Annotated in this window: 99 protein-coding genes, 1 other RNA gene and 1 pseudogene (2 of these 101 only partly in view); 47 read left to right on the top strand and 54 right to left on the bottom strand. The window is 60.0% G+C overall.

Annotated features, from left to right (window positions below):
• Positions 1 to 665: the 3' end of an ATP-dependent helicase HrpB gene (hrpB, locus tag IB241_RS14355; RefSeq protein WP_192299010.1), read on the top strand. The gene continues 1,843 nt to the left of window position 1, outside the view; only the last 665 of its 2,508 coding nucleotides appear in the window; the start codon falls outside the window, past its left edge; its stop codon occupies positions 663 to 665.
• 114 nt (positions 666 to 779) lie between these two features.
• Here the strand turns inward: hrpB and IB241_RS14350 are convergent, their stop codons facing one another.
• The 3 genes from IB241_RS14350 to IB241_RS14340 form a co-directional block, all read right to left on the bottom strand.
• On the bottom strand, positions 780 to 1,799 hold the full coding sequence (locus IB241_RS14350; RefSeq protein WP_192299009.1) for an alpha/beta hydrolase: 1,020 nt from the start codon (positions 1,797 to 1,799) through the stop codon (positions 780 to 782).
• 279 nt (positions 1,800 to 2,078) lie between these two features.
• Entirely contained in the window at positions 2,079 to 3,164 is a 1,086-nt protein-coding gene (locus IB241_RS14345; RefSeq protein ID WP_192299008.1) for an endonuclease/exonuclease/phosphatase family protein, read from the bottom strand.
• 39 nt (positions 3,165 to 3,203) lie between these two features.
• Complete coding sequence (locus IB241_RS14340) at positions 3,204 to 3,863, bottom strand: YciC family protein (RefSeq protein ID WP_192299007.1); 660 nt, start codon at positions 3,861 to 3,863, stop codon at positions 3,204 to 3,206.
• Between the two features lie 181 nt (positions 3,864 to 4,044).
• On the opposite strand from IB241_RS14340, the gene IB241_RS14335 reads away from it, so the two are divergent.
• From IB241_RS14335 to IB241_RS14325, 3 genes are all read left to right on the top strand, one after another.
• Positions 4,045 to 4,782 (top strand): DUF2076 domain-containing protein, encoded by a 738-nt coding sequence (locus tag IB241_RS14335; protein ID WP_192299006.1) that lies wholly within the window; start codon positions 4,045 to 4,047, stop codon positions 4,780 to 4,782.
• A gap of 128 nt (positions 4,783 to 4,910) precedes the next feature.
• Positions 4,911 to 5,387, top strand: a complete 477-nt coding sequence (locus tag IB241_RS14330; RefSeq protein WP_192299005.1) for an NYN domain-containing protein — start codon at positions 4,911 to 4,913, stop codon at positions 5,385 to 5,387.
• Positions 5,388 to 5,412: 25 nt separating this feature from the next.
• Positions 5,413 to 6,024: a PolC-type DNA polymerase III gene (locus IB241_RS14325; protein ID WP_192299004.1), complete on the top strand. Its 612-nt coding sequence runs from the start codon at positions 5,413 to 5,415 to the stop codon at positions 6,022 to 6,024.
• 156 nt (positions 6,025 to 6,180) lie between these two features.
• Here IB241_RS14325 and IB241_RS14320 read toward each other — a convergent pair whose 3' ends face one another.
• Together IB241_RS14320 and IB241_RS14315 are read right to left on the bottom strand one after the other, a co-directional pair.
• On the bottom strand, positions 6,181 to 6,477 hold the full coding sequence (locus tag IB241_RS14320) for a DUF6124 family protein (RefSeq protein WP_192299003.1): 297 nt from the start codon (positions 6,475 to 6,477) through the stop codon (positions 6,181 to 6,183).
• Between the two features lie 478 nt (positions 6,478 to 6,955).
• Complete coding sequence (locus tag IB241_RS14315) at positions 6,956 to 7,417, bottom strand: Lrp/AsnC family transcriptional regulator (RefSeq protein ID WP_192299002.1); 462 nt, start codon at positions 7,415 to 7,417, stop codon at positions 6,956 to 6,958.
• A 160-nt stretch (positions 7,418 to 7,577) separates the two neighbouring features.
• On the opposite strand from IB241_RS14315, the gene yedA reads away from it, so the two are divergent.
• Both yedA and IB241_RS14305 read left to right on the top strand, forming a co-directional pair.
• Positions 7,578 to 8,474, top strand: coding sequence for a drug/metabolite exporter YedA (gene yedA, locus IB241_RS14310; protein WP_192299001.1), 897 nt, complete (start codon positions 7,578 to 7,580; stop codon positions 8,472 to 8,474).
• A gap of 47 nt (positions 8,475 to 8,521) precedes the next feature.
• Positions 8,522 to 9,856, top strand: coding sequence for a DEAD/DEAH box helicase (locus IB241_RS14305; protein WP_192299000.1), 1,335 nt, complete (start codon positions 8,522 to 8,524; stop codon positions 9,854 to 9,856).
• A 127-nt stretch (positions 9,857 to 9,983) separates the two neighbouring features.
• On the opposite strand, the gene IB241_RS14300 is transcribed toward IB241_RS14305, so the two are convergent.
• Positions 9,984 to 11,210, bottom strand: coding sequence for a TIGR03862 family flavoprotein (locus IB241_RS14300; RefSeq protein WP_192298999.1), 1,227 nt, complete (start codon positions 11,208 to 11,210; stop codon positions 9,984 to 9,986).
• 171 nt (positions 11,211 to 11,381) lie between these two features.
• Positions 11,382 to 12,302: a histone deacetylase gene (locus IB241_RS14295; RefSeq protein WP_192298998.1), complete on the bottom strand. Its 921-nt coding sequence runs from the start codon at positions 12,300 to 12,302 to the stop codon at positions 11,382 to 11,384.
• A 75-nt stretch (positions 12,303 to 12,377) separates the two neighbouring features.
• On the opposite strand from IB241_RS14295, the gene IB241_RS14290 reads away from it, so the two are divergent.
• The 3 genes from IB241_RS14290 to IB241_RS14280 are packed head-to-tail and all read left to right on the top strand — an operon-like array spanning position 12,378 to position 14,439.
• Positions 12,378 to 12,947: a GNAT family N-acetyltransferase gene (locus IB241_RS14290; protein ID WP_192298997.1), complete on the top strand. Its 570-nt coding sequence runs from the start codon at positions 12,378 to 12,380 to the stop codon at positions 12,945 to 12,947.
• A 38-nt stretch (positions 12,948 to 12,985) separates the two neighbouring features.
• Positions 12,986 to 13,855, top strand: a complete 870-nt coding sequence (gene tesB, locus IB241_RS14285) for an acyl-CoA thioesterase II (protein ID WP_192298996.1) — start codon at positions 12,986 to 12,988, stop codon at positions 13,853 to 13,855.
• Positions 13,852 to 14,439, top strand: a complete 588-nt coding sequence (locus IB241_RS14280) for an HAD family hydrolase (RefSeq protein WP_192298995.1) — start codon at positions 13,852 to 13,854, stop codon at positions 14,437 to 14,439. The genes tesB and IB241_RS14280 overlap by 4 nt, the downstream gene beginning before the upstream one ends.
• A 128-nt stretch (positions 14,440 to 14,567) precedes the next feature.
• Here the strand turns inward: IB241_RS14280 and IB241_RS14275 are convergent, their stop codons facing one another.
• The 3 genes from IB241_RS14275 to IB241_RS14265 form a co-directional block, all read right to left on the bottom strand.
• Positions 14,568 to 15,542, bottom strand: coding sequence for an alpha/beta hydrolase (locus tag IB241_RS14275; protein WP_192298994.1), 975 nt, complete (start codon positions 15,540 to 15,542; stop codon positions 14,568 to 14,570).
• Positions 15,543 to 16,430 (bottom strand): neutral zinc metallopeptidase, encoded by an 888-nt coding sequence (locus IB241_RS14270; RefSeq protein WP_192298993.1) that lies wholly within the window; start codon positions 16,428 to 16,430, stop codon positions 15,543 to 15,545.
• 71 nt (positions 16,431 to 16,501) lie between these two features.
• Positions 16,502 to 16,918, bottom strand: coding sequence for a hypothetical protein (locus IB241_RS14265; protein ID WP_192298992.1), 417 nt, complete (start codon positions 16,916 to 16,918; stop codon positions 16,502 to 16,504).
• 183 nt (positions 16,919 to 17,101) lie between these two features.
• Between IB241_RS14265 and IB241_RS14260 the strand changes: the two genes are divergently transcribed.
• A complete protein-coding gene (locus tag IB241_RS14260) occupies positions 17,102 to 17,980 on the top strand; it encodes a DMT family transporter (protein ID WP_192298991.1) in 879 nt (292 codons plus the stop codon).
• 1 nt (position 17,981) lies between these two features.
• Here the strand turns inward: IB241_RS14260 and IB241_RS14255 are convergent, their stop codons facing one another.
• Positions 17,982 to 19,316, bottom strand: a complete 1,335-nt coding sequence (locus IB241_RS14255; RefSeq protein ID WP_192298990.1) for an MFS transporter — start codon at positions 19,314 to 19,316, stop codon at positions 17,982 to 17,984.
• 212 nt (positions 19,317 to 19,528) lie between these two features.
• Between IB241_RS14255 and quiC the strand changes: the two genes are divergently transcribed.
• Together quiC and IB241_RS14245 are read left to right on the top strand one after the other, a co-directional pair.
• Positions 19,529 to 21,430, top strand: coding sequence for a 3-dehydroshikimate dehydratase QuiC (gene quiC, locus IB241_RS14250; protein WP_192298989.1), 1,902 nt, complete (start codon positions 19,529 to 19,531; stop codon positions 21,428 to 21,430).
• A gap of 80 nt (positions 21,431 to 21,510) precedes the next feature.
• Positions 21,511 to 22,176: a TetR/AcrR family transcriptional regulator gene (locus IB241_RS14245; protein WP_192298988.1), complete on the top strand. Its 666-nt coding sequence runs from the start codon at positions 21,511 to 21,513 to the stop codon at positions 22,174 to 22,176.
• 98 nt (positions 22,177 to 22,274) lie between these two features.
• On the opposite strand, the gene IB241_RS14240 is transcribed toward IB241_RS14245, so the two are convergent.
• Both IB241_RS14240 and aroQ read right to left on the bottom strand, forming a co-directional pair.
• Complete coding sequence (locus IB241_RS14240; RefSeq protein WP_192298987.1) at positions 22,275 to 23,123, bottom strand: shikimate dehydrogenase; 849 nt, start codon at positions 23,121 to 23,123, stop codon at positions 22,275 to 22,277.
• On the bottom strand, positions 23,120 to 23,569 hold the full coding sequence (gene aroQ, locus IB241_RS14235; protein WP_192298986.1) for a type II 3-dehydroquinate dehydratase: 450 nt from the start codon (positions 23,567 to 23,569) through the stop codon (positions 23,120 to 23,122). The genes IB241_RS14240 and aroQ overlap by 4 nt, the downstream gene beginning before the upstream one ends.
• 242 nt (positions 23,570 to 23,811) lie before the next feature.
• On the opposite strand from aroQ, the gene IB241_RS27515 reads away from it, so the two are divergent.
• On the top strand, positions 23,812 to 24,240 hold the full coding sequence (locus tag IB241_RS27515; protein WP_225595492.1) for a DUF4160 domain-containing protein: 429 nt from the start codon (positions 23,812 to 23,814) through the stop codon (positions 24,238 to 24,240).
• Positions 24,237 to 24,701, top strand: a complete 465-nt coding sequence (locus IB241_RS14230; protein ID WP_192298985.1) for a DUF2442 domain-containing protein — start codon at positions 24,237 to 24,239, stop codon at positions 24,699 to 24,701. Before IB241_RS27515 ends, IB241_RS14230 begins: the two co-directional genes overlap by 4 nt.
• Positions 24,702 to 24,855: 154 nt before the next feature.
• Here IB241_RS14230 and trmA read toward each other — a convergent pair whose 3' ends face one another.
• Together trmA and IB241_RS14220 are read right to left on the bottom strand one after the other, a co-directional pair.
• Positions 24,856 to 25,935 carry a tRNA (uridine(54)-C5)-methyltransferase TrmA gene (gene trmA / locus IB241_RS14225; protein ID WP_192298984.1) on the bottom strand — a complete coding sequence of 360 codons (1,080 nt, stop codon included), beginning with the start codon at positions 25,933 to 25,935 and terminating at the stop codon, positions 24,856 to 24,858.
• Positions 25,932 to 27,227 carry an NCS2 family permease gene (locus IB241_RS14220; protein ID WP_192298983.1) on the bottom strand — a complete coding sequence of 432 codons (1,296 nt, stop codon included), beginning with the start codon at positions 27,225 to 27,227 and terminating at the stop codon, positions 25,932 to 25,934. The genes trmA and IB241_RS14220 overlap by 4 nt, the downstream gene beginning before the upstream one ends.
• 222 nt (positions 27,228 to 27,449) lie before the next feature.
• Between IB241_RS14220 and IB241_RS14215 the strand changes: the two genes are divergently transcribed.
• From IB241_RS14215 to IB241_RS14200, 4 genes are all read left to right on the top strand, one after another.
• Positions 27,450 to 27,896, top strand: a complete 447-nt coding sequence (locus tag IB241_RS14215) for a DUF4879 domain-containing protein (RefSeq protein ID WP_192298982.1) — start codon at positions 27,450 to 27,452, stop codon at positions 27,894 to 27,896.
• Positions 27,897 to 27,992: 96 nt separating this feature from the next.
• Positions 27,993 to 28,499 (top strand): (2Fe-2S)-binding protein, encoded by a 507-nt coding sequence (locus tag IB241_RS14210; RefSeq protein WP_225595490.1) that lies wholly within the window; start codon positions 27,993 to 27,995, stop codon positions 28,497 to 28,499.
• Entirely contained in the window at positions 28,496 to 29,485 is a 990-nt protein-coding gene (locus IB241_RS14205; protein ID WP_192298981.1) for an FAD binding domain-containing protein, read from the top strand. Before IB241_RS14210 ends, IB241_RS14205 begins: the two co-directional genes overlap by 4 nt.
• A complete protein-coding gene (locus tag IB241_RS14200; protein WP_192298980.1) occupies positions 29,482 to 31,665 on the top strand; it encodes a xanthine dehydrogenase family protein molybdopterin-binding subunit in 2,184 nt (727 codons plus the stop codon). Before IB241_RS14205 ends, IB241_RS14200 begins: the two co-directional genes overlap by 4 nt.
• Before the next feature lie 45 nt (positions 31,666 to 31,710).
• On the opposite strand, the gene IB241_RS14195 is transcribed toward IB241_RS14200, so the two are convergent.
• Positions 31,711 to 32,949 carry an MFS transporter gene (locus tag IB241_RS14195; protein WP_192298979.1) on the bottom strand — a complete coding sequence of 413 codons (1,239 nt, stop codon included), beginning with the start codon at positions 32,947 to 32,949 and terminating at the stop codon, positions 31,711 to 31,713.
• A 318-nt stretch (positions 32,950 to 33,267) separates the two neighbouring features.
• Here IB241_RS14195 and IB241_RS14190 point away from each other — a divergent pair, with 318 nt between their 5' ends.
• The 3 genes from IB241_RS14190 to IB241_RS14180 are packed head-to-tail and all read left to right on the top strand — an operon-like array spanning position 33,268 to position 35,896.
• Complete coding sequence (locus tag IB241_RS14190; protein WP_192298978.1) at positions 33,268 to 34,707, top strand: cytochrome ubiquinol oxidase subunit I; 1,440 nt, start codon at positions 33,268 to 33,270, stop codon at positions 34,705 to 34,707.
• A 1-nt stretch (position 34,708) separates the two neighbouring features.
• On the top strand, positions 34,709 to 35,716 hold the full coding sequence (cydB, locus tag IB241_RS14185; protein ID WP_192298977.1) for a cytochrome d ubiquinol oxidase subunit II: 1,008 nt from the start codon (positions 34,709 to 34,711) through the stop codon (positions 35,714 to 35,716).
• A gap of 12 nt (positions 35,717 to 35,728) precedes the next feature.
• Positions 35,729 to 35,896: a DUF2474 domain-containing protein gene (locus IB241_RS14180; RefSeq protein ID WP_010206690.1), complete on the top strand. Its 168-nt coding sequence runs from the start codon at positions 35,729 to 35,731 to the stop codon at positions 35,894 to 35,896.
• Positions 35,897 to 35,961: 65 nt separating this feature from the next.
• Here the strand turns inward: IB241_RS14180 and IB241_RS14175 are convergent, their stop codons facing one another.
• Both IB241_RS14175 and IB241_RS14170 read right to left on the bottom strand, forming a co-directional pair.
• Entirely contained in the window at positions 35,962 to 37,086 is a 1,125-nt protein-coding gene (locus tag IB241_RS14175) for a methyltransferase (protein WP_192298976.1), read from the bottom strand.
• Between the two features lie 160 nt (positions 37,087 to 37,246).
• Positions 37,247 to 37,957, bottom strand: coding sequence for a helix-turn-helix transcriptional regulator (locus IB241_RS14170; RefSeq protein WP_192298975.1), 711 nt, complete (start codon positions 37,955 to 37,957; stop codon positions 37,247 to 37,249).
• Between the two features lie 459 nt (positions 37,958 to 38,416).
• On the opposite strand from IB241_RS14170, the gene IB241_RS14165 reads away from it, so the two are divergent.
• Complete coding sequence (locus IB241_RS14165; protein WP_192298974.1) at positions 38,417 to 39,193, top strand: ferredoxin--NADP reductase; 777 nt, start codon at positions 38,417 to 38,419, stop codon at positions 39,191 to 39,193.
• 46 nt (positions 39,194 to 39,239) lie between these two features.
• Here the strand turns inward: IB241_RS14165 and mscL are convergent, their stop codons facing one another.
• Positions 39,240 to 39,656, bottom strand: a complete 417-nt coding sequence (gene mscL / locus IB241_RS14160; protein ID WP_017737414.1) for a large-conductance mechanosensitive channel protein MscL — start codon at positions 39,654 to 39,656, stop codon at positions 39,240 to 39,242.
• A 287-nt stretch (positions 39,657 to 39,943) separates the two neighbouring features.
• On the opposite strand from mscL, the gene katB reads away from it, so the two are divergent.
• From katB to IB241_RS14140, 4 genes are read left to right on the top strand one after another with little or no spacing between them, the layout of a single operon-like run.
• On the top strand, positions 39,944 to 41,485 hold the full coding sequence (gene katB, locus IB241_RS14155) for a catalase KatB (RefSeq protein ID WP_192298973.1): 1,542 nt from the start codon (positions 39,944 to 39,946) through the stop codon (positions 41,483 to 41,485).
• Positions 41,486 to 41,543: 58 nt separating this feature from the next.
• Positions 41,544 to 42,083 (top strand): ankyrin repeat domain-containing protein, encoded by a 540-nt coding sequence (locus IB241_RS14150; protein ID WP_192298972.1) that lies wholly within the window; start codon positions 41,544 to 41,546, stop codon positions 42,081 to 42,083.
• A 35-nt stretch (positions 42,084 to 42,118) separates the two neighbouring features.
• Positions 42,119 to 43,486 (top strand): DNA repair protein RadA, encoded by a 1,368-nt coding sequence (gene radA, locus IB241_RS14145; protein ID WP_017737417.1) that lies wholly within the window; start codon positions 42,119 to 42,121, stop codon positions 43,484 to 43,486.
• 16 nt (positions 43,487 to 43,502) lie between these two features.
• On the top strand, positions 43,503 to 44,228 hold the full coding sequence (locus IB241_RS14140) for a hypothetical protein (RefSeq protein WP_192298971.1): 726 nt from the start codon (positions 43,503 to 43,505) through the stop codon (positions 44,226 to 44,228).
• Between the two features lie 4 nt (positions 44,229 to 44,232).
• Here the strand turns inward: IB241_RS14140 and IB241_RS14135 are convergent, their stop codons facing one another.
• Positions 44,233 to 44,601, bottom strand: a complete 369-nt coding sequence (locus IB241_RS14135) for a PilZ domain-containing protein (protein ID WP_192298970.1) — start codon at positions 44,599 to 44,601, stop codon at positions 44,233 to 44,235.
• A gap of 174 nt (positions 44,602 to 44,775) precedes the next feature.
• On the opposite strand from IB241_RS14135, the gene IB241_RS14130 reads away from it, so the two are divergent.
• The 3 genes from IB241_RS14130 to yjiA all read left to right on the top strand — a co-directional run bounded on the left by IB241_RS14130 (position 44,776) and on the right by yjiA (position 48,172).
• A complete protein-coding gene (locus tag IB241_RS14130) occupies positions 44,776 to 46,842 on the top strand; it encodes a carbon starvation CstA family protein (RefSeq protein WP_192298969.1) in 2,067 nt (688 codons plus the stop codon).
• A 15-nt stretch (positions 46,843 to 46,857) separates the two neighbouring features.
• The gene (locus IB241_RS14125; RefSeq protein ID WP_003194308.1) at positions 46,858 to 47,055 is read left to right on the top strand and encodes a YbdD/YjiX family protein; all 198 of its coding nucleotides are present in this window, start codon (positions 46,858 to 46,860) and stop codon (positions 47,053 to 47,055) included.
• A gap of 157 nt (positions 47,056 to 47,212) precedes the next feature.
• A complete protein-coding gene (gene yjiA, locus IB241_RS14120) occupies positions 47,213 to 48,172 on the top strand; it encodes a GTPase (RefSeq protein WP_192298968.1) in 960 nt (319 codons plus the stop codon).
• 195 nt (positions 48,173 to 48,367) lie between these two features.
• On the opposite strand, the gene glyA is transcribed toward yjiA, so the two are convergent.
• Complete coding sequence (glyA, locus tag IB241_RS14115; protein ID WP_192298967.1) at positions 48,368 to 49,621, bottom strand: serine hydroxymethyltransferase; 1,254 nt, start codon at positions 49,619 to 49,621, stop codon at positions 48,368 to 48,370.
• Between the two features lie 183 nt (positions 49,622 to 49,804).
• Complete coding sequence (locus tag IB241_RS14110; RefSeq protein WP_192298966.1) at positions 49,805 to 53,656, bottom strand: bifunctional diguanylate cyclase/phosphodiesterase; 3,852 nt, start codon at positions 53,654 to 53,656, stop codon at positions 49,805 to 49,807.
• Between the two features lie 285 nt (positions 53,657 to 53,941).
• Here IB241_RS14110 and ettA point away from each other — a divergent pair, with 285 nt between their 5' ends.
• Both ettA and gdhA read left to right on the top strand, forming a co-directional pair.
• Positions 53,942 to 55,606 (top strand): energy-dependent translational throttle protein EttA, encoded by a 1,665-nt coding sequence (gene ettA, locus IB241_RS14105; protein ID WP_192298965.1) that lies wholly within the window; start codon positions 53,942 to 53,944, stop codon positions 55,604 to 55,606.
• A 359-nt stretch (positions 55,607 to 55,965) separates the two neighbouring features.
• The gene (gdhA, locus tag IB241_RS14100) at positions 55,966 to 57,303 is read left to right on the top strand and encodes an NADP-specific glutamate dehydrogenase (RefSeq protein ID WP_192298964.1); all 1,338 of its coding nucleotides are present in this window, start codon (positions 55,966 to 55,968) and stop codon (positions 57,301 to 57,303) included.
• Here the strand turns inward: gdhA and IB241_RS14095 are convergent.
• The 6 genes from IB241_RS14095 to IB241_RS14070 form a co-directional block, all read right to left on the bottom strand.
• Positions 57,300 to 57,788, bottom strand: a complete 489-nt coding sequence (locus IB241_RS14095; protein ID WP_192298963.1) for a GreA/GreB family elongation factor — start codon at positions 57,786 to 57,788, stop codon at positions 57,300 to 57,302. The genes gdhA and IB241_RS14095 overlap by 4 nt on opposite strands.
• A gap of 70 nt (positions 57,789 to 57,858) precedes the next feature.
• On the bottom strand, positions 57,859 to 58,215 hold the full coding sequence (locus IB241_RS14090; protein WP_192298962.1) for a hypothetical protein: 357 nt from the start codon (positions 58,213 to 58,215) through the stop codon (positions 57,859 to 57,861).
• A gap of 162 nt (positions 58,216 to 58,377) precedes the next feature.
• Complete coding sequence (locus tag IB241_RS14085) at positions 58,378 to 59,463, bottom strand: type I restriction endonuclease (protein ID WP_192298961.1); 1,086 nt, start codon at positions 59,461 to 59,463, stop codon at positions 58,378 to 58,380.
• A 216-nt stretch (positions 59,464 to 59,679) separates the two neighbouring features.
• Complete coding sequence (locus tag IB241_RS14080) at positions 59,680 to 59,979, bottom strand: chorismate mutase (protein ID WP_192298960.1); 300 nt, start codon at positions 59,977 to 59,979, stop codon at positions 59,680 to 59,682.
• A 165-nt stretch (positions 59,980 to 60,144) separates the two neighbouring features.
• Entirely contained in the window at positions 60,145 to 61,998 is a 1,854-nt protein-coding gene (locus IB241_RS14075; RefSeq protein ID WP_192298959.1) for a DUF4105 domain-containing protein, read from the bottom strand.
• A gap of 91 nt (positions 61,999 to 62,089) precedes the next feature.
• Entirely contained in the window at positions 62,090 to 62,578 is a 489-nt protein-coding gene (locus IB241_RS14070) for a DUF3015 domain-containing protein (RefSeq protein ID WP_046381990.1), read from the bottom strand.
• Positions 62,579 to 62,846: 268 nt separating this feature from the next.
• Between IB241_RS14070 and IB241_RS14065 the strand changes: the two genes are divergently transcribed.
• The gene (locus IB241_RS14065) at positions 62,847 to 65,285 is read left to right on the top strand and encodes a Lon protease family protein (RefSeq protein ID WP_192298958.1); all 2,439 of its coding nucleotides are present in this window, start codon (positions 62,847 to 62,849) and stop codon (positions 65,283 to 65,285) included.
• A 308-nt stretch (positions 65,286 to 65,593) separates the two neighbouring features.
• Positions 65,594 to 65,902 carry a hypothetical protein gene (locus IB241_RS14060; protein WP_192298957.1) on the top strand — a complete coding sequence of 103 codons (309 nt, stop codon included), beginning with the start codon at positions 65,594 to 65,596 and terminating at the stop codon, positions 65,900 to 65,902.
• A 3-nt stretch (positions 65,903 to 65,905) separates the two neighbouring features.
• Here IB241_RS14060 and IB241_RS14055 read toward each other — a convergent pair whose 3' ends face one another.
• The gene (locus tag IB241_RS14055; RefSeq protein WP_192298956.1) at positions 65,906 to 67,729 is read right to left on the bottom strand and encodes a hypothetical protein; all 1,824 of its coding nucleotides are present in this window, start codon (positions 67,727 to 67,729) and stop codon (positions 65,906 to 65,908) included.
• 162 nt (positions 67,730 to 67,891) lie between these two features.
• Between IB241_RS14055 and IB241_RS14050 the strand changes: the two genes are divergently transcribed.
• Complete coding sequence (locus IB241_RS14050) at positions 67,892 to 68,380, top strand: TIGR00645 family protein (protein WP_017739158.1); 489 nt, start codon at positions 67,892 to 67,894, stop codon at positions 68,378 to 68,380.
• A gap of 15 nt (positions 68,381 to 68,395) precedes the next feature.
• On the opposite strand, the gene IB241_RS14045 is transcribed toward IB241_RS14050, so the two are convergent.
• Together IB241_RS14045 and IB241_RS14040 are read right to left on the bottom strand one after the other, a co-directional pair.
• Complete coding sequence (locus tag IB241_RS14045; protein WP_192298955.1) at positions 68,396 to 69,829, bottom strand: ArnT family glycosyltransferase; 1,434 nt, start codon at positions 69,827 to 69,829, stop codon at positions 68,396 to 68,398.
• Positions 69,830 to 69,950: 121 nt separating this feature from the next.
• A complete protein-coding gene (locus IB241_RS14040) occupies positions 69,951 to 70,973 on the bottom strand; it encodes a hypothetical protein (protein WP_192298954.1) in 1,023 nt (340 codons plus the stop codon).
• Between the two features lie 206 nt (positions 70,974 to 71,179).
• On the opposite strand from IB241_RS14040, the gene IB241_RS14035 reads away from it, so the two are divergent.
• Complete coding sequence (locus tag IB241_RS14035; RefSeq protein WP_192298953.1) at positions 71,180 to 72,649, top strand: hypothetical protein; 1,470 nt, start codon at positions 71,180 to 71,182, stop codon at positions 72,647 to 72,649.
• Between the two features lie 56 nt (positions 72,650 to 72,705).
• Here IB241_RS14035 and IB241_RS14030 read toward each other — a convergent pair whose 3' ends face one another.
• Positions 72,706 to 73,581 (bottom strand): helix-turn-helix transcriptional regulator, encoded by an 876-nt coding sequence (locus IB241_RS14030; RefSeq protein WP_192298952.1) that lies wholly within the window; start codon positions 73,579 to 73,581, stop codon positions 72,706 to 72,708.
• 119 nt (positions 73,582 to 73,700) lie between these two features.
• On the opposite strand from IB241_RS14030, the gene IB241_RS14025 reads away from it, so the two are divergent.
• Positions 73,701 to 73,973, top strand: coding sequence for a hypothetical protein (locus IB241_RS14025; protein ID WP_192298951.1), 273 nt, complete (start codon positions 73,701 to 73,703; stop codon positions 73,971 to 73,973).
• Between the two features lie 307 nt (positions 73,974 to 74,280).
• On the opposite strand, the gene IB241_RS14020 is transcribed toward IB241_RS14025, so the two are convergent.
• The 10 genes and pseudogenes from IB241_RS14020 to hsdR form a co-directional block, all read right to left on the bottom strand.
• Positions 74,281 to 74,970 carry a flagellar motor protein MotB gene (locus IB241_RS14020; RefSeq protein WP_192298950.1) on the bottom strand — a complete coding sequence of 230 codons (690 nt, stop codon included), beginning with the start codon at positions 74,968 to 74,970 and terminating at the stop codon, positions 74,281 to 74,283.
• A gap of 7 nt (positions 74,971 to 74,977) precedes the next feature.
• Entirely contained in the window at positions 74,978 to 77,176 is a 2,199-nt protein-coding gene (locus tag IB241_RS14015) for a hypothetical protein (RefSeq protein ID WP_318652601.1), read from the bottom strand.
• Complete coding sequence (locus tag IB241_RS14010) at positions 77,173 to 78,405, bottom strand: hypothetical protein (RefSeq protein WP_192298949.1); 1,233 nt, start codon at positions 78,403 to 78,405, stop codon at positions 77,173 to 77,175. Before IB241_RS14010 ends, IB241_RS14015 begins: the two co-directional genes overlap by 4 nt.
• Entirely contained in the window at positions 78,406 to 79,368 is a 963-nt protein-coding gene (locus IB241_RS14005) for an ATP-binding protein (RefSeq protein WP_192298948.1), read from the bottom strand. It lies immediately after the preceding gene.
• A gap of 382 nt (positions 79,369 to 79,750) precedes the next feature.
• Complete coding sequence (locus tag IB241_RS14000; RefSeq protein ID WP_192298947.1) at positions 79,751 to 80,290, bottom strand: hypothetical protein; 540 nt, start codon at positions 80,288 to 80,290, stop codon at positions 79,751 to 79,753.
• 120 nt (positions 80,291 to 80,410) lie between these two features.
• Positions 80,411 to 82,105, bottom strand: a complete 1,695-nt coding sequence (locus IB241_RS13995; protein ID WP_318652600.1) for a DUF262 domain-containing protein — start codon at positions 82,103 to 82,105, stop codon at positions 80,411 to 80,413.
• Between the two features lie 109 nt (positions 82,106 to 82,214).
• Positions 82,215 to 82,340, bottom strand: a pseudogene (locus IB241_RS27510) (integrase); the annotation flags it as partial.
• A 351-nt stretch (positions 82,341 to 82,691) separates the two neighbouring features.
• A complete protein-coding gene (locus IB241_RS13990; protein ID WP_192298946.1) occupies positions 82,692 to 85,010 on the bottom strand; it encodes a restriction endonuclease subunit S in 2,319 nt (772 codons plus the stop codon).
• On the bottom strand, positions 85,007 to 86,476 hold the full coding sequence (locus IB241_RS13985; protein WP_192298945.1) for a type I restriction-modification system subunit M: 1,470 nt from the start codon (positions 86,474 to 86,476) through the stop codon (positions 85,007 to 85,009). Before IB241_RS13985 ends, IB241_RS13990 begins: the two co-directional genes overlap by 4 nt.
• A gap of 89 nt (positions 86,477 to 86,565) precedes the next feature.
• Positions 86,566 to 88,932, bottom strand: a complete 2,367-nt coding sequence (gene hsdR, locus IB241_RS13980) for an EcoAI/FtnUII family type I restriction enzme subunit R (protein ID WP_192298944.1) — start codon at positions 88,930 to 88,932, stop codon at positions 86,566 to 86,568.
• A 423-nt stretch (positions 88,933 to 89,355) separates the two neighbouring features.
• Here hsdR and IB241_RS13975 point away from each other — a divergent pair, with 423 nt between their 5' ends.
• Positions 89,356 to 90,417, top strand: a complete 1,062-nt coding sequence (locus IB241_RS13975; RefSeq protein WP_192298943.1) for a PDDEXK nuclease domain-containing protein — start codon at positions 89,356 to 89,358, stop codon at positions 90,415 to 90,417.
• 106 nt (positions 90,418 to 90,523) lie between these two features.
• On the opposite strand, the gene IB241_RS13970 is transcribed toward IB241_RS13975, so the two are convergent.
• The 9 genes from IB241_RS13970 to IB241_RS13930 all read right to left on the bottom strand — a co-directional run bounded on the left by IB241_RS13970 (position 90,524) and on the right by IB241_RS13930 (position 101,300).
• Entirely contained in the window at positions 90,524 to 90,796 is a 273-nt protein-coding gene (locus IB241_RS13970) for a hypothetical protein (RefSeq protein WP_192298942.1), read from the bottom strand.
• Positions 90,793 to 91,773 carry an integrase domain-containing protein gene (locus IB241_RS13965; protein WP_192298941.1) on the bottom strand — a complete coding sequence of 327 codons (981 nt, stop codon included), beginning with the start codon at positions 91,771 to 91,773 and terminating at the stop codon, positions 90,793 to 90,795. Before IB241_RS13965 ends, IB241_RS13970 begins: the two co-directional genes overlap by 4 nt.
• Complete coding sequence (locus IB241_RS13960) at positions 91,751 to 92,110, bottom strand: hypothetical protein (RefSeq protein ID WP_192298940.1); 360 nt, start codon at positions 92,108 to 92,110, stop codon at positions 91,751 to 91,753. The genes IB241_RS13965 and IB241_RS13960 overlap by 23 nt, the downstream gene beginning before the upstream one ends.
• Positions 92,094 to 93,461 (bottom strand): YfjI family protein, encoded by a 1,368-nt coding sequence (locus IB241_RS13955; protein ID WP_192298939.1) that lies wholly within the window; start codon positions 93,459 to 93,461, stop codon positions 92,094 to 92,096. The genes IB241_RS13960 and IB241_RS13955 overlap by 17 nt, the downstream gene beginning before the upstream one ends.
• A gap of 907 nt (positions 93,462 to 94,368) precedes the next feature.
• The gene (locus tag IB241_RS13950) at positions 94,369 to 95,625 is read right to left on the bottom strand and encodes an integrase domain-containing protein (RefSeq protein ID WP_192298938.1); all 1,257 of its coding nucleotides are present in this window, start codon (positions 95,623 to 95,625) and stop codon (positions 94,369 to 94,371) included.
• 187 nt (positions 95,626 to 95,812) lie between these two features.
• Positions 95,813 to 96,209, bottom strand: a transfer-messenger RNA (tmRNA) gene (gene ssrA, locus IB241_RS13945).
• Between the two features lie 101 nt (positions 96,210 to 96,310).
• Entirely contained in the window at positions 96,311 to 96,589 is a 279-nt protein-coding gene (locus tag IB241_RS13940; protein ID WP_192298937.1) for a hypothetical protein, read from the bottom strand.
• A 135-nt stretch (positions 96,590 to 96,724) separates the two neighbouring features.
• Positions 96,725 to 99,535: an FAD-binding and (Fe-S)-binding domain-containing protein gene (locus IB241_RS13935; RefSeq protein WP_192298936.1), complete on the bottom strand. Its 2,811-nt coding sequence runs from the start codon at positions 99,533 to 99,535 to the stop codon at positions 96,725 to 96,727.
• 70 nt (positions 99,536 to 99,605) lie between these two features.
• Positions 99,606 to 101,300, bottom strand: coding sequence for a lactate permease LctP family transporter (locus tag IB241_RS13930; RefSeq protein ID WP_192298935.1), 1,695 nt, complete (start codon positions 101,298 to 101,300; stop codon positions 99,606 to 99,608).
• A gap of 261 nt (positions 101,301 to 101,561) precedes the next feature.
• Between IB241_RS13930 and IB241_RS13925 the strand changes: the two genes are divergently transcribed.
• On the top strand, positions 101,562 to 102,329 hold the full coding sequence (locus IB241_RS13925) for a GntR family transcriptional regulator (RefSeq protein WP_192298934.1): 768 nt from the start codon (positions 101,562 to 101,564) through the stop codon (positions 102,327 to 102,329).
• Positions 102,330 to 102,367: 38 nt separating this feature from the next.
• On the opposite strand, the gene smpB is transcribed toward IB241_RS13925, so the two are convergent.
• Positions 102,368 to 102,850 (bottom strand): SsrA-binding protein SmpB, encoded by a 483-nt coding sequence (gene smpB, locus IB241_RS13920; protein WP_192298933.1) that lies wholly within the window; start codon positions 102,848 to 102,850, stop codon positions 102,368 to 102,370.
• 166 nt (positions 102,851 to 103,016) lie between these two features.
• Here smpB and IB241_RS13915 point away from each other — a divergent pair, with 166 nt between their 5' ends.
• Positions 103,017 to 103,451, top strand: a complete 435-nt coding sequence (locus IB241_RS13915) for a type II toxin-antitoxin system RatA family toxin (RefSeq protein ID WP_017735533.1) — start codon at positions 103,017 to 103,019, stop codon at positions 103,449 to 103,451.
• A complete protein-coding gene (locus tag IB241_RS13910) occupies positions 103,444 to 103,746 on the top strand; it encodes an RnfH family protein (protein WP_192298932.1) in 303 nt (100 codons plus the stop codon). The genes IB241_RS13915 and IB241_RS13910 overlap by 8 nt, the downstream gene beginning before the upstream one ends.
• Positions 103,747 to 103,807: 61 nt before the next feature.
• On the opposite strand, the gene IB241_RS13905 is transcribed toward IB241_RS13910, so the two are convergent.
• Entirely contained in the window at positions 103,808 to 104,335 is a 528-nt protein-coding gene (locus IB241_RS13905) for an outer membrane protein assembly factor BamE (RefSeq protein WP_192298931.1), read from the bottom strand.
• 98 nt (positions 104,336 to 104,433) lie between these two features.
• On the opposite strand from IB241_RS13905, the gene fur reads away from it, so the two are divergent.
• Positions 104,434 to 104,838, top strand: coding sequence for a ferric iron uptake transcriptional regulator (gene fur / locus IB241_RS13900; RefSeq protein ID WP_192299108.1), 405 nt, complete (start codon positions 104,434 to 104,436; stop codon positions 104,836 to 104,838).
• Between the two features lie 86 nt (positions 104,839 to 104,924).
• On the opposite strand, the gene recN is transcribed toward fur, so the two are convergent.
• A complete protein-coding gene (gene recN, locus IB241_RS13895) occupies positions 104,925 to 106,598 on the bottom strand; it encodes a DNA repair protein RecN (RefSeq protein WP_192298930.1) in 1,674 nt (557 codons plus the stop codon).
• A gap of 253 nt (positions 106,599 to 106,851) precedes the next feature.
• On the opposite strand from recN, the gene grpE reads away from it, so the two are divergent.
• The 6 genes from grpE to carB all read left to right on the top strand — a co-directional run.
• Positions 106,852 to 107,412 (top strand): nucleotide exchange factor GrpE, encoded by a 561-nt coding sequence (gene grpE, locus IB241_RS13890; protein WP_192298929.1) that lies wholly within the window; start codon positions 106,852 to 106,854, stop codon positions 107,410 to 107,412.
• Between the two features lie 102 nt (positions 107,413 to 107,514).
• Positions 107,515 to 109,431 (top strand): molecular chaperone DnaK, encoded by a 1,917-nt coding sequence (gene dnaK / locus IB241_RS13885; protein ID WP_192298928.1) that lies wholly within the window; start codon positions 107,515 to 107,517, stop codon positions 109,429 to 109,431.
• A 318-nt stretch (positions 109,432 to 109,749) separates the two neighbouring features.
• On the top strand, positions 109,750 to 110,874 hold the full coding sequence (dnaJ, locus tag IB241_RS13880; protein ID WP_192298927.1) for a molecular chaperone DnaJ: 1,125 nt from the start codon (positions 109,750 to 109,752) through the stop codon (positions 110,872 to 110,874).
• A gap of 9 nt (positions 110,875 to 110,883) precedes the next feature.
• Positions 110,884 to 111,690, top strand: coding sequence for a 4-hydroxy-tetrahydrodipicolinate reductase (dapB, locus tag IB241_RS13875; protein ID WP_192298926.1), 807 nt, complete (start codon positions 110,884 to 110,886; stop codon positions 111,688 to 111,690).
• A 259-nt stretch (positions 111,691 to 111,949) separates the two neighbouring features.
• The gene (gene carA / locus IB241_RS13870) at positions 111,950 to 113,086 is read left to right on the top strand and encodes a glutamine-hydrolyzing carbamoyl-phosphate synthase small subunit (RefSeq protein WP_192298925.1); all 1,137 of its coding nucleotides are present in this window, start codon (positions 111,950 to 111,952) and stop codon (positions 113,084 to 113,086) included.
• Between the two features lie 105 nt (positions 113,087 to 113,191).
• Positions 113,192 to 114,178: the 5' end (the start) of a carbamoyl-phosphate synthase large subunit gene (gene carB / locus IB241_RS13865; RefSeq protein ID WP_192298924.1), read on the top strand. Its footprint extends 2,235 nt past the window's final position; 987 of the gene's 3,222 nt are visible here — the first part of the coding sequence; its start codon is at positions 113,192 to 113,194; its stop codon lies off the right edge, out of view.

Genomic DNA, 114,178 nt, shown 5'->3' with positions numbered 1-114,178 from the left:
TCGGCGAACTGGTGCTGAGCCGCGAGCCGCTCACCGGCCTCGACGAATCCGCGCGCAGCCAGGCGCTGGTCAACCTGGTGCGACGCAAAGGCCTTGAGTTGCTGCCGTGGACCCCCGAGCTGCGCCAATGGCAAGCCCGCGTCATGCTGCTGCGCCACCTCGACGCCGGCAAACCCAGCGAATGGCCAGACATCAGCGACAGCGCCTTGCTCGCCAGCCTGGAACACTGGCTGATGCCGTACCTGGGCAAGGTGTCGCGCTTGAGCCACTTCGCCAACCTGGATATTTCCAGCTTCCTGCACAACCTGCTGCCCTGGCCGCTGCCCCAGCGCCTTGACGAATTGGCACCGCAGCATGTGAAAGTGCCGTCGGGCTCGTCGGTGCGTCTGGACTACAGCGAGCAGCCGCCGATTCTGGCGGTGCGCTTGCAGGAACTGTTTGGTCTGGCGGATACGCCGCGCATCGCCGGCGGGCGTCAGGTGGTCAAGCTGCACCTGCTGTCCCCTGCGCGACGGCCGGTGCAGGTGACGCAAGATCTGGCGAACTTCTGGCGCAGTACCTACGCCGAAGTGAAGAAGGATCTGAAGGGCCGCTATCCAAAACACTACTGGCCGGATGACCCGTTGGTAGCCGAAGCCACCGCCCGCATCAAACCGCGCAAATAAAACCTGTAGTGAGCGGGCTTGCCCCGCGCTGGAGTGCGCAGCGCTCCCAAAATCGTGGGGCGGCTTCGCCACCCAGCGCGGGGCAAGCCCGCTCACTACAGGACGGTGTTTGGATCAGTTGAGGTGGGCTTTCAGTTCACCTGCGGCTTGACGCATCGCGGCTTTGACTTGCGGGACAGTGCTCAGTGGGTTGAGCAAGCCGTAGTCATGGATCATCCCGTTGTAGCGCACCGCCGTCACATCCACACCCGCCGCGTCCAGCTTGCGGGCGTAGGCCTCGCCTTCATCGCGCAACACGTCCAGCCCGGCGGTTTGGATCAGCGCCGGTGGCAGGCCCGTCAGCTGTGCCGGGGTGGCGCGCAACGGCGAAGCGTAGATCTCGGCGCGTTGCTTGGTGTCGGTGGTGTAGCTGTCCCAGAACCAATTCATCATGTTCTTGGTGAGGAAGTGGCCTTCGGCGTACTGCTGGTATGACGCTGTGTCGAAGCTGGCGTCGGTCACCGGCCACAGCAGCAGCTGGAAGCGCAGTGTCGGCGAGTGCTGTTCCTTGGCCTTGAGCGCCACCACCGCCGCCATGTTGCCGCCGACGCTGTTGCCGGCCACCGCCAGGCGCGTGCCATCGACGTTGATCTCTTTGCCGTGCTCGGCGACCCAGCGGGTCGCCGCGTAGGCCTGGTTGATCGCGGTCGGGTAGTGCGCTTCCGGCGACGGCGTGTAGTCCACATACACCGCGACGGCGCCGGAGCCCACCACCAGGTCACGAATCAGGCGGGCGTGGGTCGGGTAGTCGCCCAGCACCCAGCCGCCGCCGTGGAAGTACATGAACACCGGCAACTCACCCTTGACGTTGGTAGGGCGCACGATGGTCAGCTTGATGCGCTGGCCGTCGGCCTGGATGGTCTTGTCGCTGACCTGAATGCCCGACATGTCGACCTTCACCGAGTTCTGTGCACCCGTCAGCACGGCCCGTGCATCCTTGGGGCTCAGTTGCTCCAACGGGCGACCGCCGCCAGCGGCGAGGGCGTTGAGGAACGCCTGGGTCTGGTGCTCGGGCACCGCGGTTTCGGCGGCAAAAGCGCTGCCGATGGACAGGGCGAGGAGGGTGGCGGTCAGGGCTTTGTTGAGGGTGTTCATGTCGTTTGGGCTCACTTGAAGTATTGGAATTGGAAGGCCGCTTCAGCGCCTCTGGCTGTCTGCGTGCTGGCTTGGGAAGAAATTTACGACCTGGTCGAGTGAGAGACAATTAGGCTGATTCGAGATTTATTGTCCCCTTAAAAAGGACAATGTAGTGAGCGGGCTTGCCCCGCGCCGGGTGGCGCAGCCGCCCCAAATGGTCCGCCGCGGTGTTTCAGGGAGACCGAGGTGCATGGGATTGGGGCGGCTGCGCCACCCGGCGCGGGGCAAGCCCGCTCACTACAAGGTGGGGAGCAGGAAGCGGGCGATCACGGGCAGGTGGTTGGAGATGCGCAGGGTGTCGTCCTGGCGCACCCGGGCTTCTACACGCTTGAGGCGCGGGCTGTAGAACAGGTAGTCGAGGGTGCGATCCGGGCCGTCGAGGCTGGGGTCGTTGGGGAAGTGCGTTAGCCATTTCTCACGGTCGATGCCGCTGGATTGGCTGTTGCTTGGGATCATCGGGTATTTATCCCACAGCAGGTGCAGCTCACTGTCCGGCGAATATTGCCCGCGTTTGCTGGCGTCCAGGCGTAGGAATTGGCCCAGGGGCAGCAGGTTGAAATCCCCGCCGATCAGCCAGGGCGTGCCACGGCCTTCGAATTTATCCAGCAGTTTGACCGTGGCCTGGACCTGCTCTTGCACCGCACTGCGCCCAGGTGCATCGCCGTCCAGGCGGGTATTGAGCACCGCCAGTTGGCCGCCGTCGCTCAGGGGCAGGTAGGTCAGCAGCAGGGCCGGTTTGGGTTGGAACTGGCGGCTGAAGATATTCGCCTCGGGCGCGGGCAATTGCAGGCGCTCGGCGTGTTCGATCTGGTAGCGGCTCAGGGTCGCCAGCTTGCGGCCGACGCTGCCGAAGATGTGCAGGTCCGGGACAAAATCGGCTTTCCAGTCGAAGGCCTGGGCGCTGCACGGGTAGAGGTCGACCAGACGCTCTTGCAACAGGGCCAGTTGGTCCTGGTAGTGGGAAGGCTTGGCGTTTTCGTCGAGTTCCTGCAACAGCAGCAGGTCGGGCTGCTCGTCGCGGATCACCCGCGCCACTTCGTCCAGGCTGAAGGCCATGTCTTCGACGGTCGGGCGCTCATCGGGGCCGCTGCCGTCGGCGGTGTCGTACCAGAACACGTAGTTCTTGCCGGCCAGGTATTGCACGTTCCAGGTCATGACCTTGAGCGCCTGCCCCGGCAACAGGGTCGGCGCACGCGGCGCCACGCAGCTGACGGGCAGGATTTCCTTGTCGGCGGGGCGCCAGGTCAGGCTGTGGATCAGGGCGGTGAGTAAGCCTGCGAGAATCAGCAGGCCCAGTAAGGTGATGCGCAATAAACGGGTCATCGGCTCGGCTTATGGCGTTTCAGAGGTGCCAGGAGCATATCACCGCGCGTCGGCATCGCCACCGATCAGCATGAATAAACGGAACAGCACCACGCTGGTGAACAGTTGCAGGAAGCTGTGGGCGCTGTCCATCACCAGCCCCAGCAACGGCGCGGGCTCTGGATAGGCCGCGACACTGGCGCCCTTGAGCAGCCACAGCGGCGTCATCACGCACAGCAGGCACACGAGGATGCGCCAGAAGTGCCCGCGGGTCAGGCGAAAACTCTCCTTGATCGCTTCCAGCGCCGTCATGCCGCGCAGCACCAGCAGGTATTCGGCAAAGGCCAGTACCACCATCAGCCACAGGCCCGGCAGGAAGTACAACGACAACCCGAGCAGGATCAGCAAGGTGCTGATAGCCGTCAGCAGCGCGAAACGTGGCCACAGGGTCAGGGCCATGGCCCACACATCCTTGGTGCGCGGCGACTCGCCTCGGGTGCGGGCGTCGAGAAACAGGATCAACGCGCCGGTGTACAGCGGGTACACCAACAACCCCACCACCACGCTGAAACCGGGGAAGGCATCGGGGCCCACCACGTGGTTGAGCACTTGTTGCAGCAAGGCTTCGAGAATCACCAACGGCAGGCACAGCTGGACGATGGCGCCCAGGTTGCGTTGAGTGAAGCGGAGGGAGTCGCGCAGTACATCTAACGGATTCATCAAGTTCATCGCAGGCCTGAAAGCAAGGGCAACACTTTAACCGATCGTGACCGGACGTAAGCAAACGTAAACCTTGAGTAAAGACCATTGAAACAACTCGTAACATCCCCATAACTAGCATGTACCTCAGCCTGACTCCAGGCGGGACCACGATTTCTACCGGCAATCTAACGAGGTCGCCATGAACAGCGAAGAGCAAACCCTGATCGATGGACTGTTTTCACGGTTGCAACAAGCCGAAACGGACTCAGCCCCCCGCGACGCCCTGGCCGAAGCGCGGATCAAGGAGCATATGACGCGCCAACCGGCGGCCGGGTACTACATGACCCAGTCGATCCTGGTGCAGGAACACGCGCTCAAGAGCCTCGACGCGCAGAACAAGCAACAGGCGCAACAGATCCAGCAGTTGCAGGAAGAGTTGCAACAAGCCAAATCCCAATCGGCCCAGCCAGCGCCGAGCAGCGGTGGTTTTCTGTCGAGCATCTTTGGCGGTGGCGGTTCCCGTGAGCAGCAACCGGCCCAGAGCGCTCCGGCGTCTACGGGTGGTTGGCGTGAACCGGCGCGGCCGTCGTTCAACCAGGCGCCTGCGCCGCAACAAAATTATCAACAGCCTCCCGCTGCCGCCGCCCCGATTGGCAGCGGCTTCCTCGGCGGTGCGATGAAAACCGCCGCTGGCGTGGCCGGCGGTGTGTTGCTGGCGGAAGGCATCAGCAGCCTGTTCCATCACAACCAGCAGCCGCAGGTGGTGGAAGAAATCATCGAGCAACCGGCACCGGCCAGCGATCAAGGTGGCTGGGGCAATGACGACCAGAAGTTTGCCGGCAACGACAACTGGGGCAGCAACAACTCGGACAGCTTTGCCGACAGCGATTATTCCGACGATTCCTCCTCCTTCGGCGACGACGATTCCTTCGTCTGATGCTCCCAAGCCCGGTGCGCTTTGTCGCGCCGGGCTGATTTTTCTCGGAAACTTCCCCATGGCTGGCATACTGGCGCCTTTGCGGACGTGCGCGTCCGGCATCCAAGTGGCTGTCATGGGGAAGTGCGGTGAAGAAAATTGCAGTGTTCGCCGATGTACAAAACCTCTACTACACCGTGCGCCAAGCGTATGGCTGCCACTTCAACTACGCCGCCCTGTGGGCTGACATCAGCGCCCGCGGGCAGATCGTCGAGGCGTACGCCTATGCCATCGACCGTGGCGACAGCAAGCAGCAACAGTTCCAGCAGATCCTGCGCAACCTGGGCTTTACGGTAAAACTCAAGCCGTACATCCAGCGCAGCGACGGCTCGGCCAAGGGCGACTGGGACGTGGGCATCACGCTCGACATCATGGACGCCGCGGACCACGTCGACGAAATCGTGCTGGCTTCCGGTGACGGAGACTTCGACATGCTGCTCGAACGCATCATCAACAAGCATGGCGTCGAAGCCGTGGCCTACGGCGTGCCGGGGCTGACCGCCAACTCGTTGATACGTGCGGCCAGCCGCTACGTGCCGATCGAAGGCGCGCTGCTGCTCAAATAAATTGTGGAACGGAGTTGGAACAGGTTTGGAACGTATAGCGGTCATCGACTTTGAAACCACCGGCATCAGCCCGAGCAGCCAGTGCCGCGCCACGGAAATCGCCGTGGTCATCCTTGAGCGTGGTCAGATCGTGGACCGCTACCAGAGCCTGATGAAAACCGGCGTGCACGTGCCCGCGTTCATCGAACAACTCACCGGCATCAGCAACGCCATGCTGCGCGGCGCGCCGCCGGCCGAGCGCGTGATGAACGAGGTCAACGAGTTCGTCGGCACCACCCCGCTGCTGGCGCACAACGCCGCGTTCGACCAGAAGTTCTGGGACTTCGAGCTGGGCCTGATCCGCCGCACCCGCCTGCAGAAGTTTGCCTGCTCGCTGCTGCTGGCGCGGCGCTTGATGCCCTCGGCGCCGAACCACAAACTCGGCACCCTGAATGCGTTCGCCCAGTTGCCCCACACCGGCAAGGCTCACCGGGCGATGGCGGACGCGGAAATGGCGGCCAACCTTACGGCGCACCTGGCGCAGGAACTGCGCGGTACCCATGGTTTGCGCGAACTGTCCCACGACCTGCTGTGCAGCTTGCAGAAAGTCCCGGCGGCAAAAATCACCGAACACCTCAAAAAACATCGCGGCTTCTGAGCCACCACAACCCCAAGAACCCCAAAGATCAAAAATGTGGGAGCGGGCTTGTGTGGGAGCGGGCTTGCTCGCGAAAGCGGTGGATCAGTCGCCGGAAATATTGACTGACACACCGCCTTCGCGGGCAAGCCCGCTCCCACAGGGGTTATGTGTCGTTCATCGAGACTGTGTGCAGTTCAGCGTCTGATCCACGACCACCTTCGCCATCTCCACCAGATGCATCACTGCCCGCTGCTGCACATTCATTGATTCTGCCGATGAGTGTGCTGTCTCTACCGCGCAATGCAGCAAATCCGCCGCATGGGCGAGGGCGTCTTCGAAACTCAGGTTGTCGTTCAGAATGAAATTGGGCGCATCCGGGGCGGACGCTTTGAGGTAGTAGTCGATGGCTCGGCGGTGGAGTAGGGCGTCTTCGCTGAGAAAGCTGGGTGGGTCGGGGGTTACTTTGACCATGGTGAAACTCCTTTTGTGTTGTAAGGAGCTGCATCATTCGCTTGCACGCAAATGAGGGTGGCAGCAGTACGCGGGTGTGCAAGACCGGGACAAAAGGTAAACCCAGCAGATCCGAGGATCTCCCGCGCACGGCTGCCATAAAAATATCGATGCTGCGTATCAAAAACTGAGCAACGAAGAAGTAAGGCATCTGAGCGGCTTTTGTTTGGTCGGACTTGCACGTCCCATCATCAAGTGTTCGATGACTGAGCGAGACTAGCTACCTGATCCGACGGAAACAAGGCCGTGGAATTCTCTAGGAAACATCCCTCAAATGAAAGAGATCGGTCTTGCTGGCCATTGAAATTGAACAGCGCTCAAGTCCTCTGTGAGGCAACTGACGTCATCGCAGGCAAGCCAGCTCCCACAGTTGAATGCATTCCAACTGTGGGAGCTGGCCTGTTCATCGTTCCCACGCAGAGCGTGGGAACGATCGGAGTCAGCCACCATTTTTCCCATTGCTCTCCAACTGCGCCAACGGCACCCGCCGCTCTATCGCGCTGGACAAAATAATCGACGTCTTGCTGAACCCGAACTTCGCGACCCGGTTGATCAGGTTCTCCAACTCCGGCATCGAGCCCACCGCCGCCTGCATGATCACGCACGGATCACCTGTCACCCGGTGGCATTCGGTCAGCTCGGGAATTTCCGCCAGGGCGTCGTAAACCTTCTGGCTGCCGTGGTTGGTCAAGCGCAACTCAATGACGCACTGGATCGGCAAGCCGACTTTGGACAGGTCGACCTTGGCCTGATAACCCGTGATCACCCCGCTGGCCTCCAGCTTGGCCACGCGTTCGGCCACGGCCGGGGCCGAGAGGTTTACTGTGCGCGCCAGTTGCGCGTAGGACGCACGGCCGTCGGCGAGCAGGGCGCTGAGGAGCATGCGGTCGTATTTGTCCATGATAAGGCTCCAATGCTGGGTGGCTTTCGAAAGCGTGGGTTATAGCCCTCACAACCATGCTTTGAAAAGTGTATGGGCGGTTTAAACAGGTTTTGTAACTTAAGTTTAAAGGCCTGCCTTTTTAGAATAAGCATCCCATCTCCTGCCATAGAGCCACCCAATGCCTGGCCCAAGTCGCTTTCCCTTACCGTTGATCGCCGCCTTTTTTGCCTTGTATGTGATTTGGGGGTCCACCTACCTGGTGATCCGCATCGGCGTGGAGTACTGGCCGCCACTGATGCTCGGCGGGATTCGCTTTTTGGCGGCGGGGGCGGTGATGTATGGCTTCCTGCGCTGGCGCGGGGTGCCGGCGCCGACGTGGGAGCAGTGGAAGGCGTGCGCGAAGATCGGCATTTTGCTGCTGACCTTCGGCAACGGCGCGGTGACGCTGGCCGAGCACTCCGGGGTGTCGTCCGGGGTGGCCGCGCTGGCGGTGGCGACGGTGCCGTTGTTCACGTTGTTGTGTGGCTATTTCTGGGGCGCACGTAATACCCGTCTGGAATGGGCAGGTGTGATCCTGGGGATCGCTGGCATCGCCATGCTCAACATGGGCAGCACCTTGCAATCGAGCCCGATGGGCGCCGCGTTGCTGCTGTTTGCGGCCGCTTCGTGGGCGTTCGGTTCGGTGTGGAGCCGACGTCTGCCGTTGCCCCAGGGGGCGATGGCCAGTGCCGCGGAGATGCTGGTGGCGGGCGTAACGCTGCTGATCGGCAGCGCACTCACCGGCGAACGCCTGCACGCCATGCCTCCCGTCGAAGGCTGGCTGGCCCTGGCGTACCTGGCCGTGTTCGGTTCGATCATCGCCTTCAACGCCTATATGTACCTGCTCAAGCACGTGCGCCCGGCGGCGGCGACCAGCTATGCCTACGTCAACCCGGCGGTGGCGGTGTTGCTCGGGATTGTGTTTGTCGGTGAGACCATCGGCATGGAAGAGGCCCTGGCGATGTTGGTGATCATCAGCGCGGTCCTGCTGATCAGCCTGCCCCAGTGGCGCAAGCCCAAGCCGGAAATAAGGTAAACTGCGGCGCATTGCGTGCTTGCGCTGAATTTTCCTACGGTAACTACATGACTTTCGCCTCCCTTGGCCTGATCGAACCCTTGCTGCGCGCCCTTGACACGCTTGGCTACCAGACCCCGACGCCGGTGCAGGCGCAAGCCATTCCAGCGGTGCTGGCCGGTCGCGACTTGATGGCTGCGGCCCAGACCGGCACCGGCAAGACCGCCGGTTTTGCTCTGCCATTGCTGCAACTGCTGACCATGGAAGGGCCGAAAGTTGCCGCCAACTCGGCGCGTGCACTGATCCTGTGCCCGACCCGTGAGCTGGCCGAGCAGGTGCACGCCAGCGTCGCCGAATACGCGCAAAACCTGCCGCTGACCACTTACGCGGTATACGGTGGCGTAAGCATCAACCCGCAGATGATGAAGCTGCGCAAGGGCGTCGACATCCTGGTCGCCACCCCTGGCCGCCTGATCGACCTGTTCCGCCAGAACGCGCTGAAACTCAATCAGCTGCAAACCCTGGTGCTGGACGAGGCCGACCGCATGCTCGACCTGGGCTTCTCGGAAGAGCTGGCGAACATCTACCGCATGCTGCCGAAAAAGCGCCAGACGCTGCTGTTCTCCGCGACGTTCTCCGATGACATCCGCCTGCTCGCCGGGCAGATGCTCAACGACCCGCTGAGCATCGAAGTCAGCCCGCGCAACGTTGCCGCCAACACCGTGAAGCAGTGGGTTGTGCCGGTGGACAAGAAGCGCAAGCCGGAGTTGTTTGTGCACTTGATGCGCAAGGGTCGCTGGAAACAGGTGCTGGTGTTCGCCAAGACCCGTAACGGCGTGGACGCGCTGGTGGACAAATTGCAGGGCCTGGGCATCAACGCCGATGGCATCCACGGCGACAAGCCGCAGGCGACCCGCCAGCGTGCGCTGGACCGCTTCAAGGCCAGCGAAGTGCAGATCCTGGTGGCCACCGACGTGGCAGCCCGTGGCCTGGACATCGAAGACCTGCCGCTGGTGGTCAATTTCGACCTGCCGATCGTGGCCGAGGACTACATCCACCGCATCGGCCGCACCGGGCGTGCGGGCAACACCGGCGAGGCGATTTCCCTGGTGTGTGCCGATGAAGTGAACATGCTGTCGGCCATCGAGATGCTCACGCGTCAGACGTTGACCCGCAAGATGGAGCCGGACTTTGAACCGGAGCACCGTGTGCCGGACACCGATGCCAGCGGCCAGGTGGTGAAGAAACCGAAAAAGCCGAAGAAACCTAAAACTTCCGGTGGTGGCGGCAAGCGCAACCTGGGCAAGTGGGTGGACAGTGGTGACGCGGCGCCGGCCGAGCCTTCGATCAAGCCGGTGCGCAAGGTGCCGGTGTTTAATACCGGGCCGCGTAAGAAGAAGTGATTTTGCGCTGTGGCTGATGGCCCCTTCGCGAGCAAGCCCGCTCCCACACTCGACCGAGTTTCGACATGAAAATGCGGTCAAAATGTGGGAGCGGGCTTGCTCGCGAAGGGGGCTTTGAATCCAAACCTCAGCGTTTAAGCCACTCCACCATCCCCCGCCCAGCCGCTCGCCCGCTGGCAAAACACCCCGTCAGCAAATACCCGCCCGTCGGCGCTTCCCAGTCCAGCATCTCTCCGGCACAAAATACGCCTGGCAATTGTTTGAGCATCAAGCTCTCATCCAGCGCTTCGAACGGCACGCCGCCGGCGGTGCTGATCGCTTCGTCCATCGGCCGGGTTTTCACCAGGGTCAGCGGCAGGGCCTTGATGGCGGCGGCCAATTGCGCCGGATCGTTGAAGTGTTCGGCGGGCGCCAACTCGCGTAATAACGCCGCTTTCACGCCATCCAGCCCCAACTGGCTGTGCAAGTGTTTGCTCATCGAGCGCGAACCACGGGGCTTGGCCAATGCAGCTTGAACCTTATCCACAGGCTTGCTCGGCAACAGGTCGATATTCACGGTGGCCAAACCGGTTGTGTTGATCGCCTCGCGAATCGGCGCCGACAACGCGTAGATCAAACTGCCTTCGATACCAGCGGCGGTGATCACACATTCCCCCAGCCGGGGTTTGTCGTCGCCCAAGCCGATGGCGACGTTTTTCAACGGCGCACCGGCGAATTTGCTGACCATCAACTCGCTCCAGGCCGACACCTCGAAGCCGCAGTTGCTCGCTTGCAGCGGGGCACAGGGCACGCCTTTGCCTTCCAGCAGCTTGAGCCACGTACCGTCGGAACCCAGGCGCGACCAACTGCCACCGCCGAGGGCCAACAGTACCGCTTCGCCGCGCACGGTTTTTTCGCCGTCGGGACTGTGGATAAGTAAATCGCCGTGGGCATTCCAGCCGGTCCAACGGTGCCGGGTGTGGATAACCACGCCCTGGTCGCGCAGGCGCTTGAGCCAGGCGCGCAGTAGGGGGGCGGCTTTCATGTCAGTAGGAAACACCCGGCCGGAGGTGCCGACAAAGGTTTCGATACCCAGCCCATGTATCCATTCGCACAACGCTTCGGCGCCAAACCCACGCAGCAGCGGGGCGATGTACGGCGCTCGTTCGGCGTAGCGCGACAGAAACGCCGGGTAGGCTTCGGAGTGGGTGATGTTCATGCCGCCAACACCGGCCAGCAGGAATTTGCGCCCCACCGACGGCATGCCGTCGTACAGGTCCACGTGCAGCCCCGCCTGGCTCAAGACTTCGGCGGCCATCAGCCCGGCGGGGCCGCCGCCGATGATGGTGACGTGTTGGGGTGCGGTCTGGGGCATGGCGAGGGCTACGGTCGGATAAACAGGCCGAGCATTCTACCCGAGGACAGCGCAAACGCCTGATCAAAAAATGTACAGCTTCCTACAGGCCTTACAGATATTGACTCTTAGGTGCTTACGCTCAAGTTATCCACAGGCCGTTCCACAGGCATTGTGGGTAACGCGCACAACTCAATGACAACCTGATGACGTCCACACCCGTTGTGCGCTGTGGTGCAGGATGCCGTGGCGGCGGGCCAGGGCAGGGCGGTCCTTGCTGTAGCCGCCGCCGATCACGCCCATCACCGGGATGTCGCGGCCCAGGCAGTGGCGCATCACGCTTTCATCGCGGGCGGCGACGCCTTGGTCTGTCAGCTTGAGGTAGCCGAGGGCGTCGTCCTTGTGCACGTCGACGCCGGCGTCGTACAGCACCAGGTCCGGCTGGTAGAGCGGCAGCAGGTAATTGAGCGCGTCGTCCACCACCTTGAGGTAGTCGCCGTCGCCCATGCCCATGGGCAGCGGGATGTCCCAGTCGCTCTGGGCTTTGCGTGCGGGGAAGTTCTTTTCGCAGTGCAGCGACACGGTGATGGCCTCCGGTGTGTCATGGAGGATGCGTGCGGTGCCGTCGCCCTGGTGCACGTCGCAGTCGAAGATCAGCACGCGATTGACCCGGCCGCTGGCGAGCAGGTAATGGCTGATCACCGCCAGGTCGTTGAAGATGCAAAAGCCCGCCGGGTAATCGTAGTGGGCGTGGTGCGTGCCGCCCGCCAGGTGGCAGGCGAGGCCGTGTTCCAGCGCCTGTTCGGCAGCGAGGATCGAGCCGCCCACCGCCCGCACGGTACGCCGCGCCAGGGCTTCGTTCCACGGCAGGCCGAGGCGGCGCTGGTCTTCGCGGGACAGTTCACCGCCCATGTAGCGTTCGATGTAGCCGGGGTCATGGGCCAGCGCCAGGATCTCGGGTGGGCACAGTTGCGGGCGCAGCAGTTGGCGGTCCTCGGTCAACCCGTTGGACACCAAGTGGTCACGCAACAGGCGGAACTTGTCCATGGGGAAGCGGTGCTCCGCCGGGAACGCGGGGCTGTAATCATCGTGGTAGATCAGTGGTAAAGGCATGGGATTATCTGACGGGAACCTGCGACGGATCTTACCCGCGTTGTACACTCACGCACATGGCAAGGGAGGGGACCCATGGAGCCGATACTCGAACTGGAAAGTGCGCGCCTGGTGCTGCGCCAATGGCGCGACAGCGACCTGCCGGAGTTTGCGCGCATGTGCGCCGACCCACAGGTGATGCGCTATTTCCCGGCCAGGCTGAGCCACCTGGAAAGCGCCGCATTGATCGGCCGCATTCGTGGCCACTTCGCCGAATATGGCTTCGGCCTGTGGGCCTTGCAGCGCAAGGACAGCGGCGAGTTCATCGGCTTGACCGGCTTGCAGCATGTCAGCTTTGACGCCGCCTTCACCCCGGCGGTGGAAATCGGCTGGCGCCTGGCCCGCGAACATTGGGGCCTGGGCTACGCCAGCGAAGCGGCGTGGACGGCGTTGCGCTGCGGCTTCGATCGCTTGCAGCTGGATGAAGTCGTCGCCTTTACCACCGAAGCCAACATGCCATCACAAAAAGTCATGCAGGCCATCGGTATGCATTACGATCCCCTGGCAGATTTTGCACACCCCAAGGTCGCAGCCGATGACCCGCTGCGCCATCATGTGTTGTACCGCATCACCCGCGCCCAATGGTTGGACACGCTGCACGGATAAGCAGACCGGAATGCCCCATAGATTGTAGGAGTTGCTCTATGAGCCAAGTATTGGAAGATCTGGTGGACTTGCTGACCCTGGAGCCGATCGAGGAAAACCTCTTTCGCGGCCGCAGCCAGGACCTGGGTTTTCGTCAACTGTTCGGCGGCCAGGTGCTCGGCCAGTCGCTGTCGGCGGCCAGCCAGACCGTAGAAGAAGCGCGGCATGTGCACTCATTGCACGGCTATTTCCTGCGTCCCGGTGATGCGGCATTGCCGGTTGTGTATTCGGTCGACCGTGTGCGCGATGGCGGCAGTTTCAGCACGCGCCGGGTCACCGCGATCCAGAAGGGCAACCCGATCTTCACCTGCAGCGCTTCGTTCCAGTACGACGAAGAGGGCTTCGCACACCAGAGCACCATGCCCGTGGTGGTCGGCCCGGAAAACCTGCCGTCGGAGCTGGAGTTGACCCAGCAACGCGCGCACCTGATCCCCGAGCATATGCGCGACAAGCTGCTGTGCCCCAAGCCGATCGAAGTGCGCCCGGTCACCGAAAAAGACCCGTTCAACCCGCAGCCGTCCGACCCGGTCAAGTACGTGTGGTTTCGTGCCGACGGCGCGTTGGCCGACACGCCTGCGCTGCACAAATACCTGCTGGCCTACGCCTCGGACTTCGGCTTGCTGACCACCTCGTTGCTGCCCCATGGCAAGACCGTGTGGCAGAAAGATATGCAGGTCGCCAGCCTCGACCACGCGCTGTGGTTCCACGCCGACCTGCGCGCCGATGACTGGTTGCTCTACGCCATGGACAGCCCGTGGGCCGGCAATTCCCGTGGGTTCTCCCGTGGCAGCGTGTACAACCGCGCGGGGCAATTGGTGGCTTCGGTAACGCAGGAAGGCTTGATCCGCCATCGCAAGGATTGGACGTGAGCCTGTCGCACATCAAGCACTGGGTGTTCGACATGGACGGCACCCTGACGGTGGCCGTGCATGACTTTGCGGCGATCCGCCAGGCGCTGGAGATTCCTGCGCAGGACGACATCCTCACGCACCTGGCCGCCCTGCCCCAGGACCTCGCAGCGGCCAAGCATGGGTGGTTGCTGGAACATGAGCGCGAGCTGGCCCTGGGCTCGGTCGCGGCCGAGGGCGCAGTGGAACTGGTGCGTGAACTGGCCGGGCGCGGTTATCGCCTGGGCATCCTGACCCGCAATGCGCGGGAACTGGCGCACATCACCCTGGAGGCAATTGGTTTGGCAGACTGCTTTGCCGTCGAGGACGTGTTGGGGCGTGATGATGCGCAGCCCAAGCCGGACCCGGATGGCTTGTTGAAACTGGCGGCGGCGTGGGATGTGGCGCCGAGCACAATGGTGATGGTCGGGGATTATCGCTTTGACCTGGAGTGCGGTCGGGCGGCGGGGGCGCGGACGGTGTTGGTCAACCTGGCGCAGAACCCGTGGCCGGAACTTGCCGATTGGCATGCCGAGGACTGCGCGGCCTTGCGCCGGATGATCTAACACTGATAATGAAGATCAACTGTGGGAACTGGCTTGTGTGGGAGCGGGCTTGCTCGCGAATGCGGTGTGTCAGCTATACATCGATCGACTGACCCACCGCTTTCGCGGGCAAGCCCGCTCCCACAGTTTTATTGCGTGAACAACACCTTCTGCCCCTGCGGCGACGTAAACATCCCATCGCCGTTATGCCCGACACCGGGCACTTCCACCAGCGTATGACGCAACTGCGGATGCCGCTGCTTGAGGTAGTCGAAATAATTGTGCCCACGAATCAACCGATACGCGCCCTGGGTTTGTGCCTCGCAGCCTATATCCAGCGCGTGATGCTTCGGGTCGATGTCCTGCTGGCCCAGCAGGTACGTGATGTCACGTGACACGTAAGCCTGCTCCAGTTGTTCGACGCTGCGGCCTTTGGCATAGGCCGGCAGGTTCTGCATGCCGTATTTCCAGTCGTTGAAGCCTGGGCAACTGGCGGCATCGAACGGCACCGGCCGCTGTGGGCTGAAGTAGGCGTAGGACGAAGGATTCGCCACCACATACCGCAGGCCGATGCCTTCGCTTTGCAGCTTGGGATGATCGTGGCTGGTGAGGGCAAAACGCTGTATCACCTGGCCACCGCCGGAGTGCCCGGCCACCACGATTTCCTTGAGCGCCGGGAACAGCTTGCGGTTGCCCAGGTGCTTGATGATCTGGTCGAGGGCGCCATAGGAACTGATCGGGCCCGGGCCGGTGGACGCTTCGCCGGCCATCCAGCCGTTGTCGGTCCAGCGCAGTATCCGCTTGTCCAGATGCTCGTGCCGCGCATCCGCCTCCGTCAGAAAGCGCGGTGCAATCACCAGGGTGTGGGTGGCTTGCCCGGCATTCTCGGCGGCCTGTTCGCCACTTTGCAGATAGGCCGCGGCATCGCGCAGGCGGCCATGCACGATGATCAGCGCGCGGGTGACGTCTGGCAGCGGCTGGCGCCAGTCCTGGCTCAAGCCCAGGCTGAGATCCCCGGCCTTGAGTGGGAAACGATCGAGGTCGCTGTCCTTGATGTCGTGCCCAGCGGCGAACGTAGAACAGCTGACGAACAGACCCAGCAGCAATGCCAGTCGTTTATTCATTTAGAGACTCTTGGCGGAAAAGGTATCGCACTGAGTGATCTGGCCCTGGGCGAAGCCGGTCTTGAACCAGCGTACGCGTTGCGCCGAGGTGCCGTGGGTGAACGAGTCCGGCACCACGCGGCCTTGGCCCTGTTGCTGCAAACGGTCGTCGCCGATGGCGTTGGCGGCGTTCAGGGCTTCGTCGATGTCGCCGGGCTCCAGCCAGTTCAAGCGTTTTTGCGCATGGTTGGCCCACACGCCGGCGAAGCAGTCGGCTTGCAGTTCCTGGCGCACCAGCAGGCCGCCGTCGCCCTGCATCTGCCGGCCTTGTTGGCGGGCCGTCTGGAGCTTGGCCGAGATGCCGAGCAACGTCTGCACGTGGTGCCCGACTTCGTGGGCGATCACGTAGGCCTGGGCGAAGTCGCCGGCGGCCTGGAAGCGTTGCGACATTTCGCGGAAGAAATCCAGGTCCAGGTAGACCTGCTGGTCGGCCGGGCAATAGAACGGGCCGCTGGCCGAGGTGGCGCCACCGCAGGCCGAATTCACCCGGCCACGGAACAGGATCAGTTTCGGGTTCTTGTAGGTCAGGCCGTTTTCCTGGAACACCTGGGCCCAGGTGTCTTCGGTATCGCCGAGCACGGCGCGGACAAAGTCGGCCTGTTCGTCATTGGCCGCTGGCGCCTGGCGCGTCTGGGTGCTGACCGACGGCGCCTGCTCCATCTGCCCGGTGAGTTGGCCGAGGATCTGCAACGGGTCCTGGCCGGTCAGCCAGCCGATGCCGACGATCAGCACAATCGCGGTCAGGCTCAGGCCCTTGCCGCCACCAAAGCGCATGCCGCCACCGCCGCCGCCACTGTCATCGCGGGCGTCCACCACGTTGTCGCTGCGTCGGCCTTTTTTCCATAGCATGGGGGCAATCCTCTCGATAAGCCTTTTATAAGTTGAAACTTAACTGTGGCAAGTTCGTTGGAGTATGGACGTTATTGGCGGCAGTAGCCTTCGCCACTCGCCACGACCAGGCAGTCCTTTTTATCTGCCAGCCACTTGAGGCCAGTGGCGGCACCGTCGCCGGCGCGTAGCAATTGCGGGCCGTCCGGGCGGGTGAAGGCGATGCCGTCTTCGGCGGCTTCACCTTTGAAGGTGCCGGAGTCGCCGGCGTCGAGGCCGTATTGCATGGTGATGATGTAATGCCCGCGGCCGACGCTGTCGTCCTTGGCGATGGTCAGGTACAGGCCTTCGACGCCGACCCACTTGCCGACCCACTGGTCGGTGGGCGGGGTGGCCGGCACCAGGGTCGCTTGCACGGAGGCGGGCGCCGGTTTGGGCGCGTCCTTGGCTTCCTGGCCGCAAGCGGCGAGCAGGGCGATGGCAGAGAGAACAAACAGGGCTTTTTTCATAGTGGCAGGCCTTGGATAAAAAGTGTGCAATGCGTGGGCGATCGTGCGAGGTTGGACTCGAATCCCATGATTTAGTGCGCTGTTCGCACAGTGTTTGGTTATGCTCTTGGGGCAGACGCAAGCCCGGCTGCTAGATTACCGGGTTGAGCAGCCCGCGTTCAGCCCGTCATGCAAGAGAACTCAATGACCGTCAGCACTCCCCTCTCCGGCGTCAACCATCCTTTCAAAGGCATCTTGCTGATTGTGGTGGCGACTTTCCTGTTTTCCAGCCACGACGCCTTGTCCAAATACCTGGCCGGGTTCTACCCGATCGTGATGGTGGTCTGGGCGCGCTATCTGGTGCATACCCTGTTGATGGCCGGGATTTTCCTGCCGCAATCGGGCTTGCGCGTACTGCGCAGCAAACGGCCGGGAATGCAGGTGGTGCGGGCGTTGTGCCTGCTGGGTACCAGCCTGTTCTTTACCACGGCGCTGCATTACATCCCCCTGGCGGAAGCCACGGCAGTGAACTTCCTTGCACCGATCCTGGTGACAGCACTGTCGGTGCCGCTGCTCGGTGAGCACGTTACGCGCGGCCAGTGGCTGGCGGTGATCTGCGGGTTTGTCGGCGTGCTGATCATCATCCACCCCGGTGGCGAACTGTTCACCCCGGCGGTGCTGCTGCCGCTGTGTTCGGCGTTGTTCTTCTGCTTCTACCAACTGCTCACGCGCATCCTGAGCCAATACGACAGCCCGACCACCAGCAACTTCTTCGCCGGCCTGTGCAACACCCTGGTGATGAGCGCGATGGTGCCGTTCTTCTGGCAGGTCCCGACGCTGTGGCATGGCGTGTTGATGCTGGCGCTGGGCACCTGCGGGATGACTGCGCACTTGATGTTGACCCAGGCGTTCCGCTTCGCGGCACCGGCGTTGCTGGCACCGTTCGGCTATTGCCAGATCGTGTTTGCGGGGTTGTTGGGCTGGCTGGTATTCAACCATACCCCCGACTTGACCACGGTGGTCGGCATCGGGGTGATCTGCATGAGCGGGTTGGCCGCTGCCTGGCAGCAGCGGCGCAGGTAGATCAGACGTCTACGGTAGGGATCTTGCGCGGCGCCATGAAGTACATCCAGGTCAGCGCAATGAAGTACATCGCCGGGATCAGGGTGAACAACACGGTGTAGTTGTTGTTGGTCACGGTGAGGATATGGCCGACGATCTGGGTCATGAACATGCCGCCGATGGCCGCACACATCCCGCCGAAGCCGAATACCGTGCTCATCATGTGCTTGGGCGTGTAGTCCATCACCAGGCTCCAGATGTTGGCGGTCCAGGCCTGGTGCGCACCGATGGCCAGGGAGATGGCAAACACTGCGACCCACAGCTGGCTGGAACCGGCCGCCATGATCACGCCGACGATGCAGCAGGCGAACAGCAACATCGACAGCAAGCGCGCCTTGATCGAGTTCATGCCACGGCCGATCAGGAACGACGACAGAATCCCCCCACCCACACTGCCGAAGTCGGCTGTCAGGTAGATGATGATCAGCGGGATACCCATCTGGGTCACGTTGATGCCCAGGTTGTATTGCTGGTTCAGGAACGGCGGCAACCAATACAGGTAGAACCAGAACACCGGCGCGGTCAGCGCGTAGGCAATGGCGAAGGCCCAGGTGCCGCGCATGCGCAGGATGCGGCTGAACGGCACACCCGGTTGTTCGGGTTCGACTTCCCGTTGCACGTAGTCCAGTTCGGATTGTTTGACGCTCGGATGGTCTTCCGGGTTGTAGTACTTCAAGCCCCAGAACACCAGCCAGATCGCGCCGAGCGAGGCCATGCACAGGAATGCCGCCTGCCAGCCCCACACGTGCAGGATCAGCGGCAGCAGCATCGGCGTCATCATCGCACCGACGTTGGTGCCGGCGTTGAAGATGCCGGTGGCCACCGCACGTTCACCGGCGGGGAACCACAAGCGTGTGGTCTTGACGCAGGCCGGGTAGTTGGCGGCTTCGGTCAGCCCGAGGATAAAGCGGCAGACCATGAAACCCACCGCCGAGGTGGCCAGGCCGTGGGCACCAGTCGCCAGGCTCCACAGCAGCACGGCGAAGAAGAACACGCGTTTCACACCGACGCGGTCGATCAGGCGGCCTTGCAGCACAAAGCCGACGGCGTAGCCAACCTGGAACCAGAAGTTGATGTTGGCGTAGTCCATCGCCGTCCAGCTCATTTCCTTGGCGAGGATCGGTTGCATCACGCCCAGGGCGGCGCGGTCGATGTAGTTCAGGGTGGTGGCAAAGAACACCAGGGCCAACATGCCCCAGCGAGTTTTACCCACGGCCAGGGCGCCGCGGATCTTGTCGCCGATGCCGGCGTGCGGGGTGCCGGAGCGCGAGGCCAGGGCGGAGTTTTGCAGAGGCATGAGGTCGTACCCGTTTTTTGAAATTTTTATGGTGTGTTCTGGGTCAGGTTGCGTCGTTGATGGTGCGCAGCGGCTAAAAAATCGTCAATTCGGTAAACGGGCATAGTGTTCGATAATCGCACCAAAAACTAACTGGTTCGTACATTTTAATTGCTGTGGGTAGACTGGGGGCGAATAATTTGGCGCAAACAATAATTGCCGGGAGTCGCCCCATGCAACGTTCCATTGCCACCGTTTCCTTGAGCGGCACCCTGCCGGAAAAACTCGAAGCGATTGCCGCCGCCGGGTTTGATGGCGTCGAGATCTTCGAAAACGACTTGTTGTATTACGACGGCAGCCCCCGCGAAGTCAGGCAGATGTGTGCCGACCTCGGTATCGCCATCACCCTGTTCCAGCCGTTCCGCGACTTTGAGGGCTGCCGCCGCGACCGTCTGGCCCGCAACCTGGAGCGTGCCGAGCGCAAGTTCGACCTGATGCAGGAATTGGGCACTGACCTGGTGCTGGTGTGCAGCAACGCCTCCGCCGATTGCGTCGGCGATGAACGCATTTTGCTCGACGATCTGCACCTGTTGGCCGAACATGCCGGCCGCCGTGGCTTGCGCATCGGTTATGAAGCGCTGGCCTGGGGCAAGCATGTGAACACCTGGCAGCAGGTGTGGAACCTGGTGCGCCAGGTCGATCACCCGGCCCTCGGCGTGCTGCTCGACAGCTTCCACACCCTGTCACTCAAGGGCGACCCGAGCGCCATCGCGCAGATCCCCGGCGACAAGATCTTCTTCGTGCAAATGGCCGACGCGCCGATCCTGGCCATGGACGTGCTGGAGTGGAGCCGGCATTTCCGCTGCTTCCCGGGGCAAGGCGAATTTGACCTGGCGGGCTTTCTTGCGCCGATCATCAAGAGTGGCTACACCGGGCCGCTGTCCCTGGAAATTTTCAACGACGGTTTCCGCGCCGCGCCGACCCGCGCCAATGCAGCGGATGGCCTGCGCTCCTTGCTGTACCTGGAGGAGAAAACCCGCGAGCGCCTGAAGCAGCAAGCACCGGCGCAACCCGTGCAGATTCTGTTCGATACCCCGGCTGCCAGCGAGTACGACGGCATCGAATTCCTCGAATTTGCCGTGGATGAAAGCCTTGGCGCCAAGCTGACCCACTGGCTGGAGCGCCTCGGCTTCGTCAAGGCCGGCCAGCACCGCTCCAAGAGCGTGAGCCTGTTGCGCCAGGGCGACATCAACCTGATCCTCAATTGCGAACCCTATTCCTTCGCCCACAACTTTTTCGAGGCCCATGGCCCGTCGTTGTGCGCCACCGCGCTGCGGGTCAAGGACAGCGCCAAGGCCCTGGAGCGGGCGGTGGCCTACAAGGGCCAGCCCTATCGCGGGCTGGTCGGGCCCAACGAGCTTGAGCTGGCCGCCGTGCGTGCGCCGGATGGCAGCCTGATCTATCTGGTAGACCCCAGCGAAGGCACGCTGTACGACACCGACTTCAACCTGCAAGCCGCGCCGGCTGCCAGTGGTGGCCTGTTGCGTATCGACCATATGGCCATGGCGCTGCCGGCCGACAGCCTCGACAGTTGGGTGCTGTTCTACAAGAGCCTGCTGGATTTCGAGGCCGACGACGAAGTGGTGCTGCCCGACCCCTATGGCCTGGTGAAGAGCCGCGCCCTGCGCAGCCGCTGCAGTTCGATTCGTTTGCCGCTGAACATTTCCGAGAACCGCAATACCGCAATTTCCCACGCGCTATCGAGCTATCGCGGCTCGGGTGTGCACCACATTGCCTTCGACTGCGCGGACATTTTCGCCGAGGTGCGCCGGGCCAAAGACGCGGGCGTGCCGCTGCTGGACATCCCGCTCAACTATTACGACGACCTCGCGGCACGGTTTGATTTTGACGATGAGTTCCTCAGCGAGCTGGCGTATTACAACGTGTTGTACGACCGCGACGCCAATGGCGGTGAGCTGTTTCACGTGTACACCGAACCGTTCGAAGGGCGGTTTTTCTTCGAGATCATCCAGCGCAAGAACGGCTATGCCGGTTACGGCGCGGCCAACGTGGCGGTGCGTCTGGCGGCCATGGCCAAGTCCCGCAGCGGTGCGGTACGCCAAGCGCGGTTGTGAGCGGTGGTGCGGTGCTTCCTTCGGGGAGCGCCGCAGCCCATAATCGGCGCCTGCACAATAAAAACGGCCGTGAGCGCACCATGACCCTGACTCCCGACCTCTCCGCTGCGTCCGACGCGCCGCGCAAGAGTCGTAAGAACAACCCGGAAAAGACCCGCGAAAACATCCTGCAGGAAGCGATCGTCGAGTTTGTCCAGCAAGGCCTGTCCGGCGCGCGCGTGGACGCCATCGCCGAGCGCATCCACACCTCCAAGCGCATGATCTATTACTACTTCGGCAGCAAGGAGCAGCTGTACGTCGAGGTACTGGAGAAGCTCTACGGCGACATCCGCAACACCGAAACCCGCATGAATCTCACCGCCCTGGAACCGCGCGAAGCGATCCGCCGGCTGGTGGAATTCACCTTTGATCACCACGATCAGAACGTGGATTTCGTGCGCATCGTCAGCATCGAAAATATCCACAATGCCGAATACGTGAAGCGCTCAGAGTCGATCAAGGCGATGAACAGCAACATCCTCGAAGCGCTGGGCACGACCTTGCGCCGGGGCGCGGAGCTGGGTTTGTTTCGTGAGGGGCTGGAGCCGTTGGACGTGCATCTGCTGATCAATTCATTCAGCTTTTACCGGGTGTCCAACCGCCATACATTCAGTGAGATTTTTCAGATTGAGCTGTCGGATGAGGCCATCAAGCAGCGACATCGGGAGATGATCTGTGAGTCGGTGATGCGCTACCTGCAAGCCTGACGCTTACGCGACTCTTCGAGTGGAATGCAACCTGAATGTGGGAGCGAGCAAGCCCGCTCCCACAAAAGCTGCTCCCATAGTTGAATTTGTTTCGCCTGTTAGATATTCATGGCCTGAAAGTGCGCCAGCATCCGCTGCGCATCCGGCACTTCGCCACTGAACAACTCAAACGCCTTCACCGCCTGGAACACCGCCATATTGCCGCCATCCAGCGTGCGGCAACCCAAGGCGCGGGCGTCGCGCAGCAGTTCGGTTTCCAGCGGGAAATACACAATCTCGGCCACCCACAGTTCGGCCCGCAGCAGGGCCGCCGGAACCGGAGTGCCAGGCAGCTTGGCCATGCCCATCGGCGTGGTGTTCACCACCCCATCCGCCTCGGCCATGGCGCTTTCCAGGTGGCTGCCGACCTGGGCGCGACCGCTGCCGAAACGCAGGGCGAGGTTGTCCACCAAGTCCTGGGCGCGGCTGCTGTCCAGGTCAAAGATGCTCAGGCGTTCAACGCCTTCGGCCAATAGCGCGTGGGCCACTGCCGCGCCTGCGCCGCCTGCGCCCATTTGTACGACGCGCTGGCGCAGCACATCACTCAGGTTGCGTCGAAATCCTTCGGCGAAGCCCAGGCAGTCGGTGTTATGGCCGATACGTTTGCCGTCCTTGAACACCACGGTATTGACCGCGCCAATCCCCCGGGCCTCGTCGGACAAATCATCGAGCAGCGGCAGGATCGCCTGCTTGCACGGGTAAGTAATGTTCAGGCCGGTGAACTGCATCAACTCGGCAGCGTCGAGCAGGTCGGGCAGGGCATCGACGGTCAATCGCAGCGGGTCCAGGTCGATCAAGCGATACAGGTAGCGCAGGCCTCTGGCGTCGCCTTCCTGTTCATGCAAAGCCGGGGTGCGGGAAGCCTGGATGCCGGAGCCGATCAGGCCGGCGAGGATGCGCGGTTTCATCGGGCTGATCCTTTCAAGATCTGGCTGAAGTGTTCCAGGGCCAGGTGGTAGCCATGACTGCCAAATCCTGCGAGCACGGCCTTGGCGATGGGCGACACAAAGGAGTGATGACGAAACGCCTCGCGTGCATGCACGTTGGATAAATGCACTTCGATCACCGGCACTTCACTGGCCACCAGCGCGTCACGGATGGCGACGGAGGTGTGGGTCCACGCGGCCGGATTGATCACGATACCGGCGCAACGGGCGCGGGCGCCGTGGATCCAGTCGAGCAGTTCGCCTTCGTGGTTGGTCTGGCGAAATTCGATTTTCAGCCCGAGCTTGTCAGCGCTGCGACCGCACAAAGCGGCCACGTCAGCCAGGGTTTCATGCCCGTAGGTCGCCGGCTCGCGGGTGCCGAGCAGGTTGAGGTTGGGGCCGTTGAGCACCAGCACGATAGGCGGCATGGGAGGGTCTCCACAATTATTGTTAGTTGTGGCGGTAAAATGTACTGAATGGTTAATTTGGTCAATCGACGGCGAAGGATATGTTCGATTACCGAACGGTTATGCGCGGTAACAACACGGCATTCGACGCTTCATTGCCGGTCACTAGTCTGAGAAACAGCTCCAGGATTTTGGAGCCGGTTGTCGGGTGGCACGGGGTGAAATTGTTACCGGACGGAAAATAACCTAACGGATGGGTTACGATGCGAATAGGCACTTACAAGGGATGTGTAATTTCAGTGCTTCTCAGGGATGAGCACTGCCCGCCGCATGTGCATGTAAGGGGCACGGGCTGGGATGCGCGTTTTCGTTTCAGCTTTCTGGATGACGGCGTGGAGTTGTGGGATGTGGACCCTGAGCGACGTCGGCCGCCCGGTGCCGTTCTGCTGGGGATTTGCCAGGCGCTGAGGCAGCGGCATTATCTGGCGCGGGCGCGAAGGATTTGGTGGGAGAAAATTCAAACGGTCTGCCTGGAGAACCATTCCTGGGACCTGGGGGCGGATGAGGTGGTACCTGGATTGGTCATCCGGCCGGGTGTTCATGTAATCGCAAGCGCTTGGCACGATGTTGTCGAGCAACAGACAATTTTGAGTCTAGTGAGGGTCCCGGTATGGGTGAAGATAACTCTGTGAAGGTCGTAAAAGCCAAAGTCCGGCCCTACGTGCCGCTTACCGAGGCTGACATCGATAAAGCGATAGCCCGTGGGCGCAAGACAAGGCATTTGTATGCCCGAGCCAGCTCGGTGCGCTATGAAGACAAGAGTATTTCCATCGGCTTCAGCGACGGCAGCCGGATCTCGCTGCCCGTTGCGGGCCTTCCCGAGTTCGAGGGGTTTTCGCTGGAAGACTTCCAGCGGTTGGAGGTCGGTTTCGGTGGCAAGGCGCTGTGCTGTGAACCCCGGGACCTGGACGTGTCCATCACCGGCCTGATCGCCACGAGCCAGCCCCTGATGGACCTGGCCGCCAGCCTGGTGGCTTCGCGCAACGGTCGTAAGAGCAGCGCCGCCAAAGCCGCCGCTGCCCGCGCCAATGGCAAGAAGGGCGGGCGGCCGCGCAAGGATACGACGAAGCCCGACGATTCAACTGACGCATGAAAAGCCGTGTTGGGAGTGGGCTTATGTGGGAGCGGGCTTGCTCGCGAATGCGGTGTGTCAGCGTAAGCCGCTGTGACTGACACTCTGCCATCGCGGGCAAGCCCGCTCCCACACAAGCCCGTTCCCACAGGGGGACTGCGAGTGGCTGTAAGTTTCAGCGACGCGTCAGCAGGACGCCCGACTCCATATGATGCGTCCACGGAAACTGATCAAACATCGCACACTGGGTGATACGGTGCGTGTCATGCAGTTGCGCGATGTTCGCCGCCAATGTCTGCGGGTTGCACGAGATGTACAGGATATTGTCGAAGCGTCGAGTCAGCTCGCAGGTGTCCGGGTCCATGCCCGCGCGAGGCGGGTCGACGAACACGCTACCGAACTCATAGCTCTTGAGGTCGATGCCGTGCAGGCGACGGAACGGGCGCACTTCGTTGAGCGCTTCGGTGAGTTCTTCGGCGGACAGGCGCACCAGGGTGACGTTGTCCACCGCGTTTTCAGCGAGGTTGCTCAGCGCGGCGTTGACCGAGGTCTTGCTGATCTCGGTGGCCAGCACTTTGCGTACGCGGGTCGCCAGCGGCAGGGTGAAGTTGCCGTTGCCGCAGTACAGCTCCAGCAGATCATCCGGGCGGTCGCCCAGGGCTGCGTACGCCCAGTTGAGCATCTTCTGGTTCACCGTGCCGTTGGGCTGGGTGAAGGCGCCTTCGGGTTGGCGATAGCTGAAGGTGCGACCACCGACTTCGAGTTGTTCCACCACATAGTCGTGGCCGATCACATCGCGCTTGCCCTTGGAGCGGCCGATGATGCTCACGTTCAAGTCAGCCGCGAGCTGGTTGGCAGCGGTGTGCCAATGCTCGTCCAGCGGGCGGTGATAGCACAGCGTGATCATCGCATCGCCGGCCAGGGTGGTGAGGAACTCCACCTGGAACAGCTTGTGGCTCAGGGCGGCGCTGGCTTGCCAGGCGGCCTTGAGTTGCGGCATCAACTGGTTGATGCGCAGGCTGGCGATGGGAAACGCTTCGATCAGGATCGGCGTGCGCTTGTCGTCCTGGGAAAACATCGCGTAGTGGCGCTCACCGCCTTCGCGCCACAGGCGGAACTCCGCGCGCAGGCGGAAGTTCTGCAGCGGCGAGTCGAAGACCTGCGGCTCGGGTGCATCGAACGGGGCCAACAGGTCACGCAAGCGCGTGACCTTGTCTTGCAGTTGAGCGGTGTAGCTTGCGGCGTCAAAAGTCATGCGTTGAACCAGCCCAGCTTGATCACGAACAGGATCGACAGGATCACCAGCGCCGGGTTCAGCTCACGGTAGCGGCCCGAAAGCAGCTTGATGGCGGTCCACGCGATGAAGCCGAAGGCGATGCCGTTGGCGATGGAGTAAGTAAACGGCATCGCCAGGGCGGTGATCACCACCGGCGCTGCAACAGTGATGTCATCCCAGTCGATTTCCGCCAGGCCCTGGGTCATCAGCACGGCCACGAACAGCAGCGCGGGGGCGGTGGCAAACGCCGGGACGCTTTGCGCCAGTGGCGAGAAGAACAAGGCCAGCAGGAACAGGATCGCGACAACGATGGCGGTCAAGCCGGTGCGGCCGCCGGCGCTCACGCCCGCGGCGGATTCGATGTAGCTGGTGGTGGTCGATGTACCCAGCAGCGAACCGGCCATGGCAGCGGTGCTGTCGGCGATCAGCGCACGGCCCATCTTCGGCATGTGGCCGTCCTTGCTCATCAGGCCGGCGCGCTTGGCGACGCCGATCAGGGTGCCGGAGTTGTCGAACAGGTCCACGAACAGGAACGCAAAGATCACGCTGACCAGGCCGATGTCCAGCGCGCCCTTGATGTCCAGTTGCAGGAAGGTCGGGGCCAGGGACGGTGGCATCGACACCACGCCGTTGAACGGGGTCACGCCCAGGGCGATGGACGCAATGGTCACCGCGAGGATGCCGATCAGCACCGCGCCGCGTACGGCCAGGGCTTCCAGCGCGACGATCAGCACGAAACCGAGGGTGGCCAGGATCGGCGCGGCCTTGGTCAGGTCACCGAGGCCGACCATGGTGGCTGGGTTGCTGACGACAATGTCGGCGTTGTGCAGGGCGATCAACGCCAGGAACAGGCCGATACCGGCAGCAATCGCCGAACGCAGGGGCAGCGGGATGGCGTTGATGATCCATTCACGGATACGGAAGATCGACAGCAGGAAGAACAACACCGCCGAAATAAACACCGCACCCAGCGCTACCTGCCAGGTATGGCCCATGTGCAGGACCACGGTGTAGGTAAAGAAGGCGTTGAGGCCCATGCCCGGCGCCAGCGCAATCGGGTAGTTGGCGATCAGGCCCATCACGGTCGAACCGATGGCCGCCGCCAGGCAGGTCGCGACAAACACCGCGCCCTTGTCCATGCCGGCCTGACTGAGGATGCTCGGGTTGACGAACAAGATGTAGGCCATCGCCAGGAATGTGGTGATACCCGCGAGAATCTCGGTGCGCACATTGGTGTTGTGGGCTTTGAGTTGAAACAGCTTTTCCAGCATGCCGGCTCCCTGTGACGCTATTTTGCGTCGTGATTTGTTGACCTCTAAGTCAAAGCACAAACTGCGCCAAGCGCCTGTGGTTTCAGAGAGGATCGGAAAAAGCGGCGCATCATACCAGCAGCCGAGGCCGTGTGGTGTGCGGGCTGGCCGTTGTGAGCAATCGCCCTTGATCATGACCTTGAGGCATACTGCGCCGACGTTTAATCCGGGGTCATTCACAGCATGAAAAAAGCCAACGCGTGGAGTCTAGCTCTGATCCCCTGTATCGGCCTGTGGCTCGGCGCAGCACCGGCGTGGGGCGCGACTGCACCGCCGTTGAGCGAGGTGCGGGTGTTCCAGGTTCAATCGGCCGGTTGCACCGAAACCATCCCGGAGCGCGCGCAAGGCACCCAGATGTGTACGCACCGTGGGCCCACCAAGGTTTCGGTGATGGAAGTCGGCCTGGGCAACAACCCCGTGGGCCGCTTCAACGGCGCCGAATTGAACGGGCAGCGCACGCCGGTGTGCCAGGTCGGCAACGTCAGCCAGGTGTGCAGTGGCGCGGGCACGGTGATGGGTTACATCTACGTGTTCGACCTGAATGTCGAGGACCAGGGCTGGTTCGAATACAGCAACTCGTCGATCAACGGCCCGCAGAACACCCTCAAGACCCTGCTCAATATCCGCTGATCAATCATCTTGAACGCTCAAAACCCCGGGAAGTCGTACCCCTGAGACGGCGAATTTCCTGAACGCCGCGGATGTACACCAACCCGTGAGGTGTTTATGAGCGCAACTTCCCATGGCGCGACGGCTCAGCCGTTCGTCAGTCACTCGATCCGCCTGCGCCTCAATGGCCAGGAACGCCAGTTGGACGTGCTGCCCTGGACCACCCTGCTGGACTTGTTGCGCGAGCAGCTTGACCTGATCGGTAGCAAAAAAGGCTGCGACCACGGCCAATGCGGCGCCTGCACGGTGTTGCGTGACGGCAAGCGCGTGAATGCCTGCCTGACCCTGGCGGTGATGTGCGATGGCGCCGAGTTGACCACCGTCGAAGGCCTGGCCGACGGTGACACTCTGCACCCGATGCAGCAGGCGTTTATCAAGCGCGACGCCTTCCAGTGCGGTTACTGCACGCCGGGCCAGATTTGCTCCGCAGTGGGTCTGATGAATGAAGGCCGTGCCCATGACGCCGCGCAGATCCAGGAACTGATGAGTGGCAACCTGTGCCGCTGCGGGGCTTACAGCAACATTCGCGAGGCTATTGAAGACGTCGTGGGAGGTGAGCGATGAACCCCTTCCACTACAGCAAACCCGTGGATGTGCGTGAAGCGGTGCACCTGAGCAGTGCCACCTCGCGTTTTATTGCCGGTGGCACCAACTTGCTGGACCTGATGAAAGAAAACCTCAGCCGTCCCCAGCACCTCATCGACATCACGGGCCTGCCGCTGCATGACATCAAGGCAAGCGCTGATGGCGGCCTGTTGATCGGCGCGATGGTGAGCAACGCCGACCTGGCCTGGCATCCGCTGATCGAGCAACGCTACCCGCTGCTGTCCCAGGCGATCCTGGCCGGCGCCTCGCCGCAACTGCGCAATATGGCCAGTACCGGCGGCAACCTGTTGCAGCGCACCCGCTGTTACTACTTTTATGACATCGGCGTGCCGTGCAATAAGCGCGAGCCCGGCAGTGGCTGCCCGGCGCTGACCGGCCTGAACCGCATCCACGCGATCCTCGGTGCCAGCGACCAGTGTGTCGCCACCCATCCTTCCGACATGTGCGTGGCCCTGGCCGCACTCGAGGCACGGGTCCACGTGGAGGGGCGCGGCGGTGTGCGGATCATTGAGTTTGCCGACTTCCACCGCCTGCCCGGCGACACGCCGCAGCGGGACAATCTGTTGGCCGACGATGAACTGATCACGGCCATTGAGTTGCCGGCTGATCAACTGGCAAACCACAGTCATTATCTGAAGGTACGCGACCGTGCGTCGTACGCCTTTGCGCTGGTGTCCGTCGCCGCGGCGTTGGAGCTGGACGGCGACCAGATCATCGATGCGCGCCTGGCCCTTGGCGGCGTTGCCCACAAACCCTGGCGTGACCGCGCCGTGGAAGCGTTGCTGATCGGCCAGACGGTCAGCCGCGAAACCTTCAGTGCCGCGGCTGACGCGCTGCTGCAAGACGCCGTGCCGCTGGCGCACAACGGCTTCAAACTCAAACTGGCGCGCCGCGCGATCATCCGTGCCTTGAGCGACGCCGCTGTCGCGGGAGAACAACCATGAGCGCTATCGGCAAACCCTTGGACCGTGTCGACGGCCTGCTCAAGGTCACCGGCCAGGCGCGTTATGCGGGTGAGTTTCCCGAAGACGGTCTGCTCCACGGCAGCGTCGTGTCCAGCACTGTCGCCAAGGGCCGAGTCATCAAGGTCGATGCCTCCAAAGCCCTGGCGTTGCCGGGCGTGATCATGGTGCTCGACCACCTCAACCGGCCAAAGATCGCCAGTTATGACGAGGCTTTCGCCGACGCCGATGCGGCGGACGGCTCGCCGTTCCGCCCGCTGTACAACGACCGGGTGCTGTACAGCGGTCAGCCACTGGCCCTGGTCATCGCCGATAACCTGGAACTGGCGCGCCATGCCGGTTCACTGGTGGAGATCGAGTATGCGAGCGAAGCCTTTGACACTGACTTGATCGCCCAGCAGCAACACGCCTACCCATCGCCCCAGACCCCGCCGAAGCCGCGCGGCAACTTCCAGGCGCAATGGCGCGCCGCCGCCGTCAGCCTGGACCTGAACTACAGCACCCCCATCGAACATCACAACCCCATGGAGCCCCATGCCAGCACGGTGCTGTACCAGAGCGATGGCACGCTGCACATCCATGACAAAACCCAGGGCCCGCAGAACTGTCAGGCCTATGTGCAGAAAGTGTTTGGCCTGGATAAAAGCCAGGTGCGGATCTTTGCCGCGTTTGTGGGTGGCGCGTTCGGTTCCGGCCTGCGCCCGCAGTACCAGTTGCCACTGGCGGTGATGGCGTCGCTGGCGCTCAAACGCTCGGTTCGCGTGACCCTGACGCGCCAGCAGATGTTCACCTTCGGCTACCGGCCGCGCACCTTGCAGCGTCTGCAAGTGGGCGCCGCCGCCGATGGCAAGCTGGTCGCACTCGGCCACACCGCCACCGGCCAGACCTCACGCTTCGAGGACTTCAGCGAGCATGTGGTTGAGTGGAGCGGCATGCTCTACCACTGCGACAACGTGCAATTGACCTACAACCTGGTGCCGCTGGATGTGTTTACCCCGCTGGACATGCGCGCCCCGGGTGCTGCACTGGGGGTGATCGGTCTGGAGTGTGCAATGGACGAACTGGCCTGCGCGCTGGGGGTCGACCCGGTGCAACTGCGCCTGACCAATTACGCCGAGCGCAACCAGAACGAAGACAAGCCCTGGTCCAGCAAGGCGTTGCGTGAATGCTACAGCGAAGGCGCCAAGCGTTTCGGCTGGCAGCGGCGTAACCCGGAACCGCGCAGCATGCGCGAGGGGCGCCAACTGATCGGTTGGGGCATGGCCGGTGGTGTGTGGGAGGCGATGCAGATGAAAGCCAGCGCCAAGGCGCGGATCGACGCCGAGGGCAAGCTCACCGTCAGCAGCGCCACCACCGATATCGGCACCGGCACCTATACGGTCATGACCCAGATTGCAGCCCAGGCCAGCGGCGTGGCGCTGGAAAATGTCGAGTTTCTGCTCGGCGATTCCTCATTGCCCACGGCCCCGCTGCAGGGCGGCTCGTTTACCGTGTCTTCGGTGGGCACCGCCGTTCAGCAAGCCTGCGAAGCATTGGCGGCCGAACTGCTGGAGATTGCGCGCCAGACGTATCCGGTGTTCAAGGACGCCGAGTCGGTGCGCTTTGACGACGGCCACCTGCACACCGGTGATGTGAGTGTGTCGCTGGCCCAACTGGTCAAGGACAGTGGTGAAGACGCGTTGCAGGTGCAGGTCGACAGCGAGCCGGACGAGAAACGCGGGGGCTATGCCAGCGCCACGCATTCTGCGGTGTTTGTGGAAGTACGGGTGGATGAAGACTTGGGCACCATCCAGGTCAGCCGGGTGGTCAGCGCGATTGCGGCCGGGCGCGTGGTGAATCCGAAAATGGCGCGCAGCCAGATTCTCGGCGGGGTGGTGTGGGGCATCGGTATGGCCCTGCATGAAGAAACCCAGACCGACCACCACTTGGGGCGCATCATGAACCACAGCCTGGCCGAGTATCACATTCCGGTAAATGCGGACATCGGTGAGATTGACGTGGTATTCGTCGAGGAGCACGACGAGATCGTCAATGCGCTGGGCTCCAAGGGGGTGGGTGAGATCGGTATTGTCGGGGTGGCGGCGGCGGTGGCGAATGCGGTGTATCACGCCACGGGCAAGCGGGTCAGGGACTTTCCGATCACCCTCGATAAAGTGCTTTGACAGCACTTTACCGGCCCTGCCCAGCACCCGTGTGGGAACCGGGCCTTATGCTTTTGTTTCTTCAACCGGCACGTGCATGCGGTCGCGGTTGGCCAGGGTCGGGAACAGTTTGATCCACACCCCGGTCACCACCAGCGTGCCGATCCCGCCCATGACCACCGCCGGCACGGTGCCGAACCAGTGGGCGGTAATCCCCGATTCAAACTCGCCCAACTGATTCGACGCGCCGATAAACAGGCCGTTGACCGCGCTGACGCGGCCGCGCATTTCATCCGGCGTCTCCAGCTGCACGAACGATGCACGGATCACCATGCTGATCATGTCTGCCGCGCCCAGCACCACCAGCACCGCCAACGAAAACCAGAACGAAGTGGACAGGCCGAACGCAATGGTCGCCACACCGAACACCCCGACGGCGGTGAACATCACGCGGCCGACGTGGCGGTCCACCGAGAAGCGCGCCAGCCACAACGACATCAACAACGCGCCCACCGCCGGTGCCGAACGCAACAGGCCCAGGCCCCAGGCGCCGGTCAGCAAGATGTCCTTGGCGAACACCGGCAGCAATGCGGTGGCGCCGCCCAACAATACGGCGAACAGGTCCAGGGAAATGGCGCCGAGGATGTCCGGGCGGCTGCGGATAAAACGGATGCCGGCCAGCAACGAATCCAGGGTGGCCTTGCCTTTGTTCAGCGGGGTCTGGCGTGCGGGCAGGTTGAGGGTCAGTACGCAGGCAATCAAGTACAGCACCGCAGTGGGGCCGTAGACCCACACGCTGCCAAAGGCGTAGAGCAAACCGCCCAACGCCGGGGCGACGATGGTTGCCAGTTGCTGGGCCGACTGCGACGAGGCCACGGCACGCGGGAACAGCGCGCTGGGCACGATGCTCGGCAGCAGTGCCTGGGTGGTCGGCATTTCGAAGGAGCGTGCGGCGCCCAGCACGAAGGCGAGGATAAAGATCATCTCGCGGGTCACGCTGCCGGTCAGGCCGCCGATGGCCAGGGATAATGCGATCAACGCCTGTACGGTCTGACAGATCGCGGCGACCTTGCGTCGCTCATAGCGGTCGGCCACATGCCCGGTGTGCAGCATGAACAGTACGCGTGGCACGAACTCCACCAGGCCGACCAAACCCAGGTCCAGCACGTTGCCGGTCAGTTGGTAGAGGTTCCAGCCGATGGCCACGGTGAGCATCTGGAAGCCGCTGGCGGTGAAGATGCGCGCCAGCCAGAACGCGATGAAAGGGCGGTGGTGGCGTAACAGCAACGCGGGTTCACTGGGCATCGGGAATTCAGGTCAAGGCCGAAGGGAGCGCCGAGATTAGCATCAAGTTGTAACAGATAGTTGCAAGAACTGAGCTGAGACAGTCTGTCACGCGGCAAAAGACCACGCCGTCCTGCGGCGAAATTGGGGCTACTCTTTCACCAATGCTTGATCCAGATCAAAACCCGTCATGGGGATTGCCCTGGCGGCCGAGAGGCCAGATTCCCTACGTGGTTGGTTAAATAAAGAACGAATTGAAATTCGACACACTCCATATCCGTGGGGGCAGTGGGTGCAGGCTCCCGCCAGCAGCCGGTATTACCTGACAGAGGAAGACTTATGTTCGGTTTGGAGGCGCTAGATCTCGCCCGAATTCAATTCGCGTTCACCATCTCGTTCCACATCCTGTTCCCGGCGATCACCATCGGCCTGGCCAGTTACCTTGCGGTGCTGGAAGGCTTGTGGCTCAAGACCCGCAACGACACCTACCGTGACCTCTACCATTTCTGGTCGAAGATCTTTGCCGTCAACTTCGGCATGGGCGTGGTTTCCGGCTTGGTCATGGCTTACCAGTTCGGCACCAACTGGAGCCGCTTCTCGGACTTCGCCGGTGCCGTTACCGGGCCGCTGCTTACGTACGAAGTGCTTACGGCCTTCTTCCTTGAGGCCGGTTTCCTTGGGGTGATGCTGTTTGGCTGGAACAAGGTCGGGCGCAACCTGCACTTCTTCTCCACCGTGATGGTGGCCATCGGTACGTTGATCTCCACCTTCTGGATCCTCTCGTCCAACAGCTGGATGCAGACGCCCCAGGGCTTTGAGATCATCGACGGCCGAGTGATTCCGACCGATTGGTTCGCCGTGGTGTTCAACCCGTCGTTCCCGTATCGCCTGGCGCACATGGCCACGGCGGCTTTCGTGGCGACCGCGTTCTTCGTCGGCTCCTCGGCGGCCTGGCACTTGCTGCGGGGCAAGGACAACCCGGCGATCCGCAAAATGCTCTCGATGGCAATGTGGATGGCCCTGATCGTCGCGCCTATCCAGGCGGTGATCGGCGACTTCCACGGCCTCAACACCTTGAAGCACCAGCCGGCGAAAATCGCTGCGATTGAAGGCCATTGGGAGAATATCGGCAACGAGCCGACCCCGCTGATCCTGTTCGGCTGGCCGGATATGAAGGCCGAGAAAACCAAATACGCCGTGGAAATCCCGTACCTGGGCAGCCTGATTCTGACCCACTCCCTGGACAAGCAGGTGCCGGCCCTCAAGGAGTTCCCGCCGCAAGACCGCCCCAACTCGACCATCGTGTTCTGGTCGTTCCGGGTCATGGTCGGCCTGGGCTTCCTGATGATCTTCACCGGCCTGTTCAGCCTCTGGCTGCGCCGGGGCGGCAAGATGTACACGTCCAGGCCGTTCCTGTACCTGGCGTTGTGGATGGGGCCGTCCGGGTTGATCGCGATTCTCGCCGGCTGGTTCACCACCGAAATCGGCCGTCAGCCGTGGGTGGTCTACGGGTTGATGCGCACGGCGGATGCGTCCTCCGGGCATAGCCTGGCGCAGATGACCATCACCCTGGTGCTGTTCGTGGTGGTGTACTTCGCGCTGTTCGGCGCCGGCCTGGGCTACATGATGCGCCTGGTGCGCAAAGGTCCGGTGGCCCACGAAAGTACCGAACCGACTCACGGTGGCCCTGGCCAGAAACGTACACCGGCGCGTCCATTGTCGGCGGCCGATGATGGCTCCGACGACGACCACGTCGACATCCAGCACAAGGGGCATTGAGATGGGTATTGATCTTCCGCTGATCTGGGCCGTGATCATCATCTTCGGCATCATGATGTACGTGGTCATGGACGGCTTCGACCTGGGTATCGGCATCCTCTTTCCGTTTATCCCCGGCAAGACCGACCGTGACGTGATGATGAACACCGTCGCCCCGGTGTGGGACGGCAACGAAACCTGGCTGGTACTGGGCGGCGCGGCGTTGTTCGGCGCCTTCCCGCTGGCCTATTCGGTGGTGTTGTCGGCGTTGTACCTGCCGCTGATCCTGATGCTGATCGGGCTGATCTTCCGCGGCGTGGCCTTCGAGTTCCGCTTCAAGGCCAAGGACGCCAAGCGTCACCTGTGGGACAAGGCGTTCATCGGCGGCTCGCTGGCGGCCACCTTCTTCCAGGGTGTGGCGCTGGGGGCGTTTATCGACGGCATTCCGGTGGTAGACCGCCAGTTTGCTGGCGGTTCGTTGGATTGGCTGACGCCGTTCACGATGTTCTGCGGTGTGGCGTTGATCGTCGCCTATGCATTGCTGGGCTGCACCTGGCTGATCATGAAGACCGAAGGCCCCTTGCAGGAAAAGATGCACAACCTGGGGCGGCCGTTGGCCTTCGGGCTGTTGGCGGTGATTGGCATCGTCAGTATCTGGACGCCGCTGGCGCACCCGGAAATCGCCTCGCGCTGGTTCACCCTGCCGAACCTGTTCTGGTTCATGCCGGTGCCGATCCTGGTGCTGGTGACCTTGTACGGGCTGATCCTTGCGGTGGCGCGCAACGCGCATTACACGCCGTTCCTGCTGACGCTGGTGCTGATCTTCCTCGGCTACAGCGGCCTGGGGATCAGCTTGTGGCCGAACATCATTCCGCCCTCCGTGTCGATCTGGGACGCCGCCGCGCCGCCGCAAAGCCAGGGCTTCATGCTGGTGGGCACGCTGTTCATCATCCCGTTCATCCTGGGCTACACCTTCTGGAGCTACTACGTGTTCCGCGGCAAGGTCACCCACGAAGACGGTTATCACTAGGAGGCTCGTTTCATGTCCGGCAAACCTTCGTTGCACGAGATTGAGCAGGCCGAGAAGCAGCCGTTGTGGCGGCGCCTGGGGTGGTTGGCGATGATCTGGACCGGCAGCGTGCTGGCCCTGTTTGTCGTGGCCAGCCTGATGCGCATGTTCATGAATGCGGCCGGCCTGACCACCCACTGACATCCCAACCGGGCTTGACCGCCCGGCTTTTCAACCCTGCTTTTCGCGAGAGAAGCAGGGTTTTTTTATTTGCGCGCTTTGAGGATGACGAATTTCGGCGTGGCGGCCACTTGTTCGACACCACGGAACAGCCGCGCCAATTTGCTGTGATAACCCAAATGACGGTTGCCGACTATATAGAGGGCGCCACCGACCACCAGCGCTTCGCGCGCCTGCTGGAACATGCGCCAGGCGAGGAAGTCGCCGACCACCTGCTGCTGGTGGAAGGGCGGGTTGCACAGCACCACGTCCAGCGAATCAGGCTCCTGGCCGGCCAGGCCATCGGCGGCGCGCACGTTCACGTCGCGTTGGCCGAGGGCGGCGTGCCAGTTTTCCTGCGCCGATTGCACGGCCATGTAGGACTCATCCAGCAGGGTGTACTGCGCCTCGGGGTTTTGCAGGGCGCTGGCAATCGCCAGCACGCCATTGCCACAGCCGAGGTCGGCCACGCGGGCGTTGCCGAGGTTTTTCGGTAGGTGCGGGAGGAAGGCGCGGGTGCCGATGTCCAGGCCTTCGCGGCAGAACACGTTGGCGTGGTTGAGCAGTTCGATAGCCGGGGTGTCCAGCGTGTAGCGGGTTGGGTAGGGCGAGACTGCGGCGGGGCGCTCTTCAACGGTGGCGATCAACAGGCGAGCCTTTTTGACCGCGAGCGAGGCGTGCATCGGGCCGATGTAGCGCTCCAGCAACTCCCCGGCCGCCCGCGGCAGGTGCTTGATCATGGCCCCGGCGATCACTTCGGCGCCCGGTGCGAGCTGGCCTTGCAGGCGGATCAGTTGTTCTTCCAGCAGCGCCAGGGTCTTGGGCACGCGGATCAGTACGCGGTCGAAAGGCCCGCCTGGCGTTTGGCTGGCCGGAATGAATGTCACCGCATCGAAGGCCTGGCCGTTGCGCACCAGGTTTTTCTCAAGGCCCTGGGCCGCGAGAAACGAGTCGCCGCTGGACGTCACCTGCACCTGGCCAACAAGGCTGGCGGCCAGGGCGCCGAAGCTGTCGTTGAGTACCAGTACGCGGGTGGCCGCGTCTGGTTGTTGCTGCGCCAGATGGCTGAGCAGGTACTCGTCGGCGGCGTCGAAGGCTTGCAGCGGATCGTTGTGTTGCTCTGGCTGGCGGATCAGATCGAGCTGGGCGAAGGGGCTTTCGAGCAGGGGCATGGCGGGGGAGGCTCTGGGTCATCGATGGGTGTTCGGCGGGCATCGGCCAAACCGTCTGAGTGAACGACGAAGCCACACCCGGGGGCTGCTTCATCACTCAGAATTGGCCGTAAATGTTACGTTTTTTTCGCTGCGATTACATGCGGTGTTTCTACGTCAGCTAGAAAAGCCCTGCCCTGGACGCACAAAGAACGGCGGCGATCTTGTTGGTAACGCCAAGCTTCTTGAGTGCGCTGCTGATGTGAAAGCCCACCGTACGCGGCGAAATCGAGATAATGCTGGCGATTTCTTCCGCGGTCTTGCCCATCCCTGACCATTTGAGAATCTCCGTTTCTCGCGACGTCAGTGTGGTGGGAGCGTTGATGCCGGACCTGTCTGCGTATTGCTGTGCGACGACCGCGTGCATCGCATGGCACAGCCACAAAACGTTGCCGGCCTTTTCATACAACTCTTGCGGGCTGACCTCGCCGCTGCTGCGCCCCAACGTCAACATGCTGTAGATGCCCTGGAAGTCGTGCACGGGTTGGGTCCATGCTTGATGCACGCCGAGGGATTGGGCCAGCGACCATAAGCCGGGTGTCGCGTTGAAGGCCTTCTCCTCCCAGACAATGGGAAGTACACAGCGTTTGCAGTGCGCAACTATCGGGTCTACTTCGAAGAAGTGCGCTTGTTGATAAAGTGCGCTCCATTCATTTGGATAGTTGTTGATGTGAATCGGTTTGGTGTCGTTGCTGGGTAGTTGAGAACTCATCGTAAAGGAACAGTATTGGAAGCCGAGTTCATGGATATGGTGGGTGACCATGTCAAAGACAGTTTCGATCTCGCTTTTATCTTCCAGTTTGGGGAGCCGAGTATTTCGCCAGTTCACCATTGGTAAATCTCCATGGGGTTCTACGTGGCCTGGGTACGTCCTCATCCCATCGCTGCACGAAAATTAGTGTAGGACATGACTTACGTAATAAAGCAAAAAAAACGTTATATGAATCGCATTTTTACGCCATGTTGGCCTGTACGCTGCCTGGGATTTTGTATAAGTAATTTGGTTTGTCTGGGCATCTTTAGTGTATTTAAGGGTTTGACGGTAGTATCAATTTGATAGCTGCTTAGAGGGGTAGTTTGATCTGGTGTGTTGGCGGGCTAGCGTTAATAGCCAAATAGTTAGTCCCAACTAGTGGGTGTGATTTCCCCCCGGTTGTATCGCCAAATTAACAGTCTGATTCTGTTTTTTAGTCGCAGCCGCTTTGGAGCGCGGTAATGCCAGTACAAAACAACGGTGTTTGCGCGCCTGGCTTTGAGGGACACTAGGGGCCTGTGCAAAACGGAGTTCCCCATGACGGCCAGTGCTGAGAAATTTACCCGGCAGACGTTGCTCGACGTGCAATCGCTGACCCCCAGCCTCTTCACCCTGCGCACCACGCGTGACCCAGGCTTTCGTTTTACCGCCGGCCAGTTCGTGCGCCTGGGCGTGACCAAGGCCGATGGCAGCACCGTGTGGCGCGCTTATTCCATCGTGTCATCGCCGTTTGACGAGCATCTGGATTTTTTTTCCATCGTGGTGCCCGGCGGTGAGTTCACCAGCGAGCTGAGCCGCTTGCAGGTTGGCGACACCTTGATGGTGGAGCGCCAGGCCACGGGGTTCCTGACCCTCAACCGTTTTGTCGACGGGCGTGACCTGTGGCTGCTGGGCACCGGCACCGGGGTGGCGCCGTTTCTGTCGATCCTGCAGGACTTTGAGGTCTGGGAGAAATTTGAACGCATCGTCCTGGTCTACAGCGCTCGCGAAGCCCGGGAGCTGGCCTACCAGTCGCTGATCAAGGACTTGGGTGAGCGTGAATACCTGGCCGAGTACGCGCACAAACTCACTTACATCCCTATCGTCACCCGCGAGCAGCATCCGGGGGCGTTGAACGGGCGCATCACCACATTGATCGAGAATGGCGAGTTGGAGCGTGCCGCCGGTGTCGAGCTCACGCCGGAGCACTCCCGCGTGCTGATTTGCGGCAACCCGCAGATGGTCGATGACACCCGTCAGTTGCTTAAACAGCGTGACATGCAACTGAGCCTGAGCCGACGCCCAGGCCAGGTGGCGGTGGAAAACTACTGGTAAGAAAAAAGGCGCCTCAAGCAGGCGCCTTTTTCATGCCGGCTTTTTGTTAAAGCGGCTTGTCGTTCTGTGCCTTGAGCAGGTCACGGATCTCACCCAGCAACACTTCCTCCTTGGTCGGCGTCGGCGGCAGGCTTGGGGCCACGGCTTCTTCGCGCTTGAGGCGGTTGATGGCCTTTACGCCCATGAAGATCGCGAACGCGACGATCACGAAGTCGATCACGCTCTGGATGAACTTGCCGTACGCCAACACCACGGCTGGTACATCGCCTTGTGCGGCCTTGAGCGTTATCGCCAAGTCACCGAAGTCCACGCCGCCGATCAACAGACCGATGGGAGGCATCACCACGTCGCCTACAAACGAGGAAACAATTTTGCCGAAGGCAGCGCCGATGATAATACCGACGGCCATGTCGACCACATTACCTTTGACCGCGAAGGCCTTGAACTCACTGATCACGCCCATAGGTTATTCCTTGTTACAGATGAGGAGGGTGGAGGTCAGTGTAAGTCAGTCGTAGAGGGCTTGCCTGAAACAACCGTTAACACTGTTAGTTTTTATCGACACATTAAAACGCAAATAGTTTGCAAAGTGCCACCAATCGCGCGCGAAATACGCGCCAAATCAGTGGCTTACCAGATTATTTTATCAATCGGGTTGTTACGGCTTTTCTATTTATCTTCTGACTCGCGGGTCACTAGCCTCTGGCAAGCACAACTGAATGTGCACTAAAAAAACCAGAGGAAACCTCGATGAAGAACCCAATGAACCGCGGGCCTGTTGCAGCGCGATCCGCGCTGGTACTGGTGACCGCCAGCTTGCTTTCCCTGTCTGTACACGCCGCCAACCTGACCCGCGACAACGGTGCTGCCGTGGGCGATAACCAGAACTCGCAAACCGCCGGCGCCAATGGCCCGGTGCTGCTTCAGGACGTGCAACTGATTCAAAAACTGCAGCGCTTCGACCGCGAACGTATCCCCGAGCGCGTCGTACACGCGCGTGGCACTGGCGCCCACGGCACCTTTACCGTCACTGACAGCCTCAGCGACCTGACCAAGGCCAAGGTGTTCGCCGCCGGCGAAGCCACCCCGGTGTTCGTGCGCTTCTCCGCCGTGGTCCACGGCAACCACTCCCCGGAAACCCTGCGTGACCCACGCGGCTTTGCCACCAAGTTCTACACCGCTGACGGCAACTGGGACCTGGTAGGCAACAACTTCCCGACGTTCTTCATCCGCGACGCCATCAAATTCCCGGACATGGTTCACGCCTTCAAGCCGGACCCGCGTACCAACCTGGATGACGATTCGCGTCGCTTTGACTTCTTCTCCCATGTGCCGGAGGCGACTCGTACGCTGACCGAGCTGTATTCCGACTCCGGTACGCCAGCCAGCTACCGCGAAATGGACGGCAACGGTGTGCATGCCTACAAGCTGATCAACGCCAAGGGTGAAGTGCACTACGTCAAGTTCCACTGGAAGAGCCTGCAAGGCATCAAGAACCTCGATCCCAAGCAGGTCAGCGAAGTGCAGGGCCGTGACTACAGCCACATGACCAACGATCTGGTCACCCACATCAACAAGGGCGATTTCCCCAAGTGGGACCTGTACGTGCAGGTGCTCAAGCCTGAAGACCTGGCCAAGTTCGACTTCGACCCGTTGGATGCCACCAAGATCTGGCCGAACGTGCCTGAGCGCAAAGTCGGGCAGATGGTGCTGAACCGCAACCCGGCCAACGTCTTCCAGGAGACCGAGCAAGTGGCCATGGCCCCGGCCAACCTGGTGCCTGGCATCGAACCGTCGGAAGACCGCCTGCTGCAAGGCCGGGTGTTCTCCTACGCCGACACCCAAATGTACCGCCTGGGCGCCAATGCCCTGCAACTGCCGATCAACGCGCCACGGGTGGCCGTCAACAACGGTAACCAGGACGGGGCGATGAACCTTGGCAAGACCAGCAGCGGCGTGAACTATCAGCCAAGCCGCCTCGAGCCGCGGCAAGAGCCGCAAACCGCGCGCTACAGCCAGTCGGCGCTGGTGGGCAGCACCCAGCAGGCGAAGATCCAGCGTGAGCAGAACTTCAAGCAGGCCGGCGATTTGTACCGTTCCTACAGCAAGAAAGAGCGTCAGGACTTGATCGACAACTTCGGCGGCTCCCTGGCCACCACCGATGACGAGAGCAAGCACATCATCCTGTCGTTCCTCTACAAGGCTGATCCGGAGTACGGCACCGGCGTGGCCAAGGTCGCCAAGGGTGACTTGGCGCGCGTGAAGGCGCTGGCAGAAAAACTGACTGACTGATCCGTTGGTTCTGGTCGGCGCCCGTGAGCGGGCGTCGACCTTTGGCAGGAGAACACCCATGCGTATTTCTATCGGCCTGCTGATGGCCATGCTGGCCTTTGTCGCCCAGGCCGAGACTCCCGACCCGATGGCGCTCAAGGCGCAGTTGCAGGACTACTATTTCGACGCCGCCCGCCGTGGCGACCTCGACATGCTCAACACGTTTATCGACTCCGGCTACAGCCTCAACACCCGGGACGACAAGGGCTACACCGCGCTGATCCTCGCCGCCTATCACGGCCAGGCACCGTTTGTGGAGCGCCTGCTCGAGGCCGGCGCCGACGCCTGCGTGCAGGACAACCGCGGCAACACCGCGCTGATGGGCGCGATCTTCAAGGGCGAGCTGAAAATCGCCCAGCGTCTGCTGGCCACCGACTGCAACCCCGACCAACGCAACGGCGCCGGGCAGACGGCGGCGATGTACGCCGGGCTGTTCAAGCGCATCGAGTTGCTGGACGCGCTCAAAGCCAAGGGCGCCGACCTCAACGCTGAAGACCCGGTCGGCAACAGTGCTTCACGATTGGCCGACGGTGAAATCCGGACCCCGACGCCGCGCTGAGCTATCATCGCGGTTTTTCGGTTGGAGGTTCTCATATGGCAAAGGCCAAGCGCATGTACGGCTGCACGGAGTGCGGCGCGACCTTTCCCAAATGGGCCGGCCAGTGCGGTGAATGCGGTGCGTGGAACACCCTCACCGAAACCATGATCGAAAGCGGCGGCGCGGCAGCCCCCACCGGTCGTGCGGGCTGGACCGGGCAACAGGCGCAGATCAAGACCCTGGCCGAAGTCAGCGTTGAAGAGATCCCGCGTTTTTCCACCGCGTCCGGCGAACTGGACCGCGTGCTCGGCGGCGGCCTGGTGGACGGCTCGGTCGTGTTGATCGGCGGCGATCCCGGCATCGGCAAGTCGACCATCCTGCTGCAAACCCTGTGCAGCATCGCCAGCCGCATGCCGGCGCTGTATGTCACCGGCGAAGAATCCCAGCAACAAGTGGCCATGCGCGCCCGTCGCCTGGGTTTGCCCCAGGACCAGCTGCGGGTGATGACCGAAACCTGCATCGAAAGCATCATCGCCACGGCGCGTATCGAAAAGCCCAAGGTCATGGTGATCGACTCGATCCAGACCATTTTCACCGAGCAACTGCAATCGGCACCGGGCGGCGTGTCCCAGGTGCGCGAGAGTGCGGCGCTGCTGGTGCGTTATGCCAAGCAGAGCGGCACGGCGATCTTCCTGGTGGGCCACGTGACCAAGGAAGGCGCACTGGCCGGGCCACGGGTGTTGGAGCATATGGTCGATACCGTGTTGTATTTCGAGGGGGAATCCGACGGCCGCCTGCGTTTGCTGCGGGCGGTGAAGAACCGCTTCGGTGCGGTAAACGAGTTGGGTGTATTTGCCATGACCGACCGGGGGCTGAAAGAAGTCTCCAACCCCTCCGCGATTTTTCTGACCCGTGCCCAGGAAGAAGTCCCGGGCAGTGTGGTGATGGCAACGTGGGAAGGCACCCGGCCGATGTTGGTGGAGGTGCAGGCGCTGGTGGATGACAGTCATCTGGCCAACCCCCGGCGTGTCACGCTGGGCCTGGATCAGAACCGCTTGGCCATGCTGCTGGCGGTATTGCACCGGCATGGCGGCATTCCGACCCACGACCAGGACGTGTTCCTCAACGTGGTGGGCGGGGTCAAGGTGCTGGAGACCGCGTCTGACCTGGCGTTGATGGCGGCGGTGATGTCCAGTTTGCGTAACCGGCCGTTGCCTCACGACCTGTTGGTGTTTGGTGAGGTGGGCTTGTCTGGCGAAGTGCGGCCCGTCCCAAGTGGCCAGGAGCGCTTGAAGGAAGCCGCCAAGCACGGCTTCAAGCGTGCGATCGTACCCAAGGGCAACGCGCCGAAGGAGTCGCCACCGGGGATACAGATTATTGGGGTGACCCGCCTGGAACAGGCATTGGATGCACTTTTTGAATAACTCAGGGATAGGCGTCATGCAACGAATGAATCGCTGGGGCGCGCTTGCCCTATTCATGACCTTGGCCGGATTGCCCGCCATGGCGCGGGCCGACGTGCCAGCGGGGTATCGGCTGGCACAAACGCTGGTCACCCAAGAGGGCAGCAGCTTGCAGGTGCTGGAAGACCAGCGCATCAGCGCCCAATTGCACAAGGACAGCTGGGGCAGCGGGCTGGATGAAGACTCGTTCGACGAGCCCGGTGATCTGGTTGAAAACCCGTTGCGAGAGGCCCAGGTGCGGTTGGTGTCGGCCTCCGGCGCGGTGATAGCGCACAAGGACCTCGGCTACCCGCTGGCCAAGGTCAAGAAAGCCGCGCTCAACGGGCAGCCGGAGCCTGTGTATTTTTTGACCATCGACCAGACCGCCCCAATGGGCAGCTACAGCGGCCCGGCCACGCAATTGTTGCTGCCTGCCAAGCAGCAACTGGAGCCGGTGGGCTACCAGGACGCGGATGGCAAACTCAAGCCACTTATCCTGGCCAGCACCGGCAAGGCGGCCTGGAAGGTTTCGACGCCTGCTGGCGGCGGTGCGGATGAACTCTTGCAAGTCTCGTCATTCATGGACGGCGACGGTGACGATGATTTTGCCACGCGCTACCAGACCTACCGTTGGGTAGGGGGGCAGTGGCATGGGGTATCCACGCAGAAAGCGGGTTACTGGGACACGGAAAGCGACTTCCCGGCACGTACGGCATTTCCCTGAGCCCTCACACCTCCAGCAGCGCCCCCAGCTCCCGCTCCAACTCTTCCTGGTCGCCCAGATTCAACTCGATCAGCCGCCGCAGGTGGCTGATCGACTCCAGGTCGATGTCTTTGCACACAAAGCCCAACTGGCCGCGATCATCATGGGCCAGTCGTACCTGCATCTTGATATGGGCCTTGGGGTCCAGGCGTATGTCGACGTCGAACGGCAGCGATTTGTTGCCCTTCCAGTCCTCGGGCCGTTGCACCAACAGGCCCTTTAGCGACAGATCCACCAATTGCACTGGCCATTCCCGGCCGTTCTGCCGCAGTTCAGTCTTGGCGTCAAAGGCGATCCTGCGGAAACGGCGGCGGTCAGACGGTTGCTCGGTCATGGTGAAGCCCTCTGGAGATAGAAGGATTGTAGCCCTGCGCCATTATTGGGCTGGTATTTCTGCTTTTTTTGCCCGCTGAAGGCTCTAGACCAACGTAGGGGGGTGGTCTTTAAAGCCAACAGCGCTAAACTCGGAGCGGCTGTCCTTTCTGTCCACCCTGGCTGGAATATAAAAATGAAAAATAATAATAGCCTGCTACGCCACCTACCCTGGCTGGTGCTGGCAATCGTAGGAGCGTGCGCCCTTGGCGTAGTGGCCTTGCGCCGCGGCGAGGCGATCAACGCCTTGTGGATTGTGGTCGCTGCTGTGGCCATCTACCTGGTTGCATACCGCTACTACAGCCTGTTCATCGCGAATAACGTGATGCAACTCGATCCACGGCGGGCCACCCCCGCAGTGATCAACAACGACGGTCTGGACTATGTGCCGACCAACAAACATATCCTTTTCGGTCACCACTTTGCGGCGATTGCCGGTGCAGGCCCCTTGGTCGGCCCGGTGCTGGCGGCGCAAATGGGCTACCTGCCCGGCACGCTCTGGCTGATTGCCGGTGTGGTACTGGCCGGCGCGGTGCAGGATTTCATGGTCCTGTTCCTGTCCACCCGGCGCAACGGCCGTTCCCTGGGGGATATGGTCCGCGAAGAGATGGGCCGCATTCCGGGGACTATCGCGCTGTTCGGCTGCTTCCTGATCATGATCATCATCCTTGCGGTGCTGGCGCTGATCGTGGTCAAGGCCCTGGCCGAGAGCCCGTGGGGCATCTTCACGGTGATGGCGACCATCCCGATTGCGATGTTCATGGGCGTGTACATGCGCTACATCCGCCCGGGCCGCATTGGTGAAATCTCGGTCATCGGCGTGCTGTTGCTGCTGGGTTCGATCTGGCTGGGCGGGCAGATTGCCGCTGACCCGGTGTGGGCCAAGGCCTTCACCTTCACCGGCATTCAAATCACCTGGATGCTGATCGGCTACGGTTTCGTCGCGGCGGTACTGCCGGTATGGCTGATCCTGGCGCCGCGTGACTACCTGTCGACCTTCCTGAAAATCGGCACCATCATCGCCCTGGCCATCGGCATCCTGGTCACCATGCCAGAGCTGAAAATGCCCGCGCTGACCCAGTTCATCGACGGCACCGGCCCGGTGTGGAAGGGCGGCCTGTTCCCGTTCCTGTTCATCACCATTGCCTGTGGCGCGGTCTCGGGTTTCCACGCGCTGATCTCCTCGGGCACCACGCCCAAGCTGCTGGATAACGAAACCAACGCCCGCTACATCGGTTACGGCGGCATGTTGATGGAGTCGTTCGTGGCCATCATGGCGATGGTTGCGGCTTCGGTGATCGAGCCTGGCGTGTACTTCGCCATGAACAGCCCGGCCGCCGTGGTCGGTGCCGATGTCGTTGCCGTTGCGCAAACCGTCAGCAGCTGGGGTTTTGCGATTACCCCGGAGGCGCTGCAAGCCGTCGCCCATGACATCGGTGAAACCACCATCCTGGCTCGAGCCGGTGGTGCGCCGACCCTGGCCGTGGGTATCGCGCAGATCCTGCACAGTGTGCTGCCGGGTGAAAACACCATGGCGTTCTGGTATCACTTCGCGATCCTGTTCGAAGCGCTGTTCATCCTGACGGCGGTTGACGCCGGTACCCGCGCCGGTCGCTTCATGTTGCAGGACCTGCTCGGCTCCTTCGTGCCTTCGCTCAAACGCACCGAATCGTGGACCGCCAACCTGATCGCGACTGCCGGTTGCGTGGCCATGTGGGGTTACCTGCTGTACCAAGGCGTGATCGACCCACTGGGCGGCATCAACACCTTGTGGCCGCTGTTTGGTATCTCCAACCAGATGCTCGCGGGTATCGCGCTGATGCTGGCGACCGTCGTGCTGATCAAAATGAAACGCCAACGCTACATCTGGGTGACCATGCTGCCGGCAGTATGGCTGCTGATCTGCACCACTACCGCAGGCTTCATCAAGCTGTTCGACGCCAACCCGGCGATCGGCTTCCTGTCGCTGGCGAAGAAGTACAGCGATGCATTGGCCAATGGCCAGATCCTCGCCCCGGCGAAGAACATCGACCAGATGCAGCACGTGATCTACAACGCGTACACCAACGCAACGCTGACGGCGATGTTCCTGTTCGTGGTGTTCAGCATCCTGTTCTATGCGCTCAAGGTCGGCGTAGCCGCCTGGGGCAACAAAGAGCGTACGGATAAAGAAGCCCCGTTCCAGGCCCTGCCGGACGCGTGATAGAGGATTGCAGCCATGTTCAATGACATCAGTCGCCTCGGTAAATACCTCGGTCAGGCCGCGCGCCTGATGGTCGGCATGCCCGACTACGACACGTACGTCGAGCATATGCAAACCAAGCACCCGGACAAACCGGTGATGGACTACAAGGCGTTCTTCCGGGAACGCCAGGAGGCCCGTTACGGTGGCAAGGGTGGGCCCAAGTGCTGTTGACCCGGTAGCCCGGGCTGGCGGTGATCCCATGTGGGAGCGGGCTTGCTCGCGAAAGCGGTTTGTCAGTTGATGTATGTGCTGGCTGACACATTGCTTTCGCGAGCAAGCCCGCTCCCACATTTGTTTTGTGTTCCTTCAGTTATAAGGAGAACTGTCTTTGTCCTCTCCCATCCCCGTAACCATCCTCAGTGGCTTCCTCGGCGCCGGCAAGACCACCTTGCTGCGTCACCTGCTCAAAGCCGAGCACGGCCTGAAAATCGCCGTGATCGAAAACGAATTCAGTGATGCCGGTATCGACACCCAACTGTTGGGCGATGAGCCGGTGCAAGTCATGACCCTGTCCAACGGCTGCGTGTGCTGCACCATCCACACCGACCTGACCAAGGCCCTGTACCTGCTGCTCGAACGCCTGGACAGCGGCGAAATTGCCTTCGACCGCCTGGTGATCGAGACCACCGGCCTGGCCGACCCGGCGCCGGTGGCACAGACCTTTTTCATCGACGAGGAACTGCGTGAGCGCTACATCCTCGACGGCATCATCACCCTGGTGGACGCGGCCCACGCCGAGCACCACCTGACCCAGACCATCGCCCAGGCCCAGATCGGCTTTGCCGACCGCCTGCTGGTGAGCAAGCGCGATCTGGTGGATGACGCCACCTTTGATGCCCTCAGCGAGCGCCTGACCCGCATCAACCGTCGGGCGCCGATTCGGGTGGTCGATCACGGCACCATCGACCTGGCCGAATTGCTCGATGTGCGCGGCTTCAACCTCAACGCCGGCATGAGCCTGCGCCCGGTCGGCAAGGCGCCGTCCATCGACCGTATCTCCAGCCTGGTACTACGCACCGAGCAGCCGCTGGATATTGACCGTCTCAGCGAGTTCATGAACGCGCTGCTGGAAGATCACGGCAAGCAACTGCTGCGCTACAAGGGCGTGCTGAACATCGCCGGGGAGGATCGCAGGATGGTGTTCCAGGGCGTGCTCAAGCTCTACGGGTTCGACTGGGATACCGAATGGGAGGAGGGCGAGGCGCGGGAGAGTGTGATTGTGTTTATTGCCGATGAATTGCCGGAGGAAAAAATCCGCGAAGGTTTTGCGAAGGTTTACCAGCGTTGAATTGAAGTGCGATCAACTGTGGGAGCGGGCTTGCTCGCGAATGCGGTGTGTCAGCGACCAATATCCTAGCTGACCCGCTGCATTCGCGAGCAAGCCCGCTCCCACATAAAGATTGCATTTCAGGCTGAGAAAGCAGTGTTTCAGGCATAAAAAAGCCCGGCTCAAGAGCCGGGCTTTTCATTCAAGCAACTGCAATCAAGCGCCGTACACCGGCAGCTTCTTGCAGATGGCCTTGACCTTCTCGCGTACCGCGTCGATCACGGCTTCGTTGGAAAGATCTGCCAGGATGTCGCAGATCCAGCCGGCCAGTTCCTTGCACTCTGCTTCCTTGAAGCCACGAGTGGTCACAGCCGGGGTGCCGAAGCGCAGGCCGGAAGTGACGAACGGCGAACGTGGGTCGTTCGGCACGGAGTTTTTGTTCACGGTGATGAAGGCTTTGCCCAGGGCAGCGTCAGCATCTTTACCGGAGATTTCCTGCTTGATCAGCGACAGCAGGAACAGGTGGTTTTCAGTACCGCCGGAAACCACGTCAAAACCGCGCTCGATGAACACGCTGGCCATGGCCTGGGCGTTCTTGACCACTTGTTGCTGGTAGACCTTGAACTCAGGCTGCAAGGCTTCCTTGAAGCAGATCGCCTTGGCCGCGATCACGTGCTCCAGCGGGCCGCCCTGGGCGCCCGGGAATACGGCGGAGTTCAGCTTCTTCTCGATGTCGGCGTTGGCGCGAGCCAGGATCAGGCCGCCACGTGGACCGCGCAGGGTCTTGTGGGTAGTGGTGGTGACCACGTCAGCGAAAGGTACCGGGTTCGGGTAGACGCCAGCGGCGACCAGACCGGCCACGTGGGCCATGTCGACGAACAGGTAGGCGCCAACCTTGTCGGCGATAGCGCGGAAGCGTGGGAAGTCCAGGATCTGCGAGTAGGCAGAGAAACCGGCCACGATCATTTTTGGCTTGTGTTCAACAGCCAGGCGCTCGACTTCGTCGTAGTCGATCAGGCCGTTGCCATCGATACCGTATTGAACGGCGTTGTACAGCTTGCCGGAGGAAGAAACAGTGGCGCCGTGGGTCAGGTGACCGCCGTGGGCCAGGCTCATGCCCAGGATGGTGTCGCCCGCTTGCAGCAGGGCCAGGTACACAGCGCTGTTGGCTTGGGAACCGGCATGCGGCTGGACGTTGGCGTAATCGGCGCCGAACAGTTCTTTTGCACGGTCGATGGCCAGTTGCTCAACCACGTCGACGTACTCGCAACCGCCGTAGTAGCGCTTGCCTGGGTAGCCTTCGGCGTACTTGTTGGTCAGAACCGAACCCTGAGCCTCCATGACCGCTGGGCTGGTGTAGTTTTCCGAAGCGATCAGCTCGATGTGCTCTTCCTGGCGCACGGCTTCTTGCTCCATGGCGGCGAAGAGATCGGCGTCGTACTTGGCAATAGTCAAATCACGGCTGAACATGGCGGTCCTCAAGGATCGGGGGCAGAAAAGGAGGGCATTCTAACCCAAGCGCTAATTAGAAGGGATATGAAACATAGTCATGGGGATGAGGTGCCAGTTTCAAGTTGCAAGCTACAAGCTTCAAGTAAGGGCAGTTCCGCTCTCGCTTGCCCCTTGTAGCTTCAAGCTTGCAGCTGCTCTCATTCAATCAAACATGAACAGCGCATCATTGCTGAACTGCGCTTCAAACCGGCTTGCCGGCATCGGCCGTCCAAACAGGTAGCCCTGCACTTCATCGCAACCATGCTCACGCAGGAAGTCGAGTTGCTCATGGGTTTCCACGCCTTCGGCGATCACCGCCAGGTTCAGGCTGTGGGCCATGGCGATAATGGCGCGGGCGATCTGGGCGTCCTGTTCGCCGGACGGCAGGCCGTCGACAAAGGTACGGTCGATCTTCAGCACGTCGATGGGGAATTGCTTGAGGTAGTTGAGCGACGAGTAACCCGTGCCGAAGTCGTCGACCGCAATGCTCAGGCCCAGGTTTTTCAGGCCGTCGAGGATGTGCAGGGCTTCGTTGACTTCGCGCATCAGGATGCTTTCGGTCAGCTCCAGTTCCAGGCACGCCGGGGGCAGGCCGGTGTCTTCCAGGATGCTGGCGATGCGTTCGCCCAACTGGCCGTCGGAGAACTGCCGCGCCGAGATGTTCACCGAGACTTTCGGCACGCGCACCTTGTTCTGGTGCCAGGTCTTGAGCTGGCGGCACGCCTCGCTGATCACCCAGTCGCCCACATCCACCACCAGGCCCAACTCCTCCAGCACCGGGATGAAGTCCCCCGGCGGCACCAGCCCGCGACGCGGATGACGCCAGCGCAGCAAGGCTTCGGCGCCGGTCAGGCGCTTGCCGTCGCCGCTGAACTGCGGCTGGTAATAGAGCACGAATTCGTTCTGGTCCAGGGCATGGCGCAGGTCGCTTTCCAGCTCCAGGCGCTCCAGGGCGCTGGCGTTCATGTCGGCCTGGTAGAACTGGAAGTTGTTCTTGCCGCGTTCCTTGGCGTGATACATCGCGGTGTCGGCGTTTTTCATCAACTGGCTCAGCTCGTTGCCGTCCTGCGGGCTGAGGGCAATGCCGATACTGGCGGTGACGAAGAATTCGCGGCCTTCGAGCACAAACGGCTTCACCAGGCTGGCGAGGATCTGTTCGGCCACGTGGATCGCGCGGTTCAGTGCCATTTCGCGGCTGATGCGCGGTTGCAGCAGCAAGGTGAACTCGTCGCCACCCATGCGCGCCACGGTGTCGTCTTCGGCGACGCAGCCGAGCAGGCGCGTGGCCATTTCCTTGAGCATGCGGTCGCCGGCGGCGTGGCCCAGGGAGTCGTTGATCGGCTTGAAACGGTCGAGGTCGAGGAACATCAGCACGACCCACGACTTCTGCCGTTCGGCCGATTGCAACGCGGTGTGCAGGCGGTCCTGGAACAGCGTGCGGTTGGGCAGGTGGGTCAGGGCGTCGTAGTACGCCAGGCGGTGGATACGCTGCTCACTGGCCTTGCGCTCGCTGATGTCGCTGAAGAAGCACACGTAGCTGGCCAGGTCGCCTTCATCGTCGAACACGGCGGTAATGCCGACCCAGGCCGGGTAATGCTCGCCGTTGCGGCGCTTGAGCCACACTTCGCCTTCCCAGGTGCTGTGCTGGTGCAACTGCTTGAGCACGTAGCGCAGATGGGCTTCTTGCTGTTCGTCGACGGTGAGCATGTTCGGCAACTGGTCGAGCACGTCGGCCACGCTGTAGCCGCTGACGCGGGTGAATGCGTCGTTGGCCTGGACGATATAGCCGGCCGGGTCGGTGATCAGGATCGCCGAGGTGGAGTGTTCGAATACCGTGGCCGCCATGCGCAGGTCTTTCTCGGCGCGGCGTTGCTGGCTGATGTCGCGGCCGACGCCAAGGATGCCTTCGAACGTACCGTGTTCATCCCACACCAGCACCAGGCGCAATTCGATCGGCACTTTGCGCCCGTCGGCGCGCAGGCAATCGAACAGGAACAGCTGGGTCCGCGCTTCGTCGCGCAGCCTGGCCAGTGCGTCGGTATCACCGAGGGCGCGGCTGACCTGTTCCACCAGGCTGTAGATGCCGGTCAGTTGCTGCGGGTTGGCGATGATCGACTGCCAGCCGTTCTTGAACACCCAGTCCACGTCGTAGCCCAGCACCGCGTTGACCGAAGGGCTGATGTAGTTGAGGGCCAGTTGGCTGTCGGTGGAACAGATCACGTCGCTGATGCTTTCGGCGAGCATGCGGTAGCGCTGCTCGCTGTCGCGCAGGGATTCACTGGCTTCGATCTGGTCGGTGATGTCCTTGGCCACGCCGATGATGCGCGTGACCTGCGCCGCCTTGTCTCGCGCCAGGGCCTGCTCGCGAATTTCGAAGCGGCGCCACTGGTTGTTGCGGTGGCGGAAGCGCAACTGGCATTGCAACTGGGCCGAATAACCGGCCTGGCGCTGTTGTTGGCGCAAGTCGTGGTAGCGCTCGGCGTCTTCGGGGTGCAGCAGGATTTCCCAGAAATACTCGCCCATTTGCAGCAGTTCGGCTTTGTTGTAGCCGAGGGTGTGGCCCAGGTGATGGTTGCTGAAAATCATGCGCTGGCTGATCACGTCCTGCACATACAGGTGGTCGGGCACGGTGCGGACCACGTCCGACCAGAAACTCTCGCGTTCCACCAGTGACAGCTCGATCAGCTTGCGGCTGGTGATGTCGCTGATGCTCAGGATCACCGCCTTGAAGTCGTCCTGCTGCTCCGGCAGGCGCATCACCAGCCACAGGTATTGGTCATTGCCGGCGACATCGTTGAGGTGGATTTCCAGCTCCAGCTGTTTCTGCTGGGTCAGCACCGCTTCCAGCACCTGGTAGCCGATGGCCGTGGCGTTGTGCGGGCAGTCATCGATCAGGCGCTCCCAGGCTTCCTCGCACGAGCCGACGTTGAGCAGGCGCACTGCGACCTGGTTGACCTCGGTGATGCGCAGTTCCCTGAGCAGTTGCTGGCGCTGTTCGCGGTTGCCTTGCAGCCAGTCGTGCAATTGTTCGCGGGTTTGCAGCCTGGCCTTGTCAAAGAACGTGTTCAGCCCCGACAGGTCCAGCACGCACAGGGCCACGCCGGTGCCCTCGAAAATATCCTGGTAGCGCCGCCGACCTTCATGCACCTGGCGCTGGCGGCGGCGCATGTTGACCAGCACGAATACCGGGATCAGCGAGAACGCGAGGCCGAGCAGGCACTTGCCGATGAAGGCGGGCAGCAGTTCTTCCAGCACGGCATTGCGGTCGAACAGGCCGCGCAATTGCCAGTCGCTTTTGCTCAGGGGGGTGATGAGTACACTTTTATTCAATTCGTCCGGGGTCAGCGCCACGGCCCATTGCGCCGGCATGCCGCTGTCGCGGCCGACCACGCGGTGATTGATGCGGTTCTCGATGGCCCACATCGGTCGCTGGCCCTGGCCATCCTGGCGAGTCAGGTTGACCAGGTAGGCGGGCGCCAGGCGCAACACCCAATACACCCGCGAGCCGCCAGTTGGCTGGTGCAGCAGCAGATAGATGATCGTGCCGTCGTTGCTGTTGCTCAGGTAGTAAGGCTGGGAATGGCTGCGTTGCACCAGCTCTTCGAGCCAGGCCGCGTCCTGGCTGTCACTGGCGCTGTCGCTGATCATTGCGCCGCTGGGGGCCAGCAAGGCGATGCTGCGCAACTCCGGCAGGGAGCGCTGCAACGTATGCACCAGGGCCTGCTGCTGTTCGCTGTTGCGCGGCGGCTCGACCATCGGTAGCAGGTTCAGGGCGATTTTTGCGCTCAGGGCCATGTTCAGGCTGATCTGCTCAGCCAGGTCGGCGCTGTAGTCGATGGTGTATTGCTGCTGGTTTTTCTGGTTTTGCTGCAACTGGTCCAGCAGTTGCCAGAACAAAAGCGCGAGCAACAAAAGGACGAGCGTCGCCAACGCGCCTTTCAAGGTGCCATGCAGGGGCGCTCCCGGCGCTATATGAGCGGCGCGTAGGGGAGTAGGCGGCGTGACTTTGGACAAGCTGTGATCCTGCGGGTTGGCTGGACTGGCGTGCGACACGCACTATAAGCCGGACGCCGAAGGGCGGCTAGCATGCCTTGAGTTGTGGCAAAGTGCCAGCCCCGCTTGGCTGGACTGGCCAGGCGCATTCAGGTAGCTTTGCCGGTTACGCGGGGGCGTTCCAGCCCCAGACATTCAGGCTCTTTCCGCACGCAGGCATTGATTACCGTCAACGGCCCGCGCGGCGCATGGCCTGGCACGGGCTTCGCCCGCATTAATTCATCAGTCACTGACGCTAGGTTCACCATGGCTCAATACGTCTTCACCATGCATCGGCTGGGAAAAGTTGTTCCGCCGAAGCGGGAAATCCTGAAAAACATTTCGCTGTCCTTCTTCCCCGGCGCCAAGATCGGCGTGCTCGGCCTCAACGGTTCGGGTAAGTCCACACTGCTGAAAATCATGGCCGGCGTCGACACCGAGTTCGAAGGCGAAGCCCGCCCGATGCCCGACCTGAACATCGGTTACCTGCCGCAAGAGCCGATCCTGGACCCGACCAAGACCGTGCGTGAAGTGGTTGAAGAAGCCGTCGCCGTGATCAAGGACGCCCAGGCGCGCCTGGACGAGGTCTACGCCGCCTACGCCGAGCCGGATGCCGACTTCGACAAGCTCGCCGCCGAACAGGCCAAGCTCGAGGCCATCCTGCAGGCTGGCGACGGTCACAACCTTGAGCGCCAGCTGGAAGTCGCCGCCGACGCGCTGCGCCTGCCGGCGTGGGACGCCAAGGTCGAACACCTGTCCGGTGGCGAGAAGCGCCGCGTGGCCCTGTGCCGCCTGCTGCTGTCGGCCCCCGACATGCTGCTGCTCGACGAACCCACCAACCACCTGGACGCCGATTCCGTCGCCTGGCTGGAACATTTCCTTCACGACTTCCCAGGCACCGTGGTTGCGATCACGCACGACCGTTACTTCCTGGACAACGTTGCCGGCTGGATCCTCGAGCTCGACCGTGGCGCCGGTATCCCTTACGAGGGCAACTACTCCGGTTGGCTGGAAGCCAAGTCCGACCGTCTGGCCGCCGAATCCAAGCAGCAATCGGCCCACGAAAAAGCCATGAAGGAAGAACTGGAGTGGGTGCGCAAAGGCGCCAAAGCCCGCCAGTCCAAATCCAAGGCGCGTCTGCAACGCTTTGAAGAAATGCAATCGCAGGAATTCCAGAAGCGCTCGGAAACCAACGAGATCTACATCCCGGCCGGCCCGCGCCTGGGTGACAAGGTCATCGAGTTCAAGAACGTTTCCAAAGGCTATGGCGACCGCGTGTTGATCGATAACCTGTCGTTCTCCATGCCAAAAGGCGCGATCGTCGGCGTTATCGGTGGTAACGGTGCGGGTAAATCCACACTGTTCCGCATGCTGATGGGCAAGGAAACCCCGGACTCCGGCAGCATCGAGATCGGCGAAACCGTGCAACTGGCCTGTGTGGACCAGAGCCGTGAAGACCTCGACGGCAGCAAGACGGTGTTCCAGCAGATTTCCGACGGTTCCGACCAGATCCGTATCGGCAACTATGAAATCCCGTCGCGCACCTACGTCGGCCGTTTCAACTTCAAGGGCGGCGACCAGCAGAAGTTCGTCAAGGATCTGTCCGGTGGTGAGCGCGGTCGCTTGCACCTGGCCCTGACCCTCAAAGAGGGCGGCAACGTCCTGCTGCTCGACGAACCGTCCAACGACCTTGACGTTGAAACCCTGCGTTCCCTGGAAGAAGCCCTGCTGGACTTCCCGGGCGCCGCCATTGTGATCTCTCACGATCGGTGGTTCCTTGACCGCGTCGCGACGCACATCCTGGCGTACGAAGACGACTCCCAGGCGGTGTTCTTCGAAGGCAACTACACCGAGTACGAAGCCGACCGTAAGAAGCGCTTGGGCGAAGCCGCTGCCCAGCCGCACCGGGTGCGTCACAAAAAACTGGCCTGATTCGGGTTGGTGGTGTGAAAGAGCGGAGCCTTCGGGCTCCGTTTTTTTTTGTGTTTTTCTGTAGGACCGAGGTGCATTCATCGCAGGCAAGCCAGCTCCCACATTCGACCGCGTCGCTGCGGATGTACTCGGTCAAATGTGGGAGCTGGCTTGCCTGCGAAGGCGGTTTATCTGTTGGTGCGTTCCCTGGGCTGACAATCCCTTTTAAGGTGCAAAAAAAACCTGTTTTTCAGGTTTATTTATATCCAATGCACCATTTAAATTCACAAAAGCGACATTTTGCCCTGTCGCAGTGCGACATGAATTGATAAAGTCCGGCCCAATCTCATTTAAAAACAATCAATTTGCCGAGACTTTTCATGATCGAATCCGTCGAATCCTTCCTTGCCCGACTCAAGAAACGCGACCCGGACCAGCCAGAATTCCACCAGGCTGTAGAAGAAGTCCTACGCAGCCTGTGGCCGTTTCTCGAAGCCAATCCCCACTACCTGACCTCGGGCATTCTGGAACGCATCTGCGAGCCCGAACGCGCAATCACCTTCCGGGTGTCGTGGGTCGATGATCATGGCAAGGTCCAGGTCAATCGCGGTTTCCGCATCCAGATGAACAGCGCCATCGGCCCGTACAAGGGCGGCCTGCGCTTCCACCCGTCGGTGAACCTGGGCGTGCTGAAATTCCTCGCCTTCGAACAGACCTTCAAGAACTCCCTGACCTCGTTGCCCATGGGCGGCGGTAAAGGCGGTTCGGACTTCGACCCCAAGGGCAAGAGCGACGCCGAAGTCATGCGTTTCTGCCAGTCGTTCATGAGCGAGCTGTACCGTCACATCGGCGCCGACGTCGACGTGCCGGCCGGCGATATTGGCGTGGGCGCCCGCGAGATCGGTTTCCTGTTTGGGCAGTACAAGCGCCTGAGCAACCAGTTCACCTCCGTGCTGACCGGCAAGGGCATGACCTATGGCGGCAGCCTGATCCGTCCCGAAGCCACTGGTTTCGGTTGCGTGTACTTCGCCGAAGAGATGCTCAAGCGCGACGGCCTGCGGGTTGAAGGCAAGCGCGTGGCGGTGTCCGGTTCCGGCAACGTGGCGCAATACGCGGCGCGCAAGGTCATGGACCTGGGTGGCAAAGTGATTTCCCTGTCCGACTCCGAAGGCACGCTGTATGCCGAAAGCGGCTTGACCGAAGACCAGTGGTCGGCGCTGCTGGAACTGAAAAACGTGCAACGCGGGCGCATCAGTGAGCTGGCCGAGCGTTTCGGCCTGGAATTCCGCAGGGGCCAGACGCCGTGGGAACTGGCCTGCGATATTGCACTGCCCTGCGCGACCCAGAACGAACTCGACGCCGATGCGGCGCGCACCCTGCTGCGCAATGGCTGCATCTGCGTAGCCGAAGGCGCCAACATGCCGACGACGCTGGCGGCCGTGGATCTGTTCATCGAGGCGGGCATCCTGTTCGCGCCAGGCAAAGCCTCCAATGCCGGTGGCGTGGCCGTCAGCGGCCTGGAAATGTCGCAGAACGCCATGCGCCTGCTGTGGACGGCCGGTGAAGTGGACAGCAAGCTGCACAACATCATGCAGTCGATCCACCATGCCTGCGTGCACTACGGCGAAGAAAACGGCCGGATCAACTACGTCAAAGGCGCGAACATCGCCGGTTTCGTCAAAGTCGCCGACGCGATGCTGGCCCAAGGCATCGTCTAAACCTCGGGGTCGATGCGCAACACTTCGATCAACTGATCGCCGACGGGGCGCTTCCACAGCACCTCGTCCCCCACCTGGGCCCCGAGCAATGCGCGGCCCAGGGGCGACCCCCAGTTGATCAGGCCTGCCGCAGCGTCGGCCTGGTCTTCACCGACCAACTGAATGCGCTGCTGCACGTCCTGCTCATTGGCGAAGGTCACCCAACTGCCGATCTGCACCTTTTCGGTGGAAGTGGCCGGCGCTACGACTTGGGCGCTCTGCACCCGCTGGTTGAAGTAGCGCAGGTCCCGCTCAAGGTCGGCCTGGCGCTGTTTATCGTCTTTGGCGGATTCGACACTGTAGTCGTGCTGCAATTGCGCGACTTTGGCCTGCAACTGCGCCAACCCCTGCGCAGTGACGCGGTTGGGCTGATCACTGACGTGACGCTCCACCGGCTGGTCAGCCTGGGCGGCGGCGTTGTCCTCATTTACAAAAGCTCGGCTCATGACAGTCTCCCTCAATGGAGTTTCGGCCATGTTCGCCGCGCTTTAGTTTCAGTGGATGTCTGAAAGCGACCTATTGCGAACGATAGGCCTTGGCGGCATCGCGGTCCTTCTCATGCTGCCAGGCGCGCTCACGGTCGTCCCAGTGATTGTCCTTGTAGTCGCGCAACTCTTCGTTCTCACGCATGGCCTTGCACTGGCGGAAGCCGTCCTCCCAACCTTCGGCGTACTCGCGATCCTTCAGATAACGCGGGACGTTCTTGCGAAACTCCCCGCTGATCACCCCGGCCGCTTGCCGCCCGCTGCTGCAGCCGTCGTCAAAGCCATCGGCAAAGGCTGGGGGGTAGCCCTTGGCCAATAACTCCTGATGCGTCGACTGGCAACCCGACAACCACACCGCCGCGCACAGCAATACCGCATACCGCCACATGACGAACTCCCTGGCCGCTTACCGGCTGATGGGGATAAGTCTAGATAGGGAATTGTCGGGGGGGTGTGAAAGGGAGGTGAGAAAGCCGTTGGGCGCGGGGTAAATGTATGAGGGGACTTGTCCCCTCATACATTTTGGCCTTTGTTGGGCTTAAGAGCGGGGTCAGTCGTAGTAACCCACTGTTTTTTTCAGTTGATCCGCGTACTCGTAAATCTCATCGATGGACGAGATTGCGTGCCGGGTCTCGTTTTTTTCTTCGTCGAAAACACCGAGGTATTTCTGACTGCGATTGAAGTGCAGGCGGCAAATCGGCTTGCGATTGTTATCGTCCAGCAATATCCCAAAATAGCTTTGGGTATCTCGCTGGACAATCCGTTTGGCGTCGACCACCGAGCGCACGACAGCCCGAACGATGTGATAACCCTCTAGCTCTTCCAGGGTTGTCAGGATTTTTTCTTCAGACTCGTCTCTATTTTGCACCTCTGGGGGTGTGCCGTTCGAAATGGGGGCTGATGCCAGTGTCGGTTGTATCACGCCACTCATTGCCGACTTGAGGCGATCATTGATTTGGTCATTTAAAAATTGGGCCAACGCTTTTCGTGTCAGCTCGAAAAATTGCTCGCGCACTTTCTGCGTGATGACACCCTCGTAAACACGGGATGCGAAGAATTTCACAAAGTCGTCTTCTGGTTTGCTGACCTGGCTGCCAATGAGCTTTTTGAGTTGGCTGACGTATTTCAGCTCTCCGGCGGCATTGATAATGGAATCAACATCAAATGCCGACTTGGTGAGTTTGATCAACTCCGGAACGGAGTATTCATCAATGTCCAGCAGGTCCAATTCCAGAAACGGCTTTTCGTCCATTTTGTTAGGGGCGTCCAAGTCTGTAAAAAAGCGGTAGACCTGGCCGTTAGTGAGAATCGAGATTCTTGCGCTGGTGACATGAAAGTAACGAAAGAGCTGCGATGCGTGATTGATGCTCAATGATTCGCCAATTTTTTTGCATTCGATGAGTATCTGGACCTCACCGTCTTTCATGATCGCGTAGTCGATTTTTTCGCCTTTCTTCGTACCCACATCACAGACGAATTCGGGCATCACTTCTTGTGGATCAAACACGTCGTAACCCAGCACCGTGTTGATAAAAGGCATTACGAAAGCATTTTTTGTCGCTTCTTCGGTTTGAATGGCGGGGCCTTGTAACCGAACCTTTGCTGCCAGACTGGTGAGCTTTTCAAAAAATTCCATACTTAGCCTCTACCTATTCGGATCCGTGTATAGATGTGGTGGCAATTTGATTGCTACCCGAGACTAGACTCAAATCCGTATAAAGCGAGGCTTAAAAGCAACAAGTTTGATGCTCGCCGAAAAAGCTAAAAAACCCTTAGGAATTTCTTGCTTGCTAATCAGTGAGTTGAATGTGGCATGTGGGTTTTCTATGCAGGCCAACAAATTTGCTAATTTCTAGCTGACCTCTCCGAGCTTCGCATGCTCAGCCAGCTCCTGCTGGATAAACGCCGCAATCATGGCGCGATAGACCTGTTCGGTAACGTCCGGGTTTGCGCCGAGCGTGTGGGACAAGTCCCGCACTTTGGCGATGACCTGTTCAACCCGTTGGGGCGCCTTGACGCTATCGGTGTCTTTTTTGAAGCGCGCGGCCTGGGAGACATAGTTGCCGCGCTCTGCCAGCAGGGTGACGATTTGCTGGTCGAGGCGGTCGATGTTGCTGCGCACGTGTTCGAGGGTGGTGCAGGTAACGGCCATGTTGATTGAGCTCCTTTAGGTGTATCTGAATGGATGCGGGCCCGATGTGGGAGCGGGCTTGCCCGCGAAGGCGGTGGGGCAGTCGATACACAAGTGGCTGACACTCTGCATTCGCGAGCAAGCCCGCTCCCACATTTTTGATCTGTGTCGGGCTTTGGGGCGGGGTCAGTAGTGGTACCACTTCACTTCGAGCATCACCTCGTTGATGGGGGTCGACAGGTGGCTGTACTCACGCTGCGCACTCAGGCGCAGGCCCAGGTTGCGCGACAATTCCCACTGCTGGTTCAGGCTGAGACTACGGCGTACTTCGCCATTGGTAAAGAAATCCCCCCTGGCTTCCAGGCTCAGGTTGCCCAGCGGGTTTTTCCACAGCACGCCGGTGTTGAACCCTGCCGCCGGGGAGATAGCCTCGTTGAAGTCGTTGTTGTGTTCCACGCGCACGGTGCCGAGGGCGAAGCCGAGCATGTCGTCGCGCAGTTGCCAGGTGCCGCCGGCGCCGCCGTTGACGTGGGCGACAAGGGTTTCGTCGTCGTGTTTGCCCGGTACGCGCTCCAGGCCGCCGGTGACTTGCCAGGACAGCGGTTGCAGCAAGGCGTTGCGCGGGGTCAGGGAGCGGATGGTGGCCAGGTCCAGTTGCTGCAATTGCCAGTGGTTGCCTTCGTACTGGCGCAGTTTCATTTGCAGGATTTCGATCTGCGCGCCGAGGGGGAAGCCTTCGGCGTTGTCGTTGAGGTCGTGGTAGGCCATGCGCAGGCCGTATTCGCCAAAGGCCTTGTCACCCCGGGTGCCGATGCCGGCTTGCCAGGTGCGTGACTCATGGCCGTTTTCCGGCAGGCCTGGCGGCTGGATCTTCAGGTCCGGTGCAGGGTTCTGGTTGATTGCGCGCAGCAGTTCGAAGCTGCGCTGGGAGCGGGCCGGGTCACGCTCCAGGCCGTTGGCGCGGTAGCGGCCCAGGCGGTAGGCGGCGTCGATGATCAGGGCTTGGCGGTCTTTGGCGAGCGCCTTGAACGCGGGGTCCTGCAAGTGTTTCTGCTCTTCGCTGACCTTCAACACCCATTGCTGCTCATCGCTGTCCAGGGGCTTGGCGCGTTCCAGCAGCTCGCGTTCGCGTGATGGGCGGTAGTCGATCTTCTCGACAAGGCCGGCGTCCTTGACGGCCTTGACCGTGTCGGTGGGGATCGCGGTCAGTGGGAACTGTTCGGTCAGACGCAGGCCGGGGCGGGCGACTTGCAGCAATTCCAGCAGGCGATAGGAGCAGTTTTCGTCGAAGAAGAAGTAGTCGAACTTGATCTGCTTGAGCTCCCACACGTGCTCGACCATGCGCTCGGTCTCGACCTGGGTCAGGTTGAGGCGGTATTCCCACAGGTCGCGGTTTTCGAGGCTACGGTACTCGGAGAGCTTTTCCTGGTAGGGGACCAGCGCAAACAGGCCGGGATAGCCGCCCATCAGGCCTTTCCAGGCGTAGAGGATGCTGTTGTCCGAGCCTTCGATATACGCGCCGAAGTTGATCGCGTAGCTGAGCAGCGCGGTGTTGTCTCGTTGCACGTCGGCCTGGTCGATGCGCAGCAGGGTGTGGCCGAACATCGACGACGGGCTGTTGAGGTAGGCCGCCGGAAAGATCATCACTGCGCTGTGGGGCGCGACGTCCTTGAACCATTGCTTGAATTCGCTGCAGTCCACGGCGGGCAGGCCGGTCAGGTGCAATTGATCCTTGAGCCAGCGGGTACGTGCGGGGTAGACGCATTGGGCGTGTTTTTCACCCAGGCTTGCGGGCGCATACAGCGCGTCGACGCTCGCCTTGAGTTCGGCATCCGGGTGGTGCGCGCCGTCGGCGGCGAGGAAGAATTTCTGGTCGCTGACATAGCTGCGCCAGCCACTGATTTTACCGGCTTCGTAATGGCCCAGAGACAGCCAGAACGGGTCGTTGGCCAGTTGCTGCAAACGTTGATCATCAAGATGCGGGGCCGCGTACAGCGGGGCGCAGGCGAAGAGTGCCATCCAGGCAAGGCGTTTGAGCATAAGGGCAACTTAAGTCGGAAAAAGTGAGACCCAAAAGGGGAGCGGGTCCAAACGTAAAACCCGCGCCTGGGGAGGCGCGGGCTGGTCGAGCTTAAGCTTGGGTTGCGTATTTCGCCAAGCGTGCATCACTTTTCAGGACAGCGAGGGTGTTGTTGTGCACGTCGTCAGCGGTCACGTCAGCCTTGCTGAAGATCTGCTGGAAGTGTTCGTGGGTCACGGCCGCGAAGTGCTCGCGATCTTCTGGCGCCACACCCAGTACCACCGCGTAGGTGGTCAGTGCTTCGCCATTGCCCTTGGCCATGTCTTCGGACAGCTCGTTCATCATGCCGTTCATGGCAATCCAGGACTTGCCGCCGTAGGTCAGGGCGCTGTTGGTGCTGCAACCGTTGGTGCCCGAAGTCATGCCGAAAGTGGCGTTACCGGACGTGCCGTTGGTGGTGGAGGCGAGGAAGTGTGCCGGCGTACCGCGTTGGCCTTCGAACAGCATGTTGCCCCAACCGCAGTTCGGGCCGCCTGGGGATTCTGCCATTGCATTGAGGGAGACAACGGTGAAGAGAGTACCGAGAAGGATCCGTTTCATAGCTATTTTCTCTTTGTGTGCAAACCAATGGACAAGGGTCAGGCGCGTCGCAGCGCCTCAGGGGCCAGTTATTATTTGTCCGACCCGCGCAGTTTGGAGTTTAGGCAGGTTCCAGGGGTTCCGTGATTTTTTACTAACAATCAGAGTTTTCGCGATTTTTATGTAGGACCTGTTACGTATCCGAGCTTTCCCAACGTCGCGCCTTGCCAGAGCGCGCAAGCGAGAGCCAGAATGCCGTCATCTGCCCCGCCTGATGTAAGGAAGCCCGATGCCTGATCCTGTTGCTGCCAGCTTGCGTCTAGCGCCCGAAGCGCTGACTCGCCCTTTCTCCGCTGAACAGTTCAGCTTCTCGACCACCAATGATTTGGAGCCCTTTCGCGGTGTGCTTGGCCAGGAACGTGCGGTTGAAGCCTTGCAGTTCGGTGTGGCCATGCCACGCCCCGGTTACAACGTGTTTGTCATGGGCGAGCCGGGGACCGGTCGCTTTTCGTTCGTCAAACGCTACCTGAAGGCCGAAGGTAAACGCCTGCAGACCCCATCGGACTGGGTCTACGTCAATAATTTCGATGAGCCTCGCGAGCCGCGTGCCCTGGAATTGCCAGGCGGTGCGGCCGCAGCGTTCATTGCCGACATCAACGGCCTGGTCGACAACTTGGTGGCGACCTTCCCGGCCGTTTTCGAGCACCCGACCTACCAGCAGCGCAAAAGTGCGATCGACCGCGCCTTCAACCAGCGCTATGACAAGGCCCTGGACGTGATCGAGCGCCTGGCCCTGGAAAAGGACGTGGCGCTGTACCGCGACAGCTCCAACATCGCCTTCACCCCGATGCTCGACGGCAAGGCGCTGGACGAGGCGGAGTTTTCGCAGTTGCCGGAAGCTGACCGCGAGCGCTTCCACACCGATATTTCCGAGCTGGAGGAGCGCCTCAACGAAGAGTTGGCGAGCCTGCCGCAATGGAAGCGTGAGTCGAACAACCAACTGCGCCAGTTCAACGAAGAAACCATCACCCTGGCCCTGCAGCCTCTGCTTGCGCCGCTGTCGGAAAAATACGCGGAAAATGCTGGTGTCTGCGGTTACCTGCAAGCCATGCAGGTGTACCTGCTCAAGACCGTGGTCGAGCAATTGGTCGATGACGCCAAGACCGACGCCCAGGCGCGCAAGCTGCTCGAAGAGCAGTACTGCCCGAGCCTGGTGGTGGGCCATCCGGTCAACGGCGGCGCGCCGGTGGTGTTTGAACCGCATCCGACCTACGACAACCTGTTCGGTCGGATCGAATACAGCACCGATCAGGGCGCGCTCTACACCACTTATCGCCAGCTGCGTCCCGGCGCCTTGCACCGTGCCAACGGTGGTTTCCTGATCCTTGAGGCCGAGAAAATGCTCGGCGAACCGTTTGTGTGGGACGCCCTCAAGCGTTCCCTGCAATCGCGCAAACTCAAGATGGAGTCGCCGTTGGGCGAACTGGGCCGCCTGGCTACCGTGACCCTTAACCCGCAGATGATCCCGTTGCAGGTCAAGGTGATCATCATTGGTTCGCGCCAGCTGTATTACGCGTTGCAGGACGCCGATCCGGACTTCCAGGAGATGTTCCGCGTGCTGGTGGACTTCGACGAGGACATCCCGATGGTCGACGAGAGCCTGGAGCAGTTCGCCCAGTTGCTCAAGACCCGCACCTCGGAAGAAGGCATGGCACCGCTGACCTCGGACGCGGTGGCGCGGTTGGCCACGTACAGCGCGCGGTTGGCGGAACACCAGGGGCGCTTGTCGGCGCGGATTGGGGATTTGTTCCAACTGGTCAGCGAGGCGGATTTCATTCGTCACCTGGCCAGCGATGAAATGACCGACGCCGGGCATATCGAGCGCGCGCTCAAGGCCAAGGCCACCCGTACCGGGCGTGTGTCGGCGCGGATTCTCGACGACATGCTCGCCGGCGTCATCCTGATCGACACCGACGGCGCGGCCGTGGGCAAGTGCAACGGGCTCACGGTGCTGGAAGTCGGCGATTCGGCCTTCGGCGTGCCGGCGCGGATTTCCGCCACGGTGTACCCGGGCGGCAGCGGTATTGTCGACATCGAGCGTGAGGTCAACCTTGGCCAGCCGATTCACTCCAAGGGCGTGATGATCCTCACGGGTTACCTGGGGAGCCGTTATGCCCAGGAGTTCCCGCTGGCGATTTCGGCGAGTATTGCGCTGGAACAGTCCTACGGTTACGTGGACGGTGACAGCGCGTCCCTGGGCGAGGCGTGCACCCTGATCTCGGCCCTGTCGAAGACGCCGCTCAAGCAGTGCTTTGCCATCACCGGCTCGATCAACCAGTTCGGCGAAGTGCAGGCGGTGGGTGGGGTCAACGAAAAGATCGAAGGCTTCTTCCGTCTTTGCGAAGCCCGCGGCTTGACCGGCGAGCAGGGGGCGATCATTCCCCAGGCCAACGTCGCCACGCTGATGCTCGATGAGAAGGTGTTGCAGGCCGTGCGTGCCGGGCAGTTCCATATCTATGCGGTACGTCAGGCGGACGAAGCCTTGAGCCTGCTGGTGGGCGAGCCGGCCGGTGCGCCGGATGAAGAAGGGCAGTTCCCGGAAGGCTCCGTCAATGCGCGGGTGGTTGAGCGTTTGCGCGTGATCGCAGAGATGATCAGCGAGGAAGACCTGAAGGACGCGGAGAAGGAGCTGGCGCAGGAGGCGCTGGCCGAAACCAAGCCGACCTGACGTTGTAGTGAGCGGGCTTGCCCGCGCCGGGTGGCGAAGCCGCCCCAAATCCATACGCCGCGGTCTTTCTGAAACACCGCGGCGTTCCGTTTTGGGGCGGCTTCGCCACCCGGCACGGGGCAAGCCCGCTCACTACAGTCATAAAATTGGCGGTGGAGGGGGGGTGATGGCCGTTGGTCTCTACGGTCTTGGTTTGTAGCGATTTTATTCTATTCTCTGCTCAAGGGATTTCTACAGGAGTCGCAGGATAGAAACAGCCTCGCCGTGTGTGATCGAGGCTGAACGCCGATCTAACGAGGGGCGCCGCCATGTCGCGCAACCTTTGCCTTACCCGCCAGTGTTTTGGCCTGGTCACCCGTATCGAATGCTCCATTCGCCCTCTCGCTGGGGATAACGGGCTGTGGACCTTGTTGTTTGCCGCCGGAATGACCGGTGAGCAGCCGTCCACCATCAAGTCCCAAGGCCCGTTCCATGGGCCTTTTGTGGCAGAAAGCATGCTGGAATCAATCGTCGACAGCCTCACTTCCCATGGCTATGAGAGGGCGGGCGACCCGCAGATCTGGAGCCTGCATATGCAGGCCCATCTGCGACAGCTCAATGGCGACACCCAGCACTGAGCGCTATTTGCTCTCGGGCTTGTCCAGCTTGACCTCGAAACCGTATTGCACGGTGCTCAGGTCAGTGCGCTGGTAGCTTTCCAGGGTGGTTGGCTGGCCGTAGAAATAGTGCACGTCAAACATCGCCGTGCCGAATTCCTCGGCGCGGTGGCTCACACCGAGAATTTCCTTGAGGTAGTTGCCACTGGCGTCCTTGGCATAGAAGCGCCAGCTGTCGGCGGGGAATTCCTTCTGGTCGACAATCAGCGCGTTGTCCTTGAGCGACAGGCCCTTGGGTAGCTTGGCGACATCGATCGTGGCTTTGTCGATGGTGGCGAGGAACAGCGGCACCGAGCCCACCACAAACGCCGGGTTTTCCGGGAACAGGTTGAGGTCGTAGGTCAGCGTGCCGCGTGCCGGGTTCAGCTCGAAGGCTTCGGTCGGCAACTCGATCGGCTCACCGCGCTCGCCCTTGTCATCGGCGGTGAAGAAGGTAATCGGCGATTCGCTGCTGTTGCGTTCGGCGCCGACCAGGTCGTCATTGAAGGTGAACGGGTGGTCGAACACGATATGGGCGGCACTCGCGTCTTCGGTCGACTGGCTGATGGTGACGCTGTTTTTCAGCTGGTCTTCGGTCATGCTCGCGTCTTTGAGCCAACCGGCGGCGCCGTCGTCATACACCGTGACCGGCATCGGCAAGGCTTGCACGGTTTTCTGCAGACTGTTCTTGTCGAAGCGCAGCACTGGTAGATCAAGGTCTTTGCGGGTGAGCGTGGCGGTGGAGAAATCCAGCACGTTGACGTGTAGCTTGTCGATCACGCCATTGAAATAGACTTTGGCGTAGTGGCTGGTTTGTTTGTGTTCGAAGGCTTTCTGCTCGTCGACGAGTTTTTTCTCGAACGCCTCCGACCAGGCCGTCTGCTTTTGCATCTCGGCCAGTTGTTTCTCGTAGAACGCCACCTGCGCTGCGCTTTCGTTGATTGAACCCGAACGCGTGAGGAATTGCCCGGTGCTGTCTTGCGCCTGTACCAGCAATGGGGTGGGCGATTCGTCGCCCACTTCTGCGGCGAGTGGCGCGCTGTTGGTCATCTCGATTTCGGCGTAGTTCTTTTCCAGTAACAACAGCTTGAGGCTCACAGTGCCGTCGGTGCGTGTGCGGCCGACGTCCTGTTTCGACAGCTCGAAGTTCAGCAGCTTGCCCGGCGCGATCACTTCTATCGTGCCCTTGAGGCTGACGGGCTGTGGTTGGCTTTTGTTTTCCGTCTCGACGCCTTCGATGAACGGGTAGGTCACTGTCAGGTCATCGGGGTTGGTCAGGTTGGAACTGCTGGGGCTCAACTGGATGCCAGGGTCGGTTTCCGACCATTCCGGCTGGAATGGGATGACTTTGTTGTTGCTCAGCGTGACCGACTGCCATTCCAGCCCATGGGGGAAGGGGAATTGGTCCGGGGCGTTGAAGCTGAACGGGAAGACCGGCTGCAGATCCGTCAGGTAGTCGGAATGCGAGGCTTTGCGCAGTACGAAAAGGCCGTTGATATAGGTGTCCACCAGCGCCTGGGGCGTAGGGTAATGCGTTAGCAGGGCGAGGGAGTTTTCACCGTATTCGGCTTCGACGGGTTTGTCGGCGAGTTTGACCCGCGCCCGTTCCAGCAACAGCAGCGAGCCGCCAAGGTCGGCGATGGCGTCGCGCAGTTTGGGGTCCTGGATGCTGTCGAGGGATTGCTCGAACTTCGCGGTTTTCTCTTCGAGGGTGGCCTGCTTCTGCTCATCTTTGGGGGAGCAGCCGCTGGCCATCAGCAACGCCGCACACAGGCCGATGTTGGCCAAAGGGGATCGCACATCCATCATCTGAGTCTTCCTGTCCGACATCATCGAGCCGATTTAATGGCCTCGACACTAGCAGAAAAATTCTCTTACAAGTGCCGGCCAGGTCAGTTTTCTCGCGGTTACAGGTGTTTGACGGCGGCTGGTATACTCGCCGCCATTTTTAGCCACGCTGTGTGAGATCCCATGGAACGCTTTATCGAAAATACTATGTACGCCTCACGCTGGCTGCTGGCGCCGATTTACCTGGGGTTGTCCCTGGGCTTGCTGATCCTGGCGCTGAAGTTCTTCCAGGAAATCATCCACGTGCTGCCCAACGTGTTCACCATGTTGGAAGCGGACGTCATCCTGCTGCTGCTGTCGTTGATCGACATGGCGCTGGTCGGTGGTTTGCTGGTGATGGTGATGATCTCCGGCTACGAGAACTTCGTCTCGCAACTGGACATCGATGACAACAAGGAAAAGCTCAACTGGCTGGGCACCATGGACTCCTCCTCGCTGAAGATGAAAGTGGCGGCGTCCATCGTGGCGATTTCCTCCATCCACTTGCTGCGCATCTTCATGGACGCCAAGAACGTCGATCCACAACACCTGATGTGGTACGTGATCATTCACATGACCTTCGTCGTCTCGGCGTTTGCCATGGGGTACCTGGACAAGCTGACCAAGCACTGATCCCCCACGCAGGCCTTACTGCTCTATGAAGTAGTAAGGCTTGCGACTGATCGCCATCTCCTTGATGACCTTCACCTGTTCCTTCAGCACACTGGTTTGATCCGTCAACGCAACGTTGCCGGGTTTGGCGCTGAGGAATGCCTGCAACTCGGCCTCGGTTTGCAGGAGCGGCACGTAGCCCTGCATATAGAACACCCCCGCGCCGGCAATCCGCTCGTTGGGCTGAAACATCGCCACTTCTCGACCTTCTGCTTGCAGCGCCTGGAGCTGGCTGATCACCGGCACGAATGACTCGCGCTTGTCGGCCTTGGGCGCGAACACGAATGCAGCGCTCATATAGCTGGCAATCAGTACGGCGAACACGCCGCCGATCACCTGCCGATGGTAACGGTAGAGTGCGGGCCTGCGGTCTTTCAGGCGGTCCAGCAGCACCCGCGCATATTCTGCCGCGAGCACCGCGGCGGCTGGCGTGAGCGACATCAGGTACACGGTGCGCTTGCTCGAAGCCAGCGTCAGCAGGGTGAATTGCGCCACCAGCCAGATGCAGAAAAACAGCAAGTAGCGATTGCGTGCCAGGCTCTTACGCAAGTGCCACAGGCCCAGGTACACCAGGATATTCCACGGCAGAAAGGCTTCGGGCAGCTTGGCAAGGTAGTAGTAGAACGGTTCGTAGTGCCCAGCCTCGACGAACGAACCGCTGAAGCGCCCGACGCTGTTTGTCCACAGCACTTCGCCGACGGCCTGCATACCGCCGCGTTGAAACAGGAAACCCAGCCAGATCAGCAGTGGCACCAACGCCAGCAAGGTGAACAGCCCGGGCTTGAGCCAGTCGCCGATGCGCAGGCGTTTGTCGATCACGCTTGTAACGACCAGATACACGAAGATCACGATGCCCGGCATCGCCAGGCCCAGCACGCCTTTACTCAGGGTGGCGATCACCATGCCGAGGGTAAACAGCGCCCAGGCGCCGGACTTGGAGCCTTGGTTCTCAGGACGCATCGCCTGGTAGAACCCCAGCAGCGCGGTGGTGACGCCGAGGCTGAGCAGCGAGTCTTCACCCACGCCGCGTACGTTGCTCCAGTAACTGGCCATGGTCGCAAGGATCAGCGCGGCACTGAGCGCCAGGGTCTGCGGGCGGCCGAACTTGCGCAGCATCCCGTAGAACAGCATCACGCTGAACAAACCGGCAAATGCCGAAGCCAGGCGTACCGCCCAGGTGGTGCCGCCGAACAGGCGAATCGCCCCGGCGTCGAGCCACAGGCTCAGGGGCGGTTTTTCCAGGAAGGGTTCGCGAAACAGTTGCGGCACGACCCAGTTGTTGTCCAGGTGCATGGCCATTGCGATCCCGGCGACGCGGGCTTCGGTAGAACCTTGCAGTTCGTGGCTGCCAAGGGCAAAGAAGAACAACAGGGCAACAAGCAGGAGCAACAGAGGAACAGGACGCGTCATGGATTCTGGCTACCAGGGCGAGGGAGCGCTCGGGGGGAGCGGTCATTGCAATGGGCTAGTATCGGTCGGTGATTCTGAATATTTCGTGAATGAGCGCGGGATTTTTCTACGCCCAGGTCTCTTACGGTGCCTGCAAGCTCGGTAGTGCCGCTTTACCTTGTGCCGTCAGGACCGGCGCCAGTTGCTCCCAGGTGAAGCTCAACTCGTTGTCACAACCGTCGCCTTGGGCGGGGGTGGAGAGTTGCAGGCCCTCGGTGTTGAAGCTCAAGTCGAAGGTGGAGTAACTGGTGACCGCCGGGCAGCCTTCGTCGACGCTGGTTTGTTTGGCCAGCCAGGCGCTGAACGTGGCCGGCAGCTGGACTTGGCCGGAGTAGGGGCTGTCCCACTGCGCCTGGCCGCCGAGCCATGTCCACGGGTCGACGCTCTCGCCGGTGTGCAGGTTCCAGCTGTGCAGGCCCCAACTGATGCCGCCACGGCCGTAGCCTGCCGCCCAGTGGTAGAACCGTACGGTGATCCACTGCGAGGACCAGTAGAACGGCTCCACCGTGATCTCACTGGTATAGGTGCCGCCGCTCTGGTCCAGGGCGTTGCGGCGCTCTCGGTAGAACTGCGCCTGGCCTTCGGGGCTGATGGCCATGCGCGCGAGGTCCGCGTTGATCTTGCTGATGGCCGGGCCTTCGCCGTCGAGTCTGAGGGTGACTTGCCCACCCTGGGTTTTGACCTGATAGGCGTGTTCGTTGAAGGTCTTCTTTTCCACCGTTACCGGCGGCGGCGACGCTTCGAGCGGGTTGTTGTAACTGTCGCTGGCGCAACCCTCCGCGTCCGCACGTTTTAGGCGCAATGCCAGGCCTTTGCCGCCTACGGCCTTGCTCCAGGTGCCGGTGAGTGTGTCGCCTTGAGGGTCGTCCAACTGCCAGAACCCGGTTTGCCCGTCTTCTACCCAGGGCTCGCTCGCGTTGGCCTGGGTCAACTGAATCGGGCTGAGGATACGCTGGTAGTAGCTGCCATTGGCGCCGTGGGCGCCGTTGAAACACGCGGTGATCGCGGACTTGCCCAGGGTGCCGCTCCACACCCCGGCCAGGTCGGCGGCAGCGGCGAGCAAAGGGGTGCAGGCGAGGGTCAGGACGGCAAGGGGCTTGAACACGGGTATCGGACTTCCGGTTGTCTGATAGAGGGCGCTAGGGTAATGGGAAGTGCGTGCGGAACCAACCTAAACCGAAGTTCGTGCCCCATCGCGATTGAGTTTCACGACCTGCTCTTTTTGTTTACCTGTATGAACGCACAACGTGGACGCGACCTGCTGTTTTACTTAGGGTGTGGCGATTCAATATCAGCCATAAGGCAGTCTGCATGAAGCGTGAACAGTTCCTGACACAACCTGAAGTTGCGTCGTTTGTTGAATGGTTGCAGGCCAATTTGCCGACGCTGACCTTCAACCTGAACTTCAAGGCCAGCAAGTTTGTGCCCGGTGGCTTGATTGCTCAGGTGCAGGGCTTCGAGCAGGTGATCGGGCACTACCGCTGGAAGGCCAGCTGGCAGGATGCCCAGCAGCAGAGCGTCAATTCGCAGAGCTGGGTGCAGACCCGGCAGTCCCTTGGACAGTTGGGCGCTTGGCTTAAGCGCGCAGTCGACGCGGGTGACGAGCCGCAAGCGCTGCAAGCGTGCTTGCAGGTGCTGCGTTGGGGCGGGGTACGCGGCGCCATTCCGTTTTTGCAGCGATTGGCGGCCAACGGGGAATTGTCGGCGTATTTGCGCAAGATGGCCGGGCTGATAGCGCTCGACGGTGAGCAGGACCTGGATGATCTCAACGCCAGCAGCGTCCAGCGTTTTGATGCGGGCCTGACCAAGATCCATGCTTTGCTGGATGCATCGGGATCGCCGATCTATGACAGCCGCGTCGGTGCGGCGATGGGCATGTTGTATTCGTTGTTTCGCCAGCAGTGGAGCGGCGGTGGCAAGCCTTTGCTGGCGTTTCCCTCCGGCAGTGCCCGTGGCAGCCAGTTGCGCGATCCGGGTGCGTTTGTGAACGGCTTGGCAGCGCGCCAGTTTTCGTCGATCAGTTATGAAACCTGGGCCCGCTCGCAGGTGCGCCTGGGGTGGATCATCCGTGAACTGCTGGGGCGTACGAACTGGTTCGCCGACCAAGGGGCGCTGCCCGCGCGCTGCCATGCGTTTGAGGCCAGCCTGTTTGTGTTGGGGTATGACTTGCGGTGTTTTGGGGGCGTGCCGGTGGCCGTAGTGCCGGTAGTTGGCAAGAACAAACGCAAGCGCCAAGGTACGGGCTGGGTGCCGACAGGCCATCCCTTCCGCCAGGTGATCCAGGACTATCTGGTCTACCGCCGCAGCGGTGGGCAGGACAATAAAGAGTCCTTCGTCAACTGGCTGCCGACGCGTCCCAGCGAGAAAGAGCCGATCTCCCATGAAACCGCCAACGGCTACTGTTTTGCGTTTTCCATTTTTGAGTTCGACCTCTTTGAGCGACCGCTTGACGTGCTTGAACGCATCGTCGCCGGCGGCGAGGACGGCCTGCGCGCGGTACTGGCGAGCGAGGTGCTGGAGCCCTTCAGCCTGAGTGATGAACGGGTCAACGTCTGCCTGGTGGACGTCTTGATCACGGGCACGGCGTATCAACGGGCGCAGACCGCTGACGCGCGCGCCGCCTACATCCTCAACGCCGGTTATGCCGGCACCGAGAATGCCGCAAATACGTTGCTGTCGCTGGGCCGCAACGTCGGCCAGCACTTTGGCCTGCTCAACGCGCAATACCTGCCCACGCCGCTGTTCGAGCGGTTCTTCGGTGATTGCGAGCTCGACGCCTGAGGCGTTCTAGCGCCTCGATCTTTGCGCGCTGGCCGTCAGTTGCCAGCGCGCAGCCCTCAATCGAACGAAAGCCACGGCCGCAACTCTTTCAAGTTGCTGACCACAATCTGCTGCGCCTCTGGCGTGGTGGCCAGGTTTCGCGGGTCGATCTGATAGCGGCGCAACACGTACCGCACCAACGCCTTGCGGCTGGCGACCACCAGTCGCCCATCGGTCATGCCGAAGTCGGTTTCGATGATCGCCTGCTGCGCAGTGTTCAAGCGGCTGTCAGGGGCGAAGATGATCGGCACTTCGGTGTTCCAGTCATCATCTTGCTCGCGTGTGTACGCTGACGCGTCGAGCAGCTCCGGCTCGCCGCGCAGGCGGCTCAGCACGAAGTCACGGTACTGGCGGTTCTTCTCGCAATAGGCGCGCACGTGCCAGCGCATGCCGGTGTACACCAGGGTGTGCGGGGCGATCAGGCGGATTTCCACGTTTGGCGTGTTGAACGAAACGTACTCGGTCTCCAGGCGCAAACCGTCGCGACAGGCCTTGAGCAACGGCCGCAGGATTTCCGGACGGATTGGCCGGTCGGGCACTTCCAGCACCTTGGTGTGGGCGTAGGCCAGGGCCAGCCCATCGATGTGCGGCGCCCGTTCATTGTTCTGGTACAGCAGGTGCAAATAGGCACTGGCGCTGTCCTCGATGAACCGCGGCTTGAAGTGTTTGCTCGGTACGTAGCCCTTCAGCTGCTTGTCATATGTCAAGTTTCGGGGCGCATGTTCATTGATGTAGGTGTTGATGTCCTTGGAGGCCTGCTGGCGGCTGATACCAAAGCTCTGCATCAAGTGCCCCGTGGTCAGCCGGCCTTCCCACCAGGCGACGGTCTCGATGAGGCGATAGCGAAGTGCCAGGTCCCAGCGCACTTGCTCGATGGATTGCTTGCGTTTCATGGCTGCTCCATGTGTGTGAATACTTTACCTGTATAAGTCTACATTCTAGACCTGTCGTGAATCACTACATATCGTGTTGCTGTCTTCGAAATACCTCGAAGGCTTGAAAGGACGTGAACATGAGTATGTCGGAAGTGGTTTCGACGGGGGCATTGGTGGTGATGGGGATCATCCTGCTGGTGCTGATCCAGCATTGCCTGAAACTGAGCGAACTGTGGAAGATGGTTGCGCACTACCAGAAAGACCTGCGCTGGGCGCAGATCTGGGAAGTGGAGAACCGGGAGCTGCGCTCGGCATTACGTGCCGAGCGTGAACACGTTGCGCAGTTGCAGCGCAAGTTGGAGTTGTTGCAGGCGATGATTCCGGTTGCGCAGTACGACCCGTCGGCTTGAGCGCGGACAATTGTCATCCCCGGGCCTTTAGGCTGGGTTGTGATTTATTCTTAATGCGCGCAGCCGACCATTTCGGCCACCCTCCCTCCCCACGAAGCGCCTCAGTCGATCGCCCGTCTGCACACCGACCACCACGGTTGGCTAGTGCGCTGGCTGCGGGCGCGGCTGGGGTGTTTTCATCAGGCGGCAGACCCGGCCTAGGACACCTTCGTACGCCTATTGCCCAGCGAGCGCAAAGGGCCGCCGGCAACCCGCCTGCAACAACCGGGTCCTTAGCCGACCCATATAGAGCGTGGGCTGCATCGGGCTAATTTGCCGTCGTCGGCTGCGTGGCCACTACCAGTTGCACTTCCACTCGACGGTTGAGCGCACTGGATGGGTCTACGCCCGGTTTTGGGCGTGAGTCACCGTAGCCTGCCACCACCACGCGCCGTGCCTGCTGTGGTTCGAGCGCCTGAATCAGCAGCTTGCGAGCCTCGCGTGCCCGTGCGGCAGACAAGGTGTAGTTGTCGTCATACACCGTGCAAAAACGCTCATAGTCGGTGACCGGGCGAGACACTGGCAGGTTGTCTGTATGCCCCTCTACCAGCACTTGCCCCTGGCCGTAATCCTGGATAAAGGTGGCCACCCGCGCGCTGAGCAGGGTCAGTGCGGCCTGGGCGGCAGGGGTGATGCAGGCACTTCCTCGGGCGAAGGCATTGTCGGGGAGGGTCAGGCGGCGGTTCTGAATGTCGATGTCCACCAGATCCGTTTCGCCGGTGCGCTGCAGGTCTGACTGCATAGCGGCCAGCAGGTTGCTCAGGCTTGCCCGCTGGGCGGCGTCGCCTTTGCTGCGCTCTTTCTGACGAGCGGCCTCCATCTGCTGTTTCTCAACTGCCATCGCCGCCTCGGCCGCTTTGTTTTGCAGCACCGACACCACAAGCATCAGCATCACTACGGCCATTACCCCCGCCATCAGGTCGGAGATCGAGACCCATTCGTTGGGTTTTTCTTTCATGACCGTCTCACGCTGTCAGAGGCTCGTCGGAAGGTTTGCGTGCCGCAGGCTGCCGGGTTTGATCGGCCATCTGCTGGAGCAGGGCAACCGTAGAACCCGCCGCTTGCTGCAAGGGTTGCAGGTGATTGGAGAACTGCTGCCCGACCGTTTCCGCCAGCGCCTGGGGCAGGTTGGCGACCTGCTGTGTGCCTTGCTGCGTGCTGGTTGTCAGTGTCTTGAGTTGGGAGGACAGCTGCGCCAGGTTTTTCACCGCCTCGCTGAGCAGTTGGCCGCGCTGGTGCGGGTCGCTGCGCAACTCACCTGGCAGTTTTTCGAGCACTAGCAAGGTTTGCGTGCCTTGGGTGAGCAGTTCCTGGAAATGCCCATGCAGCTTGTCAAAGCTATCGGGCAGTTCTTTCAACTGTTCGAGCTTCTTGCCCGTGGCTCGCATGTTCCTATTACTCTCAGAGATGTCAGTCAACCCTTGAGTGATCTGTTCCCCCAGCGTCCGCATGTTTTTTTCCATCTGACTGATGGCGCCGTTGAGCTCGTCGTTGGTCGTCGTGAACATCGCGCTGGCGTTGGTCTGAGCCCTGTTTGCCCCTTCGATGTTGCGGCTCACGCTCGCCATCACCTCATTGACCTCGCCAGAGAGCCGGACTACGGCCTCGGAAATATTGTCGGTAGCCGATCGCAGGTTCTCCGACATCGTCGTGGTGTTGTGAGTGAAGTCCTGGCTCATCCGGTTGACGTTATCCATCATTCCGGTCTGCAACTCGTTCATGACATCACTCAGGCGTGAGATGTTGGCATCGAGACTGCCCTGCATCGTTTGCAGGTGGGCATGGAAGTCATCGTTGAGCTTGTCGATGGCCGCACCGACACTCTTCTCCATGGTTAATACGCTGCCTTCCAAGGCACTTGCAGATTGGGCCAGCTGCTTCGCGGCTTTACCCATGGTCGTGCCGGCTTGCTCGAGCGTATTGAGGTTGTTGGTACTGGCTGTGACGAACAGCTCCAGGCTCTGCTGGCTGGCCTGGGTATGTGCGCCAACGGCCTGTATCGCTTCGATACCTGTAGTCGACAGTGTGGCCAACTGATCAAACCGCTCATGCAGGTGAGTAGCCTGCGCGCGGTCTGCGTCGAGTTGCGCGCCATGCTGCTCTGTCAGGGTCGCCAGCAAGGTTTGGCTCTGGCGTTCACGGCGTTCACTTTCATCTCGCGCGTGCTCCCACTGCAAGGTCGCGGTCTGTTGCAGGCGCTCCGTCAACTGGTGGCCGTGTTCGAGTGTTTTCCCCAACCCGGCGAGCTGCTGGCTCGACTGCCCCAGTTGTGCCTGTAGGCGGCCGAGGCCAGCGTCGAGGCCTAGCAGGGTTTCTCCCTGGCCCTCGAGCAGGTCCAGGCGCGGCAGGTGGGCTGCGTAGCTAGCCAGTGCCGCGAGATAGCCGTCCGGCCCGCTTAGTTGTTGCAACTGCTGCAGTTGCCCGTCCAGATTGGCGGCGGTCCGTGCGAACTGTTCATCGCTGGTTTGTCCGCGCTTCAACTCGATCAGCTTGAGTTGCTTGAGTTCATTGCCCAGCAATTGGGTCTGACCGGCAATGGCCTGTACCAGTTGCTCACCGACGTTGGCCAAGGCCTGGCGGGTGAGGTGGTCGCGCAGCTCGGTTGCGTTCTTGTGCTGATCTCGGCGGTTATCGATGTCGCGCTTCATGCGGTCGACGCACCAGCCGGTCCGGCGGCTTTCTGCGGACCAGCGTGCAGAGTCCCACAGTTTCAGCGAGATAAACGCGATGATCCCCCAGGTCGAAGTTTTGAACTTGGTACCCAGGTCTTTCATCATGCCCGTGAGCTGGCCCAACGAGTCGCTCATTGCGTTGAGAGAATCGGCGTTGCCCTGCAAAATGCCCGAGGCTTTGTCCAAAGCCATGCCCAGGCCCAGGAAAGTTCCCAGTAAGCCGACGATCAACAGCAGCCCCGGCATATTGGCTACGATGCGTTCTGGCAGGGTGGCCACTGCCTGATTCAATTCACCAAGTGACCCGTGCTCGATGTCCAGCGCGCCCTTGTGCGTGCCGCCTTGCCAGTTGCGCTCCCACGCCGGAGCGCGGCCGAACACCTCGGCGGTGATCAGCGAAACCAGCATGCCGCCTATGATCACCGTGCAGAATACCAACTCCAACGGGTTCCCCAGGGCTGGCGATAGGAACTCCAGAACTGTGCCACTCACGCTGCCACCTCAACCTGGGTGAATTGTTCGGCACGCTTGCGGCAGTCGGCTTCGAAGATGTTGGCGAAGCTGATGATCAGCGATTGTTCCTCGCGCTCGAGGTCCTCCCACCTCTCGCCGTTCTGGGCGCAGCGAATCAGCAGTTCACCCACCTCAAACCCGTCGTCGATAAGGTATTCACGGTCTTGGTCGATCAGGCGCTGCTCATCATTTTCCAGTAATTGCAGAAAGCCCTCGGCGGCATAGACATAGTTGCGCTTGGCGAGGACTTCGCTGGCAAGTTTGTCCAGGCGGGCCTCGTCGGCAGGCAACAGCTTTTCGAGGTCGGCGAGCACCTTGGCCTCTTCGACCGGCAGTGGTTCGAGCTTCGCCAAATTGTTCAGGCGCTTGACGATCACCTGGTCGCGGGACACACGCTTGCCCAGCTCCTCCCAGGTGTCTTGATGCTGCTTGAGGTCCAAGCCCCACACATTGATCATCTCTTCGAACACGAACGGGATCACCGGCTTGCCGAATCGAGCGGTGGTCAAGTTGTCGAGGCGCTCCATGGCATCGTCATCGAGTTCGGCGTGGCCTTCTATCAATTGGCTTGCGATCTGAATGATGAACAGCGGCTCATCCAGCACGCTGTGAATATCCTTGACGTGCTCCATCTGCTCTTCGTACAGGGGCAGCAGTTTCTGCACGGCTCGAATGCGTAAGTAGTGCTCGAAGTTGACGAACGCTTCATCCTCGACCAGCCGGCTGATCCGGGCGCGAACCAGCTCGTAGCGATTGCTCATGGCCAGCCCTTCGAGCGCTTGGCGGCCCGACTCATCAACCTGCGCCATCGCGGCTTCGAGGTCGGCGGCACGCTGTTCGGCTTCTTTGACTTCCTGATCGTTGAGCAGATGGCGCTTGATGTCGCGGGCGCGGGCGATAACCCATTTGATCGCCGCATCGACCTTGGCTACAAGCGGATGGCTATCCAGATGCTCCAAGACGGCCAGTGCCTTGTCGAGTGCCATGCTGATGCCCTGAACCCAAGGGATCGGCACATTCGCGGCGATGGTCCTCAGCACCATACGGGCATTGGAAATATAGGGTTTGGCGGCTTTGTATAGACGCTTGACCTCTCCAACGAAGGTTTCGGCCTTGTCAGCGAGCCAGTTGACTGCCTCCACGACCTTCTCCTTGACCACCTGAACCGCTTTGCTGACAAAACCTTTGATATTGCTCAACCAGCCCATTTACCCATCACTCCTTGAGTTCACGCCCAACAATTTGCGTGCAATATCGGTACGCCCGGCCTGTTCGCCAGGTGTGGAAACTTTTAAATCATCGCGCGCCAGGAGCAATTGCTCGATGGCGCCGAGCACATGCTCAGGCGTCAACCGCCCACCGCCGCCTTCCAGCAAGGGTTTGGGCAACGCCAGGCGCAGGCAGGTGCGGATTTCCCGGCCAGAGAGACCGGCAGAGGGCTGCACCAACGCCTCAATCAGGTCTTCGCGCACCACGCTCAGCGGGATGCCCTGGACCAGCAACTTGGCCCATATCCCCCGACGTTCGTCGTCACCTGGAAGCTCGAAATGAATATGCTGAGAGATGCGGCTGACGAACGCCGAGTCGTAATTGCGAGCAAAGTTGCTGGCGAAAATCACAATCCCGGGGTGTTTCTCCAACTCGATCAACAGGGTTGAGCGCATCGCGTTGACTTCATTGTCGATGCCCTGGGTCACTGAGGAGAGACGACGGCCGAGCAGGGTATCGGCCTCATCGAGAAACAGCACCGCGTCCTCGTTGCGCGCCGCGGCAAACAGGCTGACGATGTTCTTGGAGGTGTCCCCCATGAACTTGCTTTCCAGGTCTGCGATGCTGGCATTGATCAACCGCTTGCCGATACTGCCCGCGAATGCTTCGGCGGTGAGGGTCTTGCCGGTCCCTGGGGCACCATGAAAATTGAGCAACGTGCCTCTGCCGCTTGGGTCGACCTGTGCGAAACCCCAGGTTTCATAGATGACGTCGTGATAGCGAATCTTGACTAAAGCCTCATCCAGTTGCTGGCGATTACTGGCCGAGAGCACCACGTCCCGCTCAAGGGTGAAGCGCGGTTCGCTGCTGCGTTGCGCTGCACTGGCGTCAGCGGGTGCGGGTGCGTCGGGAGCGATGAGTTCAGGGCGAAGATTTTTGTACAGGTAGTCTCTGGAAGACATGCTCAGCCCTGTCTCAAGTTATGGAACGGGCGGATGACCGAGCTGGAGGGCGAATTGCTGGGCAGGGCAATGGTGCCGCGCAGGGGAATGTTCACACGAGAATTCCATTTGTCGAAGTGATGGGCGCGAATGAATTATGGCCACTTGCCTGTATCGGCCGGCTGCGACGGTACTTGAGGTGGTGGGGAAGAAAAGCGTGTTTGGATGGGGCTGGTTGGTGCTTTAACGGCGGGGACGCGCCATTTTCTGTAACGTTCAGTGGCGCTGAGTGACCATTTGCATTGTCACTCAGCAGTCAATTGCACTCGTGCGGGCTTTGCTGTTTCTGCTTGCCTTGTATTGTCTTTGTACATCTACGCGAAGCAGTAGCGAATATCAGTAATCAGCTATTTTTCCATTTGTTCCTGAGGCTTTTTATCGAGGAACGCAAATTGGCCTTGTTGGCTTCAGGAGTCAGTAAGCAAACGGATCCACGAGGTAGGCCAAAGACCTTCTCAATATTTGATTGGATTGTTTTAACGGATGCATCACTTCGAGCTACCTTAAATCGAGTGCCGATAGGTTTTTTATCCAGTCCAAGCTCTGTGTCGTCGTAGTCAGCACTTATCTCAAGTTTCCACTTGAAAGGTTTGCTGCACAACGTTCTGCTCGGCTTGCTGATACGCTCGATCGTTACCTTGTAACCATCAAACTCAAGGTCATAGGCAATGTGATCTTCAATCCTTTTTACGTTGATTGAATTCCAGGTTGTCCAGTCTGCCGATTTGGTTAAAACTTCAATTTGACAAGATAATGGCTTTTTCTCGTCGCGGTTCAGCATCAGAGAGTCCGACAAGTCCAGCCTGCTGCGCGCAGATACGGCAATGATTTTATCGTTTGAATCCAGGCAAGTTATCTTTGAATGTGCTGGCCACTGAATCATTGTTTATAACTCCATGTCTTTATGTTGGCTTTCAAAAATATGACGCTGCACATTTTAGGCGTCGCATCATCAGACGGCCTCAGCCCCGGTTTTTTAGACCAGGGCCGGAGCGCAATTTACTTAAAGTTCAGCCATCAGCGCGGCGACGATTTTATCGTGACGAACTTGGATTGCATCCTGATCCCAAACGCTACCAGCGCTGGCAAACTTCGCTATTTCTCGTTGTTGGGCGTTGTGCTGGTAGGTTGCCAGTTTCTCGGCGAACGGGATGTTTCCCACTGCACAGTTGTGGGATTTGGACAGCAGCAGGTAATTACCGAGGCAGTTGAGGTATTCGCCTTTGAAGATTTCGTCGTAGGTACCGTAGCCATGTGGACGGGCTGTGGGCTCGGTGGAAGGAGCGATATGTTCCAGCTCTGGACGCTTGATGTCGCTATAGCGCTGCGGCTCGTAGCCGCGTTGACCCTGACCTTTCAGGTGCACTTCATATTTCCATAGCAGGTGCTTGGCGGTCGGGTGACCGATTTCAACTTCCAGCGCCTCCGCCAGCTTTTCGTTGTTCCAATAGGCCCACCACCAATTTTTTGTAGTCTTGAGGTAATCGATGAGTTCAAGGACCGGAGCTATCGACGGCGCGTCGCTGGTAAACGCCTCGTAAGCATCATTGATGCGGGAAGTGATATCCGCACGGGTGCCAATCAAGCGATGGCGGATGATCAGGCTCTCAAAGGCGACGCAAAGCTGGTTCTTGTCCGATAGGGGAAGGCCAAAGCGGTAGGCCTTGAGAATAAATGGCAATACAACCGCGATCCCGCCCAAAGTCACCAGTGAGTGGATCGGAAAACTGTTTCGCTCGTCATCGCCGAAGAAAACCGACAAATGCTCGAAACTGATAGCCAGTGAACTGGTGAAATCTTTCACAAATTCAAGAGGCGCCTCTGCTGCGAGCATCTTGTCAATCCGCTCCAGCGCGCCGCTTTCCCATAGGGAATTGAAGTGAACGCGCAAGGTGTACTGCAGCACGTCGTCTTCATTGATCCGGTATTCAATCGCCGAGATCGACTTGTAGATGGTCTCGAAGCGATTCTGGATTTCTTCGATCAGGCTGTCTTTCGCTTGTTGGTCTTCGCCATGAAGGTGGATGGCATACATGAATTGCGCCTTCACCACCTCCAGGTTGGACGGGCGCTTGCCGCGGTTGTTCTGGAAGATGAACATCTGGATGGCTTCAGCCTCGTCTCGCACCGGGTGCGTACTGCACGATGCCTGGGACACGATCCGCAGCATGTCGGTCAAGTAGGTTTCAGGCTGAGCGCCCAGCTTCTTTTTGAAGAAGTCGAACGCATTGATGAGTCGTTGGGCGGATGTGGTCAGCGAAGCAGGGGCGGCCGTTCTGGACTGGTTGATCACATAATCGACAAAGGTCTGGTTGTCGTAGTCGACCGTTTTGAAGCGGATCTGACTTTCCCGTTTGATCATATCTTTGTAGCAGTCCTGCTCATCTTCGGTCAGGGCACGCTTTGCTTGCAGGCACGCGAACAAGGCCGCCAGAAACAGCGTGATCGTGGTCAGGCGCTGCTGGCCGTCAATAACCCGATACTCTCCCTGCGTTTGTTCAAACAGGAAGTGGCCGAAGTAATAAGCGCTGCGGGAATGACTGCTGCGGTAGGCTTCCAGGTCGGAGAGAAACACCTGCGTCTGGCTGGCGCGGCTCGAACCTTCGGCTGGCGTGTCCCAGGCATAGGCGCGTTGGTAGGCGGGCACGATGATGCGGTTGTTGGCCAGCATGCTGCGAATAGTTGACGAGGCTTCCACGAGGTATGTCCTTATGAGTGGTGGCGTTTTGCCTCATCATCGCTTGAGTCGAGATTTTTTGCATGCTTGAGCACTACATTTCGCTCGGTTCGCGGCAGTTGAAGTTTCACAGCATCGAGCCATTGTTCCTGACCCGGAGCTGAAGGCCGTCACCACCGCTGAGGACGTAATCCTTGTCTTTTGCCTTGGCTGCCTTGAGTTGGCGGTCGGAGAGGCGGGGGGCTGGAGCAGGCATGAGAGCTACCTCTGACACCGTTTTGGTATTCCAAAAAATAGTACCGGATGGCTTGGAATATTATTTGGAGTACCCAAACGGCTGGAGCTCAAAAATCCTCTGCAGTGCTAATTGTCGCTTGAGTCATTGATTTTGCTGGATTTCAGGCACAAAAAAAGACGTCCGTGGACGTCTTTAGATGATTATTTGGTGGGCCGGGGTAATCTGAATTGGTTTCTTAGATATTTGATTTAATTGACTAATGTGAGTTCGTAAGTTTTTTTGGAATACCAACTGGAATACCACGAGGAGATGGAATAAGCCGCATGCTTTGTACCCGAATCTTTCAGAGCACGGCTAAAAGTCTTTTCTTTACTCGAAACCGGGCAAGCTGAGCATGCCACCTGTGGTGCGTTTGCCAAAACCGGTGGGAATTAAGATTTTTTGCTTCTTCATCTTTGCGAGTACGGCCAACCATTCGGAATTGCCAAAGCGCAGCTTGGTGTCGTTCCAGCGATGCATGACTTCGTCCACGATGGCTTCATCGGAAACCGGGCGGCCTTCGAGAATAAAGTCGTTCCAGACGGCGTAGAGGGTCACTGTCATCTCGCAGCGATCCGTATCCCAGTCCCGCATCAGCTCAATGATTTGCTCAATGGCGGCTCGCTCAGTGGCTGACCAAGCGCTGGTGTACGCCTGGCGATGTTGTCCCGCCTGCGAAAGCGGGCGGTAGGCATGGCCGACGGTCTCTCGCTCGATGCGTTCGTACCATTGATGGTTTTGCAGCTCACCCTCGATCTGGTTCATCAGTTGGCGATCATGGGGGCCAGCCACGTTGCGTAAGTAACTGCCTTGAATCGTAGCGAGCCTAGCTGCATGCTCGGCTAGGTAAACCACCTTCTGCAGTTTGCGCTGGCCAAAGGTGCGCTGGGCGTGAAGCCTGTGAGTGACTTCGGCAGCGAGCAGGGTGCGAGCAGCTTTTTGTTCCGTGGCAACGGGAGCCTGCTGGGCATCGTCGGCAAGGGCTCGTTCGACTAGGGTGTTTGCCAACTGCTCGTTCAACTGACGGGCCTGGGTTAGGCGAGTTTTGAGTTGGTCGCATATGGCCATTAGCTGGTCGATTTTTGCGACGATGCGGTGTTGTTCGCTTATAGGGGGCACCGGCACCGGCAGATCTCGAATATTATTCAAATTAAGACCCGGTTTGGCTCCGTAGCTATTTTCGAGTAGCAAAGCTCTACCACCATGCGAATTAGTAAGCCATTTATGTATGAATACTCCAAATGATCGATTAGCAAGCCTTATCAAAGCCACATGCTGGCTCACATATGCATCATCAAGAGAATCCTCAACTATTGCTGCCTTAGCTACGTTGGCGCCAGTGATGGTAATTAAAAGATCGCCCAGCTCAACTCTTGTCCTAATACCTTCGGCCGACTTAGGGAGACGAACGAAAGCGCGATTATCGAACTTCAGTTTGTCAGTCTTAATGTCTTGCGAACGGATAAAAGTAGAGCCTGAGTCCGAGTAGTACTCATTCCAACCGCGTGAGCCGCTCGTTATCAAGACGCTTAAATCGCCAAGTCGTGCCCAAGACCATCTTGCTGGAATGCCAAATGCTTGTTCCTTCTCAGATAGCATGGCGATAGGTTTTTGTTTTTTGATCTTGCCCTTCGCCACTAGCCGCGCTTTCTCTTCAGCAATCCGCTTAAGCAACTCGTTGGCCGGTTCATCGTTGGGGGCTTGGGGTACCAATTTTCCCATAACAGCCAGTTGCAGCATGGTTTGCTTGAGGGCGTCGATGCTGGGTTCAGTGGTGAACAGGGTGTGGAAGTGTTCGGCAAGGCGTTGCCAACTGGTGGAGAAGTCGGTCGCGTCGCTGGCTTGAGTCAGGCTGTCGAGCAGTGCCTGTACCAGTTGGGCATGGGCGCTTTCTGCGTCGGTGTGCTGGGCTTCCAGGTGGTCGCATAGGGCCATCAGTTCATCGACTTTGGCGACGATGCGGTGTTGTTCGGCGAGCGGCGGCAGCGCAATAACCGACTCTGAAATTTGTCCGCCTGAAAGGTGGTCAACAGTCGTATAAGCCTTGACGCCCTGAAGTTCTAGCAGTCGGGCCTGTAAAGACTCTGCGATGAATCGACAGGCAATTTCTTTACCAAAGAAAACCAAGCGACTGACTCGTTGATTCAGAAGTGAAGCTTCACCTTCCCAAGCAGCAACGCGAAATTCTCCATCCATACTTATTAGGTAATCACCGCGTTCAACCAGAAACTCTGACCGGTAATCACCCTCGTAATAGGTTCCAGAAAAAACTTGTCCTACATCCCTAATTCTAATCAGAGGCAGTCCAAGGCCAGCTTGGTTGAAACCATTAGATTTGAAAGCGAACCCAGCCTGCGAGAATGCGATGTCAGCAAGGCGAATCCAAGCCCATCCTGCCGGTAACTCGAATGGCCGATCTTCTTCAGAAATCTGTGACAGTGGTTTTTGCTTTCTAATTTTCCCCGAAACTTCAAGCTGCGCCTTTTCCTTGGCAATACGCTTAAGCAACTGACAGGCAGGTTCATCATCTGAGTTCTGCGCAAGCAGTTTCCCGCGCACCGCCAGCTCTAGAATCAGCTCACGCAGCTTTTTGATGCCATTCGGTGCACCGGCCAACAGTAGCAAGTTATCGGTCAGCAACGCCGTCATACCTGGCGCTCCAAGGCTTCAGCCAGCACGGATTTAAGCTGCTCGCGGAGGTCGCTAATTTCGCCTTGCAAGCTTGCGTAGTTACGCAGCAGCTTGTCTGGGTTATGGATTATCTGCTCGCCGATATGCGGATTCTTGCAGTCTATGTTCCAGTTGCGCGCCCGCAGTTCCTCAATGCCGACCCTCCAGGCAAATTCGTTCTCAACCCGCGCGGCGAAACCATCGACCTCATTGCCCCACCAGTCTTGTTCCACGGCAAATTCTTCGATACGCATGGGGCGAGTCTTGGAGTAGTTCTTTACGCCGGTCGGGTACTGGTGTTCGTAGAACCACACCTGTTTAGTCGGTGTGCCCTTGGTGAAGAACAGCAGGTTGGTCTTGATGCTGGTGTAGGGGTTGAACACGCCGTTGGGCAGGCGAACGATTGTGTGCAGGTTGCACTCGGTCAGCAGTTTTTCCTTGATGCGGCTTTTGATGCCTTCGCCAAACAGAAAGCCATCGGGTAGCACCACGGCGGCGCGGCCACCGTCTTTCAGCAACTGCATGATCAACACTAAAAACAGGTCTGCCGTCTCACGAGTGCGGAAGGCCGCTGGGAAGTTGGTTTCGATGCCGTCTTCTTCCATGCCACCGAACGGTGGATTGGCGACGATGCAGTGCACGCGCTCACTCGGTCCCCAGCTGATCAGTGGTTTACGCAGGGTATTGTCGTGGCGAATCTGATTCGGCACTTCGATGCCGTGCAGGATCATGTTCGTAGTGGCAAGCAGGTGCGGTAGCGGCTTTTTCTCCACACCGAAGATGCTGGCCTGCAGGGTCCGTTCGTCTTCGGCGGTTTTTACATAGCGGCTGCGTTTGTGTTCGATGGCACAGGTGAGGAAGCCGCCGGTGCCGCAGGCCGGGTCCATGACCTTTTCGTCCAACTTCGGATCGACCATGCGCACCATAAATTCGGTGACCGGACGAGGGGTGTAAAACTCGCCGGCGTTACCGGCGTTCTGCAGGTCGCGCAGCAGTTGCTCGTAGAGATTGCCGAACTCGTGGCGCTCCTGGGCCTTGTTGAAGTCCACGCCTTCCTGAATTTTGTTGATCACCTGGCGCAGCAGTTGCCCGGATTTCATGTAGTTGTAGGCATCTTCAAACACGCTGCGCACCACGAAGGCCGATGGCGTATTGCTGTACTCGTGCAGGTTCTGTAACTGGGGGAACAGGTTGTTGTCGATAAAGTCCTTCAGCGCATCGCCGGTCATGCCTTCCGGATCGGCGGCCCAGTTACGCCAGCGGCAACTGTCGGGAATGGGCGAGCGGTAGTTGTCGTCCATCAGCTCCCACTCCTGCTCGCGGTCATCGAAGATTTTCAGGAACAGCAGCCAAACCAACTGGCCGATACGCTGGGCGTCGCCGTCTACGCCAACGTCTTTGCGCATGATGTCCTGGATGGACTTGATGGTGGAGCTAATGGACATGAAGTTCTCTCAACGCGTGCCGCAAGGGGGGGCGAAATTCTACCGGATAGTGTGGACTGCTGCTTTGGCATGTCGTCGGTGCGTAGCCCTTAGCTTGCGTAAAGCTCGTCTTCCAGTTCGTGGATAGCTTTGTTGTAGCCAGCCTTGCCGCCAAAGGCTTTGACCAACTCCATGGGCGCGCCGAACTGGCTGAATGGGTCGAGCTGCAGGATTTTGATGTCCTCGATATGTTCGACGCCAGTATCGGCGTACTTATCCACTAAGGCCTCTAGAACCTGGCGGGCTGCGCCAGAATACTTGGCGAAATAGTTGCGTTTTTTCACCTGCTCGGCTCGCTCGTGGCGTGATAGGGCGGGCTGATCAAAGGCGACGTGGCAGATCAGATCGAACGGATCGAGCGGCTTGCCCTGTTTCTTTTCCACCTCTTCCGCCAAGGCTTCCCACATTACACCCTGGACGGCCATCTCCTCGATGATGACTTTCTTTTGCTCGGAATCACTCCAGCGCCGAAGGAAGTCATCCAGGGAAGCGAACTGCTTTTGTACGCAGGTGCGGGTGTAGTCGTGCAGCGATTCGGTGATCAGTCGGCCATCCGGACCGTAATACTGCACACGCTCGGCGATGACATAAATCGGGACGTTGTCGATGACGTACTTGATGCGTTTTTTGCCCTCATCTTCGCCGGTAAAATCCAGGTCATCACCCTCGTTATCGTTGCCTGCGCTTATGCCATCTTCATCGGCAAGCGGGTCATCCGGCGGTACGGGGGAGTCATCGCCTTCTGGCGCGTAGATCACCACTGGGTCTCCATCGAAGGCCGGGTCGGCAAACAGCTCGGTGGCCTTTTTGAAATCCATGATGGTGAACCAGTACTTGCCGTAGTCCTCGTTGATGCGAGTGCCGCGACCGATGATTTGCTTGAACTCGGTCATCGATTTGATGTGCTGGTCGAGCACGATCAGCTTGCAGGTCTGAGCGTCCACCCCGGTGGTCATCAGTTTGCTGGTAGTGGCAATCACCGGGTAGCGCTCTTCCGGGTTGATGAAGTTATCCAGTTCGGCCTTACCTTCCTGGTCATCGCCGGTGATCCGCATGACGTACTTGCGATTCTCGGCCACACGCTCCGGGTTGAGGTTGACCAGTGCCTGGCGCATGCGCTCGGCGTGGTTGATGTCGTCGCAGAAGACGATGGTTTTCTGAAACGGATCTGTGGCCTTGAGGAGTTCGGTAACCTTCTGCGCCACCAGTTGGGTGCGCGCCTCGATCACCAGGGTGCGGTCCATATCCTTGAGGTTGTAGATGCGGTCTTCGATCAGTTCTCCATTCTTATCGAGCATGCCTTTTGGTGGCCGCCAGCCTTGCAGGTCTTTATCGAAGTCGATACGCACCACTTTGTAGGGGGCGAGGAAGCCGTCTTCGATGCCTTGCTTCAAGGTGTAACTGTAAATCGGTTCACCGAAGTAGGTGATGCTGGATACCTCTTTGGTCTCCTTCGGTGTGGCGGTAAGGCCGACATGGGTGGTGCTGGAGAAGTAATCGAGGATTTCACGCCAGGCTGAATCCTCGGAGGCGCTGCCACGGTGGCATTCGTCGATCACGATCAGGTCGAAGAAGTCGCGGGAGAACTGCTTGTAGATGTTCATCTCTTCATCAGTGCCGGTGACGGCCTGATAGAGCGACAGGTAGATTTCGTAGGAGGTATCGATCTGGCGTTTGGCGATTTTGGTCATCGCCTGGCCGAAGGGCTTGAAGTCATTGTTCTTGGTCTGGTCGACCAGGATGTTGCGGTCAGCCAGAAACAGGATGCGTTTCTTCTGTTTCGATTTCCACAGCCGCCAGATGATTTGGAAGGCTGTGTATGTCTTGCCGGTACCCGTAGCCATTACCAATAGGATACGGTCTTGGCCGCGCGCCACAGCCTCGACGGTGCGGTTGATGGCATTCATCTGGTAATAGCGCGGCATGCGCCCGGAGCCGTCGTCGTAGTAGGGGGCTTCGATCTTGTGCTGGGCCGTTGTATCCAGCCCCTTCCACTGGCAGTAGCGGTGCCAAAGTTCGGCAGGGCTGGGGAATTGATCAAGGGTAAGTTCGGTTTCTACCTGGCCGCCTGTTCCGCTGCGGTCGTGAAACAGGAAGCCATCGCCATTGCTGGAGAACACGAACGGTACGTCCAGCGCCTCTGCATAACCCAGAGCTTGCTGCATGCCGGAGCCAACGGAGTGCTTGTTGTCCTTCGCCTCTATCACAGCGATAGGCAGGTTGGCCTGATGGTAGAGGATGAAGTCTGCGCGGCGTGCTTCTCCACGGCTGTGAAGTTTGCCTCGGACGATAATGCGGCCTTTGGTAAAGCTGACTTCCTCGCGCACCTGCTTGTGCATGTCCCATCCGGCTTGCTGAACGGCTGGGGCAATGTATTTGCTGCAGATGTCGCGCTCGGAAAGCGACTTTTTGTCCATAACCCCAATTCCCTTTCTAGCCGGCCTGGTCGCTCCATTCCGGCACTGCTGATTGTGCTCGATGGGCGTAAATGTACCTTGTTTGATAGTGGCACGGGGGAAGATCAGATTTTGGTGGTTGAGCTGTAGGCAAGATGAGTCGAGGCCATGACAGCGCGAGTGTTTTGCGTCGTCCCGATTCTTTTATCTGAGATCGTTCTCTGCCGCGGTCTGAAGATGGGTTGGGTTTGCGTTACGCGGACGACAGTGTTGTCGGATGGCTACATAATCCACTTTCCGCCCCCGACAGGGACGGATAGAGTCTATCGACTCAAGCAAATCTTCAGCGTCTATCAATCGACGCGTTACCGAACGTTTGGAAATGATCGAGATGGCAGCAGACACCGCGAAGGTAGGGCCAAGACAGCCACGAGGGGAGAAGGTATGAGCAACGTCCCCGTTAGCCTCACGCCGCCCCCCGAAGGCTATGGTGACTGGCTGGCCGACCTCAAAAGTCGTATCCACGCTGCTCAGCAGCGATCAACGCTGGCCGTAAACCGTGAACTGGTGCTGCTCTACTGGCAGATTGGCCGTGACATCCTATCCCGGCAGGCTGAGCAAGGCTGGGGCGCCAAGGTGATCGAGCGGCTGGCGCATGATTTACGCGCCGCTTTTCCGGACATGAAAGGTTTTTCGCGCGCGAACCTCATGTACATGCGCGCCTTTGCCGACGCGTGGCCGGATGCCGCAATTGTCCAACAGGCTGTTGGACAATTGCCGTGGGGGCATAATCTGGTACTGCTGACCCGGCTGAAGGACACTCAGCAACGCCTGGCCTATGCTCACAGTGCGATTACGCACGGTTGGTCACGTAATGTATTGAATATCCACATCGAAACCCGGTTGTTGGAGCGCAGTGGCACGGCGGTAACGAATTTCGATGTGAGCTTGCCCAAACCGCAGTCCGATCTGGCTCGCGAGTCGCTGAAAGATCCGTATCGCTTTGACTTTCTTGGTCTGAGCAATGAAGCGCACGAGCGCCAGATCGAACGCTCACTGGTCAAGCACGTTACAGAGTTTTTGTTGGAATTGGGCGCAGGCTTTGCGTTCGTTGGACGACAGGTACTGCTGGATGTGGGAGGCGACGAGTTCTTTATCGACTTGCTGTTCTATCACCTCAGGCTGCGTTGTTATGTAGTGATCGAGCTCAAGGCCGGCAAGTTCAAGCCCGAGCACTTGGGGCAGCTTGGATTTTATATGACCGCTGTGGATCGACAGGTCAAAAACGAACACGACAATCCCACCATTGGCCTGTTGTTGTGCAAGAGCAAAAACAAGGTTGTGGCTGAATATGCCCTAGGTGATAAGAGCCAGCCTATGGGCATTGCTGAGTTCAAACTGCTCGAATCCTTGCCGATCGACCTGCAGTCCAGCCTGCCGAGTATTGAGCAGATTGAGCGTGAGTTGACCGACATTGATCCCGCTACGGGAGGCGAGTCAGGTTAATTTGAAGTGAGCTTTCCGATGTGGAGCGCACCGCGTACCGAATTCAGCTTGGTCCATAGCACAGCGGCAGGGCAGGCTTTGCTTAGCTGAGACGCCAGGTGCGATTTCAAAACAAAAACCAGCTCCGGCCTAGTCTTTTCATAATTAGGTATGCGGTGAGTCGGTAGTAATAACGAGTGGCATCAGAGCGATCTTTCAGGTGCTGAGCTAGAAACCAGCGCACATGCTTGAGCTGCCAGGCCCAGGGGTTATCTAGGTGCCACCGCTGCTGAATGGCCGCCTGCATGACTCGGGCTTGCCGTAGGTGGCGCTGCTGAGTGGTTTTTGAACCGGTCAGGGCTCCGCTCAAAAACAGCGTCATATCGAAGGGCTTGGTCATGTCCGACCTCCTATATAGGCTGAAACCACATCGACCCGGTTGTGCCCGAGTTCAACGCTGATTCGTTGTCGTGCCCATCGGTCAAGGTCGCGGTCTGTGCGATAGCAATGCCCACCATTGACCGGAGCAGCGTTTCTGGTGAGTTGCTCGTAACGCTCGCAGGCATAGGCCGCACGTAACTCATGAAACCCCTTCAGCCCCTGCTTCTGTAGTAATCCGCGAGCGGGCCGCACCGTCTGCTTCAGGAAATTCGCGTAGCTTTCACCTTGGACCAGCAAGTTGTGACTGCCGGCCGGTGAGGCGTGACAGGCCATTTGCAATGCCGCCTTCACTTCATCATTGGCCACGACCCAGCGCGGCGCGGTAGCCCCGGCCCGGCCACCTTTGGTGCCGTCCTGAATATTGATGCGACCGAATCGTTTCACTTCGCGTTGCAGGCGCGGCAGATCAGCCAGGATCGCTTCGCGCAGGCGCATACCGGTTGCGCGGGCCAAGCAGACAATCGCCGCGACGCGGTGGTGTCCCTGTTCGCGAAGCGCTTCAATGACTCGCTTTACCTGTTGACGATCTTGGCCGTCTGGTGGCCGTATGCGGATGCTTGATCGCTGCATGCCGAGTGCCTTGCTCGGGCTGGCGATTTTCACGTACTGATCACCGCGTAGCGCGGCGAGGGTGCGGTTGACGCTGCTCAGACGGTTCTGTGCGGTGGCGATGCAGAGTTCACCTTGCTGGATTTGCTGGCGCAGGTACGCGGCGTAGCAGTGCAAGGTACTGCGATCTATCTGGCGAGCATCGTTGTAACCTGGGCCATCCGTAGACCGGCACCACTTCACGAAATCCTTCCAGCGATCGCTGTGGGCTTTGACCGTGGCGAAGTGGCCCCCGGCAAACATATCCTTCAGCGCTTGTGGGCCGGCATAGCTGAGTTGCCGGCCATAGCCGAAGTTGCGACCATCACGCCGGCCGACCAGTGCCATCGGCTTCACCGTTTTCTGTGTCTTGCAGAAAGCGCAGCACGGCTTTCCAGTGGGGGCTGATCTTGTCCACCTGTTGCCAATGTGTGGGGCGAATCAGCAGGGCATTTTGCTGGTGCAGCAGTAGCGCCCCGTCTTCACGCAATTGTTGGATCAACAGGTCGATGTCGTCGGAACCTAAGGCGGGCGTGGCGACAGCGGCGACACTGGCGACAACCCGCGTTGTTGCTGGCCTGGTGCATGGCGACAGTACCGCGACAGACGTGGCGACACAGCGAAGCGCTGGTCGTGTCTGGTGCTGCGCCTGATAACGGCGCACGGCATCATTGAGACGGAACATGGAGCACCTCGAAGGTCTTTCCATCATGGCAGTCCAGCCAGCTGTGCGAGATCAGTTCGACCAGCAGCGCAATGGTGTGATTACTGCTTTTGCGGGCAAAGCGAGGACCATTACGATTGAGGTCGCGCACGGTAAATCGGGTCCAGCCTTTTTGCGTCAGCCAGCGCAGGAGACGATCAGCCTCCTCGCGTAACTTGTTAATGGGTTCTTGTTCTGTCAGGCGCTGGATCTCGGCCAGGTAGTAATCCATCAGAGTTGAGGCGCGCTGAATATGGGTTTCGCTGACCACACTCACGTCTTCAATCACCGCCAGTACCCCGGCGATACGCAGCACATTGGCCGCTGCTTTCCCCGCGACGGATTGAATGCCGGCCAACTCGCCGAACTCGCCAGACTGGCATTCGATGGTGTCGTGAATATCAATCCAGGCAGTGCGGGCGCTGGGCGTCAGTTCCAGCCTGACGGGATTAAGTGAGCCGTCCTTATGCAGCGTCAACGGCTTATCCAGCAGAGTGGTGATGCGTGCTTGGTAGCGCTGGACCTTCGCATCTCGCGTCAGGTCGACGGCCTTGTATAGGCGCCGACCCACCAGGCGCTCGGGCCAACTGATCAAGCAGCGGCCGAGGATGCCCTGGCCATTGATCATCCGGTCGGTGAGTAACTGGTTGGCCAGGTAAGGCTGAAGCATCAGATGCAGACTCAGACGGCGATCATAGGCGCGCAGGCTTTCCCCGGGCATGGAGCGCGCCCGGTCGATCGGGCTGCCATCCCAGAGAGCCGACAGGGTTGTAATAGCCCTGAGTTGGTTCTCTTTGCTCATGGTGCTGCTGCCGAGGAACTGGCCACCTTCATCGTTGAATAGCCCCATGCTCGGCAATCCCTGGCACAGGCTTTTGATCAAAGCCTCGATGGTGGGTTCGGCGATGATCAGTCTGGGCGGGACGGGTTCGGGTAATTCGCGAACGTCGTGCTTTCCACGGATAGCGCCGCGATTGGATTTCAGTTGCTCCACATACGCCGTCCACTGCCGCTGCTCCCACTCACGCGCAGCCGCCAACGCCAAATGATCTACTGCGCTTTTGCGATCACCCGATGACGCTACTGTCAGCATGTAAAGGGATAGCGGATAAGTACGGCCATCCAGATGCACATTCGCATGTGGCTGGCTCACCAGCGCGGCAGTGGCCAACACCGATTGCGCGGCCATGGCGCGGGGCACGCCGATGACTACGGCCACACGCTCGACCGCTGGCCCCAATAGCTGTCCCAACGCTTCGACCGGATACGCCAATGGCTCGGGCCGGTATTCCAGCAGCGGGCGGGGCAGGTTGAGCGCTTCGCACGATTGCATCGTTGTTCTCCTGGTGCTTCAACGTGTTCCCTCACTCTCCCCGCCACGGTTGTTGAGTGTTATCAGGGATCAAGGCCCCTGCAGCCTGTGAGGGTTGTCCACTTACGTGGGACGGACGGCTCCTTACGGCCGGGAGCTTGGGCATCTCATGATCTGGCCTCCTGAGCACCGATACCGGTGGGCGGGTGGAGGCTGCGTTGGCTGACGAGACCAGCGCCGCGAGATCCAGAGTTGGTAAGCGGCAGACTTGATGTGATTACCGGGGCGTGCCTGACTGTCAGTCAGGTGCAGTCCATTCCATGGGCTGCGGCACCCTCATCTGTATCGCTGCTGCGGGTGACATGGGTTTGTCACGTCGATTGTCATTGGGACAAAAGCCGCAGTGCGTTGTACGGCAAGGGTTGCAGCAGTGGTCGGAGCGCCCGTCTCTTTCCGGATGAAAGAGACGGGCGTGTTCTGCCGCACTCGTACTGTGGATAAGTTGGCTTCGATCACGCTGGGCGTGACTGCGCGCCTAATTGGAAGCGAGCGCGCATGGGCTGGGACCACCACTGTAGGGCGTAGCCTTAAAGATCCCTGGCTACCTGGGCAATGCTGTCGATGACAGCGCTCTACGGCTCTGGTGTAGCGCGTGCTCGGAGGGTGGTCAACCGTGTATGGGGTGGGGTTTTTAGGCGATGGATGTGTATGGAAGACGGTGGCTTTGAATGGACAGTGGGCCGTTCGTCGGTTTTTAAAGTGAGCCCCTGAGGGCAGGAAGGCAAAGCCTTCCTGCCCTCAGGGGCTGGGCCTTAAAAGCTTGTGGGCGATGCAGATGGTGGCGACGGTCGCCGCTTTGTCGCCATGCGCAGGACCGCTAAATAAGTGGGTTGTCGCCAGTGTCGCCGCTGTCGCCAGTAGGAACTGATTAACGAAACGGGATGACGTTCCCGTTTTTGTTTTCATGAATGGCCGTCACCGACAAATTGCCGGTGGCGGCTTTTTGAATGTAGTCGCTCCACCAAGTCATCATCGGGCGTCTTCGCTCGATGTAGTCCGCTCGGTTGTACGCGCTTCGGACTTCGTCTTTGTCGACATGGGCGAGTGCGACTTCAATCAACTCCGGGTCCCATCCATGTTCGTTGAGGATGGTACTAGCCATTGATCGCAGGCCGTGGCTGACCAGCCGATCCTGAAAACCCATACGTTTTAACGCCATGTTCGCGGTTTGGCTGTTTGCGTGCGTACGCGGATTTCTATCTGCCGGAAACACATGTTCCCGGTGGCCGCTGTAGGGCTTGAGTGTTTCTAGTAGTGCGAGCGCCTGGTCGCTCAGCGGGACGGGGTGCGCGCGGCGTTTTTTCATGCGCTCCTTTGGGATGGTCCAGATGCGTTTCTCGAAATCTATTTCTGCCCAAGTCGTCCCGGCCGCCTCGGCAGGGCGGGTCATGGTGTGCAGTTGCCATTCGATTAGGCAGCGGGTGATGCGTTTGATGCTGGCGTTGGCAATCGTCACCATGAGGTCGGGCAGTTCTTCGGGGGGAAGTGCCGGCATGTTTGCTTTTTGTGGCTTCTTGAATACCGCTCGGATGCCACTCAGTGGGTTCGCAAAGATCAGTCCGGAGTTGACGCCGTAGGCCATGATTTCGTTGAGGCGTTGGGACAGTCGCTTCACCGTCTCCAGGCTGCCTTTGGCCTCGATGGGGCGAAGAAGCTTGATGATCATCGGTGCGGTGATGTCCGCGAGCGGCGTGGTTTTCAAGCTGGGGAAAACATGTAGGGTGAGCGAGCGCCAGATGTCTTCGGCGTAGGCCTGGGTCACGGAGTGTTTTTTCAACTCGAACCAGGCGGTGGCCACATTCTCTAGCGTGTGTTCAGTCTGCGCTCGCTTGGCTTCGTTATCTGCCTTGCGCTGCACTTTGGGATCAATGCCCTGTGCCAGCAGTTCGCGCGCTTCAATCACCTTCTTCCTGGCGTTCGCCAGCGAGAGCTCTGGGTACGTGCCCAGTCCCATGTTGATGCGGTTTTTGGTTACGGGGTCGCGATAGTTGAAGTTCCACAGCATCGAGCCATTGCTCCTGACGCGGAGCTGGAGGCCCTCACCATCGCTGAGGACGTAATCTTTATCTTTTGCCTTGACCGTCTTGAGCTGGCGGTCGGATAGGCGATGGGCTTGCGCAGGCATGAGAGCTACCTCTGACACCGTTTTGGTATTCCAAAAATTAGCACCAGAAAGCTTGGAATACCACTTGGAATACCAAAACGAGCGGAACTCAAAATTCGTCTACGGAAGCCAATGGCCCTGAAACCCTTGATTCCACTGAATTTCAGGCACAAAAAAAGACGTCCGTGGACGTCTTTAGATGTTGAAGTGGTGGAGCCGGGGGGATTTGAACCCCCGTCCGCCAGTACTCCGCTGTCGGTACTACATGCGTAGCCGTTTCTATTAAGTTAACCCTCAGCGACCCGAAGGGCAGGGTGCTTTGGGCGAGTTGTGTAAGTTTTAGCCGCTTCGTCCACAACGTACTGCACGGCGATTCTGTTCTATATGACAATCACTTTGGGTTTACAGACATCCCCTGGTGATTGCTGGACCCGAAGGTACCAGAAGCTCAGGGCTAAGGCTGCTTACGCAGCGAGAGCGAATTCCTGGCCGTAGTTTTCGTCATTGGCAACTATAAGAAGTTGCAACAGTGGATTTACGAGTTCTGTTACCAACTCGGCATGCACCTAAAGTTTCGCGACCGGCGTCGAATCCTAAACGGCCCCGTGCTTGTAACTCGTTGTTTCATAGTGAGTGACAAGCCTGTGCAGTGTACGCCAAACAGCGCGGGAAGGCCAACCCGAAGGTTGGCCTCACGGCTGTGGGATTATTTACCGCCTTTGTCGAGGTCTTGCAGGTCTTGCAGCGCCTTGGTGGTGATCTCGATGCACTTTTTCTCATCGCCGGCAGCGTGGGCGGCTTTGGCCTGGGCGACGGCGGTGTCGATTTCGCCGCTTTTACCGCTGGAGTCGGTGGCCAGCAGCGCTTTGCCGTTGTTGATTTTGTTGAGGTTGATCTCGCAGAGGTCTTTGTCACCGGCGGCGAAAACAGGGGAGGCCAGCATCGCAGCGGTGATGAACAAGCCAGCAAGAGCGGAACGCTTCATAGGGTATCTCCTCGCAAATAGGGCTCGACGCTGCTGGCGTTCACGGCTGCCAGCGACATCACTGATGAGCCTCGTTCGCCGAGGCCTATCTAGATGACTACGCGGGTGCGCGGGGGTTCTGTTTTTTTTGTCGGATCAATGGGCGCGTGCCTGTGTGACACGATCCACGAGGTACACGAGGCCGTGGTAATCGATACCGCCATGCTGGCTCAGGCCGATCTCGCAGGTGCGGCTGGTGGAGATGCCTTCACTACAATGTTGCACCGCGTCCTTGAGGGAGCGCAGTGAGTGGGCGTTGAGTTGCGGCGTGGTAAAGCCCTTGTCGCCGGCAAAGCCGCAGCAATGGATGCCTTCCGGGATGACCACCGTGTTGGAGCAGCGTCGGGCCAGGTCGATCAGCGCTTGGCTTTCGCCCAGGTGTTGGGTGCTGCAGGTGACATGCACGGCGATCGGCGCGTCTTGCGGCGTGAAGTCGAGGCGGTCCATCAAGTGGGTGCGGATAAAACGCACCGGATCGTAAAGGTCCAGGCGTGTTTCGCCGAGGTCTTGCACCAGGCGCAGGGTGCATGGGCTGGTGTCGCAATAGATCGGGTCGAGCCCGCCACGGCTGGCGTGGAGCAGGGCGCCAATGAGTTCCTGGCGTTTGTGTTCGGCTTGTTCGGCGTAGCCTTTGGAGGCGAAGGGCTGGCCGCAGCACAGGCTGTCCTGGTTGTCGGGGAAGACGACCTGGTAACCGGCTTTTTCCAGCAGGCTGCGGGTTTTGTCGTACAGCGACATCTGCTCTTTATCCCCGGCTGCCGGGCCCATGGTGCGTGAGACGCAGGCCGCGAGATAGACCACGCGTGGCCGCTCGTCGGTCACCGGCGGACTGAAGCGGATAGCCTTTTCCGGCTGCGGCATGGCGTTGGTCCATTGTGGGATTTGCCCCTTGGACAGCCTGGTCACCGTGGCAGACAGTTTCGCCAGGCGCGGGGCGCCCAACAGCATGCGTGCGCCATTGGCCACGTGCAGGGTAAAGCGCGCGCCTTGCAGTGCGGTGGCGAAATGGGTAGCGAGCCATTCGGCGGTTTTCGTACGGTCGGCGTCGCGACTACGCAGCTTTTTCACCAGGTCGCCAGTGTTGATTCCTACAGGGCAGCGCTGGGCGCACAGGCCGGTGGCAGCGCAGGTTTCGATGCCTTGGTAGTGGTAGGCCGCTTCCAGTTCGGTGGTGTCGACGCCAGCGCGCTTCTTCGCCTGGATGTCGCGCCAGATCACGATGCGCTGGCGCGGGCTCAGCGTCAGCCCTTTGGACGGGCACACCGGTTCGCAGAAGCCGCACTCGATGCACTTATCCACAAGCTCGTCGGCGGCGGGCAGCGGTTTGAGGTGTTTGAGGTGGATCTGCGGGTCTTCGCTGAGTACCACGTCCGGGTTGAGGATGCCGTTGGGGTCGAGTAGGCGCTTGAGTTGCCACATCAACTGATAGGCATCGCTGCCCCATTCCAGCTCGACAAACGGTGCCATGTTGCGACCCGTGCCGTGCTCGGCTTTCAGCGAACCGCCGAATTCCACGGCCACTAACTGGGCGACGTCATCCATGAACGCTTGATAGCGTGCGACTTCCTGCGCACTGTTGAAGCCTTGGGTGAATACAAAGTGCAGATTGCCTTCCAGAGCGTGTCCGAAAAGGATGGCTTCATCGTAGTGATGTTTGTCGAACAGTTCGATCAAGCGGTTCACACCGATGGCCAGCTGTTCGACCGGGAAGGTTACGTCTTCGATGATCACTGTAGTGCCGGTTTTGCGCACGGCACCCACTGCTGGGAAGGTGTCTTTGCGGATCGCCCACAGACGGGCGTTCTCCACGGGGTCTTCGGTAAAGTCGACCTGTTTTTCCACCGCAAATGCGGCCAGGGACGCCATGATCAATGCCAATTGCTCGTGCAGCAGTGACGGCGAAGCGGCGCGGGATTCGATCAGCAGCGCGCAGGCATTTTCCGATAGGTGTTGTACGAAAGCAGGCATGCCCGGTTTGTTCTGTACCGAGCGCATGCTGCGCCGGTCCAGCAGTTCAACGGCTGAAACCGGTTGGGTTTTCAGTACCGTTACCGCGTTGCAGCAGGTTTCCACATCCGGGAACACAATCAGCGCCGAGGCTTTGTTCGGATGGTCGACCACTGTGTCGTAGGTTACCGCACTGATAAAGCCCAGGGTGCCCTCGGAGCCCACCAGCAGGTGGCTGAGGATGTCCAGCGGTTCGTCGAAATCCACCAGGGCGTTGAGTGACAGGCCGGTGGTGTTTTTCAGACGGTATTTGTGGCGGATCTTAGCCGCCAATTCAGCGTTTGCCCGCGTCTCGCGCCCCAGTGTTGCCAGGCGCTCAAGCAGTGGGCCGTGTTGTTCACGAAAGGCCGCGATGCTGCTTGCGTCTTCGGTATCCAGGCGGCTGCCGTCAGCGAGTACCAGGCGGATGCCGGCGAGGGTGTGATAGGTGTTTTGCGCCGTGCCGCAGCACATGCCGCTGGCGTTGTTGGCAACGATGCCACCAATTTTGCAGGCGTTGATCGATGCCGGGTCTGGCCCGATCTTGCGCCCGAATGGTGCCAGCCACGCGTTGGCCTGGGCGCCGATGACGCCAGGTTGCAGGCGGATTTGCGTGCCTTGCCCGCGAATCTCGCGGCCGTTCCAGTTGTCACCCAATACGATCAGCACGGAGTCGCTGATGGCTTGCCCGGACAGGCTAGTGCCGGCTGCGCGGAAAGTGACGGGGACGTGGTCGCGTTGGGCCAGTTGAAGCAGTGCGACGACTTCGTCTTCTGACTCCACGCGGATAACCAGCTGTGGGATCAGTCGGTAAAAGCTGGCGTCAGTGCCGAAGGCGAGGGTGGAAAGTGGGTCGTCGAAGCGTCGATCCTGTGGGATCAGCTGTGCGACATCGCGCAGAAAAGCAGCAGGCAGGCTCATCGGTCCTCCAGAAATAGCTGACGCCGGAACCGTGGTCCGGCGTCGATTCTTACTCTATTGCGTGCAGGTCTTAGTGCACCAGCATACCGGTGAACCAGTAGGCCTGGGCCAGGGTGATCAGGCCGACGATGGTGGCAAAGAACAGGCTGTGCTTGAGTGTGAAGCGGAACAGGTCTGACTCTTTGCCGACCAGGCCGGTGGCGGCGCAGGCCACGGCGATCGATTGCGGCGAGATCATCTTGCCAGTGACGCCGCCGCTGGTGTTTGCCGCGACCAGCAGGGTGTCATTGACGCCGATCTGGTGTGCGGTGGTGGCTTGCAACGAGCTGAACAGGGCGTTGGACGAGGTGTCCGAGCCTGTCAGGAACACGCCCAGCCAGCCGAGGAATGGCGAGAAGAACGGGAATGCCGCGCCCGTGCCGGCCAATACCAACGCCATGGTCGAAGACATGCCGGAGTAGTTGGTGACGAAGGCGAAGGCCAGCACCATGCCGATGGACAGGATCGGCCAGCGCAGTTCATAGAAGGTCTCTTTCAAAGTGGTAAGACCAGTTTTGATGTTGATCTTCAGTACCAGCATCGAGATCAGTGCGGAGAAGAAAATCGCCGTGCCGGTCGCCGAGATCGGGTCCAGCTTGAACACTGCCGGGATCGCGGTCGGGTTGGTCACGATGGGGGCGACCTTCACTACCATCTGGTCCAGGTGCGGAATCGCGAAGTTGAAGACCCAGCTGTACATCGAGCCGCCCGCAGCGAACATGGCCTTGAACGGTTTGAGGGTCCAGATAGTCACCAGTACGGTGAGGATCAGGAACGGCGACCATGCCTTGAAAATTTCCCCCAGGCTGTAGGGCGATGCAACCGTGGTGCGTGGTTGACCGAAACCGCCGGCACTGGCGGTGACAGTGGCGCCGGCGGTGGCGCCAGCAATCTGCGCGCCCGCGGTGCGCTTGGGTTGCCAGACCTTCAGGAACAGGGTCAGGGAAATCAGGCTGGCCAGGGCCGAGGTGATGTCCGGCAGTTCCGGGCCAATGAAGTTGGATGTGAAGTACTGCGTGATCGCAAAGCTCAAGCCTGCGACCAGTGCCGCGGGCCAGGTTTCGCGAACGCCGCGCAGGCCGTCCATCATGAACACCAGCCAGAACGGTACGAACAGCGACAGTAGCGGCAGTTGGCGACCAGTCATGGCGCCGATTTTGAACGCGTCGATGCCGGTTACCTGGCCTGCCACGATGATCGGGATCCCCAGGGCGCCGAACGCCACCGGTGCGGTGTTGGCAATCAGGCACAGGCCGGCCGCGTACAGCGGGTTGAAACCCAGGCCCACCAATAGCGCGGCGGTGATCGCCACGGGCGCGCCGAAACCGGCAGCCCCTTCGAGGAAGGCGCCGAAGCAGAAGCCGATCAGCAGCACTTGCAAGCGCTGGTCGTCGGTGATCGACAGGACCGAACTGCGGATGACCTCGAACTGGCCGCTCTTGACGGTCAGTTTGTAGAGGAACACGGCGGCGACGATGATCCATGCGATCGGCCACAGGCCATAGGCAAAACCGTAACCGGCCGCGGCGAACGCCATGTCCACCGGCATTTGGAAGGCAAAGATCGCCACCAGGATCGAGAGGGCCAGCGTGATGCTGCCGGCTACGTGGCCTTTGAGGCGAAACACGGCCAGGGCCAGGAAGAAGAATACGATGGGAATGACGGCGGCCAGTGCGGACAGGCCGAGGCTGCCGAGCGGGCTGTAGAGCTGTTGCCAAGTTTGCATATGGGGTGGCCCCTAATTGTTGTTGGTCAGGCACTGTGTAGTCGATTTGGATAATTGGTAATACCAATTTACAATCGCTGTTGGCTAGGTTAAAAGCCTTCGGGGGATGTGTCAATTTGCCGCCTGCGAAACTTTCGTCGTAGGAAGTTGGGCGAGGGGATCTGATTGGATAAATCCGAGGCGCTCTGATAGGTGCTGCAAGCGCTGCGATAGGCGAGAATAGAGGGCCCGGCGAGTGGTCGGGATGGTGGAGAGTGAGTTATGGGGTTTGATCAGGTGCGTCAGCGCCGTTTGTCCGACGATATTGTCGAGCAGCTTGAGGGCATGATCCTTGAGGGCACGCTGAAGTCGGGCGAGCGCTTGCCAGCCGAGCGCGCATTGGCGGAGCGGTTTGGCGTGTCGCGACCGTCGTTGCGCGAGGCAATCCAGAAGCTCGCGGCCAAGGGGTTGCTGGTCAGTCGCCAGGGCGGGGGTAACTATGTCGCTGAATCGTTGGGGTCTACGTTCAGTGATCCGCTGTTGCACCTGTTGGAGAACAACCCCGAGGCGCAACGGGATCTGTTGGAGTTTCGCCAGACGCTTGAGGCGTCATGTGCGTATTACGCATCGTTGCGCGCCACCGAGGTTGACCGTGAGCGGCTGACAGCGGCGTTTAATGCGTTGCAGGATTGCTACTCGCGGGTCGATGAGGTCAGTCGGGCGGAAGAGGGGGCGGCGGATGCGAGCTTTCACCTGGCGATTGCCGAGGCCAGTCATAACGCCGTGTTGCTGCACACCATCCGCGGGCTGTTCGATTTGCTCAAGCGCAACGTGGTGACCAATATCGGTGGGATGTATCAGCAGCGTACGGAAACCCGCGACATGCTGATCAGTCAGCACCGGGATTTGTATCTGGCGATTATCGAGGGGCGGGCCGAGGCGGCGCGTGAGGTTTCCACGCGTCATCTGCAGTACGTGCAGGAAGTGTTGGAAGAGGTGCGTCAGGAGGTTCAGCGGGTTGCGCGGGCTGAGCGGCGTAAAGGCATGTAGCCAAGGGTGATGCACCCAGGGCTACATCGCTGCAAGGATTACTCTTCCTTGCCCTTGTTGCGCACGGCGCGGTGCAGCTCGCGATTGGAGTCGCGTTCACGCTCGGTATCGCGCTTGTCGTATTCCTTCTTGCCCTTGCCGAGTGCGATCTCGCATTTGACCAGGTGCTTGCTCCAATACCAGGACAGGCAGACGCAGGCATAGCCTTTCTGCTGTACGGCGGCGGCGAGTTTTTCCAGTTCGCGCGCATTGAGCAACAGTTTGCGCGTGCGCACCGGGTCGGCAATCACGTGGGTGCTCGCGGTGGTCAGCGGGGTGATATGACTGCCCAGCAGCCACGCCTCGCCATCCTTGAGCAGCACGTAGCTGTCGACCAGTTGCAGCTTGTTGGCACGCAGACTTTTCACTTCCCAGCCGGCCAGGACCAGACCAGCCTCGAACCGATGTTCGATGAAGTAATCGTGTCGCGCCTTTTTATTTTGCGCGATGGTCCCTGTGGGGTGTTTCTTTTGTTTAGCCATAGGGGCGGCATTATAGGGAGTTGCGAGCGAGTCGGCTACGGTCAACCTGCGTGCTTGAGCGTGTTGGATGAATCCCGGACAATACGGGCAGTTCTTTGGTTTTTTTCTCTCGCGGATCGGGCTGTTGTTTCGCGATGTTTGCCTCAGCAGTGGAAATAACGCTCACATGACGACGCATATTCAACGTTCGGCCTTGTTGCCTTATCCGGCGCAAGCGCTCTATGACCTGGTCAACGACGTGGCGCGTTACCCGGAATTCCTGCCCTGGTGCTCGGCGGCCGAGGTGCTGGAAAGCAGTGATGAGCATATGGTTGCCAGCGTTGGTGTGGCAAAAGGGGGCATTGGCCAGCACTTTGTTACGCGTAACGTGTTGGTGCCCGGGAAATCCATCGAGATGAATCTGCAGGAAGGGCCGTTCACCCAGTTACATGGCGTATGGGTATTCAAGGCGCTGACTGACAAGGCTTGCAAGATCAGCCTGGATCTTTCTTTTGATTACGCGGGGCCGCTTGTTCGCGCGACACTGGGCCCTTTGTTCAACCAGGCGGCCAATACGTTGGTGGACGCGTTCTGTCAGCGAGCCAAGCAACTGCATGGTTGAGATTGAAGTGGTGTATGCCGCCGTGGATCGCCAGGTCTTGCTGGCGATGGCAGTGGCGCCCGGCACCAGCCTGCGGGCGGCGGTGCAGGCTTCGGGGATTGCGGCGCAATTTCCCGAGCTGAATCTGGCTGATTGTCCCTTGGGAATATTCGGCAAGGTCGTTGCGGACCCAGAGGTGCGCGCCGTACAGGCGGGTGATCGGATTGAGATCTACCGGCCCTTGCTGGCGGATCCTAAGGAGGTGCGTAGGCTGCGTGCAGCCAAGGCGGCCTTGGCCCGGCAACAGAACTCCTGAGCTTGCCAGGCAGCAGGCAACAAAAAGCCCGGCATGCCGGGCTTTTTTGAGCGCCGCACACTTACTGCGGGCTGGTGTCCAGAGGCTGTGGTGTTGGGACTGGAACAGTTTCCACGCCGTCGACGTCTTTCTGGATCTTGTCGAGCAGAGAGCCTGGTTTGGCAGGGACTTCGGACTTGGGCTTCTCGGCTTCCTGCGCTGGCGCAGTGACGTTGGTGCCGTTGTCCTTGCCGAGCAAGGCTTCATCGCGGCTTACGCCAGGCATGAAGTCACCGGACAGGCTCACAAGCTGGTCGTTGCCATTAAAAATGACGCTGACGCGTTCCTGCTGGCGCTCACCGCCACCAGGTTGGATGCTGTAGAGATAATCCCAGCGATCAGCATGGAAAGTGTCGGTCAGCAGGGGGTTGCCCATGATAAACCGTACTTGCCGTCGGGTCATTCCCGGGCGTAACTGGTCTATCATGTCCTGCGTGACGACATTGCCCTGCTGGATGTCGATTTTGTAAACCCCGGGGAATGAACAACCGGCGAGTGCGAGCAGTCCCACAAAGGTGAAACTGGTTAGCAAGAGCTTGGTGTTTTGCATCGGTGGGCGACTTCCACTATCTTGGCTGGGACAACGTAAACGCCGATCATACCCGTATTAAGAGAAGCTGCGAAGCAGCATCCGCGAGAAAGCTAACCATGGTTGAAAATAGCGAACTACGTAAAGCCGGTCTTAAAGTGACTCTGCCACGAGTCAAGATTCTACAAATGCTCGATTCTGCTGAGCAGCGTCACATGAGTGCTGAAGATGTCTACAAGGCGCTGATGGAGTCTAACGAGGACGTTGGCCTGGCCACGGTTTACCGTGTGCTGACCCAGTTTGAAGCCGCAGGGCTGGTGGTTCGTCATAATTTCGACGGCGGTCATGCGGTATTTGAATTGGCTGACGGTGGTCATCACGATCACATGGTTAACCTGGATACCAACGAGGTTGTCGAGTTCACCAGTCCGGAAATCGAAGCGCTCCAGCACAAAATAGCTGAAGAGCATGGCTTCGATTTGATTGACCATAATCTCGTGTTGTACATCCGTAAGAAAAAGTAAAAATAGCGCAGATTTGTTCTGCGAAACGCACGAAGGCGACCCTGGGGTCGCCTTCGTGCGTTCTATATAAAGGTAAAAGCGTCAGGTCAGGCCTTCGACGCCACTACCATTTTTTTCGCGTGCGCCAAGGACTCCTTGGTCAAGTCGATGCCGCCGAGCATCCGTGCTACTTCTTCCACGCGTTCCGATTTGTTCAGCTTGGACACGGCCGTGTGCGTCGCATCGCTACCGCGGACTTTGTGCACGAACAGGTGTTGATGCCCCTGGGCCGCCACTTGCGGTAGGTGAGTGACGGTAAGTACCTGACCGCGATCTCCCAGTCGGCGTAGCAGTTGGCCCACAATTTCCGCCGTCGGCCCACCAATCCCCACGTCCACTTCATCGAATACCAGCGTTGGCACGCGAGATGTCTGTGCGGTGATGACCTGGATGGCCAGGCTGATCCGGGAGAGCTCGCCGCCGGACGCCACTTTTGCCAGTGCCTTGAGCGGCTGCCCAGGGTTGGCGCTGACCAGTAGTTCTACCTGTTCAAGGCCGTGAGGTTGCAGTTCGGCGTTGGAGTTGGCGCGTAGCTCGATGGTGAAGCGCCCGCCTGGCATGCCCAGGCGCTGGATTTCCAGTTCCACTGCGCCGGCGAGGCTGGTGGCGGCCTGTTGGCGCAGGTCGCTTAGTTCGCGGGCCTTCTCTTGATAGTGGCGGGCGAAAGAGGCGAGCTCATCGCCGAGTCGCTCGATGGATTCGTCATTGGCATTCAGGGTTTCGATTTCATCCAGCAGCTTCTGCTGCATCGCTGCCACTTCGGTGGGCTGGATTCGATGTTTGCGCGCCAGGGTATAGATAGTGTCCAGGCGCTCTTCGATTTCCTGCAGTCGTGCCGGGTCGGCGTCGAAATGGTCGAGGAAGCGATTCAGCTCGCCGACGGCTTCTTCCACTTGAATCTGGGCGCTGGTCAGCAGGGTGGTCGCTTCGCAAAGGGAGCCAGAGGCGTTGTTAACGCTGGACAGGCGATTGAGGCTGGCGGTCAGTGCGTTGAGCACATTGCCGGAGTCGCTTTCGCTGCACTGCTCGACCACCTGGCGGCAAATACCCAGCAGGGTTTCGGCGTTGGTCAGGTTTTTGTGTTCCTGCTCAAGCTGTTCCAGTTCGGTCTCGCCCAGGCCCAGGCTTTCGAGTTCTTCGAGTTGGTAGCTGAGTAGCTGGTGGCGAGCACGCTGTTCGTCGCCGGAATTGGAAAGGCGTTCCAGTTCCTGGCGGGTTTGGCGCCAGCGTTGGGCGGCCAGTTGCACTTGTCGCGCAAGGTCGGTGGCGCCGGCGTACTCGTCAAGCAGGCGACGATGGGTGTCGGTTTTCAGCAGGGACTGGTGTTCGTGTTGGCTGTGGATGTCGATCAGCAACTCGCCCAGGGCTTTCAGGTCGCCAAGGGGGCAGGGCGTGCCATTGATATAGCCACGTGAGCGGCCTTCGGCGGTGATGACCCGGCGCAGGATGCATGGGCCGTCATTATTAAGGTCGCGTTCGGCCAGCCAGGCTTCAGCCTCGGGAATGTCTGCCAGGTCGAAGGTCGCGAGGATGTCGGCCTTGTCTGCGCCTGGGCGCACCACGCCGCTGTCGGCGCGGTCACCGAGGGTCAGGCCCAGGGCGTCGAGCATGATCGATTTACCGGCTCCGGTTTCGCCCGTGATTACGCTCATCCCGCGATCCAGTTCGAGATCCAGGTGTTCAACGATGGCGTAGTTATGTACAGACAGGTGCACGAGCATGAGGGCGCTCCCAGGCGTTAGGTCTGGTTATTTATACAGTGTTTTGTTCTGGGCTGACAATCCTGATGCTTAGCTCGATTTGCTTGATCGGCTGTTTTTTTTAGCGCGATGAGGAATGATCGTGCAGGAACTGATCGGGAGCACGTGAACGACTTTTGGTAACGCTCTGGCCCTTGAACCTGGAAATTGTGGCCCCATATACCGGAACAGAAGCGCGAGTTGAGTTCGCGCATGATTTTGAAAGGAGAAAACTATGGCTGACGAACAGACGCAGGATACGCAAACTCCAGACGCCAATTCGGCTGTCGGTGATGAGCTGGCAACGCGTGTGCAAGTGCTCGAAGAGCAATTGGCTGCGGCGAATGATCAGGCTCTGCGTGTTGCCGCCGATCTGCAGAACGTCCGCCGCCGTGCCGAGCAGGATGTGGAGAAGGCTCACAAGTTCGCGCTGGAAAAATTCGCTGGCGACCTGCTGCCGATTATCGACAGCCTGGAACGTGGCCTTGATTTGTCCAACCCGGACGATGAAAACATCCGCCCAATGCGCGAAGGGATCGAGCTGACCCTGAAAATGTTCCAGGACACCCTGAAGCGTTATCAGTTGGAGGCGATTGATCCGCAAGGCGGCGAGCCGTTCAACGCTGAGCATCACCAGGCCATGGCCATGCAGGAAAGCCATGACCTTGAACCGAACAGTGTGTTGAAAGTGTTCCAGAAGGGTTATCTGCTCAACGGTCGCTTGTTGCGCCCGGCAATGGTGGTGGTAAGCAAGACGCCGGCACCTGTTGCACCTTCTATTGATGAGCAGGCTTGAAATTCGCCGCAAGGCCCCCATCTATAAGTCAAGCGTTTAAGTGCTACCGCAGTTAGCCACCACTGCTGCGGCAACCAAATTCAAGTTTCGGGAGAGTAAATCATGGGCAAAATCATCGGTATCGACCTGGGGACCACCAACTCGTGTGTCTCCGTTATGGAAAACGGTAAAGCTAAAGTTATCGAAAACGCCGAAGGCGCGCGTACCACGCCGTCGATCATTGCTTACGCCAATGACGGTGAAATTCTTGTAGGTCAGTCGGCCAAGCGCCAGGCTGTCACCAACCCGCACAACACTCTGTACGCGGTAAAACGTCTGATCGGTCGTAAGTTCGACGAAGAAGTCGTGCAGAAAGACATCAAGATGGTTCCGTACAAAATCGCCAAGGCTGACAACGGTGACGCCTGGGTTGAAGTAAACGGCAACAAGATGTCTGCACCGCAGATCTCGGCTGAAGTCTTGAAAAAGATGAAGAAAACCGCCGAAGACTACCTCGGCGAGCCAGTGACTGAAGCGGTCATCACCGTTCCGGCCTACTTCAACGACAGCCAGCGTCAGGCAACCAAAGACGCCGGCCGTATCGCGGGCCTGGACGTAAAACGTATCATCAACGAACCTACCGCGGCCGCTCTGGCTTACGGTATGGACAAGGCCAAAGGCGACCACACCGTGATCGTTTATGACCTGGGTGGTGGTACTTTCGACGTCTCCGTGATCGAGATCGCTGAAGTTGACGGCGAGCACCAGTTCGAAGTGTTGGCCACCAACGGCGACACCTTCCTGGGTGGTGAGGACTTTGACATTCGTCTGATCGACTACCTCGTCGACGAATTCAAGAAAGAAAGCGGCATGAACCTCAAGGGTGATCCGCTGGCGATGCAGCGTCTGAAAGAAGCTGCTGAAAAAGCCAAGATCGAATTGTCGTCCAGCAATGCGACCGACGTGAACCTGCCGTACATCACTGCAGACGCCACCGGTCCTAAACACTTGAACGTGAAGATTTCTCGCGCCAAGTTGGAATCGCTGGTCGAAGACCTGGTTCAGCGCACCATCGAGCCTTGCCGCATTGCATTGAAAGATGCCGGTATCGACGTTGGTTCCATCAACGACGTGATCCTGGTCGGCGGCCAGACTCGCATGCCGCTGGTACAGCAAAAAGTAACCGAGTTCTTCGGTAAAGAAGCACGTAAAGACGTGAACCCGGACGAAGCGGTTGCCATGGGTGCTGCTATCCAGGGCGCAGTATTGGCCGGCGACGTGAAAGACGTGTTGCTGCTGGACGTCAGCCCGCTGACCCTGGGTATCGAAACCATGGGTGGCGTGATGACTGCGCTGATCGAGAAAAACACCACGATTCCTACCAAGAAATCGCAAGTGTTCTCGACTGCCGATGACAACCAGGGCGCTGTGACCATTCACGTGCTGCAAGGTGAGCGTAAGCAGGCTGCGCAGAACAAGTCCCTGGGCAAGTTCGACCTGGCCGAGATTCCACCAGCACCACGTGGCGTGCCACAAATCGAAGTGACCTTCGACATCGACGCCAACGGCATCCTGCACGTTGGTGCGAAAGACAAGGCTACCGGCAAAGAGCAGAAGATCACGATCAAGGCCAACTCCGGTCTGTCTGATGAAGAAATTCAACAGATGATTCGTGATGCTGAAGCCAACGCTGACGCGGACGCCAAGTTTGCAGAGCTGGCCGCTGCCCGTAACCAGGGTGATGCACTGGTTCACTCGACGCGCAAAATGGTCGTTGATGCTGGCGACAAAGTGACTGCCGAAGAGAAGACCGCGATCGAAGCTGCCGTGGTTGCCCTTGAAGCCGCCATCAAAGGCGACGACAAGGCTGCCATCGATGCCAAGGTTGAGGAGCTGTCGAAAGTCTCCGCGCCGGTTGCTCAGAAGATGTACGCCGAACAACAGGCTCAGCCTGAGGGCGGCGCGCAACAGGCAGAGCCTGAAGCCAAGCACGATGACGTGGTTGATGCTGAGTTCGAAGAAGTCAAAGAGCAGAAGTAAGTTGCTCGTCCGGTTGACCGCTATCAAGCGGTGACTGGTAGGATGTCGCCGCGCGGGAGCTTGCTCCCGCGTTGGCGTGTCTGGGGTATGGGAATTTTTACAGCATGCGACATCGCTCGGATGCTGGCGGTGTGATCGGGAATGCTCCTGCTTTCCGAGCAGTAAATACCGCATTTTTGGCCAGGTCCCTGGCTAAAAGTAGTTATGACCAGGATCGTTGAATTGACGTGAGTTGGGTCCGGGCCTGTATTGGGGCTCAACGAGTTTGGCAAGTCTCAGGAGGGTCTGGCTGAACGTCCTACAAGAGTGCAAAGACTTATGGCAAAGCGTGACTATTACGAAGTGTTGGGTGTGGAGCGCGGCTCCAGCGATGCGGACCTGAAGAAGGCCTACCGTCGCCTGGCGATGAAGCACCACCCGGACCGTAATCCGGATAGCAAAGAATCCGAAGAGATGTTCAAAGAGGCCAACGAGGCCTACGAATGCTTGTCTGATCCCAATAAGCGTGCGGCCTACGACCAGTATGGCCATGCCGGCGTCGACCCGAGCATGGGTGGCGGTGGTGCCGGGTTTGGTGGTCAGAATTTCTCCGATATTTTCGGCGATGTGTTCAGCGATTTCTTCGGCGGTGGCCGTGGCGGTCAGCGTGGCGGGGCCCAGCGTGGCAGCGACTTGCGCTATACCCTCGAGCTGAACCTGGAAGAGGCCGTGCGCGGCACCAGCGTCAACATTCGTGTGCCGACACTGGTTAACTGCAAGCCGTGCGACGGCTCGGGTGCCAAGAAAGGCTCCTCGCCGATCACTTGCCCGACGTGCGGCGGTATTGGTCAGGTTCGCATGCAGCAGGGCTTCTTCTCGGTGCAGCAGACCTGCCCGCGTTGCCATGGCCAGGGCAAGATCATTTCCGACCCGTGCGATTCCTGCCACGGCGAAGGGCGTGTCGAAGAGTACAAGACGCTGTCGGTGAAAGTGCCAGCGGGCGTGGATACCGGTGATCGCATCCGCCTGTCGGGTGAGGGCGAAGCGGGCACCCAGGGCGGGCCAACGGGCGACCTGTACGTGGTGATCAATGTGCGCGAGCACTCGATCTTCCAGCGTGACGGCAAGCACCTGTTCTGCGAAGTGCCGATCAGCTTTGTGGATGCGGCGCTGGGTGGCGAGCTGGAGATTCCGACCCTGGATGGTCGGGTCAAGCTGAAGATCCCTGAGGGGACTCAGACCGGCAAGCAGTTCCGTATCCGTGGCAAAGGCGTTGCGCCGGTGCGCGGTGGCGGTGCTGGCGATCTGATGTGCCGTGTGGCGGTTGAAACGCCGGTCAATCTGAATCGTCGTCAGCGCGAGTTGCTTGAAGAGTTCCGCAGTTCGCTGGAAGGTGATGACTCCCATTCGCCGAAAACCACAGGCTTTTTCGATGGCGTGAAGCGCTTCTTCGGCGACCTGTAAGGAATGAATATGCGACGTATAGCCGTAATGGGCGCTGCCGGGCGCATGGGCAAGACGCTGATCGAGGCGGTGCAGCAGCGCTCGCCGGTTTCCGGGCTGACGGCGGCGATCGTTCGCCCCGGCAGCACGTTGATCGGTGCGGACGCTGGTGAGTTGGCCTCGTTGGGTCGGATCGGCGTTTCGCTGTCGGGCAGCCTGGAGCAGGTGGCGGATGAATTTGACGTCCTGATCGACTTCACCCTGCCGGACGTGATGCTGAAGAACCTGGCGTTCTGCCGCAAGGCGGGCAAGGCCATGGTCATCGGTACTACGGGCTTGAGTGCTGAACAGAAGCAGGTGCTGGTGGAGGCGGGCAAGGAAATTCCTGTCGTGTTCGCGGCCAATTTCAGTGTCGGCGTGAATCTGTCGCTCAAGTTGCTGGATCTGGCAGCGCGGGTGCTGGGAGATGAGGCGGACATCGAGATTATCGAAACCCATCACCGTCACAAGATCGATGCGCCCTCGGGCACTGCGCTGCGCATGGGTGAGGCAATTGCCGATGCGTTGGGTCGTGATCTGTCGAAGGTCGCGGTGTACGGTCGTGAAGGCCATACCGGTGCGCGTGCGCGTGACACCATCGGCTTTGCGACCGTGCGCGGTGGTGATGTGGTCGGTGATCACACGGTGCTGTTCGCCACTGAAGGCGAGCGTCTGGAGATCACGCACAAGGCATCCAGCCGCATGACCTTTGCCAAGGGTGCGGTACGTGCTGCGCTCTGGTTGGACGGCCGTGAGCCGGGGCTGTATGACATGCGTGATGTGCTGGATCTGCACTAATCAGTAGCTAAAACGGGGCGTCAGGATTACCCTGAGGCCCCGTTTTTACCCGCTAAGCGACGTCCTGTCGCATTCCCCTGCCTTTTAGGCTCATTAGCGGTGGACCCAAAAAGCCTTTTTCTGTAAGCTACAGCTTTAGTGTGTCCACTAAAAGCGCGCAGAATAATTCAGTGAAGAAGCGGGGTGACGTGTCCATACGTCACTCCGCTTTTTTACAACCTGCGATCGCCCTTTCAGGCTTTATTTACGGGAGGTCTTCTTGACTAAGCCAGCCATACTCGCCCTTGCTGATGGCAGCATTTTTCGCGGCGAAGCCATTGGAGCCGACGGTCAGACCGTTGGAGAGGTGGTGTTTAACACCGCCATGACCGGCTATCAGGAAATCCTTACCGATCCTTCCTACGCCCAACAGATCGTTACCCTGACCTATCCACACATCGGCAACACCGGTACTACACCGGAAGACGTCGAGTCTGATCGTGTCTGGTCGGCTGGTCTGGTGATTCGTGACCTGCCACTGGTTGCGAGCAACTGGCGTAACACGATGTCGCTGTCCGATTACCTGAAAGCCAACAATGTTGTGGCGATCGCCGGTATCGACACGCGCCGCCTGACACGCATCCTGCGTGAAAAAGGCTCGCAGAACGGCTGCATCATGGTCGGTGACAATATTTCCGAAGCTGCTGCAATTGCTGCTGCGCAGGGTTTCCCTGGCCTGAAAGGCATGGACCTGGCAAAAGTGGTCAGTACCAAGGAATCGTATGAGTGGCGCTCCACTGTCTGGGAATTGAAGACCGACAGTCACGCGACCATCGAGGCCGCCGAGCTGCCTTACCACGTTGTGGCCTACGACTACGGCGTCAAGTACAACATCCTGCGCATGCTGGTCGAGCGCGGCTGCCGCGTGACCGTGGTGCCGGCGCAAACCCCGGCCAGCGATGTCTTGGCCCTGCAACCGGACGGCGTGTTCCTGTCCAACGGCCCGGGCGACCCTGAGCCGTGCGACTACGCCATCCAGGCGATCAAGGACGTGCTGGAAACCGAGATCCCGGTGTTCGGCATCTGCCTCGGTCACCAACTGCTGGCCCTGGCCTCCGGCGCCAAGACCCTGAAAATGGGGCACGGCCACCACGGTGCCAACCACCCTGTGCAGGACTTGGACACTGGCGTCGTCATGATCACCAGCCAGAACCACGGTTTTGCAGTGGATGAAGCGACTTTGCCGGGCAATGTCCGCGCCATTCACAAGTCGCTGTTCGACGGCTCCCTGCAAGGCATCGAGCGCACCGACAAGAGCGCGTTCAGCTTCCAGGGCCACCCAGAAGCGAGCCCGGGCCCGAACGACGTAGCGCCGCTGTTCGACCGTTTCATCAATGAGATGGCCAAGCGACGCTGACTGAGTGGCCTGCGGGCGGCCCCGTACCTCGGTGGCCCCCGCAGGCTCTTCAAAGATTGTTCAAGACGGCTTGCCGACTGACCTGCGGATTTGAGTGACAAACCCATGCCAAAACGTACAGACATAAAAAGCATCCTGATTCTTGGCGCTGGCCCGATCGTTATCGGCCAGGCCTGCGAATTCGACTACTCCGGCGCCCAGGCCTGCAAAGCCCTGCGCGAAGAGGGCTACCGCGTCATCCTGGTGAACTCCAACCCGGCCACCATCATGACCGACCCGGACATGGCCGACGCCACCTACATCGAGCCGATCAAGTGGCAAACCGTTGCCAAGATCATCGAGAAAGAGCGTCCGGACGCACTGTTGCCAACCATGGGTGGCCAGACTGCCCTGAACTGCGCCCTGGACCTGGAGCGCGAAGGCGTCCTGGAAAAGTTCGGCGTAGAGATGATCGGTGCCAACGCCGACACCATCGACAAGGCTGAAGACCGTTCGCGTTTCGACAAGGCGATGAAATCCATCGGCCTGGCGTGCCCGCGTTCCGGTATCGCCCACAGCATGGAAGAGGCCAACGCGGTCCTCGAGACCCTGGGCTTCCCGTGCATCATCCGTCCGTCCTTCACCATGGGCGGCACGGGTGGCGGTATCGCTTACAACCGTGAAGAATTCGAAGAAATCTGCGCCCGCGGCCTGGACCTGTCGCCGACCAAAGAGCTGCTGATCGACGAATCCCTGATCGGTTGGAAAGAATATGAGATGGAGGTTGTCCGCGATAAGAAGGACAACTGCATCATCGTCTGCTCCATCGAAAACTTTGACCCGATGGGCGTGCACACTGGTGACTCGATCACTGTGGCTCCAGCGCAGACCCTGACCGACAAGGAATACCAGATCCTGCGTAACGCCTCCCTGGCGGTACTGCGCGAGATCGGCGTGGAAACCGGCGGTTCCAACGTTCAGTTCGGCATCTGCCCGAACACCGGCCGCATGGTCGTGATCGAAATGAACCCGCGTGTATCCCGCTCTTCGGCTCTGGCCTCGAAAGCCACCGGCTTCCCGATTGCCAAGGTCGCGGCCAAGCTGGCGGTGGGT

Source organism: Pseudomonas sp. PDM05 (genome assembly GCF_014851685.1).
Lineage (GTDB): Bacteria > Pseudomonadota > Gammaproteobacteria > Pseudomonadales > Pseudomonadaceae > Aquipseudomonas.
The sequence above is the reverse complement of the archived record's forward strand: the minus strand, read 5'-3'. Positions and strand labels throughout refer to the sequence as shown.

What these genes read in the sequence shown, in the direction of transcription:
- IB241_RS14305 (WP_192299000.1), top strand. Translation starts at nt 8,522, where the DNA reads ATGACTTTCGCCTCCCTTGGCCTGATCGAACCCTTGCTGCGCGCCCTT.
- ettA (WP_192298965.1), top strand. Translation starts at nt 53,942, where the DNA reads ATGGCTCAATACGTCTTCACCATGCATCGGCTGGGAAAAGTTGTTCCG.
- dnaK (WP_192298928.1), top strand. Translation starts at nt 107,515, where the DNA reads ATGGGCAAAATCATCGGTATCGACCTGGGGACCACCAACTCGTGTGTC.
- katB (WP_192298973.1), top strand. Translation starts at nt 39,944, where the DNA reads ATGAAGAACCCAATGAACCGCGGGCCTGTTGCAGCGCGATCCGCGCTG.
- IB241_RS14060 (WP_192298957.1), top strand. Translation starts at nt 65,594, where the DNA reads ATGTCGCGCAACCTTTGCCTTACCCGCCAGTGTTTTGGCCTGGTCACC.
- IB241_RS14150 (WP_192298972.1), top strand. Translation starts at nt 41,544, where the DNA reads ATGCGTATTTCTATCGGCCTGCTGATGGCCATGCTGGCCTTTGTCGCC.
- tesB (WP_192298996.1), top strand. Translation starts at nt 12,986, where the DNA reads ATGAGCCAAGTATTGGAAGATCTGGTGGACTTGCTGACCCTGGAGCCG.
- IB241_RS13905 (WP_192298931.1), bottom strand. Translation starts at nt 104,335, where the DNA reads ATGCAAAACACCAAGCTCTTGCTAACCAGTTTCACCTTTGTGGGACTG.
- IB241_RS13965 (WP_192298941.1), bottom strand. Translation starts at nt 91,773, where the DNA reads ATGGCACTGGTCGGCCGGCGTGATGGTCGCAACTTCGGCTATGGCCGG.
- IB241_RS14240 (WP_192298987.1), bottom strand. Translation starts at nt 23,123, where the DNA reads ATGAAACCGCGCATCCTCGCCGGCCTGATCGGCTCCGGCATCCAGGCT.
- dapB (WP_192298926.1), top strand. Translation starts at nt 110,884, where the DNA reads ATGCGACGTATAGCCGTAATGGGCGCTGCCGGGCGCATGGGCAAGACG.
- IB241_RS13935 (WP_192298936.1), bottom strand. Translation starts at nt 99,535, where the DNA reads ATGAGCCTGCCTGCTGCTTTTCTGCGCGATGTCGCACAGCTGATCCCA.
- IB241_RS14130 (WP_192298969.1), top strand. Translation starts at nt 44,776, where the DNA reads ATGAAAAATAATAATAGCCTGCTACGCCACCTACCCTGGCTGGTGCTG.
- IB241_RS14200 (WP_192298980.1), top strand. Translation starts at nt 29,482, where the DNA reads ATGAGCGCTATCGGCAAACCCTTGGACCGTGTCGACGGCCTGCTCAAG.
- IB241_RS14135 (WP_192298970.1), bottom strand. Translation starts at nt 44,601, where the DNA reads ATGACCGAGCAACCGTCTGACCGCCGCCGTTTCCGCAGGATCGCCTTT.
- IB241_RS14350 (WP_192299009.1), bottom strand. Translation starts at nt 1,799, where the DNA reads ATGAACACCCTCAACAAAGCCCTGACCGCCACCCTCCTCGCCCTGTCC.
- IB241_RS14000 (WP_192298947.1), bottom strand. Translation starts at nt 80,290, where the DNA reads ATGATTCAGTGGCCAGCACATTCAAAGATAACTTGCCTGGATTCAAAC.
- IB241_RS13970 (WP_192298942.1), bottom strand. Translation starts at nt 90,796, where the DNA reads ATGACCAAGCCCTTCGATATGACGCTGTTTTTGAGCGGAGCCCTGACC.
- IB241_RS14050 (WP_017739158.1), top strand. Translation starts at nt 67,892, where the DNA reads ATGGAACGCTTTATCGAAAATACTATGTACGCCTCACGCTGGCTGCTG.
- yedA (WP_192299001.1), top strand. Translation starts at nt 7,578, where the DNA reads ATGCCTGGCCCAAGTCGCTTTCCCTTACCGTTGATCGCCGCCTTTTTT.
- IB241_RS14220 (WP_192298983.1), bottom strand. Translation starts at nt 27,227, where the DNA reads ATGCTGGAAAAGCTGTTTCAACTCAAAGCCCACAACACCAATGTGCGC.
- IB241_RS14055 (WP_192298956.1), bottom strand. Translation starts at nt 67,729, where the DNA reads ATGATGGATGTGCGATCCCCTTTGGCCAACATCGGCCTGTGTGCGGCG.
- gdhA (WP_192298964.1), top strand. Translation starts at nt 55,966, where the DNA reads ATGATCGAATCCGTCGAATCCTTCCTTGCCCGACTCAAGAAACGCGAC.
- smpB (WP_192298933.1), bottom strand. Translation starts at nt 102,850, where the DNA reads ATGGCTAAACAAAAGAAACACCCCACAGGGACCATCGCGCAAAATAAA.
- IB241_RS14065 (WP_192298958.1), top strand. Translation starts at nt 62,847, where the DNA reads ATGCCTGATCCTGTTGCTGCCAGCTTGCGTCTAGCGCCCGAAGCGCTG.
- IB241_RS14030 (WP_192298952.1), bottom strand. Translation starts at nt 73,581, where the DNA reads ATGAAACGCAAGCAATCCATCGAGCAAGTGCGCTGGGACCTGGCACTT.
- IB241_RS14340 (WP_192299007.1), bottom strand. Translation starts at nt 3,863, where the DNA reads ATGAATCCGTTAGATGTACTGCGCGACTCCCTCCGCTTCACTCAACGC.
- mscL (WP_017737414.1), bottom strand. Translation starts at nt 39,656, where the DNA reads ATGGGCGTGATCAGTGAGTTCAAGGCCTTCGCGGTCAAAGGTAATGTG.
- IB241_RS14125 (WP_003194308.1), top strand. Translation starts at nt 46,858, where the DNA reads ATGTTCAATGACATCAGTCGCCTCGGTAAATACCTCGGTCAGGCCGCG.
- IB241_RS14005 (WP_192298948.1), bottom strand. Translation starts at nt 79,368, where the DNA reads ATGTCTTCCAGAGACTACCTGTACAAAAATCTTCGCCCTGAACTCATC.
- IB241_RS14075 (WP_192298959.1), bottom strand. Translation starts at nt 61,998, where the DNA reads ATGCTCAAACGCCTTGCCTGGATGGCACTCTTCGCCTGCGCCCCGCTG.
- IB241_RS14085 (WP_192298961.1), bottom strand. Translation starts at nt 59,463, where the DNA reads ATGGAATTTTTTGAAAAGCTCACCAGTCTGGCAGCAAAGGTTCGGTTA.
- IB241_RS14140 (WP_192298971.1), top strand. Translation starts at nt 43,503, where the DNA reads ATGCAACGAATGAATCGCTGGGGCGCGCTTGCCCTATTCATGACCTTG.
- IB241_RS14270 (WP_192298993.1), bottom strand. Translation starts at nt 16,430, where the DNA reads ATGCTATGGAAAAAAGGCCGACGCAGCGACAACGTGGTGGACGCCCGC.
- IB241_RS14095 (WP_192298963.1), bottom strand. Translation starts at nt 57,788, where the DNA reads ATGAGCCGAGCTTTTGTAAATGAGGACAACGCCGCCGCCCAGGCTGAC.
- IB241_RS14080 (WP_192298960.1), bottom strand. Translation starts at nt 59,979, where the DNA reads ATGGCCGTTACCTGCACCACCCTCGAACACGTGCGCAGCAACATCGAC.
- IB241_RS14190 (WP_192298978.1), top strand. Translation starts at nt 33,268, where the DNA reads ATGTTCGGTTTGGAGGCGCTAGATCTCGCCCGAATTCAATTCGCGTTC.
- IB241_RS14335 (WP_192299006.1), top strand. Translation starts at nt 4,045, where the DNA reads ATGAACAGCGAAGAGCAAACCCTGATCGATGGACTGTTTTCACGGTTG.
- IB241_RS27515 (WP_225595492.1), top strand. Translation starts at nt 23,812, where the DNA reads ATGCGAATAGGCACTTACAAGGGATGTGTAATTTCAGTGCTTCTCAGG.
- IB241_RS14320 (WP_192299003.1), bottom strand. Translation starts at nt 6,477, where the DNA reads ATGGTCAAAGTAACCCCCGACCCACCCAGCTTTCTCAGCGAAGACGCC.
- IB241_RS14020 (WP_192298950.1), bottom strand. Translation starts at nt 74,970, where the DNA reads ATGAAAGAAAAACCCAACGAATGGGTCTCGATCTCCGACCTGATGGCG.
- IB241_RS13960 (WP_192298940.1), bottom strand. Translation starts at nt 92,110, where the DNA reads ATGTTCCGTCTCAATGATGCCGTGCGCCGTTATCAGGCGCAGCACCAG.
- IB241_RS13910 (WP_192298932.1), top strand. Translation starts at nt 103,444, where the DNA reads ATGGTTGAGATTGAAGTGGTGTATGCCGCCGTGGATCGCCAGGTCTTG.
- IB241_RS14245 (WP_192298988.1), top strand. Translation starts at nt 21,511, where the DNA reads ATGACCCTGACTCCCGACCTCTCCGCTGCGTCCGACGCGCCGCGCAAG.
- aroQ (WP_192298986.1), bottom strand. Translation starts at nt 23,569, where the DNA reads ATGCCGCCTATCGTGCTGGTGCTCAACGGCCCCAACCTCAACCTGCTC.
- cydB (WP_192298977.1), top strand. Translation starts at nt 34,709, where the DNA reads ATGGGTATTGATCTTCCGCTGATCTGGGCCGTGATCATCATCTTCGGC.
- IB241_RS14275 (WP_192298994.1), bottom strand. Translation starts at nt 15,542, where the DNA reads ATGAATAAACGACTGGCATTGCTGCTGGGTCTGTTCGTCAGCTGTTCT.
- IB241_RS13915 (WP_017735533.1), top strand. Translation starts at nt 103,017, where the DNA reads ATGACGACGCATATTCAACGTTCGGCCTTGTTGCCTTATCCGGCGCAA.
- trmA (WP_192298984.1), bottom strand. Translation starts at nt 25,935, where the DNA reads ATGACTTTTGACGCCGCAAGCTACACCGCTCAACTGCAAGACAAGGTC.
- IB241_RS14205 (WP_192298981.1), top strand. Translation starts at nt 28,496, where the DNA reads ATGAACCCCTTCCACTACAGCAAACCCGTGGATGTGCGTGAAGCGGTG.
- IB241_RS13985 (WP_192298945.1), bottom strand. Translation starts at nt 86,476, where the DNA reads ATGTCCATTAGCTCCACCATCAAGTCCATCCAGGACATCATGCGCAAA.
- fur (WP_192299108.1), top strand. Translation starts at nt 104,434, where the DNA reads ATGGTTGAAAATAGCGAACTACGTAAAGCCGGTCTTAAAGTGACTCTG.
- IB241_RS13975 (WP_192298943.1), top strand. Translation starts at nt 89,356, where the DNA reads ATGAGCAACGTCCCCGTTAGCCTCACGCCGCCCCCCGAAGGCTATGGT.
- IB241_RS14045 (WP_192298955.1), bottom strand. Translation starts at nt 69,829, where the DNA reads ATGACGCGTCCTGTTCCTCTGTTGCTCCTGCTTGTTGCCCTGTTGTTC.
- recN (WP_192298930.1), bottom strand. Translation starts at nt 106,598, where the DNA reads ATGCTCGTGCACCTGTCTGTACATAACTACGCCATCGTTGAACACCTG.
- IB241_RS14165 (WP_192298974.1), top strand. Translation starts at nt 38,417, where the DNA reads ATGACGGCCAGTGCTGAGAAATTTACCCGGCAGACGTTGCTCGACGTG.
- IB241_RS14010 (WP_192298949.1), bottom strand. Translation starts at nt 78,405, where the DNA reads ATGGGCTGGTTGAGCAATATCAAAGGTTTTGTCAGCAAAGCGGTTCAG.
- grpE (WP_192298929.1), top strand. Translation starts at nt 106,852, where the DNA reads ATGGCTGACGAACAGACGCAGGATACGCAAACTCCAGACGCCAATTCG.
- IB241_RS14210 (WP_225595490.1), top strand. Translation starts at nt 27,993, where the DNA reads ATGAGCGCAACTTCCCATGGCGCGACGGCTCAGCCGTTCGTCAGTCAC.
- IB241_RS14315 (WP_192299002.1), bottom strand. Translation starts at nt 7,417, where the DNA reads ATGGACAAATACGACCGCATGCTCCTCAGCGCCCTGCTCGCCGACGGC.
- IB241_RS14260 (WP_192298991.1), top strand. Translation starts at nt 17,102, where the DNA reads ATGACCGTCAGCACTCCCCTCTCCGGCGTCAACCATCCTTTCAAAGGC.
- hsdR (WP_192298944.1), bottom strand. Translation starts at nt 88,932, where the DNA reads ATGGACAAAAAGTCGCTTTCCGAGCGCGACATCTGCAGCAAATACATT.
- IB241_RS14345 (WP_192299008.1), bottom strand. Translation starts at nt 3,164, where the DNA reads ATGACCCGTTTATTGCGCATCACCTTACTGGGCCTGCTGATTCTCGCA.
- dnaJ (WP_192298927.1), top strand. Translation starts at nt 109,750, where the DNA reads ATGGCAAAGCGTGACTATTACGAAGTGTTGGGTGTGGAGCGCGGCTCC.
- IB241_RS14180 (WP_010206690.1), top strand. Translation starts at nt 35,729, where the DNA reads ATGTCCGGCAAACCTTCGTTGCACGAGATTGAGCAGGCCGAGAAGCAG.
- IB241_RS14300 (WP_192298999.1), bottom strand. Translation starts at nt 11,210, where the DNA reads ATGCCCCAGACCGCACCCCAACACGTCACCATCATCGGCGGCGGCCCC.
- IB241_RS13990 (WP_192298946.1), bottom strand. Translation starts at nt 85,010, where the DNA reads ATGACGGCGTTGCTGACCGATAACTTGCTACTGTTGGCCGGTGCACCG.
- IB241_RS14265 (WP_192298992.1), bottom strand. Translation starts at nt 16,918, where the DNA reads ATGAAAAAAGCCCTGTTTGTTCTCTCTGCCATCGCCCTGCTCGCCGCT.
- IB241_RS14090 (WP_192298962.1), bottom strand. Translation starts at nt 58,215, where the DNA reads ATGTGGCGGTATGCGGTATTGCTGTGCGCGGCGGTGTGGTTGTCGGGT.
- IB241_RS13930 (WP_192298935.1), bottom strand. Translation starts at nt 101,300, where the DNA reads ATGCAAACTTGGCAACAGCTCTACAGCCCGCTCGGCAGCCTCGGCCTG.
- IB241_RS14035 (WP_192298953.1), top strand. Translation starts at nt 71,180, where the DNA reads ATGAAGCGTGAACAGTTCCTGACACAACCTGAAGTTGCGTCGTTTGTT.
- IB241_RS13940 (WP_192298937.1), bottom strand. Translation starts at nt 96,589, where the DNA reads ATGAAGCGTTCCGCTCTTGCTGGCTTGTTCATCACCGCTGCGATGCTG.
- IB241_RS13955 (WP_192298939.1), bottom strand. Translation starts at nt 93,461, where the DNA reads ATGCAATCGTGCGAAGCGCTCAACCTGCCCCGCCCGCTGCTGGAATAC.
- IB241_RS14195 (WP_192298979.1), bottom strand. Translation starts at nt 32,949, where the DNA reads ATGCCCAGTGAACCCGCGTTGCTGTTACGCCACCACCGCCCTTTCATC.
- IB241_RS14295 (WP_192298998.1), bottom strand. Translation starts at nt 12,302, where the DNA reads ATGCCTTTACCACTGATCTACCACGATGATTACAGCCCCGCGTTCCCG.
- IB241_RS14025 (WP_192298951.1), top strand. Translation starts at nt 73,701, where the DNA reads ATGAGTATGTCGGAAGTGGTTTCGACGGGGGCATTGGTGGTGATGGGG.
- IB241_RS14070 (WP_046381990.1), bottom strand. Translation starts at nt 62,578, where the DNA reads ATGAAACGGATCCTTCTCGGTACTCTCTTCACCGTTGTCTCCCTCAAT.
- IB241_RS14215 (WP_192298982.1), top strand. Translation starts at nt 27,450, where the DNA reads ATGAAAAAAGCCAACGCGTGGAGTCTAGCTCTGATCCCCTGTATCGGC.
- radA (WP_017737417.1), top strand. Translation starts at nt 42,119, where the DNA reads ATGGCAAAGGCCAAGCGCATGTACGGCTGCACGGAGTGCGGCGCGACC.
- glyA (WP_192298967.1), bottom strand. Translation starts at nt 49,621, where the DNA reads ATGTTCAGCCGTGATTTGACTATTGCCAAGTACGACGCCGATCTCTTC.
- IB241_RS14255 (WP_192298990.1), bottom strand. Translation starts at nt 19,316, where the DNA reads ATGCCTCTGCAAAACTCCGCCCTGGCCTCGCGCTCCGGCACCCCGCAC.
- quiC (WP_192298989.1), top strand. Translation starts at nt 19,529, where the DNA reads ATGCAACGTTCCATTGCCACCGTTTCCTTGAGCGGCACCCTGCCGGAA.
- IB241_RS13950 (WP_192298938.1), bottom strand. Translation starts at nt 95,625, where the DNA reads ATGCCTGCGCAAGCCCATCGCCTATCCGACCGCCAGCTCAAGACGGTC.
- IB241_RS14175 (WP_192298976.1), bottom strand. Translation starts at nt 37,086, where the DNA reads ATGCCCCTGCTCGAAAGCCCCTTCGCCCAGCTCGATCTGATCCGCCAG.
- IB241_RS14170 (WP_192298975.1), bottom strand. Translation starts at nt 37,957, where the DNA reads ATGGTGAACTGGCGAAATACTCGGCTCCCCAAACTGGAAGATAAAAGC.
- IB241_RS13925 (WP_192298934.1), top strand. Translation starts at nt 101,562, where the DNA reads ATGGGGTTTGATCAGGTGCGTCAGCGCCGTTTGTCCGACGATATTGTC.
- IB241_RS14290 (WP_192298997.1), top strand. Translation starts at nt 12,378, where the DNA reads ATGGAGCCGATACTCGAACTGGAAAGTGCGCGCCTGGTGCTGCGCCAA.